Below are 110,602 nucleotides of genomic sequence, written 5' to 3' on the forward strand. Positions count from 1 at the left end.
ATCCTTCGCAACGCCGAGACCCATCGCCTGTGGTATGATTTCCGGTCTCAGGCGATGTTTGACCCCGCCTTCCGCGAGGTGGTGGCCGATATCGAGGATGCCGTGATTGAGGTGGTCTCGCGCCTGCTGGACCGGCTGGGACAGACCGGGGCCGATGTGATGCCGGCCTATTTCCTGCTGGACGGCGCGTTTCGCTATTACCTGCAGCGCCATCTGGCTGGCGACAGCACGGCCGCCGCAACCTTCGAGCAGGCCATCGCGGATGTGCTGGTCCGGCTGGCCCCGACCTTGCCCCGGCAAGGCGCCTGTTCCTTGCAGGCGTCCTGACCGGGCCGCCAGGGATCAGCGGGCTGCGGCGGAAGTCAGGCGTCGCGGCAGGATCAGCCCGCCGCCAGCGCTGCGGCGATCCGGTCGGCGAGGCGGCGGGCGACCTCGTCCTTGCCCATCATCGGCCAGCTTTCCGCCCCGGCATCAGAGATGATGGTGACGGCGTTGGAACTGCCCCCCATGATCCCGGTATCGGGCCGCACGTCATTGGCAACGATCCAGTCACACCCCTTGCGCAGCCGCTTGGCGGTGGCATGTTCGATGACCGTATCGGTCTCGGCCGCAAAGCCGACGACCAGACCTGGGCGCGCGCTGGCATGTTTCGAAACGGTGGCCAGAATGTCGGGGTTTTCCGCGAATTCCAGCGCCGGGGCACGGCCCGAGCCATCCTTTTTCATCTTGGACCCGGCGGCATTGGCCACGCGCCAGTCGGCGACGGCGGCCGCCATCACGGCCGCATCCACCGGCAGGGCGGCCTGCACGGCCTCCAGCATCTGGCGGGCGGTTTCCACCCGGACCACCTGAACGCCCTGCGGCGGCGGCACGCTGGCCGGGCCGGTCACGAACACCACCTGCGCCCCCAGATCGCGCAGCGCCGCCGCCAGCGCCGTGCCCTGCGCGCCCGAGGATCGGTTGGCAATATAGCGCACCGGATCAATCGGTTCGTGGGTCGGGCCCGAGGTCACCAGAATGCGCCGCCCGGCCAGCGGGCCATCCGCCAGTTCGGTTTCCATGGCGGCCAGAATATCGGCAGGCTCGACCATCCGCCCCGGCCCGAATTCGCCGCAGGCCATCGGCCCGGCAATCGGCCCGATCACCCGCACGCCATCGGCCAGCAGCGTGGCCAGGTTGCGCTGCGTTGCCGGATGTTCCCACATCCGCACGTTCATGGCGGGCGCGATCATCACCGGCTTGTCCGTCGCCATCAGCAGCGTCGAGGCCAGATCGTCAGCATGGCCCCCCGCCATCTTGGCCATCAGATCGGCGGTCGCCGGCACCACCACCACCAGATCGGCCGCGCGCGACAGCTGGATATGGCCCATCTCGGCCTCTTCGGTCAGGTCGAACAGATCGAGGTGCACCTTGTGCCCGGCCAGCGCCCCCACGGTCAGGGGCGTCACGAACTGCGCCCCCGCCCGCGTCAGCACCGGCACGACCGAGGCGCCCCGTTCCCTCAGCTTGCGGATCAGATCCACCGCCTTGAACGCGGCAATGCCGCCCCCGATGATCAGAAGGATGCGCTTGCCTGCGATCATGCCGCTCTCTCCCTGCCAGCCCGGCCCCTGCTTAGCACCCTTTCGCCTTTAACGGGAATGCCTGGCTGCACTGCAGCGCAAGAAACTCAGGGCAGCAACCGCTCGGCCGCCTGGGTCAGATCCATCTGGTGATCGAAATGGCCGGTGGACAGGAACTCCAGCACCTCAGCGATCACCAGCGGGGAATTCATCAGGAAGGTGTGCGTGACCGGCAGGACGATATGATCCGCCATCCCCGCCACTCGCGTGCTTTCGACCGAGACCTTGCCATCGTCCGGCCCGGTGATCATCGCCGAGGAAATCGGGTTCAACGAGCGATCCCCCGCAATCACCCCCAGCGGAAAATCGGCCGGCGGCAAGCCCTTGGGCACTGACCGGCCATCGGTCCCCAGTTCAAGCCCCGCAGGGCCATTGACCCATTCAAAGGCGCCAAGGCTGCCCAGCTTGTCGACCAGCTCTGACCCCTTGTTCGGCGGCGCCAGCATGACGACCCGGCCCAGATGCGCCAGCCGGTGATGCGCCAGCCAGTCGCGCACCAGAATGCCGCCCATGGAATGGGTGACGAAATGCACCGTCTGCTCTGGCCCGCATTCGGCGACGGCCGGGCCGACATGCGCCTCGGCCAGGGCATGCACGGTGCCTTCGGTCGAAGGATAGCCCTGATTGACCACGCGGTAGCCCTTGGAGTCCAGCGCGGCCTGCATGACCAGCAATGATGCCTCGGTCCGTGCAAGCCCATGCAGCAGCACCACGCAATCGGCACGGGCCGTCAAGGGGATCAGCGCAAGGACAAGGGGCAGGACCAGTTTCATGGCCCAAGGGTGGGGCGGCGCAAGGATGGCTGCAAGAGGGCGCTGGACTTTCCCAGGGGTTCGCGGGCAGAAATCCGCCATGAAACCCCGCTCGCCCCGCCTTGCCGCCCGCGCGCTGATCCTGCATGACAACCGGCTGCTGCTGGTCAACGCCTGGCCTGGCGGCATCTCCGATCTGTGGTGCGCACCTGGCGGCGGCGTCCATGCCGGCGCCTCGCTGCCCGACAACCTGCGGCGCGAGATCCACGAGGAATGCGGCTTCGACATCAGTGTCGGCCCGCCTTGCCTGGTGAACGAATTCCACGACCCGGACAGCGGCTTTCATCAAGTCGACATCTATTTCCGCTGCACGCCGGTTTCGGGGCTGATCCCGCCAGACTGGCGCGACCCCGAGGGCATCGTTACCGAACGCCGCTTCGTGACACGCGAGGAACTCGCAACGCTGCGACACAAACCGGACAGCCTTGGCCCCGTCGCCTGGGGCGAGGGGCTGTTCTACGATCCGCTGGAAGTGATCGTGCGCTGAGGAGTGAGCCCAGCTAACCAAAGGCCGCGCCGGATGGATACCGAAGGATTTGGGTATTTGCAGCAAGGTGAAAGGACAAGCGAGGTGAAAGGACAAGCGCGGCGCCCTGCTCATTCATCTGTCCGAAAAATATCCCCGCCGGAGGCTCCCGCAGGCACCACCAGCACAGCGCCGGACAAGCGCGCCGCCCAGGCCACATTCCGCGGCAGCGCCGCCGAGCGGGGGCTCGATGCCCCCCGAGGCGGCCCCTACAGCAGTTCCACCAGCACAACCCCGGCGCCAAGACCTGCAAGGGCCAGACCTGCCCCCAGAAGCACCCACCAGACCGGATGCGTGGCGCGGGCGGGCGGGCGGGCTGGGCCGGACTGGCGGATCAACGCAGCCTCGACCATGGCGGGCAGGCGGGGGCCAAAACGGGCGACAACCCGCGCCGCGCGGCCCAGATCGCGGGCCAGCGCCATCGGCCCGACATTGCGGGTGATATAGGCCTCGACCACCGGCCGCGCGACCTTCCAGATGTTGATATGGGGATCGAGCGTGCGCGCGACGCCTTCGACCACCACCATCGTGCGTTGCAGCAAGATCAGCTCGGTCCGCGTCTGCATTCCGAACCGCTCTGTCACCTCGAACAGATAGGCCAGGAGCCGCGCCATCGAAATGCCGGTCGCATCCATGCCAAAGATCGGCTCGCCCACCACCCGCAGCGCGCGGGCGAATTCGTCGATGTCGCGGTCTGCGGGCACATAGCCGGCCTCGAAATGCACCTCGGCCACGCGGCGGTAATCGCGGCGGATGAAGCCGATCAGGATCTCGGCATAGACCCGGCGGGTGTATTCATCCAGCCGCCCCATGATGCCGAAATCATAGAACACCAGATCGCCGCTTGCCGCGACCTTGAGGTTGCCCTGGTGCATGTCGGCATGAAAGAACCCGTCGCGCAGCGCATGGGACAGGAACAGCGCCAGCACCCGCGACCCCAGCGCTACCCGGTCATGCCCCGCCGCATCCAGCGCCGGCAGGTCGGCAAGGCCGATCCCCTCGGCCCAGTCCAGCGTCATCACCTGACGCCCGGACAGGGACCAGTTCGGGCGCGGCACGGTCATGCCCGCGTCATCCGCCGTGTTCGCGGCGAATTCGGCGGCCGAAGCCGCCTCGAGCCGCAGGTCCAGCTCGCCATCCACCACGCCTTCGAAATGCGCCACCACATCCGAGGGGCGCAAACGGCGCGAGAAGGGCACGATGGCCTCGATCAGCCAGGCCGCAAGGTGAAAGGCGTCGATATCCTTGCGGAACGCCCGCTCGATGCCGGGGCGCAGCACCTTGACGGCAACCTCCTGCCCTGTCGCCGCCAGCCGCGCGCGGTGGACCTGGGCGATCGAGGCGGCGGCAACGGGTTCCGAAAATTCGGAGAAGGTCACATCCACGTCGATTTCCAGCTCGTCCGCGACGATCCGCTTGGCCGTGGCGGTGGCAAAGGGCGGCAGGCGGTCTTGCAGCATGGTCAGCTGCTGGGCCAGCTCTGCCCCCACGATGTCGGGCCGGGTCGAGAGGATCTGGCCGAACTTGACATAGGCCGGACCCAGCGCGGTGATCGCGCGGGTGGCGGGCGGCAAGGTCGGATCGCCCCTGAGCCCCAGCCACTTGAACGGCCAGCCCATCACCCGCGCGGCAAAGCGCAGGCGGGGCGGTGCGTCCATGGCCTCGAGCACAACACCGATGGCGCCGGTGCGTTCCATGGTCGCCAGCGTGCGGATCAGCCGCCACAGGTTATGCGGGCCGCGCATCGGTTACAGCTTCCAGCCGGAATGCAGGGCGGCAATGCCCATGGTCAGGTTGCGGTATTTCACCTGACCAAAGTCAGCCGCGCGGATCATGCCGGCAAAGGTTTCCTGATCGGGGAACTGACGGATCGATTCCACCAGATACTGATAGCTGTCGCGATCGCCCGTCACCACCTGCCCCATCGTCGGGATGACATTGAAGGAATAGAGGTCATAGGCCTTTTGCATCAGATCGTTCGGGATCTGGCTGAATTCCAGCACCATGATCCGCCCGCCAGGCCGCAGGACGCGATAGGCCTCGCGCAGCGCCTCGTCGATGCGCACGACGTTCCGGATGCCGAAGCTGATCGTGTAGACGTCAAAGCTGTTGTCGGCAAAGGGCAGCGCCATCGCATCGCCCACCACCCAGTCCAGCCGATCTGCCATGGCGCCGGCCTCGGCGCGCTGGCGCCCCTCGACCAGCATGGATTCGGTCATGTCGCACACCACCGCCGACGATCCCGGCGCACGGCCAAGGAAGCGAAAGGCCACATCGCCCGTGCCGCCCGCCACATCCAGCAGGCGCTGGCCAGGGCGCGGGGCCAGCCAGTCCATCATCGCATCTTTCCAGATGCGATGGATGCCCATGCTCATCAGGTCGTTCATCACGTCGTATTTCGAGGCGACCGAGGTGAACACCCCATGCACCATGCCGGCCTTTTCCGATTCCGGCACGTCGCGAAACCCGAAATGCGTTGTCGCGTCCTTGTCGTCGGTCATGCCGCGCCCTCGCCCGAAAATTGCCACGAGGGGGATATAGCCGGGCAGGGTCGAAGGGGAAACCGGCAAATGGCCACAGGAACCGCCATGACATATGACGATCCGCTGATGATTGCCCTGCTGCTGCTTGGCGTTCCGGCGCTGCTGGTCAATCTGTCGGCCTGGCTGCTGGGCAGGTGGATCGCTCCGCCCTTGCAATGGCAGGGCCATGGACCGGCCACGCCTGCCGGGGCGCCGCCCGGGCACGGCACGGCCGAGACGCGACTGTCCGCATCGACTGGCTGGCGCGCGGTCGTGGCCGTGATGATTGCAGGCCTGGGGCTGGCACTGGTGCGGCTGAACGGTGGCGAGCTGCCATCCTGGCCGGCGCTGGCGGTTCTGGCGGTGCTGGGCTGGAATGCCCTTGCGCTCTGGCTGTGGCAGTTGCGGTTCGACTCGGTCGGTGTCTCGGTGCCGGTCCTGATCTTCTGGCGCCGCGCGCGGCTGTGGCGGCAGCTGGACAGCGTGGCCGACGACAACCCGCTGTTCGTGACGCTTCACTTTGCCGATGGCGCGGTGATGCGGGTGCCAAAGCATATTGCCGGCGGGGACAAGTTGCTGCACATGGCGGCCTACTGGATCACTCAGGATCAGGCACCCGCCCATGCCCGAATTGCCCGAGGTTGAAACCGTCCGCCGCGGCCTTGTGCCGCTGATGGAAGGGGCGACCATCGCCGCCGCCGACATCCGCCGCCCCGATCTGCGCTGGCCCTTGCCCGACCGCATGGCACAGCGGCTGACCGGCCAGCGGGTGGATGCGCTGCGGCGGCGGTCGAAATACATCCTGGCCGATCTGTCGGGGGGCGAGACGCTGCTGATCCATCTGGGCATGTCGGGGCGGATGCTGATCTCGCCGCCTGGCGAGGGCGCACAGGTGGTGGGTGAGTTCACCCATGACCACGGCGCCATCGGCAAGCATGACCATATCGTGCTGGACATGGACAATGGCGCGCGGATCACCTTCAACGATGCGCGCCGGTTCGGCATGATGGACCTGATGGACACCGCCCGCGCCGAGACCCATCCGCTGCTGGCAGGGCTGGGGCCCGAACCCTTTGGCAACGGCTTTTCGGAAAGCTGGCTGGCCAGCCGGCTGGCCGGGCGCAAGACCCCGATCAAGGCCGCGCTGCTGGATCAGTCCAATATTGCGGGCCTTGGCAATATCTATGTCTGCGAGGTGCTGTTTCGCGCCGGCATCCACCCGGCCACGCTGGCGCGCGATCTGACGCCGGCGCAGATCGCCCGGCTGGTCCCGCTGATCCGCGAGGTGCTGGCCGAGGCGATCGAGGCGGGCGGATCCTCCTTGCGCGATTACCGTCAGGCCGATGGCGAGCTGGGCTATTTCCAGCACGCCTTTCGGGTCTATGGCCGCGAGGGCGAAGCTTGCGTCACCCCCGGCTGCACCGGCACCATCGCGCGGCTTGTGCAATCGGGGCGATCGTCCTTCTTCTGCCCGCTGTGCCAGAGATGACTTGATCCCTGCCCCGGTCCTGATAGGACTCGGCCCAGAAAAACGACTGGGGAACAAGCCATGGCCTTTGAGACGATCATCGTCGAGATCGAGGACTACGTCGCCGTCGTGCGGCTGAACCGGCCCGAGGCGCTGAATGCGCTGAACGGCAAGTTGCTGGGCGAACTGGCCGAGGCGCTTGGGGCGCTGGACGCGAACGACAAGGTGCGCTGCATCGTCCTGACGGGATCGGAAAAGGCCTTTGCGGCTGGCGCCGACATCAAGGAGATGTCCGAGAAATCCTTTGTCGACATGTTCACGCAGGATTTCTTTACCCCGGAAACCGAAGCCCTGCTGCGCGTGCGCAAGCCCATCGTGGCCGCGGTCGCCGGCTATGCCCTGGGCGGCGGGTGCGAGCTGGCGATGATGTGCGATTTCATCATCTGCGCCGACAATGCCAAGTTCGGCCAGCCGGAAATCAACCTTGGGGTCGTGGCCGGGATCGGCGGCACCCAGCGTCTGACGCGCTTTGTCGGCAAGTCCAAGTCGATGGACATGCACCTGACCGGCCGCTTCATGGACGCGGCCGAGGCTGAACGCTCGGGCCTTGTCTCGCGCGTGGTGCCGCTCAAGGATCTGATGAAGGAAACCATGGCCGCCGCCCGCAAGATCGCGGAAAAATCGCAGATCGCGGTGATGGTGGTCAAGGAATCGGTCAACCGCAGCTATGAGACCACGCTGCGCGAAGGCATCCTGTTCGAGCGCCGCGTGTTCCATTCGCTGTTCGCCAGCGAGGATCAGAAGGAAGGCATGGCCGCCTTCATGGAAAAGCGCACCCCGCAGTTCCGCGACAAGTAATTCAAGGGGGGCGCCGCCGGCGCCCCTTTCCTTTGGTGCGGCGATGGTGTATGCGCCGCCCTTACATGCGCGTGGGCCCGCTTAGGCAAGAATCGATCCGGTCATCTGTGACCGGGTTTCGGGTCTTTTGCGCAACCGTAACGTAACAGACCTGAAAGATCGAAAGCCCATGGCCAATACGCCCCAGTCCGAAAAACGCGCCCGTCAGTCCGAAGCCCGCTATGCCGTGAACAAGGCACGCCGCTCGCGCATCCGCACCTACCTGCGCAAGGTGGAAGAAGCGATCGCCTCGGGCAATGCCGACGCGGCCAAGGCGGCTCTGCTGGCCGTGCAGCCGGAACTGGACCGTGGCGTCACCAAAGGCGTTCTGCACAAGAATACGGTCGCGCGCAAAATGTCGCGCCTGTCGGCCCGCGTGAAGGCCCTGGGCACCGCTTCGGCCTGAATTCTTCCGACATCTCAAGACGTTGTGACGGGCGCCCCATTCGGGCGCCCGTTCGTTTTTGTCACGCAACTGTGGCATCTGTGCAAAGGCTGCGGGATTCGGATCCGGCAATCCCCGAGTCAACAGCGAAGTTCGGTTGCGGCCGCCTTGCCGGGATTGCTAGCTTGGGCCTGCGATTCACATCGTCTCCTGGGGGGGGACATGACGATCGCAAGGGGCCTGCCGCGTTCTGCCAACCCTTTGCATTTGTTTTGAAATGCGCAATTCCTGCGCGCCGCGATTCGACTGCTCCCGCAGGCGTTTCGTGGCGTGCCAGTGTGTTGTCTGCATCTCGCGTCCTCCCCCAGAGCGAAACGTGACCGCCATTGGCAGGCATGGCCATCCCTTCCGGGGTGGCTGTGGCAATGACAACAACAATGTTCAGATCGGGACAGATGACGGAAGAAACTTGGGGGCAGGTGCGTGAAGAGCTTATCAAGCGGGTGGGCCGCAACAACTACCTGACCTGGATCGAGCCCCTGCGATTCGCCGACCTGTCTGACGGTGTGGCACGGTTTACCGTTCCGACCAGCTTTCATGGCGATTGGGTGGCGCGCAACTTTGGCGAACACATCCGGCGCGAGCTGATGAATTCCGGCGCCCCGGTGGCGCGCGTCGAATTCGCGGTCGCCCGTCAGGCCGCGCGCCCTGCCCCGGCGCCTGCGGCCCGCCCGGTGGCCGCCGCGCCCGCCGCCCAGCCCCAGCCCCGCCCGGCCGACGAGGCCGAACTGACCAGCGCCCCGCTGGATGCGCGCTTTACCTTTGACACGTTTGTGGTCGGCAAGCCGAACCAGCTGGCCCATGCTGCCGCACGCCGCGTGGCCGAGGGCGGGCCGGTCAGCTTCAACCCGCTGTTCCTCTATGGTGGCGTGGGGCTGGGCAAGACCCACCTGATGCACGCCATCGCCCACGAGATCACCGCCCGCAACCCGGACGCGCGCGTTCTGTATCTGTCGGCCGAGCAGTTCATGTACCGCTTTGTCCAGGCGCTGCGCGACAAGCAGATCATGTCCTTCAAGGAGCTGTTCCGTTCGGTTGACGTGCTGATGGTCGATGACGTGCAGTTCATCGCCGGCAAGGACAGCACGCAGGAAGAGTTCTTCCATACCTTCAACGCGCTGGTTGACCAGAACCGCCAGATCGTCATTTCCGCCGACCGCGCCCCGGGCGAGATCAAGGGCCTTGAAGAGCGAATCGCCAGCCGCCTGCAATGCGGCCTGATCGTCGATCTGCACCCGACCGACTATGAGCTGCGCCTTGGCATCTTGCAGCAGAAGGCGGATTTCTACCGCGGCCAGTATCCGGGCCTGAAGATTGCGCCGGGTGTCCTGGAGTTCCTGGCCCATCGCATCACCTCGAACGTGCGGGTGCTGGAAGGCGCGCTGACGCGGCTGTTCGCCTTTGCCTCGCTGGTCGGGCGGGAAATCACGCTGGATCTGGCGCAGGACTGCCTGGCCGACATCCTGCGCGCCTCGGACCGCAAGGTCACGATCGAGGAAATCCAGCGCAAGGTGGCGGAACATTACAACATTCGCCTGTCGGACATGATCGGACCGAAACGCCTGCGCGCCGTGGCCCGGCCGCGTCAGGTGGCGATGTATCTGTCCAAACAGCTGACCTCGCGCAGCCTGCCGGAAATCGGCCGCCGCTTTGGCGGGCGCGATCACACCACCATCATGCATGGCGTCAAGAAGATCGAAGAGCTGATGTCGACCGACAGCCACCTTGCCGACGATCTGCAGATGCTGCGCCGCCTGCTGGAAGGCTGAGGCGCCACGCTGCGGCGCAGAAATTCGCCGCAGCCTGCTTGCAGAAGGTGACATTCGCAGCGCCCCCGCCTATAACGCGCCCGAAATTGCAACCTTCGCGAAGGCGCTTCCATGACCACGCTCGTTTTCGGCCACAAATCCCCCGACACCGATTCCACCGGCTCGCCCATCATCTGGGCCTGGTACCTGTCCGAAGTGAAGGGCACCCCGGCGAAACCCGTGCTGCTGGGCGAGCCGAACACCGAAGCCGCCTTCGTGCTCAAGCACTGGGATCTGGCCAAGCCGGAAATCATTGCGGACGTGTCGGCCGAGGACAAGGTTGTCATCGTTGACACCAACAACCCGGCCGAGCTGCCCCCCTCGGTGAACGATGCCAAGATCGAAGGCATCATCGACCACCACATGCTGGTGGGCGGGTTGAAGACGAAAAACCCGATCGACATCACCATCCGCCCGCTGGCCTGCACCGCGACCATCATGCACGACCTGATGGGCGAGGCGCTGACCGCCGCGCCGCGCGGGATCAAGGGCGCGATGCTGTCGTGCATCCTGTCCGACACGCTGGAATTCCGCTCGCCCACCACCACCCCGCATGACCGTGCCGTGGCCGAGAAGCTGGCTGCCGATCTGGGCGTGAACCTGAACGAGCTGGCCACCGCGATGTTCGAGGCGAAGTCGGACGTGTCCGCGTTCTCGGACGCCGAGCTGCTGCGGATGGACAGCAAGGAATACAACGTCGCCGGCAAGGAACTGCGCGTGAGCGTGCTGGAAACCACCGCGCCCAAGGTCGTGCTGGACCGCAAGGACAGCCTGATGGCCAGCATGGTGGACGTGGCCAAGGAAGACGGCGCTGATCAGGTGCTGCTGTTCGTCGTCGACATCATCAAGGAAGAAGCGACGCTTCTGGTGCCGAACGATCTGGTCAAGCAACTGGCCGAAGCCAGCTTTGGCTGCACCGTGTCGGGCGATACGGTCGTGCTGCCGGGCATCATGAGCCGCAAGAAGCAGATCATTCCGGCGCTCAAGCTGTGATCGTGAAGGGGGGCTTTGCGCCCCCCATCCCCGCCGGCCAGGGCCGGCGGGAATTCCCCCCGCAGGATATTTGTATCAAGGCGAAGGGGATCAGCAGTTCGGAACGTTGACGGCCAGCCCGCCCAGTGACGTTTCCTTGTATTTCTCGTTCATGTCGCGGCCGGTCTGACGCATCGTCTCGATGCAGGCGTCAAGGCTGACCAGATGCTGGCCATCGCCCCGCAAGGCCAGAGAGGCGGCAGAGACCGCCTTGATCGCGCCAAGGCCGTTGCGTTCGATGCAGGGCACCTGGACCAGCCCCTTGACCGGGTCACAGGTCATGCCAAGGTGGTGTTCGAGGGCGATTTCGGCGGCGTTTTCCACCTGTGCCGGCGAGCCGCCCAAGACCGCGCAAAGCCCCGCCGCCGCCATGGCCGCCGCGCTGCCGACCTCGGCCTGACAGCCACATTCCGCCCCGCTGATCGAGGCATTGTGCTTGCACAGGCCCCCGATGGCGGCCGCCGTCAACAGGAACTCGCCCACGCGGTCCTGCGAGGCGCCGGGGACATGATCCAGCCAATAACGGATCACCGCAGGCACCACGCCCGAGGCACCATTGGTGGGCGCTGTCACCACCTGCCCGCCGGCCGCGTTTTCCTCGTTCACCGCCATGGCATAAAGGCTCATCCAGTCGTTGATGACATGCGGCGGGGCAAGGTTGCGGCCGCGTTCGGCCAGCAGCGCCTGATGGATGCCATGGGCGCGGCGGCGCACCTTCAGCCCGCCGGGCAGAATGCCCTCGGCCGCGATGCCGCGGTCGATGCAGGCGGCCATCACCTGCCAGAGCCGGGCAAGGCCTGCGTCAAGGTCTGCGGGCGGGCGGGTCGCGCATTCGTTGGCGCGCTTCATGGCGGCAATCGACAGGCCGGATTCGCGCGCCATCTGCAGCATCTGGGCTGCCGTCTCGAACGGATAGGGCACGCGGGCAGCGGGGCGGGCCTCGGCGCCTTGGGCGAGTTCGTCGGCTGTCAGGACAAAGCCGCCACCGACCGAGTAATAGGTTTCCTGAAAGATCACATCGCCCTGGGCGTCCGTGGCCCGCAGCACCATGCCATTGGCATGGCCCGGCAGCGGCGGGCCATAGTCAAAGATCAGATCGCGGGCCGGGTCGAAGGCCAGATCGCCCAGCCCCTCGGCCCGGATGCGGCGATGGGTGCGAATGTCGTCCAGCGCCGCTTCGGCGAGGGCATGGTCGTAGCTGTCGGGGGCGAACCCGGCAAGGCCAAGGATCGTCGCCCGGTCGGTCGCATGGCCGACGCCGGTAAAGGCCAGCGATCCGTGCAAGCTGGCGCGCAGGCCATGGGCATGGAACGGCAGGCCGCGCAGCCGGTCCAGAAAGCGCCGGCCCGCCACCATGGGGCCCATGGTATGCGAGGACGACGGCCCTATGCCGATCTTGAAGATCTCGAACACCGACAGGAACATGATGCCTCCTCGCACCGCGATGGCGCGAGTCTGCCTCAGCCGGTGGCCAAAGCCAATGGGCTGGCGGTGAAGTCGGCGCCCGTCACCTCGGCTTCGAAGAACGGCGCATAGGCGGGGGTGCCCCAGTGGTTGCCCATTTCGACATGCGTGGGGATGCGGAACCCGCCGAACCTGCCATGCGCAAGAACACGGCCGCCAAAGGGTTGCAGCTGCCAGCGTCTTTGCGGGTTCGCATCGGACCATCGCGGCGCGACAAGGGTTCGCGGGCTGCCATCTTCGGCCAGATCAAGGCGCATCGGGGCAACACCCGTCAGGGCGGGAAAGCCAACCTCGGTCTGTGCGCCGTCCAGATCGCGCCAGACCGCGCCCGCCTGCGGCAGCAGCGCCGCGGGGCACCAGACGGCCTCCATCAGGGCGCGGGTGGCGGCAGAGCGCAGATGATCGGGCGTGCCACCAGCGCGGGCAACCGGGACAAGCCCAAGGGCGCGAAAGCGGGTCCAGCTGCGCGCGGGCTGCCCGGGCAAGGCAAGCAGACCGTCGGACCCTGAAAAGGCGCCGATCCCCTGCCCGATATGCGCCTGCCACACCAGGCCATGCGGCGGCGCCAGAACCTGCCGGGCCCGCATCGGCAGACCCTTGCCGTTGAGCACAAAGCGGCCCCGCATCTGCAGGCACACCACCGGCGACAGCACCGTGCCCGGCGCGATCGCCCATGTCAGGTAGCGGCGGGCAAGCGGCGGCAGGCCGTCCAGCATGGCAGGATCGAAACGGGTGGGCGCCGGCCGGGCGGACAGCGCCGCCGAGGCCTGCCGATCATCGCGCAAATCGGCCTGGCGGCGCCAGACGCCTGCGGCGACAAGCCCCGCCAGTCCAGCGCCCAACGCGGTCAGCCAGCCCGGCATCTTCGCCCCCTTTGCCCAAGTCAGAGCGCCCTACCAGCGCCCCCCGAGGAAAGTCCCCAGCACTTCGTTGATGATCCGGTCGGCCAGATCGGGCTGACGGGCCCCAGGCTGCGGCTGGCCGGGCTGCGGCACACCGCCCGAGGATGCCTCGGACGAGGTGCCGGGCACCTGCGGGGGCAGGCGCGGTTCCGGCACCTTCTTCGGCAACGGACGTGAGGGCAGCCCTTCATGCACACGCACCATGACCTCTTTCCAGATCTCTGCTGGCAGACCACCGCCGGTGACGCCGGTCAGCGGGGTGTTGTCATCATAACCCATCCATACACCGGCCACATAGTCCGCGGTAAACCCCACGAACCAGGCATCCCGGGCCGCCTGAGTCGTGCCGGTCTTGCCAGCCGCCTCGCGGCCCGGCAGTCTTGCCCGTCCGCCGGTGCCGCTGTCTATGACCTGCATCATCATCCAGGTCAGATAGCGGGCGGCGTCTTCCTGGATCACCCGCTCTCCGATGCCGCCGGACTGGGTGATCAGCGGGGTCTTGTCGCCCTTCAGACGCAGCTCGATCAAGCCGTAGGGTTTGACCGACGAGCCGCCGTTCAGGATGCCGGCATAGGCGCCCGTCATTTCCACCAGCGTTGCCTCGGACACGCCAAGCGCCAGGGCCGGCCCCTGCGCAAGGTCGGAGACGATGCCGAACTGCTCGGCCACCTGGCGCACGGCATCGCGGCCCACCGCCTCGGAGATGCGCACGGCGGGGATGTTGCGCGATTCCTTCAGCGCCTCGGTCAGGGTCATCACGCCCTTGAAGTCGCGCGTGTAGTTTTGCGGCGTCCATGGGCCCGATCCAGGCACGCGAATGGTCAGCGGGCTGTCATCGACATAATCGGCCGGCGAATAGCCCATGTCCAAGGCCGCCGCATAGACAAACGGCTTGAACGCCGACCCCGTCTGCCGCCGCGCCATGGTGGCCCGGTTGAAGGATCCGGGCGCGCCGATCTTGCGCCCGCCCACCATGGCCCGCACCGCGCCATCGGCCGACATCACGACGACAGCGGCCTGCGCCTTGGACCCGGATTTGAGCTTGGTCTCGAAGACCGCATCCACGGCGCTTTCTGCGGCCTTTTGCAGGTGCTGGTCCAGCGTGGTGTGGATGGTCACATCCTCGGTCGTGTCGCGGGCCAGATAGCTGGGGGCGCTGTCCACCACCCAGTCGGCGAAATAGCCCCCCGCGCGCTGTTCGGCCTCGGGCGACAGGGTGGCAGGATGGCTGCGGGCATCGTCGGCCTCGGCCTTGGTCAGGTAGCCCTGATCCTGCATCAGCCCGATGATCACGCTGGCCCGGTCCTGCGCGCGCTTGAGGTTGTTGGTCGGCGCATAATACGACGGCGCCACCAGCAGACCTGCCAGCATCGCTGCCTCGGCCGGTTTGACCTGACGCGAGGATTTGCCGAAATAGCGCTGCGCCGCCGCCTCGAACCCGCGCGCCCCCGCGCCCAGATAGGCGCGGTTCAGGTAGATCGTCAGGATCTCGTCCTTGGAATATTTCCATTCCAGCGCAAAGGCATAGGGCACTTCCTTGAGCTTGCGCACCAGAGAGCCCTTGCGGCAGTCGGCCTCATACTCCGCCTCGGTCTTCCAGCGCTTGGGGTCATAGTCGACGCCAAGGCACAGCAGTTTCGCGACCTGCTGGGTGATGGTGGACCCGCCGTTGCCCTGAAAGGCCCCGCGGCCTTCGGACAGGTTGATGCGAATCGCGCTGGCAATGCCGCGGGGCGACACGCCGAAATGGCCAAAGAACCGCTTGTCCTCGGTTGCGACCACCGCATTGCGCAGATGTTTCGAGACATTGGTGGACGAAACCTGCCCGCCATAGGTTTCGCCCCGCCAGGCAAAGACATTGCCCTCGTGGTCCAGCAGCGTGACCGATCCGCGCTGGCGCCCGTCCAGCAATGCGGACAGCTCGGGCATCTGGGCATGAAAGAACCAGGTGGCAGCGAACAGGATCAGCGCGACAACCGCCGTCACCCGCCAGGCGACGCCCCAGACCATGCGCCAGATGAACCGCAAGATGCCGGAAAAGAACCCGACGATCCCGCCGCGCCGCGGCGGGCGGGGCGCCTTGCGCTTGGGCGCAGGCGCCTTGGCCGGCGTCTTGCCCGCCGGCGCCTTGCGCGCAGAACCCGTTCGACGCACCGCCACCATGGGTGGCTTGCCTGATCCCTTTGCCGTCATGCGTGCCTGTCCGCCCGTTGTCGGGCCCTTGCCTTGTTGGCGGCACAATAGCCCGGAACGGCCAGAGTGCGAAGGGGGAAGACCCGACGATTCGCGTCAGCATACCGCCCAAAACTTAATCAATGCCCGTCAATTGTGCAAAACTTGTGCATTTTGCGCTGTCTTGGGCCGGTTTCCGCCTGCGTCCAGCGTTGTGCTGCACCTGCACATTGGCGTGAGGTGGCGCCGTGGGCCCATCGCGGGCCGCCTGCCAAAGGAAGGGTGACGACGTGAAACTCATCATAGCAGCGATCAAGCCGTTCAAGCTCGAGGAGGTGCGCGAGGCGCTCACCGCCATCGGCGTGCGCGGCATGATGGTAACCGAGATCAAGGGCTTCGGCACGCAGTCGGGTCATACCGAAATCTATCGCGGCGCAGAATACGCAGTGAACTTCGTGCCCAAGGTCAAGCTGGAGCTGGTCGTCAGCGACACCATGGCGGATCAGGTCGTCGACACCATCCGCGCGACCGCCACCACCGGCAAGATCGGTGACGGAAAGATCTTCGTCCTCGACGTCGAGGGCGCGGTGCGCGTGCGCACCGGCGAGACCGACGACAACGCGCTCTGACCTGCGGCTTGTGAAGGGAAAGCAGAAGAAATGTTCAACCGTCTGAAGTTCGCTGGAGTCTCGGCCCTTGCGGTGTCGATGATTGCCGGCCTGCCCGCCTGGGCGCAGGAAGCCACCGCCCCGGCCGCGGTTCCGACCGATATGGTCTTCATCATGAACTCGCTGATCATGATCATCGGCGGGATCCTGGTATTCTGGATGGCCGCCGGTTTCGCCATGCTGGAAGCCGGCCTTGTCCGGTCCAAGAACGCCGCCATGCAGCTGATGAAGAACATCACCGTGTTCTCGGTCGCCTGCATCATGTATTACGTCCTCGGCTATTCGATCATGTATCCGGGCGACGGCTGGATGATCCAGGGCATCCTGGGCGCCATCGGCACCGCCCAGCTGGAAGCCGTGGGCGTCGAAGTCTCGGGCCTTGATGCCTATGACTATGCCTCGACCTCGTCGGACTTCTTCTTCCAGGTCATGTTCTGCGCCACCACTGCCTCGATCGTGTCGGGCGCGCTGGCCGAACGGATCAAGCTGATCCCCTTCCTGATCTTCACGCTGGTCCTGACCGCGCTGATCTACCCGATCCAGGCATCGTGGAAATGGGGCGGCGGCTTCCTGGACGAGATGGGCTTCCTCGACTTTGCCGGCTCGACCGTCGTGCACTCGGTCGGTGGCTGGGCCGCCCTGGTCGGCGCCATCATCCTTGGGCCGCGCATCGGCAAGTACAAGGACGGCAAGACCGTCGCCATGCCGGGCAACAACCTGGCGCTGGCCACGCTGGGCACCTTCATCCTGTGGATGGGCTGGTTCGGCTTCAACGGCGCCTCGCAGCTGGCCTTCTCGTCGGTCGGTGACGCCGCAGACGTGGGCCGCGTGATGGCCAACACCAACGCAGCCGCCGCTGGCGGTGCCGTGATCGCCCTGATCCTGACCATGGCGATGTACAAGAAGGCCGACCTGACCATGGTGCTGAACGGCGCTCTGGCCGGTCTGGTCGCCATCACCGCCGAGCCGCTGACCCCTGGCCTGGGCGCTGCGACCCTGATCGGTGCCGTTGGCGGCGTGATCGTGGTCTTCGCCGTGCCGTTCCTCGACAAGCTGAAGATCGACGATGTGGTCGGCGCCGTGCCGGTTCACCTGATGTCGGGCATCTGGGGCACCATCGCGGTGGTCTTCACCAACCCCGACGCCTCGCTGTGGGTGCAGCTGAAGTCGATCGTCATCGTGGGCGTGTTCACCGTGGTGGCCTCGCTGGTGGTGTGGTTCATCGTCAAGGCGATCTTCGGCCTGCGCGCTTCGGCCGAAGACGAGATGTTGGGCCTCGACAAGGCCGAGCTGGGCATGGAAGCCTATCCCGAGTTCGTCAAAGGCTGAACCTGGCCAACATTTGACACAAACGACCGAGCGCCCGGCCCGATGGCCGGGCGTTCCCTTTGGGGCGGCGTTTTTCCGCAACTGCATAATCGGAATCGCCTTTCCTGCTTGAAATCCACCCGCGGGCAAGGCTATGGCCACGCCAGGCGCCGAAAGCTGTCTGTCCGCATTGTTTTATGAAAGCCGAGATCCCATGGCCCTGTCCAATACCGCACCGATTCCCGAGCTGTATGTCTCTGCAGAATCTGCCCAGAAACTGAAATTCGAAGCTGGTAATCTTGTTTCCTGGGATCTGACCCCCCGTCAGATCTGCGACCTTGAACTGCTGATGAATGGCGGCTTCTACCCGCTCAAGGGCTTTCTGACCGAGGCCGATTATGACGGCGTCGTCGACAACATGCGCCTTGCAGATGGCGCGCTGTGGCCGATGCCGATCACGCTGGACGTCAGCGAGAAGTTCGCCGACGGGATCGAGCCGGGCACCGACATCGCGCTGCGCGATCAGGAAGGCGTGATCCTGGCGATCATGTCGGTCAGCGACAAATGGGTCCCGAACAAGGCCAAAGAGGCCGAGAAGGTCTTTGGTGCCGACGATCTGGCCCACCCGGCGGTGAACTACCTGCACAATGTCGCGGGCCCGGTCTATCTGGGTGGCCCGATCACCGGCATCCAGCAGCCGATGCACTATGACTTCAAGGCCCGCCGCGAGACCCCGAACGAGCTGCGCGCCTATTTCCGCAAGATGGGCTGGCGCAAGGTCGTCGCCTTCCAGACGCGCAACCCGCTGCACCGCGCGCACCAGGAACTGACCTTCCGCGCCGCCCGCGAGGCCGAGGCGAACCTGGTCATCCACCCGGTCGTGGGCATGACCAAGCCGGGCGACGTCGATCACTTCACCCGCGTGCGCTGCTACGAGGCGGTGCTGGACAAATACCCGCAATCGACGACCCACATGTCGCTGCTGAACCTGGCCATGCGCATGGCCGGCCCGCGCGAGGCCGTGTGGCACGGCCTGATCCGCCGCAACCACGGCATGACCCATTTCATCGTCGGCCGCGACCATGCCGGCCCCGGCAAGAACAGCCAGGGCAAGGATTTCTACGGCCCCTATGACGCGCAGGAACTCTTCAAGCAGCACGAAGAGGAAATCGGCGTGACCATGGTCGACTTCAAGCACATGGTCTATGTGCAGGAAAAGGCGCAGTACTACCCGGCGAACGAAGTGCCGGAAGGCTGCACCGTGCTGGACATCTCGGGCACCGAACTGCGCCGCCGTCTGCGCGAAGGGCTGGAGATCCCGGAATGGTTCTCGTTCCCCGAAGTGGTGGCCGAACTGCGCCGCACCTCGCCGCCGCGCGCCAAGCAGGGCTTTACCGTGTTCTTCACCGGCCTCTCGTGTTCGGGCAAGTCGACCATCGCCAACGCGCTGATGGTCAAGCTGATGGAGATGGGCGGCCGTCCGGTCACGCTGCTGGATGGTGACGTGGTGCGCAAGCATCTGTCGTCGGAACTCGGCTTCTCGAAAGAGCACCGCGACATCAACATCAAGCGCATCGGCTATGTCGCGTCCGAGATCACCAAGAACGGCGGCATTGCGATCTGTGCGCCGATCGCGCCCTACACCGCGACCCGCCGCGCCGTGCGCGAGATGATCGAGGCTTATGGCGCCTTCATCGAAGTCTATGTCGCGACCTCGGTCGAGGAATGCGAAAAGCGGGACCGCAAGGGCCTCTACAAGCTGGCCCGCGAAGGCAAGATCAAGGAATTCACCGGCATCTCGGACCCCTACGAAGCCCCCGAAAAGCCCGAACTCAAGCTGGATACCGAAGGTCTGGACGTCGATTACTGCGCCCAGCAGGTCATCCTGAAGCTGGAAGCGATGGGCCTGATCAAGGCCTGAGGCCTGTTCCATCGAACCAAAGGGGCGCCCCTTCGCGGGGGCGCCTTTTGCATTTCGGGGCCGGGCGCCATGAAAAAGGCCCGCCAATGGCGGGCCGTTCGGTATCGGATCGCGGGACCGCTAGTTTCCCAGCGCGTTCAGCGCCTGCTGCATCAACCCGTCCAGCGCCACACGCCCCTTGTCGATGGTCGCAACATAGGCGCGCAAGGCCGGCTCGGCCTGCGGAGCGGCCGCGATCAGGCGCGGCGCCTGCGCGTAAAGCAGCCAGGCCAGCACCGCCAGCAAGATCACCAGCCCAAAGCCCAGCCGGAACCCGCTGCGCCCGGCATCCGGCGCCGCCGTGATCACGCCCGCGCCGGCATTGCGGCCCGTAGCCCCGCTGGCATCCAGCGTCGAGTTGATCGCCTCGATGTCGGGCAACAGCTCGCGCCGCGCGCTGCGGGGCGGGGCGGGTGGCTCCGGGGCCTCGTCCTCGGGTTCGGGCTGCTCGTCGACCGGGGCCTGCGCCCGGGGCCGAATGCGCAGGCGCGGGGCGGCAGGCGCCTCGGGCAGGCCCAGCTCTGGCTGCATCTCCAGACTGCGGGCAGCGGCGCGCGCGGCTTCCTCGGACCGGGCGCGGGTCTCGCGCTCGGCCTCTTCGCGCAGCACGGCCAGCATGGATTCGTCCAGCGAGTGACGCCGCAGCACCTGCGGATCTTCAGGCTCGGGGGCGGGCGCCTCTTCGGGCTCGGCCTCGACCAGCTCCGCCTCGGTCATATCGGGGGACTGGAACCAGACATGGCCGCAGGCAGAACATTGCACATCCCGCCCTTCGGCAGGTATCAACGACGCGTCCACCTCGTATTGGGCGTCGCAGTTCGGGCAAATCAGTCGCATCGGCCATTATCCCCGCTCGTGCTGCCTGGCCCCCTTGGCAGCGCCCATTGTCGACGTTGTAGCAAGGGAACGCGGGTTCTTCCAGTATTCCCAACACCTTTGCACCAGTCATTGCAACGCTGTGCGCCTCGGGCCATTCTGCCACGGCCTGATTCGCAAAGGGACCAGCGTGATTTCGTTCGACAAGGTGGGCTACAGCTATGGCGGCGGCGAGTTGCTGTCGGACATTTCGCTGACGCTTGCGCCCGGATCGTTCCACTTTCTGACCGGGCCATCCGGTGCCGGAAAGACGACGTTCCTGAAACTGTGCTACGGGGAACTTCTGCCAACCTCGGGCCGTCTGACCCTGTTCGAGGGCGAGGCGCGCAGCCTGTCGCGCAACGATGTGGCCATGGTGCGCCGGCGCATCGGCGTCGTGCATCAGGACTGCCAGTTCCTTGACCACCTGCCGGTGGCCGCCAACATCGCCCTGCCGCTGACCGTGTCGGGCAAGGAACCCGATGTGGCGGACCTCGAGGATCTGATGACCTGGGTCGGTCTGCGCCCGCTGGCCGATGCGCTGCCCCCCTCGCTGTCCGGCGGGGAACGTCAACGCGCCGCCGTCGCCCGCGCCGTCATCATGTCGCCCGAGGTGATCCTGGCCGACGAGCCGACCGGGAACCTCGACTGGGAGATGTCCCAGCGCCTGCTGCGGCTGTTCGTCGAACTGAACCGGATGGGCAAGACCATCGTGATCGCCACCCATGACATGAACCTGATCCGCACCACCAAGGGGCAAGTCGCGGCCCGCGTGCTGCGCATCCAGAACCGGCGCGTCCAGCTGGCGGGGGCCGATCTGTGAAGCGGCTGCTGATCCTGACGGGCTTCGGGCCGGAAAGCGCGGCCTACCGGGTCGTTCCGCCCACGGGGCATACGGTCTGGCTGACCGGCTTTACGGCAGGGGCCATGACCTTTCTGGCGGTCTTTGCCCTGGCGCTGTCGCTGGCGGCGGGGCGGCTGGCCGACCGCTGGGCCGATGCGCTGACCAACACCGCGACCATCCGCATCTCGGCCCCGCCCGACCAGCTGGCGGCGCAGACCCGCGCGGTGCTGGATTTGCTGGGCACAACCCCCGGCATTCACGGCGCGCGCGCCCTGTCCGATGCCGAACAGCGCGCGCTGCTCGAGCCGTGGTTCGGCCCCGACTTGCCGGTCGACAGCCTGTCGCTGCCGCAGCTGGTCGAATTCACCGAGAACGATGGCGGATACGATGCCCAGGGCCTGCGCCTGCGGCTTCAGGCCGAGGCGCCGGGCGCCGTGCTGGACGATCACACCCGCTGGCGCCGCCCGCTGACGGTGGCGGCGGAACGGCTGCGGCTGCTGGGCTGGCTGTCGCTGGCGCTGATCGGCGGGGCGCTGGCCGCGATGATCACGCTGGCCGCCAATGCCTCGCTGGCCGCCAATGCCCAGGTGATCCGGGTGCTTCGGCTGGTCGGCGCGCAGGACGATTTCATCGCCGGGGCCTTCGTGCGCCGCTTTACCTTGCGGGCGGTGGCGGGGGCTGCGGTCGGCATGGTGCTGGGTGTTGCGGGAATCTTGCTGCTACCTTCGGCCGATGCGGCGGGCGGGTTCCTGACCGGGCTGGGCTTTCAGGGCTGGGGCTGGCTGGTGCCGCTGGTGCTGCCGGCGATCGCCGCGCTTGTCGCCTGGGCCGCCACCCGGACGGCCGCCTTTTCCAAACTGCGGGAGCTGACCTGATGGGCCCCTTGCGCCTTGCGCTGCAATATGTGCTGTCGCTGATCTTCATCGTGCAGATGTATCTGGCGATGGCGGTCATGGCGGTGATCTTCCTGCCATGGGCGCTGACCTCGCCCTCTGGGGCCTTTGCCGCCTGCCACAGCTATTGCGTCTGGGTCCGCTGGACGGCGCGCTGGCTGGTCGGGCTGAAGTCGGAAATCCGCGGCACCCCGCCCAGGGATGTCGTGCTGGTCGCCGCCAAGCATCAATCGTTCTTCGACATCCTGCTGATCTTCGGCGCCATGCCCCGCCCCCGCTTCATCATGAAGCGCGAGCTGATCTGGACCCCGATCCTTGGCCAGTATGCCCTGCGCCTTGGCTGCATCGCGGTCGATCGTGGCAAGCGCGGCGCGGCAATCAAGAAGATGATCGCCGCTGTGGCTTCGGGCAAGGACAAGGGCGGGCAGCTGGCGATCTACGCCCAGGGCACCCGCGTCGCACCGGGGGTCAAGGCGCCCTACAAGATCGGCATCGGCGCACTTTACAAGGAACTGGGCCAGGATTGCGTGCCGGTCGCCACGAATGTCGGGGTGTTCTGGCCCCGGCACGGCATCTTGCGCAAGCCGGGCGTGGCTGTTGTGGACTTTCTGCCCCGTATTCCCGCCGGCAAACCGCTGCCAGAGTTCATGAAGGAACTCGAGACCGCCGTGGAAACCCGCTCGGACGAATTGATGGCCGAGGCGGGGTTCAAGAGGCGCCGCTAGGGCCGGCCGGCATCCAGCCAACTGGTGCGCTTGGCCCCGGTTCTGGATGGGTATTTGAAAAAAGGCAAAGCCACAAACGCAGGGACGGACGGCACCGTTGCCTCGGCGCGCCACCGTCTGGCAGGCGCGTCTTCGCTCAGGCACCGCTGCTGCGTTTCGCCTTGATCCAAATATCCTCGGGGGTGAATTGGCGCGGAACGCGACAAGAGGGGGCAGAAGGCCCCCTTCCCCGGTCGATGCAGGAAAGCCGCAGGGTGGGGGCAGGCCTAAGCCCGTGCGCCCAGTTTGCCTTGCACAAAGGCCACGATATCGGCCGCCGGCCGCGCCCCGGCCAGCCGCGCCACCTCGCGCCCCTTGCTGTACAGAACCAGCGCGGGGATCCCCTGAATCCGTGTGCGCGAGGCAATGTCGGGATGGTCTTGCGTATTCAGCTTGGCCAGCCGCACCTGCGGTGCCAGCGTCCTGGCGGCCTTGGCGAATTCGGGCGCCATCATCCGGCAGGGCCCGCACCATGGCGCCCAGTAATCGACCAGGATCGGCAGATCGTCGCGCTTGGTCGCCTTGTCATGGGCGGCAGGGTCAAGTTCGGCAACCGTGCCGGGCACCAGCGGATCGCCGCAGCTGCCACAGCGCGGCGACTGGTCCAGACGATCAAGCGGAACACGATTGGCCTGACCGCAGGTCAGGCAGGTAATGCGGGCAGCATCCATGGCGATCCTCGTGGGACTGGCTGTTTCACGGTAGATGGGCAGGCATGACCACTTTCCAAGGGGAAGGCGGCTGCGACGATCTGCCCACTCTTGCGTCATCCGCACCCCTGAGGCTAGAGCGGCTGAGAAACCGGCCCCCAGGGCGCCCGGCGCCATTGCCCGGAACACGGTGGGACATGCCCCACCCCGGGACTGCAGGCGCCGGCCCCGAACCGCTCCCGGGCAGGAGGCCCCATGACACGCACGCGCGCCACGGCCATCGGATTTGTCGCCGTTCTGCTATGGTCCGTGCTGGCCCTGCTGACCGTGGCCACCGCGCCCGTGCCACCCTTCCTGCTGAACGCGCTGACCTTTGGCATCGGCGGGGCAGTGGGTGTGGTCTGGATCGCGGCCACCGGGGGGGCCGGGCGGCTCAAGGCGGTCTCGCCTGGCGTTCTGGCCTTTGGCATCGCCGGGCTGTTCGGCTATCACGCGCTTTACTTCAGCGCCTTGCGGCTGGCCCCCGCCGCCGAGGCCAGCCTGCTGGCCTATCTTTGGCCACTGTTCATCGTGCTGTTCTCGGGCCTGTTGCCGGGCGAGCATCTGCGGCGCGGCCATGTCATTGGCGCGCTGATCGCCTTTGCCGGGGCGGCGTTGATCGTCCTGTCGCGCGGGCGGGGCGAGATGGCGCCCGGCGCCGTAGCCGGGCTGGGGCTGGCCTTCCTTTGCGCGCTGACCTGGGCGGCCTATTCCGTCGGCTCGCGCCGCCTTGGCACCGCACCGACCGAGGCGGTCGCGCTGTTCTGCCTGGCCACGGCGCTGCTGTCGGTGCCGTTCCATCTGGCGCTGGAGGAAACGCTATGGCCGCAGGGCGCCGTCGGCTGGGCTGCCGTTGGCGCGCTGGGGCTGGGGCCGGTGGGGCTGGCGTTCTATGTCTGGGACATCGGGATGAAACGGGGCGACATCCAGTTGCTGGGCGTTGCCTCTTATGCCGCGCCGCTGCTGTCGACGCTGGCGCTGGTGATCGCTGGGGTTGCGGACCCGGCGCCTGCGTTGGCACTGGCCGCGGCGCTGATCGCCGGCGGCGCGCTGCTGGCGGCGCGGGCCGGTCAGGGATCGAACCGATAGCCGAAGCGGGCGATATCGGCGGCACACAACTGGCCGACCAGTGCCGCCGTCTCGTCATCATAATAGCCGCGCCAATCCTGCGCCCGGTCCGAGGCATTGGCCCGGGCCACGGGTGTCAGGCGAAAGCCCAGATGCGCCTCGAACGGGGCAAGGTCGCTGTCCAGATGCTCCAGCCGGGCGCACAGATCGCAACGTTCGGTGCCATCCGCCAGGCGCACCCATGCCGCACAGGACCAGCCCGCCATGGCCTGGCGCGTTGCACGGTCCAGCACAAAGGCGCGAAAATCGCTGCCCTTGGCCAGATGCACCGCCGGGTGATCGAACCGCTGGCCGCGCAGCCAGTGGTAATAGCTGACCATCCGGTCCCAGGGGTTGCGCACCAGCGTCAGAACGAACAGGCCCTGCGCCTCGTCCGGGCCCAGCACCCCGTCCAGATCGGCCAGGGTCGAATGCTTCCACAATCGCCCGCGCGGGGCCAGCCCGGCCAGCCGGCGCCGCCGTGCCCGCGCCTTGGGCGTGTCGCCGACGATCAGGTCATCCTTCATCGCCCGCGCCTCGAGCGCCAGCATAAGCGCGGTGCCCCCGGTCTTGGGCGCATGGACGAACAGATAGCGGCGCCCGCGCGACAGGATCATGCCGCCCTGCCCCGCCAGCCCATCGCTATGCCCGAGGCGATGATTATCACCATGCCCACGGCTGCCACCGGCCCGATGGTCTCGCCCCAGATCACCCAGGCCCACAGCGCCGAAAACGGCAGCACCACATATTCCAGCACCGAGACCCGGCTTGCCTCGGCCAGCTGATAGGCGCGCACCATCAGCCCGACCGCGACCAGCGAGCCAACCGCCTGCACGGCGGTCCAGAACAGCACCTCGGCCGAGGGAATGGCGGGGCCTCGGGTCAGGAAACCGGCGGCCCCCTGCGGCGCATCCGGGGCCAGCCACCACAGGCCGGCCAGCACGACCGCCGCCAGCACGCCCATCACCAGCATGTAGCTGACCACCAGCGTTGCCGCGCTTTCTCGCCCGCACCATTCGCGCGTCGCGATATTGGCCAGCGCATACAGCGCCCCGCCCGCCACCGGCACAAGCGAGGCCGGCCCCAGCGCCGCCGGATCGGGCGAGAGCACCATCACCACCCCGGCAAACCCGACCAGCGCCGCGACGATCCGCCAGGGCCCGATCCGGTGCCCATAGACCAGCCGCCCGATCAGCAGCACGAAGATCGGCGCGGTGAACAGCCCCGCCGCCGCCTGCGCCACCGACAGAAAGCCAAGGCTGCCGAAATAGATGAACAGCGCCACCGATTGCACCACCGCCCGCGCCAGCACCGCGCCCGGCGCCACGATCTTCAGCCGCGGCACAAAGGGCAGCGCCATGACCGCAGCGACAATCACCAGCACCATGCCCGAGCGCATTGCCTGAAACTGCCACAGCCCGGTGCCTTCGGCGATCACCCGGACATAATTGTCGATATAGCCGATCAGCGCCGCATAGATGACGATCGCCCCGGCGGCAGCCAGCGTGCGGTTGGAACGGTCGGCAGGGGTCATGTCAGCTCCGACGGGGACTTTCCCTTGCTGGCATATCCCGGCAATATGCCGCACCACAAGCACGCAACCGGGAGGCGCGGAATGGGTTGGCTGGCCGATGAATCGGGACTGGAGCGTAACAGGGCAAATCATGTGCCCCTGACCCCGCTATCCCATCTGGCCCGCGCCGCCGACATCTGGCCCAGCCACGAGGCGCTGGTCTATGGCACCATCCGGCGCAGCTATGCCGACTATCACGCCCGCGTCAGCCGGCTGGCCTCGGCCCTTGCCGCGCGCGGCGTGCGTCCGGGTGACGTGGTGGCCACGCTGATCCCCAACCTGCCCGCACAGGTCGAGGCCCATTTCGGCGTGCCCGCCTGCGGGGCGGTGCTGAACACGATCAACACCCGGCTCGATGTCGATACCGTCGCCTATATCTTCGATCATGGCGGGGCGCGGGTCGTTCTGGTCGACACCGCCTTCCTGCCGCTGGCCGAAGCTGCCTGCGCCGCGATGGAGGGAACGCCCCCCGAAATCATCGAGGTGGCCGATCCGCAGGCCGGCTTCCCCGCCACCGGACGGTTCCCGGAATACGAGGATCTGCTCGCCGCAGGCGATCCCGATTTCGCCTGGATCCTGCCGCAGGACGAATGGGAATCGCTGGCGCTGAACTATACCTCGGGCACGACGGGGCGGCCCAAGGGCGTGGTCTATCACCATCGCGGGGCCATGCTGTCGACCTATGGCCAGGTGGTCAGCTGGCGGATGCAACTGCACCCGCGCTATCTGACCATCGTGCCGCTGTTCCACTGCAACGGCTGGTGCCACGCCTGGATGATGCCGCTGCTGGCGGGCACGGTGATCTGCTGCCGCGACGTGACGGCCAAGGCGCTGTATTCCGCCTTTGCCGATGAAAAGGTCACGCATTTCGGCGGCGCGCCCATCGTGCTCAACACCATCATCCATGCCCGCGACGAGGACCGCAAACCCTTTGACCAGATCGTCGAGGTCTTCACCGCCGGCGCGCCCCCGCCTGCCGCGACGCTGGCCGCCATCGAGCCGCTGGGCTTTAACGTCACGCAGGTCTATGGCCTGACCGAAACCTATGGCCCCGATGTGGAATGCGTCTGGCAATCGGCCTTTCACGGGCTGCAAGGCGACGAACGCGCCGCCGTCAAGGCCCGCACCGGGGTCGCGATGCCCTTCATGGAACATGTCACCGTGCTGGGCGAAAACGACACTCCCGTCCCCCGCGACGGCACCAGCCTTGGCGAAATCGCGCATCGCGGCAATGGCGTGATGAAAGGCTATTACAAGAACCCCGAAGCGACGGCCGAGGCGTTCAAGGGCGGCTACTTCCGGTCAGGCGACATCGCCTTTCGCCACCCTGACGGCTACATCAAGATCGCCGACCGCGCCAAGGACATCATCATCTCGGGGGGCGAGAATGTCAGCTCGGTCGAGGTCGAAGGCGCCCTGATGCATCACCCCGCTGTCGCCCTGTGCGCCGTGGTCGCCAAGCCGGACGACAAATGGGGCGAGGTGCCCTGCGCCTTCGTCGAACTCAAAGAGGGCGCCAGCGCGACCGAGGCAGAGCTGATCGCCTTTGCCCGCACCCGCCTGGCCGGGTTCAAGACGCCAAAACAGGTGATCTTCTGCGACCTGCCGAAAACCTCGACCGGCAAGATCCAGAAGTTCGAACTGCGCAATCGCGTCAAGGCGCTGTAGCGCCGGGCAGAACGGCCCGGGCGCTGCGCCGATCGCCCGGCGCCCGGCCACATCGCGCCGCTTGTCGCAGGGGGCCACCAGCGTGCAGCCCCCCTGCCCCGCTCCTGCGGACACACCCCCGCGCGAGCCAAGCAATCAGGCCCTCGGGGCCCGCGCCCGATCCTCCTGCCCCCTGCCAAGACACATCTGCCTCGGCTTCATCTTTCCCCAAATACCCCGGGGTCCGGGGCAGCGCCCCGGCGGCCAGCCACACGGGCCAACACCAGCTCAGATCGCGCTGGAATGCCCAGCCTTGGACAGGTCATAGGCGTCGAACATCCGGGCAATGATGCGGGTCAGCGGCCGTCCCCGCTCGGGGATCGCCAGGCCGAAATCATCCAGTCGCACCATGTCGCCGAAATGGTCGGCAGCCGCACGGAACATCGCCTCCAGCGCCGCCTCGCTGATCGCGAAACGGTCCAGCAGCTCGGCCCGGCTGACGCGGAAATCGCACATCAGCGCCTCGATGATCCGGGCGCGCAGCAGATCTTCCCCCGCGAAGGTATGGCCCTTGCGGGTGGCGAACTGCCCGTCGCGGATCGACCTGGTGTAATCGCCGGTCGCCGGGGCGTTCTGCGCATAGCCTTGCGGAAAGCGCGAGATCGACGAGGCACCAAGCCCCACCAGGGCCTGCGCCTGATCGTCGGTATAGCCCTGAAAGTTGCGCCGCAGCGTGCCATTGGCCAGCGCACGCGCCAGCCCGTCATCGGGCCGGGCAAAATGGTCGATGCCGACCTCGACATAGCCGTCCCACAAGAACAGCTCGCGCGCGACCTCGAACAGCTTCAGCCGCTCTTGCGGGGTCGGCATGGCGTCCGACGGGATCATCTGCTGGCGCCGGCTCATCCATGGCACATGGGCATAGCCATAAAGCGCCACGCGGTCAGGCGACAGGCTTAGCAGTTTCTGCACCGAATCGGCGATCCGCTCGGGGTTTTGATGCGGCAGGCCGAACAGGATGTCGGCATTCAGGCTGTGCACCCCGCGGGCGCGAATCATGTCCACCGCAGCGCGGGTGATGTCATAGCTTTGCTCGCGCCCGATGGTCTGCTGGATCTCGGGGTCGAAATCCTGCACCCCGATCGAGGCCCGGTTCATCCCCGCCGCTGCCAGCGCATCCAGCCGCGTATCGTCAATCTCGTTCGGGTCGATCTCGACGGAAAACTCGCCGCCCTCGGCCATCGGCGTCACGGCAAAGACCGCCTCGGCCAATTCCGCGATCATGTCGGCATCCATCAGCGTGGGCGTGCCGCCCCCCCAATGCAGGCGCGACAGGCGCACCCCCGGGGCCAGATGGCGGGCGAACAGCGCCAGTTCCGCCTTGAGCGTCTCGACATAGGCGCGAACCGGGGCATCGCTGGTCGTGCCCTGGGTGCGGCAGGCGCAGAACCAGCACAACCTCCGGCAGAACGGCACATGCAGATAAAGCGAGATTTCCGAACCCGCCGGGATCTTTTCGATCCATTCGGCGAATTGCGCGGGGCCCGTCGTGGCATTGAAGTGCGGCGCCGTGGGATAACTGGTATACCGTGGCACCCGCGCGTCAAAAAGCCCGAGGCGCGTGAGTTGCGATTCCGTGTCCATTCGTGTAGCCTAATTGGCATGTTGGGCAGCGGCCTTGACCTAGATCAACAGCGATGGACGGTAGGGCCATGAAAGACACTCCCGGCACGTCTCACATATCTTGCGGTGATTGCCCGATCCGTCATCGCGCCGTTTGCGCCAGATGTGAAACCGACGAATTGGCGGCGCTGGAACGCATCAAGTATTATCGCAGCTATGAGGCTGGGCAGACGCTGATCTGGTCCGGCGACCGCATGGATTTCGTGGCATCCGTTGTCACCGGCATCGCCTCGCTGACCCAGACGCTGGAAGACGGGCGGCGCCAGATGGTCGGCCTGTTGCTGCCGTCGGATTTTGTCGGACGGCCAGGGCGGCCGAACGCCGCCTATGACGTGACGGCGACCACCGATCTGGTCATGTGCTGTTTCCGCAAGAAACCGTTCGAAGACCTGATGCTGCACACCCCGCACATTGCCCAGCGTCTGCTGGAAATGACCCTGGACGAGCTGGACGCCGCCCGCGAATGGATGCTGCTGCTGGGCCGCAAGACGGCGCGTGAAAAGATCGCAAGCCTGATGGCGATCATTGCCCGGCGCGATGCCAGCCTGCGCGCGAGGAACGCCCCCGGCCCGCTGACCTTCGATCTGCCGCTGACGCGCGAGGCGATGGCGGATTATCTGGGGCTGACGCTGGAAACGGTCAGCCGCCAGATCTCGGCCTTGCGCAAGGACGGGGTGATCGTGCTGGACGGCAAGCGCCATGTGATCGTGCCCGACATGTATCGCCTGCTGCAAGAGGCGGGCGATGACAGCGACGGCGGCATGATCGGGTAACGCCCCCGTCCGGCGCGGTGCGGGTTGGCGGTGTCGGACGGGGGGCCGTCTGCCCCCCGCCCCCCGAGGATACTTGCATCAAGGCGAAACGGGGCGCCGCGGGACGTCATGAGACGCCGGGGGCTGGAGCGCTGCAGGCGGGAATGGCGCGCGGCCGGAAATATCCCGTTCACAACCGCCGCGCCGTGTCGTAAGGCGGGAATATGCGGATACTCTTTCTTGGCGATGTGATGGGTCGCGCCGGTCGCGCGGCGGTGCAGGCACGGCTCAAGGGCCTGCGCGACGACTGGGCGCTGGATTTCGTGGTGGTCAATGGCGAAAACGCCTCGAGCGGGGCCGGCCTGACCGCCGCCCATGCCAAGGCGTTGCTGGAGGCGGGGGCCGATTGCCTGACGCTGGGCGATCATGCCTTCGATCAGAAGGACATGATGTCCTTCATCGAGCAAGAGCCCCGCATCATCCGACCGCTGAACTATGCCAAGCTGGCCCCCGGCAAGGGCGCGCGCCTGTTCACCGATGCGCGCGGGCGCAAGGTGCTGGTCACGCAGGTGCTGGGCCAGGTGTTCATGAAGCGGCCCTTTGACGACCCGTTTTCGGCCATCCAGCCGGTTTTGCAATCGCACCCGCTGGGCGGCATGGCGCAGGCGATCCTGGTTGACATGCACTGCGAGGCGACAAGCGAGAAGATGGCCATGGGCCATTGGTGCGACGGGCGGGCCAGCCTTGTGGTCGGCACTCATACCCATGTGCCGACCGCCGATACGATGATCCTGCCCGGCGGCACCGGCTATCAGACCGATGCGGGCATGTGCGGCGATTACAACTCGGTCATCGGGATGCAGAAGGAAGAGCCGATGCGCCGCTTCATCACCCAGATGCCGGGCGGCCGGTTCGAACCTGCGGGTGGCGAGGCCACATTGTCGGGCGTCTTTGTCGAAACCGATGACCGCACCGGCCGGGCCACGCGCATCCGCATGGTGCGCATCGGCGGCCGGCTGGAAGCTGCGGCCCCCTGACCGGCCCGCGCCGGGTTTGCCAAGGCGCTTGCACTGACCAAACGCCCCCTTGCAGGGCGGCTGACCGCCTGCGGCAGTCATGCCGCGATGCGGCGCTTGTTTTGCCCATAATCTCTGCTAGAAAGGTCGAGATTATTCCCCAAAGGCTACCATGTTTGGCATAGAATTCCCGCAGACAGTCCAGGGGCTCCTGGCCATCGGCATCGTGTTGACGATGCTGGTCATGTTCATCCGCGAAACCTATCCGGTCGAGGTTGTCGCCATCGGCGGCGCCGTGGCCATGCTGGTGCTGGGCATCCTGCCGCAGGCCGAGGGGCTGAAGGTCTTTGCCAACCAGGCGCCCTGGACCATCGCGGCGCTGTTCATCGTGGTGGGCGCGCTGGTACGGACCGGCGGGCTGGACTGGGTGTCGCGCCAGGCCTCGGCGCATGTCGAGCGGCGCCCGGTGCGCACCGTCGTGCTGCTGGCGCTGGTGGTTCTGGCGATGTCTGCCTTTGTCAACAATACGCCAGTCGTCGTCGTGATGATTCCGATCTTCATGCAGCTGGCGAAAAAGCTGTCGCTCTCGCCCTCCAAGGTGATGATCCCGCTCAGCTACCTGACCATCCTGGGCGGCACGGTCACGCTGCTGGGCACCTCGACCAACCTGCTGGTCGATGGTGTGGCGCGTCATGCGGGGCTGCCGGGCTTCAGCCTGTTCGAGATCACGCCGCTTGGCCTGATCGTCGCGGCCTGGGGGCTTGGCTACATCGCACTGTTCGCGCGCCGGCTGCTGCCCGACCGTGACAGCATGGCGGCGCTGCTGTCCGACAAGTCCAAGATGAAGTTCTTCACCGAAGTCGCCCTGCCCGAAGGGTCCACCCTGATCGGCAAGCGCCTGGACGAGGTGGACATCTTCAAGCGCGATACCGCGCGGGTGATCGACGTGCTGCGCGGCGATGCCTCGTTGCGGCGCGATCTGTCGGGCGTGGTGCTGGCCGAAGGCGACCGCGTGGTCCTGCGCACGCCAATGTCCGAGGTGCTGGGCCTGCAACAGAACAAGGACCTCAAGCTGGTCGACAAGCTGTCCTCGGTGCAGACCACCACGGTCGAGGTGCTGATCACCCCCGGCTGCCACATGATCGGGCGCTCGCTGGGGTCGCTGCGGTTGCGGCGGCGCTATGGCGTCTATCCGCTGGCCGTGCACCGGCGGAACCAGAACATCGGTCGCCAGATTGACGATCTGGTCGTGCAGGTGGGCGACACGCTGCTTCTGGAAGGCGCGCAGTCCGACATTCAGCGTCTGGCCGCCGAGATGAACATGGTCGATATCTCGCAGCCCTCGGAACGCGCCTATCGCCGTGGCCATGCGCCCATCGTGCTGGCGACGCTGGCGGCCATCGTGCTGCTGTCGGCCCTTGAGGTCGCGCCCATCATGGTGCTGTCGATCATCGGCGTGGCGGTGGTGCTGCTGACCCGCTGCATCGACGCGGACGAGGCCTTTGAATTCATCGAGGGGCGCCTGCTGGCGCTGATCTTCGGGATGCTGGCGGTTGGCGCGGGGCTGGAACAATCGGGCGCCGTGCGCATGATCGTCGAGGCGCTGGCCCCCTGGCTGGCCGACCTGCCGGCGCCCTTGCTGGTGCTGGCGGTCTATGTGCTGGCCTCGACCCTGACCGAGGTGGTGTCGAACAACGCCGTTGCGCTGATCGTGGCGCCCATCGCCATCGGCCTGTCGAAAACGCTGGGCATCGACCCGCGGCCCTTGCTGGTGACGGTGATGTTCGCCTCGTCCGCCGCCTTCTCGACGCCGATCGGCTATCAGACCAATACCTTGGTGTATGGCCCTGGCGGCTACAAGTTCACCGACTACCTGCGCATCGGCCTGCCGCTGAACATTTCGCTGGCTATTGTGGTATCTTTGACCGTCCCGCTGCTCTGGCCCTTCTAGGCCGGGGTTGCGGGCGACCTGCCCGCTGGATTATACGGACGCATTCACAGATCGTGCTTCCGGGGGAAGGTCATGGCAGGCCATTCGAAATGGGCGAACATCCAGCACCGCAAGGGCAAGCAGGATGCGATCCGCTCGAAAATGTTCTCGAAGCTGGCGAAGGAGATCACCGTCGCCGCCAAGATGGGCGATCCTGACCCCGACAAGAACCCGCGCCTGCGTCTGGCGGTCAAGGCGGCGAAGGCCGTCTCGATGCCCAAGGACGTGATCGACCGCGCGATCAAGAAATCGCAGATGGGCGATGCCTCGGATTATACCGAAATCCGGTATGAAGGGTATGGCGTGGGCGGCATTGCCGTGATCGTCGAGGCGATGACCGACAACCTGAACCGCACCGCCTCGAACGTGCGCAGCTATTTCACCAAATGCGGCGGCAACCTTGGCCAGACCGGCTCGGTGGCGCACAGCTTTGATCGGGTGGGGGAAATCACCTATCCGGCCTCGGTGGGCGATGCCGACACGGTGATGATGGCCGCGCTGGAAGCGGGCGCCGAGGATGTGGAGTCCGACGAGGATGGCCACTTCATCTATTGCCAGGTCGAGGATCTGTCGTCCGTCTCCGACGCGCTGGAAGCGGCGCTTGGCGAATCGACCGAATCCAAGCTGATCTGGCGTCCGCAAAGCCGCACCGAGGTGGATCTGGACACCGCGCAAAAGCTGATGCGCCTGGTCGAGATGCTGGAAGAGGATGACGACGTGCAGACCGTCACCCACAATTTCGACGTGCCCGAAGACGTCGCGGCTCAGCTCTGAGCCGCGATCATCATCGAACGGTTCAAGGGCGCCCCAGTGGCGCCCTTCTCGTTTGCCCCGATCCATGAAAAAGACCCGGCACCAAAGGTGCCGGGCCAGTCCGGGACGCTTGGGCGGGGCGGTTTATTCGCCGCCGCCAAGCCCGTGCACATAGACGGACACCGCGCGGATGTCGGCTTCCGACAGGCGGGTGTTCCAGTTCGGCATCACGCCGAACCGTGCGAACTTCACCGTATGGGTCAGCGAAGCCACGTCGCCGCCATAGAGCCAGATCGCATCGGTCAGGTTCGGCGCACCTTGCGCGCGGTCGCCCTTGCCATCGACGCCATGGCACGAGGTGCAGTTGTCGGCAAACAGCGTCGCACCAGCGGTCGCCGCAGCGGCATCGTGATCCTGGCCCGAGATCTGGCGGACGTATTGCACGACCTGACCGATTTCCTCGGCGGTGATCATCTCGCCGAATGCCGGCATCTGGCTATAGCGCGCCTCGTCATCGGTGGTGTTGCGGATGCCGTGGGTCACCGTGGTGTGGATCGCCTCGATATCGCCGCCCCACAGCCAGTCGTCGTCCAGAAGGTTCGGGTAGCCCAGCGATTGCACGCCGGCCGCGCCGGCGCCGTGGCACTGGGCGCACCAGGTCTTGAACACCGCCGCCCCGGCCTGGTTGGCAAATTGCACCAGTTCAGGGTTCGAGGTGATCTCGGTCAGCTCGGTTTCGACCAGCTTGGCGCGGATCGGGCCGTTCAGACCGGCAAAGCGATCAACCTCGGCGTTCAGCGCCTCGATCCGGTTATAGCCCAGCACGCCTTGTGTGGCACGGGTGATCATGGGCCAGGCCGGATAGGCGATGGAATAGACCAGCGCCCAGGCGATACAGGCGTAGAAGGTCCACAGCCACCAGCGCGGCATCGGGTTGTCGAATTCCTCGATCCCGTCCCAGCTGTGGCCGGTGGTTGGAACTTCCCCCGGTTTATGGTCAGTCTTCTTGGCGCTCATGTCCCTCACGCCTCCTTGTTTGCCGGGGCTCCGGCGCCTGCAGGCGCCGGGCGATCATCGTTGCGAAAGATCGAGTTGGCCGCCTCGCGGTGCACCTTGTTCGCGCCCGGACGGATGGCCCACACAAAGACCCCGATCAGGAACAGCACCATGAACAGCAGATGCCAGCTGTCCGCGAAGTTGCGCAGAAAGGCATAGGTTTCCGATCCCATGATACCCCCCTTAGCGCAGCGGGTCAGGCTGGAAGGTCGAGAAGTCGACCATCGTGCCCAGCACCTGGATATAGGCGATCAGCGCGTCGGCCTCGGTCACGCCCGGCTGGCCATCGAAGTTGCGCACGTTCACCTTGTCGCCATAGCGCGCGAACAGCCCTTCGGTATCGGCATCGGGGTCAGCCTGCGCGGCGAAGTCAGCCTGCGCTGCCTCGATCATCTCGCTGGTATAGGGCACGCCGAACACCGCATTCGTCTTCAGCGTATCCGCGATATGGGCGCCATCGATCGGCGTGCGGAACAGGAAGGCGTATTTCGGCATCACCGATTCCGGCACGACCGACTGCGGGTTGTGGAAGTGGTCGCGGTGCCATTCGTCGGAATAGCGGCCACCCACACGCGCCAGATCCGGGCCCGTGCGCTTGGACCCCCACTGGAACGGACGGTCATACATCGACTCGGCCGCCAGCGAGTAATGGCCATAGCGTTCGACCTCGTCCCGCATGGGGCGGATCATCTGGCTGTGGCACACATAGCAGCCTTCGCGGACATAGATGTCCTTGCCGGCCATTTCCAAGGGCGTGTAGGGGCGCACCCCTTCCACCTTCTCGATGGTGTTCTCGATGTAGAACAGCGGGACGATCTGGACCAGACCGCCGATGGTGACAACCAGGAAACTCAGCACCAGCAGAAGCGTGGCGTGCGTCTCGATGGCCTTGTGTTTGTCAAGGAAAGCCATTGCTCACACTCCGATCATTCTGCGGGGACGAAGTCGTTCGCGTTCACCGGCGATTTGGCCGGCTGGGCACGAACGGTCATCCAGAGGTTGTAGCACATGATGATGGCGCCGGTCAGGAACATCACGCCGCCCAGCATCCGCACGACATACATCGGGAACTTGGCGCTGACGGTGTCGGCAAACGCGTTCACGAGGAACCCGTTGGCATCGACTTCGCGCCACATCAGCCCTTCCATGATGCCCGTGACCCACATCGACGATGCGTAAAGCACGATCCCGATGGTGGCGAGCCAGAAGTGCCAGGACACCAGCGACAGCGAATACAGCCGCTCGCGGTTCCACAGCTTCGGCACCAGGAAGTAAAGCGCGCCGAAGGTGATCATGCCGTTCCAGCCAAGCGCGCCGGAATGGACGTGACCGATGGTCCAGTCGGTATAGTGCGACAGCGAGTTGACCGCCTTGATCGACATCATCGGGCCTTCAAAGGTCGACATGCCGTAAAAGCCCACCGCGATCACCATCATGCGGATCACCGGGTCGGTGCGCAGCTTGTCCCAGGCGCCCGACAGCGTCATCAGGCCATTGATCATGCCGCCCCAGCTGGGCATCCACAGCATGATCGAGAAGATCATCCCAAGGGTCGAGGCCCATTCCGGCAGCGCGGTATAGTGCAGATGGTGCGGACCGGCCCAGATATACAGGAAGATCAGCGCCCAGAAGTGGATGATCGACAGCTTGTAGCTGAAGACCGGACGTTCGGCCTGCTTGGGAATGAAGTAGTACATCATGCCCAGGAAGCCCGCGGTCAGGAAGAAGCCCACGGCGTTGTGGCCATACCACCACTGGATCATGGCGTCCTGCACACCGGCATAGGCCTGCACCGAGGCCGAGCCGAAGATCGACACCGGCAGCGCCGCGTTGTTCACGACGTGCAGCATGGCGATGGTGACGATGAACGACAGATAGAACCAGTTCGCAACGTAGATGTGCGGCTCCTTGCGCTTCCACAGCGTGCCAAGGAAGGCCAGCAGGAACGCCACCCAGACCACGGTGATCAGGATGTCGACGTGCCAGGGCATCTCGGCGTATTCCTTGCTCTGCGAGCCGCCAAAGACATAGCTGGTCGCCGCCAGGACGATGATCAGCTGCCAGCCCCAGAACACGAACCAGCCAAGCCCGCCACCCCACAGCCGCGCGGCCGTGGTGCGCTGGACGACGTAGAAGGCCGTCGCGATCAGCGCGTTGCCACCAAAGGCGAAGATCACCGCCGAGGTGTGCAGCGGCCGCAGGCGCCCGAAGTTCAGGTAGGGCTGCGCCCAGTCGAAGTTCAGCGACGGGAACGCAAGCTGCGCCGCCACCCAGACCCCGACCAGAAAGCCCACCACACCCCAGAACGCGGTCGCGATGACCCCGGCGCGCACCACGCCGTCAAAATATTCGTTCTGCGAAATGGCCGGCTTTGCCTCGCCGATGCCCCGCACGGTCCAGATGAACGTGGCGGCTGCAGCGAGCATTACGACCAGTGCGTTGACCAGATAGGCCTCGTCGCGCGCATAGTTGGCTGCGATCGCGGCAAGCACCGCGATCACGCCAAGCGCGACCAGTTTTATGTAATCCCACATGTTGCGTCCCTTCGTCTTGTCGTCCGGCACGAGTCGCGCCCTGCCGGATCTTATACGACATGTTCGGTCATGGCTGCGCTGCGGCGAATATGCCTTGATCCATGTCAATCTCGGCCGTCAGCTTCCGCCAGCTTGGTCCATCGCGCAACATGATGTTGATCCGTATCAAGGTTCAGGGTGGAAATGCGGCCTAGCCTGTGGCCACATGAACAGGACCAGGCGCCATGTGCGCCGCAATCAAGGAGGCACTCATGGCCTGCAAGACCTTGCTATCCGTAGTTACCGAACAGGGACCCGATGGTCCTGGACTGGCGGCGCTGGATACCGCCATTGCGCTTGCGCGCCGCGAGGACGCCCACCTGGACGTGCTGGTGCTGGGAATCGACCAGACCCAGTATGGCTATTTCAGCGCCGGCGCCGGCGTTGCCATGGTGCAAGAGACGCTGGCACAGGCCATGGCTGCCGCCGAAGAACTTGAGGCAAAGGTGCGCCAGCGCCTTGCCGCCGAGGAAATCCGCTGGGCCGTCGATCGCGCCGTTGCCCAGCTGGGCGGGGTGCCGCCGCTGGTCGCGCATCGTGCCCGGTTCAGCGATCTGGTGGTGCAAAGCCGTCCCTATGGCCCCGGCCGGTCGGCCACTGACGAGGCCGTCGTCGAGGCAGCGATGTTCGACGGGCAGGCCCCGGTTCTGGTGATGCCCGATGGCATGATCGACCCGCCGGCCTTTGACCGGGTGGTCATCGCCTGGAACCAGTCGCCCGAGGCGATGGCCGCGATCCGCCGAGCCTTGCCGCTGCTGCAACGTGCCTCGATGGTGGACATCACCATCATCGACCCGCCGGCCCATGGGCCGGAACGCTCGGACCCGGGCGGGATGCTCAGCCAGTGGCTCTCGCGCCATGAGGTGCGGGCCGAGGTTTCGGTTCTGGCACGCACGCTGCCGCGCGTGTCCGACGTGCTGGCCCGCCATATCCGCGACCGCGATGCCGATCTGCTGGTGATGGGCGCCTATGGCCATTCCCGCTTCCGCGAGGCGATCCTGGGTGGCGCTACGCGCGACATGCTGGAAAATACCGATATTCCGGTGCTGCTGGCCCGCTGATCGGTAAGATGAGACAACAGAAAAGCCCCGGCCGACTGGCCGGGGCTTTTGTCATTCCGGGCTGAACCCGGCGAAAAGGGGGCCGGGGTGACGCCCGCCCTACGGCTTGGGGTGATCGTCCCAGTCGCTGCGCAGGATGCGGCGGGCATCGCCCTCGGGGTCTTCGTACTGGCGGTTCTTCATCGTCCAGAAAAAGAACGCCAGCCCCAAGGCCCCCAGAAACAGCGAGACCGGAATCAGGATCGTCAGAACTTCCATCGGGTTACTTCAACCTCAGCGCATTCAGGGCCACGGTGATCGAGGACAGCGACATCGCCAGCGCGGCCCACAGGGGCGTGGCCAGCCCCACCAGCGCGATCGGCACCGCCACAAGGTTGTAGGCGGCGGAAATGCCGAAATTCTCGCGGATGCGCCGGGTCGACTGGCGGGCGATGCGCAGGGCATCGGCCACGGGCGCAATATCGCGGCCCAGCAGCACGATGTCCGATGCCACCCGCGCGGCATCCAGCGCCGAGGCCGGCGAGACCGAGGCATGGGCCGCCGCCAGCGCCGCCGTATCGTTCAGCCCGTCCCCCACCATCAGCACGCGGCGCCCCGCAGCCGTCAGGCGCGCGACCTCGGCCGCCTTGCCTTCGGGCAGCGCACCGGCGGTCCAGTCGGCAATCCCCAGCCGCGCCGCCAGATCGGCCACAGCCCCCGGCGCATCGCCCGAGATCAGCTTGACCGCAAGGCCCTGCGCCTTGACCGCGGCCACCACCTCGGCCGCGCCCGGTCGCAGCGCATCGGCAAAGGTGAAGGCGCGGGTGGTGCCATCGGCCATGCCCAGATAGGTGGCCGTCACCTCCAGCGGCGCGGCCCCCACCCATTCGGCGCGGCCCAGACGGACCCGGCGGCCATGCAACCGCCCTTCGACGCCATAGCCCGGCACCTCGGCCAGATCGGTCAGCGGGGCCGGAACCACCCCCGCCGCGCGGCAGGCCTGCGCCAGCGATTGCGCCAGCGGATGGCCCGAGGCCCCGGCCAGCGCCGCCGCCAGATCCAGCACCGCGCGGGGATGATCGCCCAGATTGGTCGGCTCGGGCGCGCCCATGGTCAGGGTGCCGGTCTTGTCGAACACGACCGTATCCACCTCGGCCAGCCGCTCCAGCGCCGACCCCGACTTGATCAGCAGCCCCTTGCGGAACAGCCGCCCCGAGGCCGCCGTCACCACCGCAGGCACCGCCAGCCCCAGCGCGCAGGGGCAGGTGATGATCAGCGTTGCCGCAGAAATGTTGATCGCATAGCGCACATCGCCGCCCGTCGCCCACATCCAGTAGCCAAAGGCGGAAAAGGACAGCAGATGCACCAGCGGCGAATAGGCCCGCGCCGCGCGGTCTGCGATGCTGGTATAACGGTTGCGCGCGCTTTCCGCGACCGCGACCAGTTCCGCCATGCGCGACAGCGAGCTGTCGCGCCCCGCCGCCGTCACCCGAACCACCAGGGGGCCGGTCAGGTTGACCTCGCCCGCGCTGACCACACGATCAGGGCCCGCGAACACCGGCAGCACCTCGCCCGTCAGCAAGGATCGGTCAAGTTCGGACGTGCCCTCAGTCACCACGCCATCGACAGGCACCCGCCCGCCCGGACGCACCAGCACCAGATCGCCGGGGCGCAGATCGGCGACCATCACGGTTTCCTCGGCCCCGTCCAGCAGACGGATGGCGCGCGGCACCTCCAGCGCGGCAAGTTCCTGCGCGGCCGATCGCGCCACCGCCCGCGTGCGGTGATCCAGATAGCGGCCGACCAGCAGGAAGAAGGTCAGCATCACAGCCGAATCGAAATAGGCGTGCCGCCCCGAATGCCAAGTCTCGTAGATCGAGATCCCCGATGCCAGCACCAGCGCCAGCGAGATCGGGAAATCCATGCCCAGCCGCCCGGCCTTGAGCCCGCGCCAGGCAGACTTGAAGAACGGCTGGCCCGCAAAGGCCACCGTGGGCAGCGCGATCATGCCCGAAATCCAGTGGAACAGATCGCGCGTCGCATCGGTTGCCCCCGACCAGACGGCGACCGACAGCAACATGATGTTCATCATGCTGAAACCGGCCACACCGATCCGCATCAGCAACTCGCGCCCCTGACGGTCGGTTTCGGTCACGGACAGAACGCCGGGGTCCAGCTCGTGCGCCTCATAGCCCAGGCGGTCCAGATGCGGGATCAGGCTGGCCGCCGTCACCTCGGGCTCTGCCTCGACCAGAACGCGGCGCAAAGTCAGGTTCACGCGGGCGGACCGGATGCCGGGCAACCGCTCCAGCCCCTGTTCCACCGTCGAGATGCAGGCCGCACAATGCGCGCCGGGGATGGACAGCATGAGCCGCGCCTCGCGCGGGGCGGCCATCTGGGCGATCCGCTCGGCCGAGGGCGCCGCAACGCAGGCCGGGCAGGCCGAGATCGACACATGGGTTTCAGGATCGGCCGCGACCGACATGGCCCTAGCCTTTCACATAAAGCTGACGTTGCTGGCGAAAGGTCGTGCCGTCCTTGGCCAGCGCCTCGATCCGCAGGATCCACTTGCCAGGCGCCAGATCGACCGGGGCGACAAAGGCCCCCGCCTCGCGCACAAAGACCGGCAGGCGGTCATCGCTGGCCTCGGTCGCGCGGCCGATCAGGACCTGAAGATCCTCGACATCGCCCGGCGCCCCGGTTTTCTCGTTGGTGATCTTCAGCACCAGCTGGCCATCGGCATAATCTTGCGCCACCTCCCAGCCCAGGGCCTGCTGCGCCTTGAGCTGGGCGTTGAAGTTCTGGCTGGCGTAATAGGTGTTCTGCGCCTCGACCCCCGGAAAGGTGCTGATCGCGGAATAGGCCATATAGAGGTTGACCGCGATGATGACGCTGAAGGCCGAAACCGTGCCGATCAGCACATGACGCCCGGTGATTTCGCGTGCCATGTCACTGCCCCTTCCCGTTGAACACCGTATGCGCGCTGACCCGGCTGGACGATCCTTCGGCCTGGAACCAGAAGGTGATGTCCGTCCGTGCCACGCTTGCCGCGGGCGAGCCCGGCGGCGCGACGATATAGACCCGCTGCTGCAGCGTCGCATCAGCCGCCACCGAGGCCGCGTTGTCCGTCTCGCCTTCAAGTTCTACCCGCAAACCGGGCGGGGCGTCGATGGAGAAGGCAAAGGTGCGTTCTTCATGGAACTTGTTGCGCAGGCGGATGTCATAGGTGTTGCGGATCGACCCGTCGGACAGGGTGACGAATGTCGGGTTGCGCACCGGGGTCAGGTTCACGTCAATATCCGAGCGCAGGAACAGCGCCACCACAAGCCCGATGCCGACAGCCGACCACAGGGTCGTATACATGATGGTGCGCGGGCGCAGGATGTGCTGCCACACCGGCTTGGGCGCCTTGCCCGACCGCTCGGCCGCCTCGTCCGTCAGGGCCATATAGTCGATCAGGCCGCGCGGCTTGCCGATCTTGTCCATCACGTCGTTGCAGGCATCGATGCACAGCCCGCAGGTGATGCAGGCCAGCTGCTGGCCGTTGCGGATGTCGATCCCCATGGGGCACACGTTCACGCAGGCCATGCAGTCGATGCAATCGCCCTGCGCAACCCCGGGCGCCTCGGCCCCCTTCTTCAGCTTGCCGCGGGGCTCGCCCCGCCAGCTGCGATAGCCGATGGTCAGGGTGTCTTCGTCCATCATTGCGGCCTGAATGCGCGGCCACGGGCAGGCATAGATGCAGATCTGCTCGCGCGCGAAGCCACCAAAGGTGAAGGTGGTCGCAGTCAGCACGGCGATGGTCAGATAGGCGATCGGATGGGCGTTGAAGGTGACCAGATCGTGCAGCAGCGTCGGCGCATCGGTGTAATAGAACACCCAGGCGCCGCCGGTCGCCACGGCGATCAGCAGCCATGCCACCCACTTGACCAGCCGCTTGCGGATCTTCTCGCCATCCCATTTCTGGCGGTGCAGGCGCAGCCGGGCGTTGCGATCGCCCTCGACCCAGCGCTCGACCAGGATGAACAGGTCGGTCCAGACCGTCTGCGGACAGGCATAGCCGCACCAGACCCGCCCGGCGGCCGAGGTGAACAGGAACAGCCCCAGCCCCGCCATGATCAGAAGGCCCGCGACGAAATAGAATTCGTGCGGCCAGATCTCGATCATGAAGAAAAAGAACCGCCGGTTCGCCAGGTCGATCAGCACCGCCTGATCGGGCATGTTCGGCCCGCGATCCCAGCGAATCCACGGCGTCAGGTAATAGATGCCAAGGGCAACCCCCATGATCCACCACTTGAGCGTGCGGAAGTTCCCCTTCACGCGGCGGGGAAACACGGGCTCGCGGGCGGCGTAAAGGCTGGCGGGCTGGTTAGAATCGGTGGACAAGGGAATGCTCCCGGAATTTTCTGGCTGATCTTCCTTCGCGCATGGGCGCGGCGTCCACATTGACTTGCATCAAAATCCCGCATGGGCGATGCAACTAAACGCCACACCAGGTGCACAAAGGGCCGAAATCCTGTGCGGATCCCGGCCCTTGGCTGATTTGTCGCACCGGCACCCCAGGAAACGCGCGAACAGGACGGGGCGCCGGTGCGGGGCCCCTTCTGGGGGCTTGATGTGGATTGTGACATCAACCCCGGCCAGGCGCCTTGACCTGCATCAAACCGCCCCGGCACCTGCTGCGACCGGCTGTCGCAGCCGCCAGGATCACCGGCGCAGATGCCGCTCCAGCCGCCGCAGGGCCAGCGACAGGGTGATCGTCAGGCCCAGATAGATCAGCGCGACCATGTTATAGGTCTCGAAATAGCGAAAGTTTCCAGCCGCCGCGACCTTGCCCAGCTGGGTCACATCGGTCACCCCCAGCACGGAAACCAGCGAGCTGTCCTTGACCATGGCGACGAAATCATTGCCCCAGGGCGGCAGGATGGTGCGAAACGCCTGTGGCAGGACAATCAGCCGGAACCGCTGTGCCCCGCTTAGCCCAAGGGCCTTGGCCGCCTCGATCTGGCCAGGGTCAACCGACTGGATCCCGGCGCGGAACACTTCGGCCAGAAAGCTGGCATAGGCCAGGATCAGCGCGATCACCGCCCGCCACAGCAGCGGCACGTCGCGGGTGCGCAGCTCGGGCAGGCCAAGGGCGTTCCACCCCTCGACCAACAGCGGCACGCCGACAAAGGCGACATACAGCAGCAAGACGATGATCGGGATGCCGCGCATCACCTCGATATAGAGGCGCACCGCCTGACGGATCAGCCAGTGCCGCGACAGGCTGCCCATGGCCAGCGCAAGCCCCAGCGCCGAGGCCCCCGCAAACGCCGTGACTGTCACCAGCAGCGTGATGCCGGCCCCCTTCCACAGGGTCGCAAGGATCTGGCTGTGAATGTCCGAGGCCAGCGCCAGACCCAGCGCCCAAAGCCCTGCCCCGGCCAGCACGACCAGCCATAGCGGGAAATCACCGTCGCGGCCGGGGGCGGGGGTCATGCGGCGGCGGTCCTCACTCGCCCATCTTGTAGTCGAGGAACCAGGTCTTGTTCAGCGCATCCAGCGTGCCATCGGCCTTCATCGCCGCGATGGCCGCGTTGATCGGCGCGACCAGATCCGATCCCTTGGGGAAGATGAAGCCGAAATCCTCGGCCCCCAGCGGCTGGCCCACGATCTTCAGCGCACCGTTCGAAGCGCCGACATAGCCCTGCGCCGCCGTCGAATCCGACAGCACCAGATCGACATCCCCTGCCCGCAGCGCGGCCAGCCCGGCGCCAAAGGTTTCGAACTTGATGATGCGGGAATTTTCCTCGTTGCCGTCTAGCACCTCGTAGACGCCCACATAGAACGGTGTGGTGCCCGGCTGCGCCGCCATCAGCAGCAGCGGATCGGCAGCGAAGCCGGCCGCATCGTCGAACCGCTGTTCATCCCCGCGCACGATCATCAGCATTTCCGACCGCAGATAGGGATCGGAAAAATCCACCTTGTCCTTGCGATCGTCGCGGATGGTGATGCCGGTCATGCCGATGTCATACTGGCCTTGCGACACCGCCGGGATCATCGCATCCCAGCTGGTGTTCTGATAGCTGACCCGCGCGTTCAGCCGTTTGGCGATTTCCGCCATCGCATCATATTCCCAGCCGACGGCCTTGCCCTGCTTGTCCAGGAATTGCAGCGGCGGATAGGCGTTTTCCGTCACCACGACAATCTCGCGCCCTTGCAGATCGGGAAGCGTCTGGGCCAGTGCCGCGCCGCCAAGCGCAGGCAAGGTCAGGGCAAGGGCAATCCCGGCAAGGGCGGTTCTACGCAGCATCGGCAATCTCCTGTCACAACTCGGGCGCAGTATGCCCGGCAAGCGCGGGATTTCCAGCCCTTTGCAAGCGGTTGTGAGATCAGCCCGGCGGATGCGCGCCGCAGACCGGGCAATCGGCGCGGCGATGCACGGCCATCACCCGGCTCTCGCCGTAAAGCCCGTCATGGATCATCAGCCGGCCGGCCAGCCCCTCGCCCGCGCCGGTGATCCACTTGACCGCCTCGAGCGCCATGATCGACCCGACGACGCCCGGCAGCGGCGCAACGACCCCCGCCTCGGCGCAGCTGGGGGCCAGACCGGGGGCAGGACGCACCGGAAAGACGCAGGCATAGCAGGGACCACCTGCCGCAGGATGGAACAGCGAGATCTGCCCTTCCCACTGCGCGATGGCGCCCGAGATCAGCGGCTTGCCAAGCTCGACGCAGACCCGGTTGACCAGATAGCGGGTGTCGAAATTGTCAGTCCCGTCCAGCACCAGATCGTAGTCGGCGATCAGCGCGCGGGCCGCGGCCTCGTCCAGGCGCCGTTCATAGGGGCGCAGCTCGACATGCGGGTTCAGGGCGCGCACGGCGATCTGGGCCGATCGCACCTTGGGCATCCCGATCCGGTCGTCCGCATGCAGGATCTGGCGTTGCAGGTTGCCGGTTTCCACGATGTCATCGTCGATCAGGCCAATGACCCCAACCCCCGAGGCCGCCAGATACAGCACCACCGGGCTGCCAAGCCCCCCGGCCCCCACCACCAGCACCCTGGCCTGTTTCAGCCGCACCTGCCCCGGCCCGCCCACCTCGCGCAGGACGATATGACGGGCATAGCGGGTGAGTTCGGTATCCGACAGCGGCCCCGCAGGTTCCGGCTTGGCGGCCGGTGCCGCACGGCTCCGCAACCAGCGCAGGGCCGCGCGATAGGCCAGCACCAGCGCCGCGACCCCGCCCAGCACCAGCCAAGGCTCGGCCCGACCGCCAGTGGCCACGCGCACCGCAGCCTCGGGCGGCAGCAAGATCTGCGCCAGAACCACGGCCAGCCACACCAGCCCCAGCGCGACCGCCCGGACCGGCCGGGGAATGCGCAGCGCCGCCCCGCCCAGCCAGATCACCGCTGCCAGCACCAGAACCGCCAGCATCTCAGGCCCCCGTGGACCCAAAGCCGCCCGCACCACGCGCGGTCTGTTCGCTGAACTCTGGCACCAGTTCGAACATCGGGCGGACAACCGGCACAAAGATCATCTGCGCGATCCGCTCGCCCGGCGCGATCAGCACAGGGTCGCTGCCGGGCGGGTTGCGGTTCCAGACGCTGATGAAGACCTGCCCCATATAATCCGGGTCGATCAGCCCGACCGAATTGCCCATCACCAGCCCGCGTTTGTGCCCGGCGCCGGAACGCGGCAGGATGAGCCCGGCAAAGCTCATGTCCCCGAACGACAGCGCGATCCCCGAGGGCACCAGCACCGCAGGCGCCTGCGGCGCGATCAGCGTCGGCCCATCGACACAGGCGAACAGATCGACCGCCGCCGCGCCTGCCGTCTGGTAGTCCGGCAAGCCCCAGTCCAGAACCCGCGGGTCGATGACCTTGATCTGCATGTGCGCTCCTGCCTGGCCTGCTGGCCCCAGCCTATAGCAACCGGGGCGCGGCGGAACCAGCGGTCTCAGGCGGTCACGAACATGCCGACCGGCGCATCGCGGCAGGTGGCATCCAGATCCGCCACCAGCGCCAGATCGACCAGCGCCCGCGGCAGGACATGGCGAAAGACATAGCGGCAGCTCACCCGTTTGGCCGCCAGGAACCCGCCCGCATCATCGCGCCCGCCGTCCAGCGCCGATTGCGCGGTCAGCGCCATGCGCAGCCACATCCAGGCGATCACCACGGTTCCAAAGGCGTCCAGAAACACCGTCGCGTTCGACAGCCGCAGTTCGGCATCATCCGAAGCCGCCAACGCGGCCACCGTGGCGCGCAGCTGTGCAACCGCACCGATCAGCGCCTCGGCCTCGGCGGAAAAGCTGGCGCGCGCGGCCCCCGCCGTCTGATCCATCATCGCGGTCAGCACAGCCAGCGCGGCCCCGCCATCGCCCAGGATCTTGCGCCCGACCAGATCCAGCCCCTGAATGGCAAAGGTGCCTTCGTGGATATGGTTCAGCCGGTTGTCCCGATACAGCCGCTCGACCGGATAGTCGCGCGTGTAGCCATAGCCGCCCAGAACCTGGATCGCCCATTTGTTCGCCTCGAGACAATGCTCGGATGGCCAGGACTTCACCACCGGGGTCAGCAGGCCCAGCAGGGACTGGGCCTGCGCGGCGGCGGCCGCGTCGGGGTTGTCATGCGTTTCATCGACCAGATGCGCCGCATAAAGACACAGCGCCTGCGCCCCTTCGACCGCTGCCTTTTGCGCCAGCAACATCCGCCGCACATCGGGGTGCTGGATGATCGGCACCGGCGGCGCGGCCGGATCGCCCCCCGCCAGCGGGCGGCCCTGCGTACGGTCCTGCGCATAGCCCGCCGAATAGAGATACCCCCCCAGCGCCTGCATGACCGAGGCATAGCCAACGCCGATCCGCGCCTCGTTCATCATGTGGAACATGTAGGACAGGCCGCGATGTTCCTCGCCGATCAGATAGCCGATGCTTTCGCCGGTCTCGCCAAAGTTCAGCAGGCAGTTGGTCGTCGCGCGCTGGCCCAGCTTGTGGTTCAGCCCGGCAAGGGCGATGTTGTTGAACTCGCCGGGGTTTCCGGTGTCATCCAGCCGGTATTTCGGCACCAGGAACAACGAGATCCCCCGCGTGCCCGCCCCGCCGCCCGGCGCCTTGGCCAGCACGAAATGGACGATGTTCCCGGCGATGTCATGCTCGCCGCCCGAGATCCACATCTTGCTGCCGCGCAGCGCATAGGTGCCGTCCCCGCGCGGTTCTGCCCGCGTGCGAATGTCGCCCAGGGACGAGCCTGCCTGAGGTTCCGACAGGCACATCGTGCCGAACCAGCGCCCTTCCAGCATGGGCGGCAGGAACCGCGCCTTCAGATCGTCAGATCCGAAAGCCGCCAGCATGTTCGCCGCCGCGATGGTCAGAAAGGCATAGTTGGCAACCCCGGTGTTGGCGCAGGTGAACATCCCGCTGGCCGCCATATGCACCACCCAGGGCGCCTGAAGCCCGCCAAGATCGGCGGCAAAGGGCAGGGCAAAGAACCCCGCCTCGGCCTGCGCACGCAGGGCTGTGCCAATCGCATCCGGCAGCACCACCTTGCCCGCCTCGAACCGCGGCTCTTGCGCGTCAGTTTCGGCGGCGCAGGCAAGGAACTGATCCTCGGCGATCTTCTGCGCGGTGTCCAGAATCTGGCCGACCGTCTGTCGGTCCCAGCCATCGAACCGGCCGGCGGCAAAGCTGCGATCAAGATCGAGCAGATCATAGAGCAGGAAATCAAGCTGGCGGCGGTCAACGATCAGGGACATCGCGGCGTCTCCTTGGGGCGACTATGGCCGCAGGCCTAACACGGCACCATCATTTGCACAACTGTACCGTTTTTGCGTGGCGCGCAGGAACTGCTCGCGCGCACCGGCCGTCTGCGACAGATCGGCCCCTGCCGTCATGGCGCGCACCAGCTTGCCCACGAACAGCGCCTGCACCCGCAAGGCATTGGCGGGGGGGGCGCCAACGCTGGACAGGGCCTGGCGCCAGGCCTTCTGCTGATCGTGCAAGGCCGCGCCGATGGCAGGGCGCAGGCTGCCTTGCACGGCCGCGCGGACCCAGACGGAATAGAAGGCCAGGTTCTCTTGCGGGTATTGCAGCGCCTCGCGGCCAAAGATGGCGCTGGTCAGGTCGGCCAGCTGCCCGGCATCCAGCCGCCCGCGTTCATAGGCGCGAAACCCGTCGCGGTAGCGGTCCTTGGCCCGGACGAACAGCGCGGTCTGCGCGGCCTCCAGCATCGCATCGACCGCCCCGAAGTAATAGCCCGGCGCGCTGCGCGACAGGCCCGCCCGCTCGGCCACGGCGCGATAGCTGACCGCCTGCGGCCCCTGATCGACCAGCACGCCGATGGCCGCCTCCAGCACATGGGCGCGCCCCGTGGCCCCTGCGGCATCATGCGACGCGACATTCCCGGGGTCTGCGGCAACAGCGGTCTGGCCAGCCAGCAAAGGGCCAATCTGATCGGCCCGCAAGCGGAACGGATGCAACAGGAACAGCAGCCCGACCGCCGTATCGACGGCGATCGTCACATCCGCCTCGTCGCTGCCATCACCGAGGGTTGCGGCAATGGTGCGCCAGTGCCCGTCGATGCCGTCGAACCAGCGCCGCGCCAATGCCCGGCCCTGGGCCGAGCGGCCGCCATGCAAGATCAGCTCGCACCATGCCAGCGAAAGATCGCGCTCGCGCACCAGCGCATTGCGGGTCACCAGCGCCACCACATCGTCCAGCCGGGCGATGCCCGGCGCCTGCCCGCCCTGGATGCGGGCACGCAGACGATCAAGCCCCGCCAGATAGCCAGCCAGCACCTGCCCGGAAACCTCGGCCAGCATCGCATCCTTGGTGTCGAAATGCCGTGTGGTCGCGGCAAGACTGACCCCCGCCGCCTGCGCAACCGCGCGGTGGGTGACGCCAGGCAGCCCGGCCTGACCGATCACGCGCACCAGACCCGCGATGATCTTCTGCCGTGTCTCGACCGCGCGCTTTTGCACCATGGCTCACCTGATCATTCGCGCCCCGGCGATCCGGGGCTGCATCATCTTGCCGTTTGTACCGAAATAATCACCAATGCGAAATGGCACGTCGCGACCTGTCGGACCCAAGGCTGCCCCAAGGGCCGCCATCACCGGCAAGTCTTTGCTTATGGGGCCGCGGTCTGCGGCTTTGCTGTCATACGCCCGTCATCTCGTGCATGATGCAAGGATGGACAGGGACCCCGCACCGCATGTCATTCAGCGAATCGACTCCGTGCAGCCCCTGGCGCGCTGGGGCGAGATCGGTGTGACCTTCACCAGCGGCACCAACCTGCAAGTGACCGTCACCTTCACACGCGATGCCGCCCAGACGCTGATGAACGGCCTTGCAAGGGCCCTGGCCCCGAAGGACTGACCTATCGGCTTGCGGGCTGAAACCCCGCCGCCTGCAGCCGCGCCGCAACCTCTGCCGATCCCAGCGCATCACGAAATGCCCCCAGCATCGCACTGGGCGCCCGCGCGGCATTCAGGGCAAAGTCGTAATGCTCCTCGGCCACCGGGATGAAGCCCAGCCCGTTGGCCGCCGCGACCGGGGCGATGGTCAGGCCCCAGTCGGCCCGGCCCTGCGCCACGGCGGCGGCCACCGCCGTGTGGGATCGTGGCTGGTTCCAGTAGCCCGCCGGACGCTGGCCGGCCAGAAGCTGGTCGATCAGGATGCGCGTGCCCGCCCCCTGATTGCGCCCGACCATCAGGCAATCCGGGTCCGCCAGCGCCGCCGCCAATGCGGCGGAACTGTCCTTGCCCTGAAACCGCGCGTCACCCGGGCGGTAGACAATGCCCTGCATCCGGCGCCATCCGGGCATCAGCATCTGGCCCTGGGTCAGGAACGGGGTGTTGAAACGGCCCGTTCCGGGATCCAGCAGGTGGATCGGGGCCAGATCGCATTCGCCCCGCGCCAGCGCCTGCAAGCCCCCCATGCTGCCCACGGCAATCGTGCGCACGGACAGCCCCTGCGCGACCAGGGCGCCCGTGACCAGATCCAGCCCCACGCAATGGCTGCCGATGATCACCAGATCGGGCACCCGCACCGCCGGGGTGAACAGATCGACGCCCACCCGCGCGCCCTGGGGCAGATGGTCCGCCAGCGCCTCGATGCGGACAAACCCGTCGGCCTGCGCAAAGGACGTCACCGCCCCCGATCCCTTGCCGGTCGGATAAGCGACAAGGCCATCGGGCCCCGCGACCAGCGAGACCATGGCAAATTCGGTGCGGCCAAGTTCCGAGGGCAGGCGCGCCGGCAGATCGGCCTCAACCCGGTGTTCGGCCCGCGCCGGCAGGCCCGCCATCCGGCGCAGCACCGGCGCCACGATGTCGTGAAAGGTGAACATCGCCGAGGTCGGGAACCCCGGCAGCACGACCACCGGCTTGCCCTCGCACACCGCAAGGCACAAGGGCTTGCCCGGTTTCAGCGCAACGCCATGCACCACGACCCCCGGCGCCCCCAGCCGGGCCAGGATACGATGCGTCAGATCGCCCGCGCCTTTCGACGTGCCGCCGGACAGGATCAGCATGTCGCAATCGGCCAGCGCGGCGCGCATCGCGGCCGCAAGCATGGGTTCGTCATCGGGCAAGGCGCCAAGGAACTGCCCCAGGCCGCCGTTTTCCTGAACCGCCGCGGCGATCATCGGGCCGTTGGTGTCGTGGATCTGGCCCGGCCCAAGCGGGCTGCCCGGCGCCACCAGCTCGTCCCCGGTGGACAGCACGGCAACGCGCGGCGGCCGGACCGCGGGCACCATGGCCAGACCGCAGGCCGCCAGCATCCCGATCTCGCGCGCGCCGATCACCGTGCCCTTGCGCAACAAGGTCTCGCCGCGCGCCATGTCGCTGCCGGCCCAGCCGATGAACTGCCCCGGCAGGGCGGCGCGGCGCACCTCGATGCGGTCCGGTCCCAGCGGGTCGGTATGTTCCACCATCACCACCGCATCGGCCCCGCGCGGGATGGGCCCGCCTGTTGCAATCAACGCGGCATGGCCGGGCAGCACCGGCAGCACCGGGCTGTGACCGCAGGCGATTTCCTCGCCCGTCAGGGTCAGCGTGACCGGGCTTGACGGCCCCGCCCCCGCAAGATCGGCCGAGCGCACGGCAAAGCCGTCTACCCCGGATCGGTCAAAGGGGGGCACGTCACCGGGGGCCAGAACATCGGCCGCCAGCACGGCGCCAAGCGCCCGGTCCAGCGCGCGCGGCTCTGCCACCAGCCGCACGGGGCCTAGCGCGGCATCGAACAGGCGAATGGCCTCTTCGCGCGAGACGACCCTGAGGAACTGGTCCTGACCGTTGGGCGATGTGGTCATAGCGGTCTTTCCATCAGCCAGCCGTCCAGCAGCGCCCCGACGGGCCATCCTTCGTTCAGGGGCGGGACCACGACCCAGCCATCCGCGCGGCGAACGTGGCCCGGCGTGATCTGCCCCACGGCCAGCGGCATCCAGCCATCGGCCTGCCGCTCCAGCAGAACAAGTTCGGCCTGCCCCACGATTGAGGCGATCTTGCGCAGCAGCGGCAGGCGCAGCGGCAGGGCGGGACTGGCCCCGGCCAGCCGCATCACCACGGGATGCAACAGCGCAAGCGCCGCGACCATCGCGGATTCGGGCGCCCCGGGCAAGGCGACAACCGGCACGCTATACAGCCAGCCAACCGCAACCGTCGGGGCCAGGGCCAGCGCAAGGCCATGCACCGCAAGCCGCCCGGCTTCGGCAATCGCGGCGGCCGTCTTGTCCTGCGCACCGCCCCCGGTGCCCCCGATGGTCACGACCAGATCGGCCCGCCCGCCGGTCATGGCCTGCGCAAGGGGCCGCCCATCGGCCGCAACCCTCTCGACCTGCGCGCCCCAGGTCTCCAGCCAGGCGCCGATCAGCCGCGAGGTCGGCCCGGGTGTGCCCGTATCGACCAGCCGGACACGGGGAATGCGGCAGGCGATCGCGGTCAGCCCCGCGGCCTCGGCCAGCAGCAGATCGGCCTGGCCGATGCGCTGCCCGCCCGGCACCACCGCATCGCCCGCGCCCAGCCAGTCACCGGGGCGCAAGGCTCCCTCGCCCGGCAGCGCCTCGGCCAGCGCAAGGCACATCGGCCCCTGCCGCTGGACCAGATCGGGGGCCAGCACGGCATCGGTGCCCGGCGGCAGCGGCTGACCCACCTCGACCCAGGGCGCAGGCGGGACCAGCGGCACCGGGGCCATGACCGACGCACCGATCAGGTCAGCCGATGCACAGGCCCAGCCATCCAGCCGCGCAACAGTCCCATCAGGCACCGCCTGCCCCGCCCGTTCGCCCCCGGCCGCAATCCGGCCCGGCGCCGCGGCCAGTGGCACGGCCTTAGGCGGGACAGCGACAAGCGGCTGCATCAGGGCGTGCAGCACCGTATCAAAGGGCGAAAGACGGGGCGGGGCGGTCATGGTGGCGCAGTCTCGCCGATCCGCCGACCGCCCGCAACCGGGGCGCTCATGCGTTATACCGCACCTCGCCCAGACGCGAGATGTCATAGCCGGTCAGGAACTGCGCCCGCCGGGCAAAGGCCTCGGTCCGGGCAAAGGCCAGCAGCTTTTGCACCGGCGGCTCGAAATAGTCGCGCCGCCGCATCACCAGATCGAAATCCTCGCCAGGCCACAGCGGCAGGAACCCCAGCGTGGCCGCGGCCAGACCAAGGCCGCAATCGGCCTCGCCCATCTCGATCATGCCGGCCAGATCGCCATGGCTTTCCGCAAACCGCGGGGCCAGCACCAGATCGGCCAGCGACAGCCCCTCGCGTGCAAGCAGCATGTCGAACAGGATTTGCGATCCCGCGCCTTCGCCGCGCACGGCCACCCGCAGGCCCCGATCGGCCACATCGCGCAGCCCCCGGATGTCCAGCGGATTGCCGCGCGCGACAAGCAGCCCCTGCACCCGCCGCGCCCAGTGGATCATCAGCATGTCGGGAAAGGGCAGCACCGCCCGCAGCGCGTCGATGTTGTAGCGGCCGGTGTCCGGCTCGATCAGATGGGTGCCCGCGATCATGGCCCGGCCCGCCGCCAGTTCCTCGAGCCCATGGCGCGAGCCGTTGGTCAGGATCGCAAGGCCCGACCCCGACTGGCGCAGCGCCCATTCCAGCAAGGGTTCGGACGATCCGGCGCAGATCATCGGGGGCGGTGCAAAGCGTGCGTCGGGCAATTCCGTCTGCCCTTCCAGCCATGCCTCGACCAGGCGGCGCGGGAACAGCAGCTTGCCGGATGCCTTGGTAAAGGGGATCTGCTGGCGCGAAACCATTTCGTAGATCGTGCGCTCGCGGATGCGCAGGTAGTCCGCGATTTCCGCCGTTGTCATCAGACCATGGGTGGAATTCGCCCCCGCCATGCAGCTGCCCCCGTTATCCTGCATTTTCTACATCACATGTAGCATAGCGCGAAAATTACATATTTGCCACCAGATCGAAAACTACTGCATAGACATATCAGGGGGTAGATTCCGCAAATGGCTGACAACCCGTTCCTGGCGGCCTTCGGGCTGATCGCTCAGGCCGATCCGGCCCTGATGCAGATCATCGGCCTGTCGCTGCGGGTCTCGCTCAGCGCGGTCGCCATTGCCTGCCTGATCGGCCTGCCGCTGGGCGCGGCGCTGGCACTGGTGCGGTTTCGCGGGCGGTCCGGGGTGATCGTCACCTTCAACGCGCTGATGGGCTTGCCCCCCGTGGTCGCGGGGCTGGTCATCTATCTGCTGCTGTCCCGCTCGGGGCCGCTGGGCAGTCTCAGCCTGCTGTTCACCCCTTGGGCGATGGTGCTGGCGCAGACCGTGCTGATCTTGCCGATCATCGTGTCGCTGACCCGCAGCATGGTCGAGGACCTGTGGGAAGAATACCGCGACCAGCTGCGATCCCTGGGCAGCACGCGGCTGCGGGCCGTGCCCACGCTGCTGTGGGACGGGCGGGTCAGCCTGCTGACGGGCGTTCTGGCCGGCTTTGGCCGCGCCAGCGCCGAGGTGGGGGCGGTGCTGATCGTCGGCGGGAACATCGCGGGCCACACACGCACCATGACCACCGCCATCACGCTGGAAACCAACCGGGGCAATCTGGGCCTTGCGGTGGCGCTGGGGCTGATCTTGCTGACCATCACCTTTTCGCTGAACGGCATGGCCTTTGCCGTGGCGCAATGGTCACGCAGGAGGGGCGGATGAAGGACATGGCCCGCACCTCGACCATCCTGCCGCTGCGGCTTGAGGGGGTCGGCTATAGCGCCGATGGAACGCCCCTGCTGTCGGGTGTGACCCTGACCGTGCCGGCCGGGCGGCGGCTGATCGTGCTTGGCCCGAATGGCGCAGGCAAAAGCCTGCTGTTGCGGCTGTGTCATGGGCTGCTGGATGCCAGCCGGGGCCGGGTGATCTGGGCCGATGGCAGCCCGCGCCCGGCCGCGCAGGCCATGGTGTTCCAGCGGCCCGTCATGCTGCGCCGGTCCGTGCGCGCAAACCTGGCCCATGCGCTGGCGCTGAACGGGGTTGCCCGGGCTGACCGGGCGGGCCGGATCGCGGCCGCACTGGACCGCTTTGGCCTGACCGATCTGGCCACGCGCGGTGCGCGCCTGTTGTCGGGGGGCGAACAACAGCGTCTGGCGCTGGCCCGCGCCTGGCTGACCGGGCCCGAGATCCTGTTTCTGGACGAGCCGACATCGGCGCTCGACCCCGGCGCGACGCGAACGATCGAGGAGATCATCCGCGGCTTCAGCGCCGAAGGCATGACCATCGTAATGACCACCCATGACCTGGGGCAGGCGCGACGGCTTGCCGAGGATGTCGCCTTCCTGAGCCGGGGGCGGCTTTTGGAACATGGCCCGGCTGCGGGCTTCTTTGCATCGCCTGCCACGACAGAGGCCCGCGCGTTTCTGTCTGGCGATCTTTTGTGGTGACTTCGTGGATCGGAAAGGGAACAGGACATGAAACTGATGCAACGACTGGCGGTCAGCGCCGCGCTGTGCCTTGGGGCACTGCCGGCCTGGGCCGAAACCTTCATCACCGTGGCCTCGACCACCTCGACCGAGAATTCGGGGCTGTTCGGGCACATCCTGCCGATCTTCAAGGACAAGACCGGGATCGAGGTGCGCGTGGTCGCCCAAGGGACCGGGCAGGCGCTGGAAACCGCCGCGCGCGGCGATGCGGATGTGGTCTTCGTCCATGCCAAGGCGCGCGAGGAAGCGTTCGTCAAGGATGGCTGGGGCGTGCAGCGGTTCGACGTGATGTATAACGATTTCGTGCTGGTCGGCCCCTCGGACGACCCTGCGGGCACCCGGGCCGCCCCCAGCGCCCCGGCAGCGTTCAAGGCGGTGGCGGACAAGGGCGCGGCCTTTGCCTCGCGCGGGGATGACAGCGGCACCCATGTGGCCGAGAAAAACCTGTGGAAGGCGGCGGGCGTCGATCCGGTCGGCCAGTCCTGGTATATGGAAACCGGCTCGGGCATGGGGGCCACGCTGAACACCGCCGCCCAGGTGCCGGCCTATGCGCTGACCGACCGGGGCACCTGGCTGTCGTTCCAGAACCGCGGCCCGCTGGAAATCACCTTTCAAGGCGACAAGGTGCTGTTCAACCAATATGGCGTGATCCTGGTGAACCCCGCCAAGCACCCGCATGTGAAGGTGGCCGAGGGTCAGGCCTTCATCGACTGGCTGATCTCGGACGAAGGTCAGGCGGCGATCAACGGCTACAAGGTGAACGGCGAGCAGCTGTTCTTCGGCAACGCCGCGAAATGACCGTGCGGGCGGACCCTGCAGGGTCCGCCTTGCCTTGGGCCGCAGGGCGCGGCATCAAGGGGCCATGAGCGACGACATTCCCCTGATCGACAGCAGCGGCCGGCTGTGCCCCCTGCCCGTGCTGCGCCTGCGCAAGGCGATGGCGGGGCTGGCCAAGGGCGCGCTGATCCGCACCCGCACCACCGACCCGCTGGCGCTGATCGACGTGCCGCATTTCTGCGCTGAAGCCGGGCACCGGATCGTCGATCAGACCAGCGAGGGTGCAGCGACGGTCTTTACCATCGAACACGGCTGATCGGCCCCCAGGACGGCGGCAACCCAGGCGCGCACCGCGCCGGTGTCGCAGGGCAGCTCCTTGGCCAGATCGCCGGCATAGTCGCGCCAGAACGGCAGTTGCTTGCGGTTCACCGGCACCAGCACCGGCACATCCAGCGCAAGCGCCTGTTCCAGCACCCCGCGCAGCCCGCCGCCTTCGGCCTCGGTCTTGCCAAAGCGGTTCAGCACCAGCAGATCGGGCGGATCGGCCAGATCGGCGGCCAGCCAGCCCGCAACCTCGGCCAGCGCGGCATTGTCCAGCCGGCACCCCTGCGAGCCGCTACCAAGGTTCTGGGTGATGCTGCGCCGGGCGCCGCCGTGAATGGCGGTCAGCACGATATCGGAACACTCGCAGCTGTCCTCGATGTCATAGCCCTGAAGCCAGCCCAGGATGCGCCGCCCGGCAAAGCCGTCCAGCGCCGTGCGGATGCACAGATCCACCGCCTCGCGCGGGTCAAAGACGACGGCGGCCAGCCGGGGGGCATCTGGGGTCATGGGAACCTCGTCACTGATGCGGGTCAAAGCCGGCTTCGGCAGCGCGCCGCACACGGCAATCTTCGCACAGGGTCAGCATGGCACGGCCAGCCTCGCCGCGCGAGCCGGAAAACATCCAGTGATCCGACAGCCGGGCGATCACCCGTTCGATCCCGGACCGGGTGCCAAAGCCCTTGCCGCATTCGGTGCAGCAAAACGGCTCTTCCTCGTGCAGGATCCGGCGCGGCTGGTCCCACATGGCGAAATCCAGCCGCGGGGTCAGGGTGATGGCCTGTTCCGGACAGGTCGCGGCGCAAATGCCGCATTGCAGGCAGGCGCTTTCGGTAAAGCGCAGCATCGGGGTTTCGGGGTTGTCGATCAGCGCATTGGCCGGGCAGGCTCCGGCGCAGGCCATGCACAGGGTGCAGGCGGCCGGATCGACCGTGACGGCGCCAAAGGGCGCGCCCTTGTCCAGCGCGATGGCCTGCTGCGGGGCAGGCGCCACGCGGTTCAGTTCGGTCAGCGCGGCGATCAGCAGGCCGCGCTTGTCCCCGGGCGGCAGGAACTGCGAGGCACGGCGCGGCGGCTGCGGCGCCCCCGCGCGCAGCGCCTGGACCAGATCGGTCGGATCATCGGTGGCGATCAGCCGCAGGGCGGTATCCGGCAGCCCCATCGGCGCGGTCAGCGCGCGCAGCAGGGCAAGCGTCCCGTCCAGCCCCGCAAGGTCATGTTTCGGCCGGGCCGAGACCAGCAGCGCCACATCCGCCCCCCAGGCCAGACAGGCCGACACAAGGTCGGGGCCGATCCGGGTGATCTCGTTCATCTCGAACGGCAGGACATGGGCGGGCAGCCCGCGCCCCAGCCGGGCCGACACCTCGATCAGCGGGGCGCCGTGGGCGAGATCGGCGAACAGGATCACCGGGCGCCACTGCCCCCCGGCCTGCGCATAGGCCTGCAGCATGGCGCGGCACTGGTCGGCCAAGGTGCCGACCGGCGGCACCTGATAGCTGATCGCCCCCGACGGGCAGGCCGCCGCACATTGCCCGCAGCCCGCGCAGATCATCGGGTCAACACTGACCGCATCGCCCCCCGGCGTGATCGCCCCGGTCGGGCACAGATCGACACAGGCGCGGCAGCCGCCGATCCGGTTGCGCGCATGGGCGCAGATGGTGGGGTCAAGGCTGACAAAGCGTTCCTTGTCAAAGGTGCCGACCAGATCGGCGGCCTTCAGCACCAGATCGGCCAACGCGCCGGGGCGGCGTGGATCGTCACGCAAGTAACCGGGCCGCAGCCCTTCGGGAAACAGGGGCGCGCCGCCGGCCAGGTCGATCACCAGATCGCATGTCGACACCGCGCCATCGCGGCCCGGCCCAAAGCCATAGCCCCCGCGCGGCGCCGGCGGGGCCAGCGCGTAGTCGTCGATCAGCAGCGTGAAATCGCCCAGCCAGCCCTGCGCCGTGCGCACCCGGCCTTGCGCCACGGGAAAGGCGTCGCCCCCGCGCGGCAGGGCCTGCGCGCCGGGCCGCAGCAGGACGGTCACATTTAGCCGCCCCTGCAAGGACCGGGCCAGTTCCAGCGCCTCGTCCCCGGCACCAAGGATCAGCGCGACGCCCTTGCTGTCATAGCTGACAGTGCCGACGGGCGGCGGTTCAATCGCGGCGCGGGCGTGCAGCGCGGCCAGCTTGGGGCCGGCAAGCGCCGCCTCGTCCGACCACAGGGCATGGGCATGGGCATCGACAAAGCCCGGCGACAGGTCGATTCCTACCTGAGCCAGCACGTCGCGAAAGAACGCCTCTTTCCGGCGGCAGCCGATCACCAGCGCGGCGCCGGTTTCGGCCACATCTTCCAGCGCAGCGGCCAGATGCTGCAAATCCGCGCCGCACAGTTCTGTCACCGGGCCGCCTTGCGGCGCAAGGCCCGCGCGCCCCATCGCTGCCAGATCCGGCGTGATCGTTTCAAGGCACGTGCAGGTCACGCAACAGACTGGGCGGGCCGACATCGCATCCTCCTTGGCTGGCACGGGTGGCGGGTTTGCAACTGCAAAATCCTGCGTTGTTTGCCATTCCATGCGCTGGCAGATTAGATGGGATGTATGTCATGCCAAGGGGGTTGTCACGCCCCGCACCCCAGGAAGCGCCCGTGCCCGACACCCAACCCGACCGCCGCCTGCTGCTGCCCCCGCCGTTCCAGGCCTTTGCCGCCGGCGCGGGCGACATTCTGGCGATGGCCGCCGACCGCGCCACCCAAGGCGCCGGAACCATCCTGTGGCGCGAGGCGGGCGGGGTTCTGGCCATCGCCCTGATCCTGGAACCTGGCCCCCCGCTGGCCACCACCCCCGCCGAGGCGGATCTGGGCTATCTGGCCGCGCTGGCCGCGCTGTGCGACACGCTGGCCCAGCATGGCCAGCCCGAGCGGCGGGTGGAGATCGGCTGGCCCGACCGGGTGCTGTATGATGGCGCGCTGTTGGCCGGCACCCGCTGGCAGACCGGCCCGGCCGGGCCGGATGGGCTGCCCGAATGGGCCGTCTTTGCCGCCGAGATCACCGCCAGCCGCGACGGGCTGGACCACCCTGGCCTTTTCCCGAACAGCACCTCGCTGGCCGAGGAAGAGTTCCCCGAAGCGCCGCCGATGATCGAAAGCCTTGCCGCCTGGCTCAAGCTGATCGTGGATCGCTGGTCGGTGCATGGCCCCGATGCCGTGCTGCGCCGCGTGCTGGACCGGGTGCCGCAGCCCGATGCCCTGGCCGGTGCGCGGATCGAGGGCGGGCGGCTGAAGCTGCCCCCGCTGGCGTCCGTTCTGGACGAGACGCGCTGGCGCGATCCGGAACGTGGGGGGCCGGCATGGTAGCCTTGCTGCGCACGATCCAGCTTGATCCATCGGATCGGCTGATGTTCGCACCTGCGGCGGCACCGGGGGAATGGGCCGTGCCGGGCGGCTTTCTGTTCCACGGCCGCCCCTTTGACAGCCTGACGCGCAAGGAACGGGTGGCCTTTCGCTCGGCCTTTCTGGGGATCGAAAGTTTCGGCTTTTCCACCCTTGCGACCGTCACCCCCGTGACAGCCGCCGAAATGGACACCGCGACCGATCAGCTGGCCGCCTCCTTTGTCGCCCGCCTTGGCGCGCCGGACATGCAGACCGCCCGCGCCGCCGCGCGGGACGAGATCGCCTTTGCCGCCGATCTGTGCAAGGGCCACGAGGCTGGCCGCCTGATCGCCCTGCACCGCGAGGAAGATGCCGAAGGGCGCATCACCGAACGCTTTCGCGCCCTGCGCCCGCGCGCGGGCAGCCAATGGGCTGCGCCATCGCTGGCAGGGCACGACCGCCCCTTCAACTTTGTCGAAACGGACGACGACGATTTCGACCTGTTCGGCACAGTCAGACGCGGAGACAGCGCATGAGGGAATTCTGGGTCGCCTCGGGCCACCATCTGACACGGCGCAGGGCCGATGGCTGGCTGGCCGTCACGCCCGAGCTGCTGACCGCATGGCTGGCGCGCCCGGAACTGGCCCCGCCAGAGGATGCCTGCGCCGGCGAACGCGCGCTGCATGCGCGGCTGCTGGCCGATCCCTTCGCGCCCGTCACCGCGGCGCAGATCGCCGCCATCGCAGACCCGGACGGGCGCGAGAACTGGGATCTGTTCCTGACCCTGCGCGATACGCTGGCGCGCGAAGGGTCGGTCGAAGGGGGATATGCCGCGCTGATCCGCCAGGGCATTCCGACCGCGCCGGTCCTGCTCGACCAGCTTGCGCAGCTGATCTTGCGCAATGCGCTGGACGGGGTGGACGACGTGCAGACCCTGCGTGCGGCGGAAAACCTGTTCCGCCCGCAGCATGGCTTTCTGCGCGACGGCAACCTGCATCTGGTCGATCTGGAACTGGCGCAGGACATCGAGACCCGCCAGCACCACAACCCGCTGGGCGCAATGTTCGATGGCGGGCTCGAGGCGCTGGACGTTCTGGGCGATCACAACGCCTGGACGTGGTGGAGCCGCTCTGACGCCCATACGATGGTGCAGAACTTCGGCGGCGATCCGGCCGCGCGGCTGGGCCTGGCCCGCGCGATCGAAGCCTTTGTGCGCCACCTGCACCGCATCGCGGTCACGGTCCAGCCGGTCAGCCGCGAGGATCACGCCGATCTGGGCTGGTTCGTCGGCCTGACGCGCGAGGGCACCGAGATCGGCAATGCGCTGTGGAACGGCAGGGCGCCGCAGGGGCGGCTGGTGGGCCTGTTCACGCTGGATTTTCCGCCCGGCGCGCCTGTCCTTTCCCATATGCGCGACAGGCCGACATGGCTTATGCTGGGCACCGGCGCCGATCTGACCTTGCGGATGAAGCCGCAGAACCTGATCGGCGGCCTGCCGCTAGGAGGCCCGACATGAGCCTTGCCCGAACGATCCCGCTGGCCGTTCTGGCCCGATCGTTTCCGCCGCCGACCCGCTGGGCGGGGCGGGTGCTGCATCCGTCCTCGCTGATGATGCCGCCGCCCCCGCTTGGGCCGCGCAGCCGCATGGCGACGACGCAGGACGGGGTGGAAACCTGGTTCATCGGGCCGGCCACGCTGGTCCTGCATCCGGGCGATGCGGCCAACATGCGCCAGAACCTGGCGATGGCGCCGCCGCGGATCTGGGTCTCGCTGGCGAATGCCGACGATCCGGCGCGTGTGGCGATCCACACCGTCACCGCCGATCCGTTCGAGGGCGAGGCCATGGCGACCGACCCCGATCTGACGGTTGCCGCCCTGCCGATGCCGCCCGATCTGCGCGAGCACATCGCCGCCTTTGCCGCGCTGTTCCCCGAAGAAGAGCGGTTTCGCAAGAAGCGCCGCTCCAGCATCGAGGCCGAGGATCCCGGCCTGATCGCGCCGCGCATCCTGCCCGGCGGCTATCGCCCTGGCGGCCGGCGCGGCGAGGGCCAGCCATGAGCGGCTTTGTCCGCCGCTGGTCGGATCGCAAGGCCGAGGCGCGCAAGCCAGCCGAGGCCGAACCGGCCGCCACCGACGAAGCCCCCGAATCCCCGGCGGCGCCCGACGAGGCCGAGATTGCCGCCCGCATCGCCGCCCTGCCTGCCCTCGATGACATTGGCGCCACCACCGATATCCGGCCATTCCTGCAGGACTTCGTTCCCGCAGCCCTGCGCAAGGCCGCGATGCGGCGGGCCTGGGCGGCGGACCCGCTCATTGCCTCGCATCTGGACGTGGCGCGCGATTACGCCTGGGATTTCAACACCGGGGCCGGGCCCGACGGGTTCTATGCGGCGCTTGGCAAGGATGCGGTCGAACGCGGCCTGGCTGCGCTTGATGGCCTGACCCGCCAGCCCGTGCAGGCCCCGACCCTGGCCGCCGCCGAAGACCCCGGCGCGCTGCCGCCCGCCGATCCCCCGGACGATGAAACGCATTCCAAGACCGAGGCCGTCGCCCCGCCACCCGACCACCCCCCGACCGTGGCCAGCCCGCTCTTGCTGCCCCGTCGACATGGCGGCGCGCTGCCCCGGTGACCGGCGCTGCAAATTGCTGCAAAGAATTGTCTTTTGTCCCGTTTCGGGTGTATCATGCTCAGGTTGCCCAGCCTTGGCGCCAGGAACGTTGAAACCGTGACCCCAGCTGAACACATGCCATCGGACGAGGTTGACCGGAACAGGGCCGAGAACTGGGATGTTCTTGCGCTGCTTCTGTCTGGCGCGCCTTCGGACCAGACGCTTGGGCTGCTGGCCGAGGTCGCGGGCGACGAGACGGCCCTGGGCCGGGCCTGGCGCGGGTTGGCACAGGCGGCGGGCGACACGGACGCCGCCAGCGCCGCGCGCGAATTCTTCGATCTGTTCATCGGCGTCGGGCGCGGAGAGCTGCTGCCCTATGCCTCGTTCTATATCACGGGCTTTCTGAACGAACGCCCGCTGGCCGAGCTGCGCGGCGATCTGGCCCGGCTGGGCATTGCCCGGCAGTCCGGCGACCATGACCCGGAGGACCGCATCGCGCTGCTGTGCGCGATCATGGCGGCCTATGCGCGGGGCGATCTTGGCCATGGGCCGGGGCCATCGCAGGGCGAATTCTTCGCCCGCCATCTGGCCCCATGGGCCGCAGCGTTCTTCGAGGATCTGGCCAATGCGCCAGCCGCGCGGTTCTACGCGGCCCTGGCCCGCGTGGGCCGTGAATTCATCGCCATCGAAACCCAGGGCTTTGCGCTTGCCGCGCAGGAACGCGCCATCGCATGACGGAGGAGACGCCATGACTGACCGCAACGACCGCGCGCTTGCGCAAGCCGCCGCCCCGCAGGGCCCGCGCATCGGCCGGCGCGGGTTCTTTGGTGCCTCGCTGGGACTGGCGGCAGCCGGGCTGGCCGGCGGGGCCGCGCTGCCGGTCTTGGCCAGCGAGACGGGCGATGAACGCACCAAGGCGCGCTATCAGCCCGACAGCGCGCATGTGAAGGAATACTACCACGTCAACCAGCTGGTCTGGCCCGAGGGGATGAAGTGACATGCTGACCAAACGCAAGGATTCCGCATCCCTTCAATCCGGCGGCGCGCTGGCGCAGGCCTTTGTCGGCATGGGGCAGCGCAAGCTGGACCGCCGGTCGTTCCTGCGCCGGTCGGGCGTCACAGTGGGCGGGCTGGCCGCGCTGTCCGCGCTGGCCCCGCGCATGTTCGCCCCGGCCGAAGCGGCAGCAGTGCATGACCATTCCAAACCCGCCGAGCGGCTCAAGAACATGTGCACGCATTGCTCGGTCGGCTGTTCGGTGATCGCCGAGGTGCAGAACGGCGTCTGGGTCGGGCAGGAACCTGCCTTTGAAAGCCCGATCAACCGCGGATCGCATTGCGCCAAGGGCGCCTCCTCGCGCGAGCTGGTGCATGGCGATCGCCGGCTGAAATACCCGATGAAGAAGGTCGGCGGCGACTGGGTCCGCATTTCGTGGGATCAGGCCATCGACGAGATCGGCGCCAAAATGCTGGAGATCCGCCAGAAATCCGGCGCGGATTCGGTCTATCTGCTGGGCTCGGCCAAGTTCACCAACGAGGCGGCCTATCTGTTCCGCAAGTTCGCCGCCTTCTGGGGCACCAACAATGTCGACCACCAGGCACGGATCTGCCATTCGACCACCGTTGCGGGCGTGGCCAACACCTGGGGCTATGGCGCCCAGACCAACAGCTACAACGACATCCGCAACGCCAAGACCGTGATCTTCATGGGCTCGAACGCGGCCGAGGCGCATCCGGTCGCCATGCAGCACATCCTGTCGGGCAAGGAAACCCAGCGCGCCAATGTCTTTGTGCTGGACCCGCGCTTCACCCGCACCGCCGCCCATGCGACCGAATACATCCGCATCCGCCCCGGCACCGACATTGCCGTGATCTGGGGCATCTTGTGGCATGTGTTCGAGAACGGCTGGGAAGACAAGGAGTATATCCGCAAGCGCGTCTATGGCTTTGACGAGGCGCGCAAGGAAATCTCGAAATGGACCCCCGCCGAGGTCGAGCGTGTGACCGGCATCAAGGGCGAGGTGCTGGAGCGCGTCGCCAGGACCTTTGCCCAGGAACGCCCCGCCACCTTCATCTGGTGCATGGGCGGCACGCAGCACACGGTGGGCACCGCCAACGTGCGCGCCTATTGCACGCTGCTGCTGGCGACCGGCAACGTCGGGTCCATGGGCACCGGGGCGAACATCTTCCGCGGCCATACCAACGTGCAGGGCGCGACGGACATGGGCCTCGATGTGGGCAACCTGCCCTGCTATTACGGTCTGGCCGCCGGCGCGTGGAAACACTGGTCCCGCGTCTGGGGCGTGCCCTATGACTATCTGGTCAGCCGGTTCGACGAAGTGCCGGAAAAGCAGGGCCGCCCTGCCCGCACGCGCGAGCAGAACATGAACGTCTCGGGCATCCCCTCGACCCGCTGGTTCGATGCGGCGCTGCTGCCGGCCGATGATGTGGACCAGGCCGACGGCATCAAGGCGATGGTCGTCTTCGGCCATGGTGCGAACACCATTCCCCGGATGAAATCCGCCCAGGAAGGGATGCACGCGCTGGATCTGCTGGTGGTGGCCGACCCGCACCCGACCAACTTCGCCTCGTTGCATTCGCGCGGCGACAACACCTATCTGCTGCCGATCTGCACCAACTTTGAAACCGCAGGGTCGCGCACCGCGTCCAACCGATCCGTGCAATGGGGCGAAAAGGTCGTCGATCCGATCTTTGAATCCGATACCGACTATGCGGTGATGTATCGGCTGGCTGAACGGCTTGGCTTTGCCCAGGAAATGTTCAAGCCCTACGAGATGGTGCAGGGCAAGTTTTCGGCTGAACCGACGGCAGAATCCATCCTGCGCGAGATCAACCGCGGCGGCTGGTCCACCGGCTATACCGGCCAGTCCCCGGAACGGCTCAAGGCGCATATGCGCAATCAGGACAAGTTCGACGTCATCACCCTGCGCGCCCCCAAGGACGACCCCGAGGTTGGCGGCGACTATTACGGCCTGCCCTGGCCGTGCTGGGGCACGCCCGAGATGAAGCATCCCGGCACCCATATCCTTTACAACCCCAACATTCCGGTAGCCGAAGGTGGCGGCGCCTTCCGCCCGCGCTTTGGGCTGGAACGCGAAGGGGTGTCCCTGCTGGCCGAGGACAGCTGGCCGGTGGGATCGGAAATTCAGGACGGCTATCCCGAATTCACCTATGCCGTGCTGCAAAAGCTGGGCTGGGACGCCGATCTGACGGCCGACGAGCTGGCGACCATCACCCGCATCGGTGGCGGCGATCCCGAGGCGATGGGCAAGGTGTCGTGGTCGATCGACCTGTCGGGCGGCATCCAGCGGGTGGCGATCAAGCACGGCTGCGTGCCCTTTGGCAACGGCAAGGCGCGGGTCGTCGCCTGGAACCTGCCTGACCCGGTGCCGGTCCACCGCGAGCCGATCTATACCCCGCGCCCCGATCTGGTCGCCGACTATCCCACGCGCGAAGACGGGCGCCAGATGCGGATGCCGAACATCGGCTTCACCATCCAGTCCAAGGCGGTGCAGGACAAGGTGTTCGAACGCTTCCCGATCGTGCTGACCTCGGGCCGACTGGTCGAATTCGAAGGGGGCGGCGAGGAAACCCGATCCAACCCGTGGCTGGCCGAATTGCAGCAGGACATGTTCTGCGAGATCAACCCCAAGGATGCAGCCGCCCGCGGCATCACCGATGGCGGCTGGGTCTGGGTCTATGGCACCGAGGGCAATTCCAAGGTGCGCGTCAAGGCGCTGGTCACCGAACGGGTGGCGCCGGGCGTGGCCTTCATGCCGTTCCACTTTGGCGGCTGGTTCATGGGCGAGGATCAGCGGGGCAACTATCCTGCCGGTGCCGACCCCATCGTGCTGGGCGAATCCGTCAACGCCGTGACCACCTATGGCTATGACCCGGTGACCGGGATGCACGAAGGCAAGGCCGTGCTTTGCCAGATCGAAGCCGCGTAAGGGAGGAACCACCGAAATGGCCCGCATGAAATTCCTCTGTGACGCGGATCGCTGCATCGAATGCAACGCCTGCGTCACGGCCTGCAAGAACGAACACGAGGTGCCATGGGGCATCAACCGGCGCCGTGTCGTGACCATCAACGATGGCCTGCCGGGCGAGCGGTCGGTGTCCATGGCCTGCATGCATTGCACCGATGCGCCCTGCGCGCAGGTCTGCCCGGTGAACTGCTTCTACACCACCAATGACGGGGTGGTCCTGCACAACAAGGACACCTGCATCGGCTGCGGCTATTGCTTCTACGCCTGTCCCTTTGGCGCGCCCCAGTATCCCAAGGTCTCCAACTTCGGATCGCGCGGCAAGATGGACAAATGCACCTATTGCTCGGGCGGCCCCGAAGAGGATCTGTCGGTCGAGGAATACGAGAAATACGGCGCGAACCGTCTGGCCGAAGGCAAGCTGCCGCTATGTGCCGAAATGTGCTCCACCAAATCGCTGCTGGCCGGTGACGGGGACATCATCGCCGAAATCTACCGCGAACGTGTCGTCACGCGCGGCTATGGCTCGGGCGCCTGGGGCTGGAAGACGGCCTACGGCGCAGCCATCGACGTATCGGCCTGAGGGGGGAACGGACCATGACCAGAACCACCACCCGGATCATCGCCGCGCTGGCCGCCATCGGCCTTGGCGCCGGACGGGCCGCCGCGCAATCGACCGAGGCGATCAACCCGACCGCCCGATCCGTCACCGAAGGTCAGTTGCTGGACGCGCTGAAATTCGGCGACACCATCCGCGGGCGCATCACCATTCCGAACCAGAGCGCCGCCGATCTGGAAAAGCCCACCAACAAGGTCTGGATGTGGCTGAACCTTGAGGTGATCGACTGGGTCATCATTGCCGCCGTGCTGGTGACCCTGGCCGTCGTCGTGATCTTCTATCTGCGCATCGGGCGGCTGGAGATCGACAAGGGCCGCTCGGGCCGCACCATCACCCGGTTCAACATCTTTGAACGGGTGATGCACTGGACCATGGCGTCCAGCTTTGTGGTGCTGGCGCTCAGCGGGCTGAATGTGGCCATCGGGCGCTATGTCGTGCAGCCCTGGCTGGGCGAGGCGGCCTTTGGCACCGCGACCCATTGGGGCAAGCTGGCGCACAACTATCTGGCATGGCCCTTCATGCTGTGCGTCGTACTGACCTTCCTGGTCTGGGTGCGCCACAACATGCCGTCGCGGCTGGACATTGCCTGGTTCAAGGCGGGCGGCGGGCTTTTGAAGAACGGCGCCCATCCGCCGGCAACGAAGTTCAACGCGGGGCAAAAGGTCGTGTTCTGGGCCGTCGTCCTTGGCGGCTCGGCGGTCGCGGTGACGGGTCTTGCGCTGATGTTCCCCTATCTGCTGGGCAGCCCGCTGCAATGGCAGGCCGCGCAGGTCGTGCATGCCCTGGCCGCCGCCGGGCTGATCGCCATGACCATCGGCCACATCTACATCGCCACTGCCGGGTCCGAAGGCGCGCTCGAGGCCATGACCACTGGCGAGGTGGATGTGAACTGGGCCGAGCAGCACCATTCGCTGTGGCTCAAGGAAGAAATGGCCAAGGGGACGACGCCCCGCACACCGCCAACGGGCGCGACCCCGGCGGAATAGGTCATGTCCACGACGGGCCATCCCTCGCAGACCGAAGGGCAGAGCGCAGAATTGCGCGCTGCCCTTTCGGGCATCGCGCTTCCGGGCGGCGATACGGGGCTTGGTGCGCGACTGGGCAACATCGTCTTTGACGGGGCGGGCAAGGTCAGTTTCTCGATCCGTGTCACGCCGGACGAGGCGGCCGCCTTTGAACCCGTCCGCGCCCAGGCGGAAACTGCGGCGCTGGCCCTGCCCGGCATCACCCGCGCGCTGGTCATGCTGACTGCCGAACGGGCCGAGCCGCCGCGCCTGACCGCCCCCGCCCCGCTGGCCGGGGTTGGCGCCGTCATTGCGGTCGCGTCGGGCAAGGGCGGGGTCGGGAAATCGACCACCACGGTCAGCCTGGCGCTTGCGCTGCGGCGGCTTGGGCTGACGGTGGGCATTCTGGATGCCGATGTCTATGGACCGTCTGTGCCGACCCTGCTGGGCCTGACCGGCAAGCCGCGCATGGCCGCCGACCGGCGCCGTCTGCTGCCGATGCAGGCCTGGGGGCTCAGCGCGCTGTCGGTTGGCAATCTGGTCGATCCCGATACCGCGATGATCTGGCGGGGGCCGATGATCACCTCGGCCATCGTTCAGCTGGTGACCGAGGTGGACTGGGGCCAACTGGATGTGCTGCTGGTGGACATGCCCCCCGGCACGGGCGATGCGCAGCTGGCGGTCGCGCAGAACAGCCCGCTCAAGGGGGCGGTCATCGTGTCCACCCCGCAGGACCTGGCGCTGATCGACGCAAGGCGCGGGATCGCGATGTTCCGCAAGCTGGATGTGCCGGTGCTGGGCGTGATCGAGAACATGTCGCAGTTCATCTGCCCCGATTGCGGCGGCCGGCACGAGGTGTTCGGCCATGGCGGCGCCAGGGCCGAGGCCGCGCGGATCGGCGTGCACTTTCTGGGGGCCGTGCCGCTGACGATGGACCTGCGCCGCTCGGCCGATCTGGGGCGCCCGCTGCTGGCCACCGACCCCGATGGCGCGGTGGGCATGGCCATGGCCGAAATCGCCGGGCGGCTGGCCCATGAAATGAAGGACCGGGCCTTGCTGACCGGCACGGCCACGTCAAGGGGAGTATTCCGATGAAATCCGTGCTTCTGGGCTGCCTGGTGGCCGTGGTGCTGGCCATAGCCGCGCAAATGGTTCTGGATCGGGAACAGATCGACGCTCAGACGATCTATGCGACCGGCGGTGTGCGCCTGACCGCTGCGGGGGATTAAGGCGTCACAGCCCGAAGCCGGACCACGGGATATAGCGCACCGGATCGCCGGGGCGGATGTCGGCAAATCCGTCCGGCAGTTCGACCAGACCATCCGCCCAGGACAGGCCAGAGACGCGGCCCGACCCTTCGGACGAAAACACCTCGGCCCGGCCATCGGGTGCAAGGCGCGCGCGCAGGTATTCCCGCCGCCCGGCCTGTTTGACCCGCGCGAACCCCGCCGGCACGTCGAACCCGACCGGCGCGCGCCAGCCGGCGCCAGCCCGCTGGAACAGCGCGGGCACCGCAAAGACCAGCGTGCAGACCATCGCCGCCACCGGATTGCCCGGCAGACCGAACACCGGCACCCGCTGCCCGCCCGGCCCGCGCCAATGCGCCAGCGCCAGCGGGCGGCCTGGCTTGACCGCGATGCGCCAGTCCTGCAACTCGGCCTCGGCCCGCAGCAGGGCCGAGACATGATCCTCGTCGCCCTGCGAGGCCCCGCCCGAGGTCAGCACCGCATCCACGCGGCCGATTGCCCCGTCCAGCGCCGCGCGCAGATCATCCGGCCGGTCGCGGCAGATGCCCAGATCGACCGGGATGAACCCCAGCCGCGCCAGCGCCGCCAGCAGCATCGGCCGGTTCGCATCGGGGATCGCGCCGGCCGGCAGCTCGGGCGTGTCATGCCCGACCAGTTCCTCGCCGGTCGACAGAACGCCGACCCGCAACCGGGGCCGCACACGCAAGGACGCGATCCCCAGCGCGGCGGCAAGCCCGATCTCTTGCGCGCGCAGCACCGTCCCGGCCCGCAGTGCGACCGTGCCCGCCGCCATATCCTCGCCTGCGGCACGGGTATTTGCCCCGCGCCTGGCCGGCGCACGGGCGATGGTCAGGCGCTCGCCCTCAAGGCGGGCATGTTCTTGCAAGGCCACCGTATCCACCCCCGGCGGCAAGATCGCCCCCGTCAGGATGCGCAGCGCCTGACCGGGCGGCAGAACGCCGGGCCATGGCTGACCTGCCGCCGCGCGGCCCATGGCAAGCGGCACCGGACCGGCCGCGAAATCGACCGTGCCGAACGCATAGCCATAGCCATCGACCGCCGAATTCGGCCGCGGCGGATGGCTGAGCCGGGCCAGCGCATCCTCGGCCAGCACATGGCCCGCGGCCTGCCACAGCGGCAGATCCAGCGCCCCCTCGATGGGCTGGATACCCGCCCGCAGCCGATCAAGCACCTGATCGACCGGCGTCCAGTCCACCCCCGGCGGCATCGACGAGGCACGGCGCCGCACCTTGTCCAGCCCGGTTTCGCGCAAGATGAAATCGGCCATCGCGGGAATGTCGTCGGGGGCAAAGACCGGCAGCCCCGTCCCCCCATCGCCCTGATCCGAGGCGAGCGCCCGGATCGCCGGAAACTCGGGCGCCAGCGGGGCGGTTCCGGTCGCCTGCCGCCAGACCTCGATCATCGGATGACCGGCCTGCTTGAACCCCTCGACCAGCACCAGATCGACACGTTCCAGCCGGGTCAGCAGCTGGTCCAGTTCCGGCTCGGGCGCCCCGCGCAGCTCGCGCATCAGCGCCCAGCGGCGGGGCGAGGCCAGCAGCACCTGCTGCGCCCCGGCCTCGCGGTGGCGGTGGCTGTCGCGGCCGGGCTGGTCGATGTCGGTGTCGTGATGGGCATGCTTGACGGTGGAAACCGTATGACCCCGCGCGGTCAGTTCCTCGATCAGGCGCACGACAAGCGTGGTCTTGCCCGAGTTCTTGCGCCCGGTGATCCCGAAAACCCTCATCGCCCGTTCCCGCCTAGCCCGCCGTCATGCCTTGCCATATCCGCCGCGCCAGTTCCAGATCGGCCGGGGTATTGACGTTGAAGAACGGATCATGCGGGTCCGTGGCAAATTCCGCCAGCGCATAGCCATGCCGGTCGGCCCAGACGACCACTTTGGACACCCCGTCCTGCAACGCCGCCCGCAGATCGTCGCGCAGCGCCACGGGCCACAGGCCAAAGGTCGGCTGGCGGATCAGCCGCCCCTCTTCGCGCGTTGCGCACAGCGCGATGGGCTTGCCCTTGGCGCTGGCCGCCAGCCGCGCGCCCAGATCGTGCGGCACAAAGGGCGTGTCGGCCGCAGCCGTCAGCACATGGCTGAACCCGGCCGCCGCCGCATGATCCATCCCGGCCAGGACCCCGGCCAGCGGCCCCGGATGCCCGGCGATACTGTCGGCAACCACCGGCAGACCCAGGTCTGCAAACCGCCCCGGATCGCCATTCGCATTCAGCACCACGGCGCCGCATTGCGGGGTCAGGCGGCGGATCACCTCGGCGATCAGGCTCTGGCCGCCCAGATCCAGCCGCCCCTTGTCGCCCCCGCCCATGCGCCGGGCCTGCCCGCCCGCAAGGATGGTGCCCAGAACCCGCTCAGTCATCCGATGCCCCCTTGCGGGCCGATCGGCGATCTTCGGCGGCAACGCTGGCAAGGTCGGCATCGCGGATCAGCCGCTCCTCGCCCGACAGGCAGACGAAGCGCTGCCCGCGCAGCCGGCCGATCAGCACCATGCCCAGCTGGCGCGCAATCTCGACCCCCCAGGCGGTGAAGCCCGAGCGCGAGACCAGCGCCGGGATCCCCATATGGGCGCATTTGATCACCATCTCCGAGGTCAGCCGCCCGGTGGTATAGAGGATCTTGTCATCACCCCCGACGCCTTCGCTGAACATCCAGCCGGCAATCTTGTCCACCGCATTGTGGCGCCCGACATCTTCCATATAGACCAGCGGGCGGCTCTGCCGGCACAGCACCGTGCCATGGATCGCCCCCGCGCCCAGATAGAGGCTGGGGGTCGTGTTGATCACCCGCGACAGATCGTAAAGCCACGAGCTGCGCAGTTCGGCCGCAGGCAGGCGCAGCCCTTCCAGCCCCTCCATCATGTCGCCAAAGACCGTGCCCACCGCGCAGCCCGATGTGCGGGTCTTGCGCGCCAGCTTGGCCTCGAAATCGGTTTCGCGGTCGGTCCTGACCACCACGGCCTCGGCGTAATCGTCGTAGTCGACGGCCGTGACCGCGGTGCCATCGGGCAACATGCCCTGATTGCGCAGGAAACCCAGGGCCAGGTATTCGGGGTAATCCCCGATGGTCATGGCCGTGACGATCTCTCGTGAATTGAGCCAGATCGACAGGGGGCGTTCGACCACCACATCCAGCGCGACCTCGGCCCCGGTGTGATCGTGGCCGATCACCTTGCGCGTAAGCCGGTCATCATCAGGGCTTGGGGCAATCACATAGCCCGGCTGGTCTGAAACTGGCATCCGCCTCTCCTTGCCACAAGGCCCTGTCGCGCGGCGTCACCCTAACACAGCCGCAGACACCAGTTCCATGGCGCTGCGCCCCTTGCATCCTGGCCCGAAAACATCGCCAGCCGCCACCGTCGCGCCCCTTGACAATCGCGCATCCATGGTTCAGAACCCGCGCGACTGGGGCAGTAGCTCAGTTGGGAGAGCGCGTCGTTCGCAATGACGAGGTCAGGGGTTCGATCCCCCTCTGCTCCACCAGTCACTTTCCGCAATACGTTGAAAACGCTGGCGAAATTCGAGCCGCGATTTTCTGCGCCCCACGTTTTGCCCCACGCCGCGCGCTAGATGCCCTGCAACTTCACGATACCGTGCGAGACTTCGCCCCCGGTCGGAAAGTCACCGGCCAGCCGCTCGCGCCCGCCAGATCGGCCAGCCACAGGGCATCGGCAGTAGCGACACCCCCGCCCGAGCGGCAAGGTGCGGCAAGGCATGGTGACAGTCGCCATACCTTCGCGCCAGCGCCGGGCTGGTCGGGCAAGGTCTAACGCTGGTCGTGGCACCTTCGCGGCCCCGGTCCCCGTTGCGATTCCCGCGATTCCTGCGATTTGTGCGCCTTGCGACACCCGCGACATTGCGACACTGGGCGCCGCCCCCTGCTACACCCGCGACATTGCGACACGGCGCGCGGTAATGACAAAGGCCCCGCGCTGGGCAGGGCCTTGATGCCGTGAAGATGGAAGGCAGTCAGTCGGACCAGTTCACCCCATCCAGTTCTGTCAGCGCCTCGGCCAGAAGGTGCGCGGCGTGTTCCAGGTCGGCCCGGCCCAGCGCCCACGCCCCGAACATCCGGTCAGGATCCAGACTGGTTTCCGCTGCAAGGATGCGTTGCTGGACTGTGTGCAGGGCAATCCGCACGTTTTCCGCAGGCGATGCAGCGCGGGGGCGGGGCGGCGCATGTAGGGCGGTCATGCTGCGCCCTCTTTCGTCTCTGCATCATCCCAGGGCAGTTCTTCCAGCACCCCGAACAGTTCGGCCAGCAGCTTGCAGGCGGTCACAAGCCCATCAGTGGGCAGGTAGTCCAGCCCGAACACGGCAGCGCCCCGCGCCGTGCTGTCCTGCGCCAGAACATGCGCCTGCACGATGCTGGCGGCGGCCATGACGTTGTGCCACGGGGTTTCAAGCCGGGTCATGCTTCGCCCCCATTGACCATGGCGGCGCGGGCATCGTCCAGAAGGTCACGGGCGGCGGCTAGGGCGTGTTGCGCCATACCGGCGCCCCGGACAATCGCGGAACCCGTGGTGCGGTCGGATCGGGCAATCCCTTCACCAGCCATGAACAGCAGTTCCAGCATGTCCTGCACCTTGGCCAGTTCGTCTATGGCGTCCAGAACGCCATCCAGCGCGGCAAACCTCGCATTGCAAGCCGGGGGCAGCGCCTTGCGGGCGGCCTCGGCCTTCGCGGCATTGTGGCAGGCCATGACAAGGCCCTTGTCGTCTGCCAGCCAAAGCCAATCCAGGCTAAGGCCCTCGGCCTCGGCATAGGCCAGCAGGGCATCGGAAAAGGTCGCCTCGGCCCCTTCGCCGTCAAGGATGCGCTCGGGCGGCGTGGTGCCGGTCCATTCCGCGAAACGGGCGAGGCGCTCGGCAGCGGCGGCTTTCATCGTCGCGGATCGGTCAAAGGGAAAGGCGTTCACGGGTCAGGCTCCTTGCTGAGAAAAGTTGAGGTTGTCAGGCAGCGGCGGCGTAGGTCACGCGGCGCAGATCGGCGCGCATGGCATCCAGCGCGGCCCAGTCGCGGGGTTCCAGCCGGTCCTTGCATTCCAGCAGGAAGATGGCTTCGCGGATCCGATCGGCAGCAGATTTGGGCTTGGCGGCCTTGGCCATCGCTTCGGCCTGCGCCCGCGCCTTCGCCTCGGCCCAGACGCGGCGAAGCTGGCCCGCGAAGTTCTGGGCATAGGTGCGGCCCTTCATCATCGGATGGCCGGTCAGGCCACGGGCGGCGACGTGGGCGGCTTTCATAATCGCGGCGCGGTCATAGGTCATGGCGGTTGCCCCATCAGTTTTGATAGGTTATCTATAACAACCAATAGACGGCATATCAATATGCCTTCTATCTAAACTGATAGATTTTCCATAGGTGGACAGTGAACGGCGAACAGATTCGGGCGGCACGCGCCCTTCTCGGCTGGACAGCGGCAGACTTGGCGAAGGCATCGGGGGTCAGCTACCCGACCATCCAGCGGATGGATGCCGCGAAGGGGCAAGTTTCCGGCAGGCACGACACAGTGGAAGCCATCCGCCGCGCCCTCGAAGCCCAGGGCGTGCAGTTCCTCGAAGGCGGTCAGGTCGCCGCAGGGCCGGGCGTGGCGCTGGGGGCGAAGGAATGAGATGGGTTCTGGTCTTAACCTTGGCCTTTGCCGCTGGGCCAGCGCGGTCTGACGGGGCCGGGTCATTCACGCTCTACAGAAACAGCGTGCTAGATGCTGGCGCGCGGATCCATGTTGCTAGCTTCGATACGGCGCATGGGTCGGGCTACAACCGCGAAAACTGCAATCTGGTTGCCAGCTTGATGCAAGCACAGGAGGGGGTCAAAGCCCGGTTCTGGTGCGAAGCTGGCGCGTTCCGAGAGTAATCAGCGCGCCCCGCCACCTAAGGGTAATCTTAGGGTTCGGCCCTATCACCCCATGACGCGTGCGAGGCGATGCGATGTCAAGTTTTGTGAGGTTGTCCCTGCTCTGCCCGCCAGCGTTCCCAGCGGCGGCGCTGGGCCTCGCGGATGCGTTCGCGGCCCTCGGGGGTCTTGGCCCCGGTAGACAGCCCTCCGTGAAACTTGCAGCGCCGCTTGCCCGGTTCGGACTTGCACCGGCAGGGCGTGCCCTTCCGGGTCTTGGCGCCGCAAGGCACCCGGCGGCGGGCGCGGGCGGCCTCTAGCCTCGCCCGCCGCCGGGCCACCATTGCCAAGAATGCGGCTTCCTCGGCGTCCAGCTTGGCTCGCATCCTATCACCCCTCCCCTTCGCGCGCGTATTGGCCAACCAAAGCCGCTCGGCCCCTCTTACCCCATGCCGCGCCTGCGCGCCCGTGAATGCGAAAACCTGTGTTAGCGCACATCGCGCATGAACCCCGCCGGTCCGGGCCTTGAAGGCTCCAGACTTTCGCCCACCCCCTCCCTGTCCTTGCGCCGGGCACGGGCGGCCCGCTTGCGGCACCCTGTGGAACAGAACACCGCATCGGCGCGGCGCCAGATCGGCACCGGGTCGCCGCAGCCGGGGCAGGTCCAGCCGCCCCTTTGCAGGTTCATCAGCACGGCACGGGCGCGGGCCAGCCGATGGCTCCGGTTGCCTTGGGCAAAGAAGCCGTCAGACGGCCAGACATGCGCCATGACAATCGGGCGCCCGTCCGGGGTTTCGTCATAGTGCAGGCCGTCCGGGTCAGGTCCGGGCATATGATTTCCTCTTGATAAATCCGGGGCCACAGGCGGGCCAGGGTGTTGACGGGGCGGGGGTGCCGGTAACTGACTGGTCCCGGTCATGCGCGCCCCCGTGGCCGCCCCATCGGAAAGCCGGGCGTGGCGCAAAGCCCGGCCAGCCGTGATAGCGCCAGTTCCCGCGCGGCCTCATGGGCGGCGGCCCGGTCAGGCCCGGCGGCGGATTGCAGGGCGTAGGATGCGCGCATATCTGGATCCAGCCCCACGGCAAGCCAGGTCACGCCACCGGACAGGCAGGCGCGCTTGTGGGCGGGGAAGCCCATGGCCTCAGCTTCGGACAGCGGCACGGCCACCGGCTTTCCCTCGAAGCGCAACAGCAGAGTGAATGCACGGGTCAGGGCCTCGATAGCCCGGCCATCGGTCACGCGCACCATGGCGCCGCCTTGATAGTCATAGACGCTGCTTGCAAGGATGGCAGCCGTCGCCTTGGCATTGGCCTTTGCGGCCCGGCGCAGGGCGCGGTTCATGCCGCACCCCCGGCGTGGCAATGCGGGAAGGTTCCAGCCGCCACCCATGCCCGGCAGATGCCGCAGAACAGTCGCCCATCCGGCCCGTGCCGTTCCCAAGCCGACAGGCGGCGCCATGCGTCCAAGGGCACAACCTTGCCCGTCCAGGTCATGGGCCTGCCGGTCACGCTGCACAGGGCGCGTGGGGTATCGTCTGCGATGCCAAGGGAAGCGGCACCGTCCAGCCGTGAAGGCGCGGGCGCGCGGGGCTGGGGCGGGAACGGCAACACCTCGGCAGGCGGCGGGGTTTCAGCAGGCTGCGCCGCTACACCCGCTACACTTGCTACATTTGCCCGATTTGTAGCGGGCGTAGCGACTGTAGCAGGGGGAAGTTCGCAGTTGAGGATTTCCGCAAGAGCCGCATCAAGGTCAAATTTCATGGCCCACCCTCACGATGCGATAGGCTTCCCGGCGGGCCGCCCCTCGAACAACTGTGCCGTCTGGCAGCGCGACCAGATGCCCAGCCTTGACCAGCAGGCCCAGCGGCCCGGACAGTGCCTTTCGTTCCCGCAGGGCGTTCGGGCCAAGCTGCACAATCTCGCGCGGCGTCACCTCGCCATGCGGCCAGCTTTCCACCAGCCATTGCCGCAGCCGCTCGGCCTTTGCGGTTTCTTCGGACACCGCCCCAGCTTCGGCCAGGCGCCGCGCCTCTTTCAGATAGAAGCTGGCAAGCGCGATACCCTGCCGCATGGCCTCGGGGCTGACCTCGGGCGCGTCCAGATCGGCCCACAGGGTCAACACGCCAGCGATGCGGGCGGCCTGTTCCGCGCTCTTGCTGGCATAGGCCCGAACGTGTTCCATGGCTTCGCCAGGCGCCTGCGCCGCCTCTATGGCTGCATAGAATTGCCACAGCAGTTCCTTGGCCCCTTGCGACAGCGGCAGGCGTTCCGGGGCCAGTTCCTGCGCCGTGTCGCCGGTCGGCATCGGGGTTTCCAGAATGGCAGTCAGGCGGGCCGTGAAGGCAGAAAGCGCCATATCGCTGGCCGGATCATGCCCGCGCCGCAGCCGGGTGCCGATGAGGCTGGGCGGTTCGGTAATCAGGAAGCGGGCAAGGAAGCCTTGGCCCGATGCCTGCGGATCGGCCAGCAACGGGCGGGCGGCAATGGGCTGGGCCATAAGGTGCATGGCCAGCCTGCGGCCCGGATAATCGCTGGCCCCGTCACCAGAGCGGATCCGGTTCACCGTGTCGCCGTTCCACAGCTGCGACAGGCCGGCGATGGTTTTCAGGCGGTTGTCGGAGTTCATGGCATGGCCCCCGATGAAGCCGCCGGCTTCGTCCGAGAACAGCCCCAGCGACGGGCGCCCGATCTGGTAGAGCTTCAACAGCCCCTCGAAGGTCGGTTCCTGCGCTGTCACACTGGGATAGAGCGGCGGGCGGGGTTCCGGGCCAAGGCCGCGCAAGTCAGCCTCGGCCCCGGCGGCCTTGGCCTTGTCGGCGCTGGCGGCCTCGGCCATCAGCCGCTTGCGCTTGCCGGTCCAGATTTCGCGGGCAACCTCATGTTCCGCGATGGCGTCCCGATAGTCGGCGCCCCTTGCCTTCTCATGGTCCCGAACGCCGCGCATCAAGAGCCGGTCGCAGGATGATTTCCGCTCGCCGCTTTCCGCGATGGTCAGGCAGAACAGGGAACATGGCGCATCGCCGCCCAGTGTCTCGACATTGGCGAAGCCCTGCACCGCCAGCGATGCCACGGCCAGCGCGGATTGCGCAGCCAGGGCGACGGGCGCCTGCGTCACATCCTGCGCGGCCTCCACCGCCGCGCGCAGCGGACCCAGCGCATCGACAGGGTAAGGCGCCCCCGGCGGGATTTCCCGCAAGAGCGGCTGCGGCCCCTCGGCCTTGTAGTCGTGAACGGTCGCGGCGTAGGCGGGGTTGATATTGGCGGGCGCGCTCATGGCGTGGCCCCTTTCATGGATTGCAGAACGTCGTTCCAGTCTCGCCCCTCTGGGGCGGGGAACATCGTGACAGCCCAGCCCAGCGCGGCGGCGCGCTCGGCCAGCTTGTGCCCGGCGGCGTGGCCGGGGGCGTCACCATCGGTTGCGATAATCAGCGTGCCGGGGGCAGCGGGCAGGCGCAGGCCGGTCAGGCCAGAGGTGGACAGAGCGGCCCACACGGCCACAGAGCCGATCAGCGGGCCGCACAGCAAGCTAAGGGCGGTCTCTATGCCCTCGGCCACCGCAAGGGCGTCCTGCCCGCCAGCAAGCCGCACAGCGCCGCCAGCGCAGGCGCCCAGCATTGCCTTGGCCGGTTCCACCTCGGCCTTGCCGCTGCCATCGCCGCGCAGCCAGGTGCGATGCACGGCCAGCCGCTCGCCCCCGTCTATCCGCGCCACCATCGCAGGCAGGCGCCGGGCGGTCGGCCCGTGCCAGCAGTCGGGGTGAAAGCGCAGGGTGTCCGGCAAGGCGCAGGTGATGGCGCGGCGGCGCAGATAGGTTTCCGCGATGGTGCCACCGATCGGTTGCGCCTCGGCCCAGATGGTGCGGGCCTGCGCTTCCCGCTTGTCGGCTTCGCGGCGCTGGGCGGCCTCATGGCGGGCCAGTTCCGCCGGATCGGTCTGCGGCACCGTGCCCCGGCCCTCGATGATGCCAAGGCCGCGCAGGGCGTCCAGCACCGCCGCGAAGGTGCAGCCGGTCTTGCAATGGGCCAACAGCCGCCCGCCAGGTCCATCGGACAGAGACAGGCTGGGGTTGCGGTCGCCATGGGCGGGGCAGCGGGCCAGCCCATAGCGGCCATGCCAGCGGCCTTGCAGGGCTGCCGTGATGCGCTGGGCTTCGGTCACGATGCGGCCCCCCAGATCAGGACGGCCAGCGCATGGGCCTGCGCCTCTGACAGCCCGTGCAGGCGGCGCAGGTAGAGCATTTGCAGGCGGGTCATTGCAGCACCGCCTTGCGCGCCTTGCCTAGCGCCGCCAACACCTCGCCCAGCAGGTCCAGCCGGAAGGCCAGCCCTTGCTTGCCAGGGCGATATTCGCCGTCCGTGTCCAGATACCAGACACGGGCGTTGACGATTTCTACCCCCTTGTAGGTCTCAACCGTGAAGCGGATTTCCTCGCGGCTGTTCTTGCGGATCGTGCCCAGGTCCATCATTGCGCACCGCCTTCCGACATGTGCCGGGCGCTTCGCGGAAAGCGCAGCCGCGAACGGTCGCAGCCGGGTTCCAGCTTGTATTGGGCGTGGTTTTCCGGCCCGGCATAGGCGGTCTGGATCGGCCAGCCGTAGCGGCGTTTCAGGCGCCAGACGATGGCGGCGAGCCTCCAGCCCTGCGCTTCGCTGATTTCGTCGCCGTGCCCGATGGTGCGGCCCGACAGCAGCGCGCGGCAGGCCCATTCAACCTGCGTGGCGCTGGAATAGAATCCGTGATGTGCCATTGCTTTGCCTCGGCATTGCGCCGGGCAGCGGGTCTAGGCTATCTTCGCCCTTGCGATGTGAGCCTGCGACAGCCTTTAGCCCCGCCGTGCCCCGGCGGGGTTTCTCTTAGGCAACAGCCGAGGTGCGGGTTTTCACCCACTCGGCAATCACATCGGATTTCCAGCCAACGGCGCGTTCGCCCAGCTTCACGGAAGGCGGGAACGTGCCCGCCTTGATGCCATTGTAGATGCTGGCCTTTGACAGCCCGGTAGCCTGCATGACGGCAGGCAGACGCATGATGAACGACAAGGCAGAAGCCCCCTCATGTCCCCTATGCGGACCTAGCAAGCGCCCACAAGCCACTTGCTAAATTCGCAAACGATGCGTAGGGGTGGGGCAGAACATTGGGTTCAATCTTGTTCTACCCGGCCTCCGTCTTTGGCTTTAACTTGGCGGTTGAGCCTTAGACGGGGGTCGCCGTTTTCCCTACATTTGCCTCGAACGGCCCGAGACGCTACAACGCCTAGTTCAGTCTTGGGCTTCTCGCAATCGTAATAGTCAGGACGCGAGGCTGAACCCCGCTTTCGTTGCGCCCAAGGCACGAGGCAACTTTGCCCTTTGAGCCAAAAGACTTAGCGGATTGACAGCCCAAACCCATGTGATTGCTCTGTGTCTGGCGATTTAGCGGATTTATCCCCACACCTATCACCGCATTGGATATTCCTTGCCGGTCAGATGCACGGTCGCTTGCGCAGATATAGACTTGCCCACCCCTGCACAAACTGAGAACACCACGCCTCACGCGTTCCCCGCCGGAAAACGAATCACCTTCCCCGCTTCCTCGGCCAGATAGGCGGCCCAGCGGTCCATCAGGTCGCGGCGCTTCTCGAACATGTCAGACCGGGCGTAAGCCTGTGACACGCTGTTGCCGACGTTGTGGGCAAGTGCAGCCTCGGCCACCTCATGGGCAGTCGTGGTGCGCTCTTGCGCCCAGGTGCGAAACGATGTGCGGAAGCCGTGAACATCCACCGGGAAGCCGAGTTCCTTCACCAGCTTTGAAAGGGTCATGTCGGACAGCGGGCGGCCCGGCTTCTGACCGGGAAATATCAGCGGCGATGGCTCGGCCTGCGTAGCAGGTGTAGCGGGTGTAGCAGGTCGCAGGGCCTCGGCTTCGCGCAGGATTTCCAATGCGCGGGGCGACAGCGGCACCCGATGCGCGCGCTTCATCTTCATTCGCTCGGCTGGGATTTCCCAGACCTTCGCAGCCATGTCGATTTCCGACCAGCGGGCCTCGCGCACCTCGATAGACCGAACGGCGGTCAGCACCAGAAATTCAAGGGCCTGTTTCGTGGACGGCCCGGCGCCAGAAGCCCCCAGGGCATCAAGGAAGCCCGACACCTTGTCATAGGGCAGCGCCACCCGATGGGCCTTGACCTTTGGCACCTTGGGCAAGGCCCCGTCCAGATTGTCGGCCGGGTTATCCTGACGCCAGCCCTGCGCAATGGCCCACTTCATCACCGTTCCGATGCGCTGCCGAACCCGCTTGGCAGTCTCGGGGATCTTGGTCCAGATCGGGGTAAGCACGGCCAGAACATCCGCCGTTGTCACGTCCTGCACCTTCATTTTGCCCAGCTTTGGGAAGGCGTAGGCTTCCAGCGAAGCAATGAAGTCTTTCCCGTGCTTGGCATTGCGCCATGTCGGCAGGTGGATTTCGTGAACCTTGCGGGCGGCTTCCTCGAATGTCACGGCGGCTTGTGCCTCACGCTTGGCGCGCAGCGGATCGCCCCCCGTCCGGGCTTCCTTGAAGTTCCGGGCCGCCAGTTCCCGCGCCTCGGCCAGCGACACGGCGGCCAACGGTCCTAGCCCAAGGTCAACACGCTTGCCGCGAATGGTGATGCGCTGGATCCACCGCTTGGACCCGCTGGGCGAAACCACAAGATGCAATCCCATCGCGTCACCATAGCGGCCCGGTTCCGTCACCGTCCGAACGAACGCCGCAGATAGCCCTTTGCCGGTCTTGCTGCCCATCGCCTCGCCCCACACTAAGACCCACATGAATTGTGGGACTACATGAAACGCCATTAGACGTTGCGGGACGTGGTGCGCAAGTCTTTCCTTTGTTTTCAAGGCGCCTCTGCGCCTCCTGATACTACGACAAACCTAAGCATGGTGGACCTCTGCTCCACCAGTCAATCCCCCGACACGTTGAAAAATCGCGCATTTCGGCAGATCGCTGGCCCCCGTTTCGTGCGGCCGAACGTCCGCGTTGATGCGAGGTGCCGAGTCGGTCGCTGTCAGGCCGTCTTGGGCGCCGTGATCAGCCCATAGGCTTGCGGCTCGCGGTGCTGCGCGAAGTCGAAGATGTTGCGGCGGATCTCCTGGCAGCGGTCCAGATCGACCGTTGCGGTGATCACCTCGTCCCCGACTGTCGCCGCGCGGGCGATGATCTCGCCGGTGGGGGCAACGATCAGGCTGCCACCGATCAGATCGCAGCCTTCCTCGTGCCCGGCCTTGGCAGCCGCCAGCGCCCACAGGCCGTTCTGATAGCAGCCGGCCTGCAAAGACAGCTCGTTGTGGAAATATTGCAGGTGGTCATGTTCGGGCGCGGGCGGGTAGTGCAGCGGCGTGTTGTAGCCAAGCGCCACCAGTTCCGCCCCCTGAAGCCCCAGCATCCGCCAGGTTTCGGGCCAGCGGCGATCGTTGCAGATGCACATGCCCAGCTTGCCATCCAGCGCGTCGCACACCGGAAAGCCCAGATCGCCGGTTTCGAAATAGCGCTTTTCAAGGTGCTGGAAGGGGCGCCAGTCCTCGACCTCGCGGTGGCCGGGCAGGTGGATCTTGCGGTATTTGCCGACGATCCGCCCGGCCTCGACCAGGATTGCGGTGTTGAAATGCCGTCCCTCGGGCGTCAGTTCGGCATAGCCAAGATGAAAGGCCACCCCCAGATCGCGCGACAGATCGAACAGCGGCTGCACCTCGGGGTTCGGCATGGCGGTTTCGAACCAGGCGTCCAGTTCGGCCCCCTCCAGAGGCCAGCGCGGAAAGAAGCTGGTCAGCGCCAGTTCGGGAAACACCACCAGCCGCGCACCACGATCCGCCGCCTCGCGCAGCAGATCCATCATCCGGGCAACGGCCGTGGATCGCGGCTCGGTGCGGGCAATGGGGCCAAGCTGGGCGACGGCGGCGACGAATTTGCGGCTCATGGGGGCTCCGGCGGTCAGGAATCAAGGATGCGGCGATAAAGGGCGGGGTCAGTATCGCCCTCGGTCGAAAAGACCAGAACGCGCGACGCGGGACCAAGACCAAGCGCGCCTCGCATCGCACCATCGGCCGACAGGCACGCCACCAGCCCCGCCACGGCGGATTCGCCCGCGACCACCGCAGGATCGCCGCCCGCAGACCGCGCCAGAAGGCGCATCGCCCCGGGGATGGCCTCATCGGGCACGGTGACCACCCAGTCGCCATGATCGCGCAAGATCTCCCAGGCCAGCAGCGAAACCTCGCCGCAGGCAAGGCCGGCCTGCATGGTCTCGACCTCGCCCTTGGCAGGGGTGGGCGCACCGGCGGCATAGCTCTCGGCCCAGCAGGCGGCGCCGACAGGATCGGCCAGCACGATCACCGGACGCGCCGCGCCCCAGCGCCGCTTCGCCAGCGCCGCGACCGCCGCCGCCATGCCGCCCACCCCGGTTTGCAGGAAGATATGCGTAGGGGGCTGCGGCAGGGATTCAAACGCCTCAGTGGCCATGATCTCGTAGCCCTGCATCACATGGCGTGGCACGTCGGTATAGCCGCCCCACGAGGTATCCGACACCACATGCCAGCCTTCGGCCTGCGCGGTTTCGGCGGCGATGCGCACGCTGTCGTCATAGGTGCCGGGGGTGCGGCGCACCTCGGCGCCAAAGGCCGCGATGGCGTCGGCCCGGCCCTGCGAGACGGTCTGATGGATGAAGATCACCGCGCGGCAGCCAAACCGCTGCGCGCCCCAGGCGACGGATCGGCCATGGTTGCCATCGGTCGCGCAGGTGACTGTTTCGGCCCGGACCAGATCGGGGACGGCGCCGGTGGCCACCTCTTCGGCGCTGATATGGCGCCCTGCGCGGGCCGAGGCCGCCCGCGCCAGCACCTGCGCCACCGCATAGGCCCCGCCAAGCGCCTTGAAGCTGCCAATGCCGAACCGCCCGCCTTCGTCCTTGAGGTGCAGCGCGGCGATCCCGGCGCGGGCCGCCAGCCCCGGCAGCGCCACCAGCGGCGTCGGGGCATAGCCTTGCCACGATCCGATGACGCGCCGCGCCTCGGCCAGTGCCTCATCCGACAGGATCGCATCCTGCGCCGCGGTCCACGGCTTGTCCGCGCTGGCCAGAGAATTGCGGATCAGCCCTGGCTGTGCCTGCGGTTCCAAGATCATGTCAGCCCCTTTTGTCCGGTTGCGGGCGGATCATGCGGTGGCAGCTTCCAGCACACAAGCCACCCGGCGGCCGGGGCCGGACTGCACCACCGGGGGCAAGGCCGCGTGGCAGGCCGGGCGCACCTGGGGGCAGCGCGGCGCAAAGGGGCAGGCCGAAGGCGGCTGTTCCAGCGTCGGCGGGGCACCGGGAATGGCATCCAGCCGCGTGCCCTTGACCGCGCCATGCAGGTTCGCGGCCAACAGCCCCCGCGTATAGGGATGGCGGGGGTTCTTCATGATCTCGGCAATCGTGCCGGTTTCCACGATGGTGCCGGCATACATCACCGCCACCCGATCGGCGATTTCCACCGCAACGCCGATGTCATGGGTGACAAAGATCACCGACATGCCCATTTCCTTCTGCAAGGCGCGCAGCAGCAGCAGCACCTGCATCTGAACCGTGGCGTCCAGCGCCGTCGTCGGTTCATCCGCCAGCAGAAGGCGCGGGTTGCACGACAGCGCCAGCGCGATCATCGCACGCTGGCGCATCCCGCCCGACATCTCGTGCGGATAGTTCTTCAGCCGACGTTCCGGCGACGGGATGCGCACCTTGCGCAGCATCTCCAGCGCGCGATCCATCGCCACCTCGCGCGGGACGCCTTGGTGGCGCATCACCGTTTCGGCAATCTGCGCGCCCACGGAATAGACCGGATCCAGCGCCAGCGCCGGATCCTGAAAGATCATCGACACGTCGCGCCCGCGAAAATCGCTCAGCGCCCGGCCCTTCAGCGCCAGAACATCGGTGCCGTCAAACCGGATCTGCCCGCCGATCGTGGTGCGCCGGGGTGGCAGCAATTGCAGGATGGATTTCAGCGTAACGCTTTTGCCCGAGCCGCTTTCGCCCAGCAGCGCCAGCACCTCGCCCTTTTCGACACTCAGGCTGACCCCGTTCACCGCATGAACCGTGCGCGCCCCGCCAAAGCGGACGGTCAGGTTGTTGATCTCGACCAGCGCGCTCATGCGGCAGCCTTTCCATGGCCAGAGGTGGCATCGTGCATGTGGCAGGCCACCTGATGCCCCTCGCCCAGGGTGACGACCTGCGGCTTGCGCGCCGCGCAGACCTCTTCGGCAAAGGGGCAGCGGGTGTGGAACCGGCAGCCCGACGGCGGGTCGATGGGATTGGGCGGATCGCCTGCCAGGGGCGGAACCTCGGTCCGGGCATCGGGATCCATCGAGGGCATGGCCGAGAACAGCGCCGCGGTATAGGGATGCGCCTGCCGCTCATACAGCGCTTCGGCGGAGCCGATCTCGACCACCTCGCCCAGATACATCACCATCAGCCGGTCCGAGATATACCGCACGACGTTCAGATCGTGGCTGATGAACATGTAGGTCAGGTCGAAATCGCGGCGCAGATCGGCCAACAGGTTCAGCACCTGCGCCTCGACCGACTTGTCCAGCGCCGAAACCGCCTCGTCCAGGATCACCAGCCGGGGCCGCATGGCCAAGGCCCGGCCGATGTTCACCCGCTGGCGCTGGCCGCCTGACAGCTCGTGCGGATAGCGGCCGGCAAAGCGGGCCGGATCCAGCCCGATCCGGTCCAGCAGATCGCGGGCGATGCGCCGCGCCTCGGCGGGATCGACACCGTTGACCTTGGGGCCGAAGGCGATGGATTCCTCGATCGTCAGCCGGGGATTGAGTGAGGCAAAGCTGTCCTGAAACACCATCTGCACGCCGCGCCGCAATTCACGCAGCGACAGGTCGGCGCCAAGCTCTTGCCCGTCATAGATGATCTTGCCGCCGGTCGCCTCGATCAGGCCGATCATCAGCCGCGCCGTGGTGGACTTGCCGCAACCGGATTCCCCGACGACCCCCAGCGTCTCGCCCTTGGCGATGGTAAAGCTGACGCCATCCACGGCGCGCACCACCTTTTTCGGCCCGAAGGCCCCGGCGCGCACCGGAAAGTGGCAGGTCAGGTCACTGGCGATGACAAGCGGCTGGGCCGGGCCGCCCTTGTCGGGCAGGCCAAGGTCATTGGCGGACATTCATCGCGCTCCTCAATCCGTCGCTCATCAGGTTCAGGCACAGCGAGGTGATGAAGATCATCACCCCCGGCAGTGCCGCGACCCAGGGGTTCACATAGATCGCCGTGCGCAGCGTGTTCAGCATCAGGCCCCATTCCGGCTCGGGCGGCTTGACGCCAAGGCCCAGGAACGACAGCCCCGCCGCGATGATCATGCACACCGAGGTCAGCGAGGTCGCATAGACAAAGATCGGCCCCATCACATTGCCCAGCACATGCACCCGCACGATGGTGAAATCCCCCGCCCCGCTGGCCCGCGCCGCATCGACATAATCCAGCTTGCGCACCGAGGCGGTGACGCTTTCCGCCACCCGGGTGATCGGCGGGATGAACACGATGGTCAGCGAGACCAGCGAATTGACGATCCCCGCCCCCAGCGCGCCGGAAATGGCGATGGCCAGCAGCACCGAGGGAAAGGCAAAGAACACATCGACCGTGCGCATGATGATCGTGTTGACCCAGCCGCCGACATAGCCCGCGATCAGCCCCAGCGTGGTGCCGATGGCAAAGGCGGCAACGACCGGCGTGATGCCCAGAAACAGCGTCAGCCGCCCGCCATGGATCAGCCGGGCCAGCATGTCGCGGCCCAGCTCGTCGGTGCCGAACGGATGGCCGGCGGTGCCGATGGGTTTCAGCCGGCGGATCATCGAGCCCTGATAGGGATCGGCCATTCCCAGCCACGGGGCAAAGATGGCCGCCAGGATCAGCGCGGCCAGAATTGCGCCGCAGACCAGCGTGACCGGATCGCGGCGCACCCGGCGCCAGACCCCGGCCCAGTAGCCTTGCGATTGCGCCGCGATCCGCAGGACGGGTTCGGTGGTGGCATCGGTCATGCGCGCGAAATCCTCGGGTCGATGACGGATTGCAGCAGATCGACGATCAGGTTCAGTGCGACAAAGAACATCGCCAGCACCAGGATCGTGCCCTGCAGCATCGGCAGATCGCGTTGCAAGATCGCGACCGACAGCAGATAGCCCGATCCGGGCCAGTTGAAGACCGTCTCGATCAGGATCGACCCGCCCAGCAGATAGCCCAGCTGCAGCCCGATCACCGAGAGCGCGGTGGGCGCGGCATTGCGGGCCACATGGCGCAGGATGCCCGCGCGCGTCATGCCCTTGGCCTCCAGCGCCTGCACGAAATCTTGATCTAGGATGTCGGCCACCAGGGCCCGCGTCGTGCGCATCACGATGCCCATGGGCACCACCGCCAGCGTCACGGCCGGCAAGATCAGATGGCGCACATGCGCCCAGTCCCAGGACCAGTCGCCCGACCCGCCAGGCCCGGCCCCCATGGATGGCAGCCAGCCAAGGCTGACGGAAAACACGATCACCAGCACCATGCCCAGCCAGTAGTTCGGGGTAGACACCCCGCCGATGGCCAGCGCCGTGATGGCGCGATCCCAGGCGGTGTTGTTCAGATAGCCCGCCATGAAGCCCAGAAGCAGCCCCAGCGGAAAGCCGATCACGCTGGCCGCCGCTGCCAGCAGCAGCGTATTGGCCACGGCGCGCGCCACCTCGGCCCCGACGGGGCGGCCGGTGGCGATGGACTTGCCCAGATCCCCCTGGACCGCATTGCCCAGCCAGATGCCGAACTGCACCGGCAGCGGCTTGTCAAAGCCGTAGACGGCGCGCATCTCGGCTTCCTGCTCGGCAGTGGCGTCGATGGGCATCACGGCGACCAGCGGATCGCCCGGCGCGATATGCACCAGCAGGAAGCAGATCAGGCTGACCCCGATGGCAACGGGAACGGCATAGATCAGGCGGCGAAGAAGATATCCAAGCATGTCAATGCGAAGGCGGGGGCCCCGGGGGGCCCCCTGCCCCCTTACTCCATCGTGATGGTGCCGAAGTTCTGATACCAGTTCTGCGCCTGGACAAAGCCCTTGACCTTGGGGCTCAGCGCGCGCGGTGCCACGTCATGCGTGACCATCAGGAACAGCGCATCGTTCACGAACTTCTCATGCGTCTTTTGCAGCACCTTGGTCTGTTCGACCGGATCAAAGGTGGTGCGGATCGCCTTGAAATTCTCCTCCATCTCGGGATCGCAATAATGGCCCCAGTTGGTGCCGTTCGGCGCGATCAGATCACAGCTCAGGTGCCGGATCAGCCCGGTAAAGGGATCCTGGATGAAGTAGGTGAAGTTGATCGAATGCGCGCCCTGGCTCGACTCGGATGCTGCGCCGGCCCGCCAGATGTTGATCATGGTGTTCCATTCCACCACGACGAATTCAACGTCGATCCAGGCCTCGGCAAGGCTTTGCTGGACGAACTCGTTCATCGGCAGCGGCAGCATCTGGCCCGACCCCGACGGCGAGATCAGCGCCTTGACCGCAAGCCGCTTGTCGGGGCCGTATCCGGCCTCGGTCATCAGGGCCTTGGCGGCATCAAGGTCGTATTTCACCTTGAACGTCGGATTTCCGAACCAGGCCGAACCCGGCGGCAGGAAGCCTTCGGCCGGAACCATCAGCCCGCCCAGCAGGGTCTTCATGCCTTCGCGGTCGATGGCCAGGTTTGCCGCCTTGCGCACGCGGATGTCATTCCAGGGCGAGCCTTCCAGACGCGACAGGTGCCAGGTCCAGTTGTGCGGCAAGGTGTTCGAGACGATCTTGAACCCGTTGCCTTCCAGCGCGGGGATCACGTCGGGCGCGGGGGCCTCGATCCAGTCGACCTGCCCCGACATCAGCGCGGCCGAACGGGCGTTGGGTTCGGGCAGCGGGATCAGCACCAGCTTGTCCAGCTTGGGCACGCGGGTCGGGTCCCAATAGCCGGCAAAGGGGGTCAGCTCCGCCCGCTCGCGCGGCACGAAGCTTTGCATGATCCACGGGCCGGTGCCCGAGGGCGCCTGTGCGACGGCATCCCAGCTTTTTCCCTTGGCTTCCCAGTTGGCAGGCGAGGACATCAGGATCCAGGCCAGCTGATAGGGCAGCGTGGCGTCGGGCGTCTTGGTGACGATTTCCAGCGTGTATTTGTCGACCACGCGATAGCTGGCAACGGCCGGGATCCGCGACTTGCCCTGTGCGGCCTGGCGCGGATCGTATTGTTCGGACTTGTCGTTCAACAGCTTGTCAAAGTTCCACACCGCGGCGGCTGCGTCGAACTCGGACCCGTCGTGGAACTTGGCGCCCTGACGAAGCTTGAAGGTCCAGGTCAGCTGGTCGGCGCCCACGCCCCATTCCGTCGCAAGGCCGGGGATCAGCCCCGACGGCTTGTCGGCCGAGGTCAGATCCCAGTTGATCAGCGCGTCATAGACCGTATAGCCCATGAAGCGCATCCCCTCGCCGCCCTGATCGGTCTGGCCGGTGGTCAGCGGAATGTCCGATGCGGTCATGCCCACGCGCAAGGTGCCCTGTGCCAGCGCCGGCGCGGCGGCAAGTGCGGCCGTGATGGCCAGCCCCCGTGCGCCCCAGATCAGTCGTTCGAATTTCATTGCGGATTGCCCCCTGTCCTGTTCCGTGTCTTGCAGGTGCCGCCTTTGGGTCTGCGGCTTTCGTGCAGGAACAAGAAAACACCGGCGCAGGCGGCCTCGGGCGGAAATCATGCCGCAGCGCAACATTATTGTTTGCAATCGCAGAAAACGCCCAATCTGCGTTCGGATCTGCGGTTTTTGGCGGTTTATTGGGCACCGCCCGTCGCGAATGACAGGGCCCCGGCTGTCGGTGAGCGGCGTTCTTGACGGCTTGGCCCTGACGCGGTTTCCCGAACCTGGCGCGCTCTGCGTCCGACCCTGTCACCTTGCTGCGCTGCGGCGCCCATTCACCGAGGCTTGATGAAACCCGTCCTGCTGATGAACCCCAACAGCAACGCGCAGACGACCAGGGTGATGTGCGCCATTGCGGCCACCGCGCTGCCGATCCCCCCCGATGGATGGACGGCCCCGTCCGGCCCGCCGCTGATCTCGACCCCCGAGGATCTGGCCCGCGCCGCCCTGCTGGTCGCGGCGGAAACGCCGTGGCCGGACCTTGGCGCCGTCATCGTGTCGGCCTTTGGCGATCCAGGGGCCGACGGGTTGCAGGCGCGGCTGCCTTGCCCGGTGGTCGGCATCGGCGCGGCCAGCGCGCGGGCGGCATCTGCCGCTGGTGCGGCCTTTGCGGTGGCGACCACGACCCCGGCACTGGCCCCGCTGATCGACAGCCTGATGCGCGCCAAGGGGTCTGCCGGGCACTACCTGGGCTGTTTCCTGGCACAGGGCGATCCGCTGGCGTTGATGCAAGATCCCGAGGCACTGGACAGCGCCTTGCTGGACACGATACGCCGCGCAGCAGCTGCCGGGGCGGCGCATGTCATCATCGGCGGCGGCCCCTTGGGCGCTGCGGCCGAGCGTTTGCGCCCCCGCGCGCCGGTGCGCCTGTTCAACCCGATCCTTTGCGCCGCGCAGGAAGTCGCGGCCCATCTTCAGGAGACGCCATGACCGACCCCCAGACCCTTGCCGCCGCGCTGATCGAGGCGCACAGGACCGGCACCCGCGTTGAAGCCCCGGTCCTGCCGCTGTCGCGGGACCAGGCGCTTTCGGTGCAAGCCGCCGTCATGGCCGCGCTTGGGCCGGTCGCGGGCTTCAAGGTCGCGCGGGTCGCGGGGGGCGCACCGATCCTGGCCCCGATCCCGGCATGTCATCGCATCAACGATGGCGGCACACGCACGGTGCGCGACCGGGTCGGGGTCGAGCTGGAGGTCGGGTTCGAGCTGATCGCCCCCTTGCCGGCTGGCGATCTGCCGACCGATCTTGCGGCCTTTTTCCGGCCCTGCGTGGTGCTGGAACTGGTCGACACACGGCTGTCCGGTCCTGCTGCGGACGATCCGGCGATGAAGCTGGCCGATCTTCAGGTCAACGCCGGTCTGGTGGTGGGCGGGGGTCTGTCCGATTGGGACGGGTCGGACTTTGGCACCGTGACCGGCGCGTTGCGGGTCGGGGATCAGGTGGTGCTGGATGGCCCGGCAACGGTGCCCGGCGGCTCGGCGCTGGCCAATCTGGCCTTGCTGGTGGCCAATGTCGGGGACCATTGCGGCGGCCTGCAGCCCGGTCAGGTGGTGATCACCGGATCGCTGTGCGGCCTGCCCTGGTTCGGGCCGGGCCATGCCGTCGCGGGCCAGATCGCAGGGCTTGGCCAGGTCGCCCTTACGCTGGCCTGAGCGCAAGATCCGGCCAGCGAAACCTTGGGGCAAGCGGCGCCAGCATGTCCATCAGCGCGGTTTCCGACCCCATGGGGCCGACAATCTGCATGCCCACCGGCAGGCCTGCCGAACGCTGCGCCGGAAAGGCCAGCGCAGGCAGGCCCGCCGCATTCACCCAGCCGGTATAGACCGCATGCCCTCGTGGTCCGACCGGCTGGCCGTCGATCACGGCCGGGTGGCTTTCATCGGCTGGCCAGGGATGCGCGGCCGAACAGGGCATCAGGACCGCATCATGGCCCCAAAGCCCCCGCGCCTCCTCGCGCAAGCGAAACACCGCATCGAGGACCGCATGGAAGGCCGGGGCGGCCACAGCTGCACCGCGCGCTGCCATGTCCCGATACTTCGGGGCCGCGGCCTCTGCGAGTTCGGGATCGGCGGCGAAACAGGCGGCCAGCCCGACTTCGGCAATGGTGCGCCAGCCGGCATTCAGCGGCGCCATTTCCAGCGGCAGCGGACCAACGGTCACGTCATGCCCGGCGCGCCGCAGCGCCTCGACCGTTTCGGCAAAGGCCGTGCGGATGTCCGGATCGCACGGGGCATCGGCCAGCGCGGCAACCGCCAGAATGCGCGCGGGCCGCGCCATCACAGGGCGGTCAGGCTGGCCGGTCAGCACGCTGTGCAGAAGGCGGATGTCGCGCAAGGACCGGGCGACGGGGCCGGCGACCTCGAAATCCAGCAGCACCTGCGGCAGGCCACCCCCGCGCGCCACCGTGCCGATCCCCGGCTTCAGACCATAAAGCCCGCAATAGCCCGCAGGCCGCCGGATCGAGCCGCCACCATCGGTTGCCAGCCCCGCAAAAGCCATGCCCGAGGCCACGGCCGCCACGACGCCGCCCGACGACCCGCCCGGCGTAAGGCGCGGATCGAACGGATTGCGCGTTGTGCCAAAGGTCAAGTTGGCGGTGAACCCCTCGACCGCGAATTCCGGCGTATTGCCCTTGCCGACCACCAGCGCCCCTGCAGCCCGCAGCATGGCGACGGGGCGCTCGTCCTGCGCAGCCATGCGGCGGGCCAGCGCGGCATTGCCCCAGGCGGCGGGCAGACCGGCGCTGACCAGATTGTCCTTTACGATCAGCGGCACACCATCCAGCGGCCCGCAAGGCGCCCCGGCCTGCCAGCGGCGCGTGGCCGCCTGCGCCTCGGCCAACAGCGTATCGGACAGCGCCGAAACGGCATTGAGGACAGGATCAAGCGCCGCGATCTGCGCAAGGGTCGCCTCGGCCAGCGCAAGGGGGGTCGTCTGCCCGCTGGCAAAGGCTGCGACCAGCTCGCAGGCGTCATCCTGTGCGATCATCCGCGATCCCGGTCATCGGTCTGCAAGGGTGGTCCGCAGGACAGCACGCCCACCGACCGGGCACAAGCCGACGCGGGCGGGCGCCCCGCGATCCGGCGCCGCGCTGGTCAGGAATGCGGCAAGGCTGCGCCATCAGCCCACCGGCGCAGCAGACTTGTCCCGGCGTGGCGACACAGGCCCCCAAGGCCGGACCAAGCCTTGACGCTGCGATCACATCGTCTACCCTTGGCGCAATCTTGCGCAAAGGAGCCCGCATGACCCAGCGACTGCATCTCGTGTTCGGGGGCGAGCTGGTAAACCCCGGCAGCACCGAGTTCCGCAATGTCGACGATATCCACATCGTCGGCATGTTCCCCGACTATGCCAGCGCCTTCAAGGCCTGGAAGGCCGAGGCGCAGCGGACCGTCGACAATGCCCACATGCGGTATTTCATCGCCCACCTGCACCGGCTGCACGACGAGGCGCAGCCGACCGGCGCCACCTCGGAACTTGGCGGCTGATCGGGCAGGACGGGTCCGGTGTTGCCTCTTGGACTGCGGCTGTTCCGTGCGCTGCATCGTGACGCGGAAGACCCGGGGCAACCCGACTGGCCCGCCCGGCCGGCGGGGCGGGTGGCCTGGTTGCACGCGCCTGCACCGCAGGCAGCGCGCGGGCTGGGGCCTCTGGCCTGCGGGCTGACCGAACGCGGGCTGGTGGACGCTGTCGTCGTCACCTGTCCCGGTCTGGGCGACTGCCCCGGCGGCCACACCATCGCGCCGCCGCCTGACCGGGCTGCTGCGGTCGCGGCCTTTTTCGATCACTGGCGCCCCGATCTGGGGATCTGGGCCGATGGCGTCCTGCGCCCCGTCCTGCTGCACATGGCGGCCGAGCGCGGCGTGCCGATGCTGCTGGTGGATGGCCGGGCCCCCGATTTGCCCGGCCCGCGCTGGTGCCACCGGCTGATGCCCGGCATCATGCGCCCCTTCCGCCAGGTTCTGGTGCAAGATCCGGTGGCGCAGCGCCTGTTCCATCGCGCCGGGGCGCCGTCGGGCATCATCCAGGTGACAGGGCCGCTGGAAGTGCCCTCGCGCATCCAGCCGGTGAACGAGCCCGAACGCGCCGCCCTTGCGCGCACGCTGGGCACCCGGCCGGTCTGGCTGGCTGTCGGCGTGCCCGAGGCCGAGGATGACACGATCGCCGCCGCGCATCTGTCGGCCCTGCGCAGCGCCCATCGGCTGCTTCTGGTGCTGGTGCCCGACAGCCCCGCGCGCGCCGATGCGCTGGCCGAACGGCTGAACGGGGAATTCGGGCTGGAATGCGCCCGCCGCTCGCTGGACGAGGAACCGGGCGAAGAGACACAGGTCTACCTGGCGGATACCGAGGGCGAGATGGGCCTGTGGTATCGCCTGGCCCCCATGACATGGTGCGGCGGCACCCTGTCCGGCCCCGGCCCCTTGCGTCACCCGTTCGAGGCTGCGGCCATGGGATCGGCCATCATCCACGGCCCGGAAACCGGCACCGAGACCGAGAATTTCGCCCGCCTGCGCCGCGCGGGCGGCAGCCGTCTGGTGCGGGTTCCCGCCGATCTGGGCGAGGCGGTGGGCGATCTGCTGGCGGCCGACCGCTGCGCGCGTCTTGCGCAGGCGGCCTGGGGCGTTGCCTCGGCGGGGGCGGATGCGACGAACCTTGCGCTTGACCTTGCGGCCGATCTGCTCAGGGCGCCCAAGGCATGAGCCACGCCCCCGCCTTCTGGTTCAACCCGCCGGACCGGCCCGGATGGCAGGCCCGGTTGCTGGCGCCGCTGGGGGTGATCTATGCGGCGGCCACGGCGCGGCGGCTGGCGCGGGGCGGGCCCGGGTATCGGGCAAAGGTGCCGGTGATCTGCATTGGCAACCTCAATGCCGGGGGCACCGGCAAGACGCCAACCGCGATTCTGCTGGCCGAACGGCTGGCGGCGCGGGGGCTGAAGGTGGCGGTGGTCAGCCGGGGCCATGGCGGGCGCCTGGCAGGGCCGCTGCGGGTGGACCCGAACGCCCATACGGCGGCGGATGTCGGGGACGAGCCGCTGTTGCTGGCCGCCTTTGCCCGCGCCTATATCGCCCGCGACCGTGCGGCAGGCGTGCAGCTGGCCGAGGCCGAGGGCGCGCAGGTCGTGCTGCTGGACGACGGGTTCCAGAACCCGTCGGTGGCCAAGGATCTGTCCATCGTCGTCGTCGATGCGGCGCGCGGCTTTGGCAACGGGCGCTGCCTGCCGGCCGGTCCGCTGCGCGAGCCGGTGGCGGCCGGGCTGGCCCGCGCCGATCTGCTGCTGACCATTGGGGAACCGGCGGCGCAGGATCGGTTCACCGCGCTATGGGGGGCGTCCCTGGGGCCTGTGCCGCGCCAGCGCGCGGTGCTGCGCCCGCTTCGGATGGGCATGGGCTGGCAGGGCGAGCGGGTGCTGGCCTTTGCCGGGATCGGCCACCCGGAAAAGTTCTTTGCCACCCTTGCCACTGAGGGGGCCGATCTGGTCGGCACCGTGGCGCTGGGGGATCATCAGCCCTTTGCCCCCGCCCTGCTGACCCGGCTGGAGGGCGAGGCAAAGCTGAAAGGCGCGCAGCTGGTGACGACCGAAAAGGATGCCGTCCGCCTGCCCGCCGCCTTTCGCCGCAAGGTGCTGACCTTGCCGGTGCGGCTGGTGCCCGACGCCGGCCCCGCCCCGCTGGATGCGGCGCTGGACCGGCTGCTGGCGTGATCACTCGCCCAGGTCCTCGGGCAGGATCAGGTTCAGCGTGATGGCGATGGCCGCCGCCGGAAGCAGGCCCGAGGTCAGCAGGATCTGCGCCGTCTGCCCCACATGCTGCAGCGCCGAAGGTTCCAGCTGAAGCCCAAGGCCGACCGACAGGGCCGTGGCAAAGATCACCATGTTGCGCCGGTTCCAGCGCACCTCGGACAGCATGTTGACGCCCGCCGCGCAGACCATGCCGAACATCACGATCACCCCGCCGCCCAGCACGTTGATCGGCACGGTGTTGATCGCGGCGCCGATCTTGGGGATCAGGCCGCAGACGATCAGGAACAGCGCACCCACGGTGACGACGTGGCGGCTCATGACCCCGGTCATGGCGATCAGGCCGACATTCTGGCTGAACGAGGTGTTCGGCAACCCGCCAAAGATGCCCGCAACGGCCGTGCCCGCGCCGTCGGCAAAGGTCGCGCCCGAGATTTCCTTGTCCGTCGCCTCGCGCCCGGCGCCGCCCTTGGTGATGCCCGACACATCGCCCACCGTCTCGATGGCCGAGATCACCGCCATGAAGCACATGCCCAGAACGATGGCCAGATTGAACTCGAACCCCCATTTGAAGGGCATGGGAACCGAGAACCAGCCCGCCCGGTCAATGGCGGTAAAGCTGACCTGCCCCATGGCCAGCGCAACCAGATAGCCGGCCACGATGCCGATCAGCACGGCCGCCACGGCCAGAAAGCCGCGGGCAAAGAACTTGACCAGCAAGGTGACGATCACAACGACCAGCGCGGGGGTCCACATGGCAAGGCTGCCGAATTCCGGTTTGCCCATGCGCGGGGCGCCCCCGGCGGCATACTGGATGCCCACCTTGACCAGCGCGAGCCCGATCATCAGCACGATCAGCCCGGTGACCAGCGGTGGCAGCGCATGGCGCATGCGGCCGATCACGAAGCCAAGGCAGAAGTGGAACATCCCGCCGATGACGATGCCGGTCATCAGCCCCGCAAGCCCGGCCGCGCCAAGCCCCGCAACCGCCGGGATCATGATCGGCACAAAGGCGAACGAGGTGCCCTGGACGATCGGCAGCCGCGCCCCGACCGGGCCAAAGCCGATCGACTGGAACAGCGTGGCGATGCCGGCGAACAGCATGGACATCTGGATCATGTAGGTCATGTCGGGAAAGCCCAGCGCCCCCTGATCCGATCCAAAGCCGATCCCGGCCGCGCCGCAGACGATGATCGCTGGCGTGACATTCGAGACGAACATCGCCAGCACATGCTGGATGCCCAGCGGCACCGCCCGCGCAAGTGGCGGCATGAAGTCGGGATCGCGCAATTGTGCAGCGGTCCCAAGGCTTGTATCGGCCATAGGATGGGTTCCTTCCCTGTGGGGGATTGTTTTTGGCCGTCACCGCAGGCCCCCGGTCCCGCGGCCCGGTTGGACCCTACAGGGGGCCAGGACCGTCCACGGCTGGGCGTAGCGGTATTCGTCGATGTTGGGTGTCGGGCCGATCCGGTCGACCACGGCAAACAGGCCGGGTGCGTGGAGCGGGGTCAGCACCCCGTGCCATGTGCCGCGATGCAGGTTGATGCCCTGCCCCGGCGCGGTCAGAAAGGCGCGCGGGGTGGCCTGCGGACCATCGGCCACGATCACCAGGAACGGATGCTGGGTCATCGGCAGAAAGGCCTGGCTGCCATCGGGGTGACGCTCGATCAGATCGAAGCTGTAGGGCAGCGCACGCGGGCGGGCCTGAAAGATCGAGAGGCCGGCGCGGCCATCTAGGCCGAAGTCCAGCCGCGCGCGATCATGGTGGCGCTGGCACCAGCCATCATTGATGAGGCGGAAATCGCCGGTGGCATCGAGCACGTCGCCATAGGGCGCGAAGGCGTCAGAGGTCAGGGGGGCTGCGGTGATCTGGCGCGTCATGGTCTGATGATCCGCTTGTGGCGGGCGCCGGGGGTTTCACACCCCCGGACCCCCGTGGGGTATTTGGAAAAAGGCAAAGTGGGGCCGCGTGGGGCAGGCAGGTCGGCCCCGCGCGGATGGAGCGTAGAGAAAACCGGGCCGCGCCAAAGGGGCGGGCCGCCAGATCATCGCGGCGGACCGAAGGCGCCTGGGCCGCGCAGTTTCGCGTGGCGGTTCACGTCCTTGTAGAGCAGGTAGCGGAACGGGCCCGGACCGGCGGCATAGCAGGCCTGTGGGCAATAGGCGCGCAGCCACATGAAATCGCCGGCCTCGACCTCGATCCAGTCCTGGTTGAGCTTGTAGACCGCCTTGCCCTCGAGGACATAAAGCCCGTGTTCCATGACATGGGTTTCCTCGAAGGGGATGACCCCGCCTGGCCGGAAGGTGACGATGTTCACATGGGCGTCGTGGCGCAGATCCTCGGGTTCGACAAAACGCGTGGTGCCCCAGCGCTCGCCGGTATCGGGCATCCAGCGCACCGGGGTATCGCGGTCAGAGGTCACGAAAGCCTCGGGCGCGGGGACGCCGGGGGCGGGTTCGTAGAGTTTGCGCAGCCAGTGGAAGCGGGTGGGCTGGTGGCCTTCGGCCAGCAAGGTCCAGGTGGCACCGGCAGGGATATAGGCGTAGGAGCCGGTTTCCACCTCGTAGCCTTGGCCGTCGATGGTCAGGGTGGCAAGGCCGCTGGTGAAGAACAGCCAGTGTTCGGCGCCGGCCTCGGCATCGGGGGCATCGGATCCGCCGCCGGGGGCAAGTTCCATCACATATTGGCTGAAGGTTTCGGCAAAGCCGGACATAGGCCGCGCGATCAGCCACAGGCGGGTGGCGCGCCAGCCGGGCAGGTAGCTGGTGACGATGTCGGAAAAGCAGCCGCGCGGGATGAAGGCATAGGCATTGGTGAAGACCGCGCGCTGGGTCATCAGGGCGGTCTGGGGCGGCAAGCCGCCGGGGGGGGTGTAATAGCCGGTCATTTCAGCATGTCCTGAAGCCGCAGTTCGGCAATGCGTTCCACCTGGGCGCAGGCGGTGGCGAATTCGGTGTCGGTATCGTTGGCGATCCGGGTGTGGAAGGCCGCGAGGATCGAGGCCTTGGAATGGTCGCGCACGGCGATGATGAAGGGAAAGCCGTGTTTCGCCACATAATCGGTGTTCAGCTGCTGAAAGCTGGCGCGTTCGGCATCGGTCAGGGCATCCAGCCCGGCGCTGGCCTGTTCCTGGGTCGATTCTGCGGTCAGGCGGCGGGCCTGCGCCAGTTTGCCGGCCAGATCGGGGTGGGCACGCAGCACGCCCAGCCGCTCGGCCGCGCTGGCCGAGCGGAACATGCGGCACAGCGCGTTGTGAACGCCGGTCGCGCTGTCATGGGCGGGGCCCAGTTCCAGGTTCCAGGCGCGGTCGGCGATCCAGAGGGAATGTTCGAACACGCCGCCAAAGCGTTCGACAAAGCGGTCGCGGGTCATCTGGCTGGGGCGTTCGCGCCGCTGATGGGGGTGGAGGGCAGCCCAATGGGCCGCGATGTCGCTGCGGGTGGCGAACCAGGCGCCGCCCTTGGCCGCGACGTGATCGAGAAAGCGGATCAGCCCCGCGATCTTGCCGGGGCGCCCGATCAGCCGGCAATGCAGACCGATCGAGAACATCCGCCCGCCTTCGGCATACAGCGTATCAAAGCTGTCGATCAGGTATTGGCCGAAATCCTGCCCCGTCACCCAGCCGGGCGCGGTGGCAAAGCGCATGTCGTTTGCCTCGAGCGTATAGGGCAGGATCAGCTGGTCGCGGTCCCCGAATTCGGCCCAATAGGGCAGATCGTCATCATAAGTGTCGGAGATCCACGGCAGGCCCAGTTCCGCCGTCAGCCGCACCGTGTTGACCGAGCAGCGGCCGGTATACCAGCCGGTGGGCGCGGTGCCGACCACTTCGGTATGCAGGCGCACGGCCTCGGCGATCTGGCGGCGTTCCTCATCCTCGGGCATGTCGCGGTGATCGACCCATTTCAGGCCGTGGCTGGCAATGTCCCAGCCGGCGGATTTCATCGCGGCGACCTGTTCGGGGGCACGGGCCAGCGCGGTGGCGACGCCATAGATGGTGACAGGCAGGCCGCGCTGGGTGAACAGCCGGTGCAGGCGCCAGAAGCCGGCGCGGGCGCCGTAATCGTAGATCGATTCCATGTTCCAGTGCCGCATCCCCGGCCAGGGGGCCGCGCCGGCGATGTCGGACAGGAACCCTTCGGAGGCCGCATCGCCATGGAGGATCGAATTCTCGCCGCCCTCTTCGTAGTTCAGCACCAGGCTGATCGCGACGCGGGCGCCGCCGGGCCAGTTCGCTTGCGGGGGCGTGGCCCCATGGCCGGTGAAATCGCGCGGATAGCGGTGCATGGCAGTCTCCGGATCTGGATGGTTCAGGGATAGCGCAGGAATGCGGGGGCGGCTTTCAAAAACTTCCGATAGCTGTTTTCGCGGGATCGCGCGGTAGTATCGCGCGCAGCCTTGCGGCAATGTGGCGAAAAAGCAGGAGGATGCCGGATGGCCGGATGGCTGACCACCCATGTTCTGGATACTGCACGGGGCTGTCCGGCCGAAGGGCTGGCGATTGCGCTCTATCGGATCCATGCGGATCAGCGAGAGCTGCTGGCCGAGATGCGGACCAATGCCGACGGGCGCACCGATGCGCATATCCTGCCGGCCGAGCGGTTCCAGACCGGCACCTATGAGCTGGTGTTCCATGCTGGCGACTACCTGCGCGCCAGCGGTCAGGCGGGGGCCGAGCCGCTGTTTCTGGATCAGGTGCCGATCCGGTTCGGGATGAGCGATCCGATGGCGCATTATCATGTGCCGCTGTTGCTGTCGCCCTATGGGTATTCGACGTATCGCGGGTCGTAAAAGGGGGGCGGGGGCCAGCCCCCGTCCGGCCCGGGGGCCGGACTCCCCCGGGATATTTGAAGGACAGATGAAAGGCTGGGGTTGCAGTTTTGCGGGCCTTGGCCAAGGTTGATGCCGACAGGCAGGGAGGCACGCATGACCGTCACGATCCGACCTTTGGACCAGAAGGACGAGGCCCAGTGGCGGCAGCTGTGGACCGGATACCTTGAGTTCTATCAGTCCACGGTGCCCGAGGAGGTCTATACGGCCACCTTTGCCCGGCTGATCGACCCGGCGCATGCCGAGCGCGGCGCCTTTGTCGCCGAACAGGATGGCGCGTTGATCGGGCTGGTGCATTACATCTATCATGCGCACAACTGGCGGCTTGAGGATGTGTGCTACCTGCAGGATCTGTATGTCGATCCTGCGGTGCGCGGCACCGGGGCGGGGCGCAAACTGATCGAGGCGGTCTATGCCGAGGCGGACCGCCATGGCACCCCTTCGGTCTACTGGATGACGCAAGAGTTCAACACCACGGCGCGGCAGCTGTATGACCGGATCGCGAAGCTGACGCCGTTCATCAAGTATCAGCGCTAAGATCGCGCGCGGCCGTTTCGCGCAAGGCGCGGATAAAGACCTCGGCCGCCGGGGTCAGGCGGCCATTGGCCCGGGTGGATATGCCGACCGGGCGGCGGGTTTGCGACAGATCGACCGGCAGGATGGTGAAGGCGCCGGTCCGCGCCTCGATCCGGGCCAGTTCCAGCGGCCAGACCGTCAGGTAATCGGTGCGCAAGAGGATCTCGCGATTGGCCAGCACGGACATGGATTCCACATCCCCCTGGGGCGCGCGCAGGCCAGCGGCGCGGAACGCCTCGTCCACCTGGCGGCGCAAGGTGGTTTCGGGGCGCGGCAGGATCCAGCGCTGGCCCGCCATGTCCCCCAGCGTCAGGCTGGCGCGCCCGCCCAGCGGATGGCCGGCGCGAGCCACGACCGCGGCGTGATCGTCGAGCAGTTCCTCTTGCTCGATCCCGTCGCGTTCGCGAAACACCGGCAGGCGGCCGACCACAAGGTCGATGGTGCCGTTGCGCAGCTGGGGCATCAGCGTGTCGTTCGTGCCTTCGACGATGCGCACGATCAGGTTGGGCCGCGCCGCCTTGACCCGCGCGATGGCCCGCGGCAACAGCAGGGCCGAGGCCGCCAGCAGCGTGCCGACCACCACCGTGCCGCTGGAGCCGTCGCGCAGATCGGCCAGTTCCTGTTCGGCGTGGCGGATCTGGGCCAGGATCACCTGGGCATGGGCGATCAGCGCCTCGCCCATGGCGGTGGGCAGAACGCCGCGATTGGTGCGATCGAACAGCGGGGCGCCGATGGTTGCCTCGGCCTCTTGCAGGGCCTTGGTGACGGCGGATTGCGTCATGTTCATCGCCTGGGCGGCGCGGACCAGATTGCCCTCGCGCGCGATGACGACGATCAGGCGCAGGTTGCGCAGGGTCATGCGCGATTCCAGCAGGCTCATGCAGCACCAGATATTCCGGATGGGAATATCAGACTAACTGCAATTCACTTGATTGGAAATCCCCGCCCGCGCATCTTGCCCGCGACAGGTGGCCCCGGCCACGCACGAACGCGCAGGTGATCCATGAGCTATCCCGACCTTCAGCTGTATATCGGCGGCAAGTGGCGCAAGACGGCCGAAACCATTCCAGTGCTGAACCCGGCCGATGAATCGGTGCTGGGGGCGCTGCCGGTGGCAAGCCAGGCCGATCTGGACGATGCGCTGGAGGCGGCGGACAAGGGCTTTCGCATCTGGTCGCGGATGGCGCCGCGGGTGCGGGGCGACATCATCCTGAAAGCCTGCGCCATCATGCGCGAGCGGATCGACGAGATTGCCCGTGCCATCACGCTGGAACATGGCAAGCCGTTCCAGCAGGCGCGGCTGGAGGTGATCCGGGGCTGCGAATTCTTTGAATGGGATGCGGCCGAGGGCCAGCGCCTTTATGGCCGGGTCGTGCCGTCCGAGGCGGGCATCCGCTATATCGTGCTGCGCCAGCCGGTCGGCACCGTGGCGGCCTTCAGCCCCTGGAACTTCCCGATGAGCCAGCCGGCGCGCAAGATCGCGGGGGCCCTGGCCTCGGGCTGTTCGATCATCCTCAAGGCGGCCGAGGAAACCCCGGCAGGCGCGCTGCATATTGCGCGGGCGTTTCACGATGCGGGCCTGCCGGCCGGGGTGTTCAACCTGGTCTTCGGCCGCCCGGCCGAGATTTCGGGCTATCTGATTCCCAAGGATCAGGTCCGCCTGGTGGCCTTTACCGGCTCGACCGCCGTGGGCCGGCACCTGACGGAAATGGCGGCCAGCGCCATGACCCCAGTGCTGATGGAACTGGGCGGCCATGCCCCCGTCATTGTCTGTGACGATGCGGACGAGGTGGTCGCGGGCAAGCTGTCGGCGGAACGCAAATATCGCAATGCCGGGCAGGTCTGCACCTCGCCCACGCGGTTCTTTGTGCATGAATCGAAAGTGCGGGCCTATACTGATGCCTTCGTCGCCCGGGCAAAGGCCACCGTCACCGGCGACGGGTTCGACCCTGCCACCGAAATGGGCCCGGTTGCCAATGATCGCCGCCTGATCGCGCTGCAAACGCTGGTGGACGATGCGGTGGCCAAGGGGGCAAAGCTGCTGGCGGGCGGCCACCGGATCGGCAACCGGGGCTATTTCTGGGCGCCCACCGTGCTGGCCGACGTGCCCTATGATGCCCGCGTGATGCAGGAAGAACCCTTTGGCCCGCTGGCCGTCATCAACCCGATCAAGGATCTGGACGAAGGCATCCTGCGCGCCAATGACCTGCCCTTTGGTCTGGCGGGCTATGCCTTTACCCACAGCGCCGCCAACGTCGACAAGCTGATCGACGGGATGGAGGTCGGCAACCTGTCGATCAACACGCTCGAGGCATCCGTCGCCGAAGTGCCGTTCGGCGGCGTGAAATATTCCGGCTACGGCCGCGAGGGCGGGGCCGAGGGCCTCGACCATTACACGATCATCAAGAACGTCTCGCACAAGATGACGTTCTGAGGGGGAGCGACATGAAATACACCCGCAAGGATGCCAAGGCCCATGCCTTTGCCAACATGAAAGGCATCTGGGCCGCTGCGCTGATGCCGTTCAAGGACGACCTGTCGATCGACGAAGACGGGTTCCGCGCCAACATGGACCACTGGATCGAAGATCTGGGGATCGACGGCTTCTTCATCGCCGGCAAACAGGGCGAGTTCTTTTCCATGTCGGTGGACGAACGCAAGCGCTGCTTTGACCTTGCGGTCGAGGCGGCGGGCGGGCGGGCGCAGACCATCATGTCCTGTTCGGATCAGAACATGGATGTGGTGATTGATCTTGCCAAGCACGCTCAGGCCAGCGGTGCCGATTACATCGTCGTCCACGCCCCCGTGCTGCATTTCTTCAAGCAGCAGGACGAAACGCTGATCCGCTATTACGAAACCATCGCGTCAGCGGTGGATATCGGCATCGCCCTTTGGTCGCACCCCGACAGCGGCTATCTGATGTCGCCCCAGCTGTGCAACCGGCTGGCCGATATCGAAACGGTCGTCGCGATCAAGTATTCGGTCGAGCGTGAGATGTACAAGGACCTGACGCGGCTTGCCTCGGACCGCATCCTTGTCTCGACCGCCTCGGAAGAGGAATGGCTGGACAACATCCTGGAGCTGAACTGGCAGCTCTATCTGTGCTCCTCGCCGCCCTATCTGATCCAGACGGCGGCCGACAAGCGGATGCGCCAGTACACGGACCTGGCCTTTGCCGGCAAGGCCGACGAGGCGCGGCGCATCCGCGACAGCCTCGATCCGGTGCGCCATGCGCTGAAATCCACCCGCCCGGCCGAAAAGCCGCACAGCCACCAGAAATACTGGCAGACCCTGCTGGGCCAGACCGGCGGCCGCGTGCGCCCGCCCTGCCTTGAACTGACCGAAGAAGAACGCGCAGCGACCCGCAAGGCGTTTGACGCCTGCGGCCTGAAACTTGCATGATCCGATAAAGACAGGGAGACCCCAATGGCACGCCTGCAAGCCTTCAACTTCCAGAAGTGGATCGACGAACACAAGCATCTGCTCAAGCCCCCGGTGGGCAACCAGATGGTGTTCAAGGATGCCGACCTGATGGTCACCGTGGTCGGCGGCCCGAACCAGCGCACCGATTACCATGACGACCCGGTGGAAGAATTCTTCTACCAGCTCAAGGGCGACATGCTGCTGAAACTGCACGATACCTCGTCGGGCGAATTCTATGACGTCCCGATCCGCGAGGGCGATGTGTTCCTGCTGCCCGCCCATATCCGCCATTCGCCCCAGCGCCCGCAGGAAGGATCCATCGGGCTGGTGATCGAACCCGCGCGTCCCGAAGGCGCGCTGGATGCGGTGGAATGGTATTGCTTCGAATGCAGCGCGCGCGTGCACCGGGCCGAGGTCGATCTGGAATCGATCGTCGATGACCTGCCGCCGATCTACAAGGCGTTCTATGCTGACGAACAGGCCCGCACCTGCCCGAACTGCGGCACGATCCATCCGGGCAAGGAACCGCCGGCCGGTTGGGTCAAGCTGTAGCGAATCCGCTTGCTGCGGCGCACCGCTTGGTGCAGCCTTCCTATATTGGCCGGATTTTCGAAAATCGGGCCAGCCACCAAGGCATCAGGTGTTTCAGAATTGAAATACTTTCCGCCCTGCGGCATGATTGCCGTCAATCACCAGCACCGCAAAGGTGCGCCCACAGGGAGACGACCATGAAGAAACTGCTGACCGCAGCCAGCTTCCTTGCGCTGACCGCGCTGCCCGGCTGGGCCGATCCGGTCAAGATCGGCATGATCACCACGTTGTCCGGCCCCGCCGGCTATATCGGCGAGCAAATCCGCGATGGCTTCCAGCTGGCGATGGACCGCGAAGGCGGCAAGCTGGGCGGCAAGGATATCGAGCTGGTGGTCGAGGACGATGCGCTGAACCCCGGCAACGGGCGCCAGATCGCCGAGAAATTCGTCAATGACATGGACATCAAGCTGCTGACCGGGATCGTCTTCTCGAACGTCGCCGGCGCGGTGGTGCCCGATGTCGTCGATAACGGCGCCTTCTACCTGTCGCCGAACGCCGCGCCCTCGGGCCTGGCCGGCAAGGGCTGCAACGAGAACTATTTCACCATCGCCTGGCAGAACGACTCGCTGCACCAGGCGACCGGCGCCGCCGCCAAGGCGCTTGGCTATAAAAAGGCCGTCGCGCTGGCCCCGAACTATCAGGCCGGCAAGGACGCCATCGCCGGCTTCAAGCGCATGTTCGAGGGCGAGGTCGAAGAGATCTACACCCAGCTTGACCAGACCGACTTTGCCTCGGAAATGGCCCGTATCCGCGCGGCGAACCCGGAAGTCGTGTTCCAGTTCCACCCGGGCGGCATCGGCATCGCCTTCCTGAAACAGTATCAGCAGGCCGGCCTTCTGGGCGCGATCCCGATGGTGCTGTCGGAACCCTCGATCGACGGCGTGATCCTGAACGCGGTGGGCGATGCGGCGATCGGGCTGAAAGGCACCTCGCACTGGGCGCCTGACTTCGACAACGAAGCCTCGAAGGAATTCGTGGCCGCCTGGAAAGGCAAGTTCGGCGACCGCCCGCTGACCTATTACGCGCAGCAGTCCTATGACACCGGCCTTCTGATCGCCTCGGCCCTGGCCAAGGCCAATCCCGAAGATGCCGACGCCTTCCGCACCGCCCTGCGCGCGGCCGATTTCAAATCGACCCGCGGCAACTTCTCCTTTGGCCCCAACCAGCACCCGGTGCAGGACTGGTACGCGGTCGAGGTGGTCAAGGGCGCCGATGGCAAGCCGACGACCGTCAGCAAGGAAAAGATCATCGAGAACTACGGCGACATCTACGCCGCAGACTGCAAGATGTGATCGGATCGCCGGGGGGCGGCGCGTGGCCGCCCCTTTCGGCGCCTGACCTTTCGCCTTGATACAAATATCCCCGCCGGAGGCATCCGCACCATCCGTGCGCGCCTTCGCCCTGATCTCTTGCGCGGCGGCGACATGATCCTCATCCTGGAACAACTCCTCAACGGGCTTCAGTACGGCGTCATGCTGTTCCTGATGGCCGCCGGCCTGACGCTGATCTTCGGCATCATGGGCGTCATCAACCTGGCCCATGGCTCGCTGTTCATGGTCGGCGCCTATGCGGGCACACTGGCCGCAGCCGAAACCGGCAGCTTCTGGCTGGGCATTCCCGTGGCCCTGATCACCGCCGCCGTGGTCGGCTTTGCCATCGAGGCGCTGGTGATCCGCCGGCTCTATGCGCGCGATCACCTGGATCAGGTGCTGGCCACCTTTGCGCTGATCTTGCTGTTCAACCAGGCGATCACCTGGGGGATCGGGCGCCAGCCGGTGTTCATCGCCATTCCCGAAACGCTTTCGGCCCCGGTCGAGCTGTTGCCGGGCCTGTTCTACCCGCCCTATCGGCTGGTGATCATCGCGGCCGGGCTGCTGGTGGCCTATGGCCTTTATCTGCTGATCAACCGCACCCGCATCGGGATGCTGGTGCGCGCCGGCGCCACCAACCGCGACATGGTGCGCGCGCTGGGGGTGGATATCCGGCTGCTGTACACCATCGTCTTTGGCCTTGGCGCGCTGCTGGCGGGCTTTGCCGGCTACATGTCGGGCCCGATCAGCGCCGTTCAGGTGGGCATGGGCGAGCAGATCCTGCTGGCCACCTTTGTCGTGGTCGTCGTCGGCGGGGTTGGCTCGATCAAGGGCGCCTTTGTCGCGGGCATCCTGCTGGGCGTGGTCGATACCATGCTGCGCGCATTCCTGCCCGGTATCTTGCGCGGCATGATGCCGGCCGATCAGGCCGATGCGCTGGGGATCGGCATCGCGTCCATGGGCATTTATCTTCTGATGGCGCTGGTGCTGCTTGTGCGGCCCAAGGGCCTGTTCGCGGCCGGAGGCTGACATGAGCACACAGTCGCAGGAATTCAAATCGCTCGGCCTGAAGGTTGCCGTCGCGCTGGCCATCGTGGTGCTGCTGGCGGTGCCCTTCATCACCGACATCGTCGGCGGCAATTCGGCGCTGTCGCTGATCACCCGCATCCTGATCTATTCCATCGCCGCGGCCAGCCTGAACTTTGTGCTGGGCTATGGTGGCATGATCAGCCTGGGCCATGCGGCCTTCTTCGGGATCGGCGGCTATGTCGTCGGGCTGCTGTTCGTCCATTACACTGACGAAACGCCGCTGATGGGAGTGATCCCCGGCACCAACCAGCTGCTGATCACCATTCCGGCGGCCATCGCGGTTTCGGGCCTGCTGGCACTGATCATCGGCGCGCTGTCGCTGCGCACCGGCGGGGTGCAGTTCATCATGATCACCCTGGCCTTTGCGCAGATGATCTTTTTCTTCTTCGTCTCGCTCAAGGCCTATGGCGGCGAGGACGGGATCATCGTGCGGCGCACCAATGAATTCCTTGGCCTGAACATGCGCGACCGGCTGACGCTGTATTACGTCATCCTCGGGTTCTGGGCAGTGTTCATGCTGGCGCTGTGGCGGCTGATCCGGTCGTCCTTTGGCACCGTGCTGCGCGGGATGAAGCAGAACGAGCGCCGCATGGCCGCGCTTGGCTTTGCGCCCTATCGCTACAAGCTGTATGCCTTTGTGCTGTCGGGCATGGGCTGCGGGCTGGCGGGGGCCTTGATGGCCAACTTCCTGCGCTTTGCCAGCCCCGACATGCTGCACTGGACCAAATCGGCCGCGCTGATGACCATGGTCATCCTGGGCGGGGTGGGGTCGTTCTTTGGCCCGCTCTTGGGCACCGCCGCCTATCTGGTGCTGGAAACCGAGCTGGCCGCGCTGACCGAATACTGGCAGTTCTGGCTGGGGCTGATCCTGATGGCCGTGGTGCTGGGCACCCGGGGCGGGCTGAATGCGCTGATCGCGCGCGGTGTGGCATTGATCTTTCGGGGGCGGGCATGAGTGCGGTTCTGGAGGTCAAGGGTCTGGTCAAGCGCTTTGGCGGGCTGACGGCGACCGATCATGTCACGCTCGAGGTGCGGCCGGGCGAGGTGCATGCCCTGATCGGGCCAAACGGGGCGGGCAAATCCACGCTGATCAACCAGCTGTGCGGCGAGCTGGTGCCGGATGAGGGCGCGGTCTTCCTGGGCGGCACCGAGGTGACCGGCATGGATGTGCCCGCCCGCGTGGCGCTGGGGCTAGGACGGACGTTCCAGATCACCAACCTGCTCAATGACATGACGGTGCGCGAGAATATCGCCATGGCCGTGCAGGCGCGCGAGGGGCACAATTTCCGCATCTGGGACGCGGTGGCACGCCGCCGCTCGCTGTGGTCCGAGGCTGATGGTCTGCTGGCCGGCACGCCCTTGCAGAACCGGGCGCATATTCCGGTGGCCGGCCTGTCGCATGGCGAAAAGAAGCAGCTGGAACTGCTGGTCGCGCTGGCCCGCAAGCCGCGCATCCTCTTGCTGGATGAACCGATGGCCGGCCTTGGCCATGCCGAAAGCCAGGAGATGGTGGACCGCCTGCGCGAGGTGGCGCAGACCATGCCGATGCTGCTGGTGGAACACGACATGGACGCGGTCTTTGCCCTGGCGACCCGCATTTCGGTGCTGGTCTATGGCCGGATCATCGCCACCGGCACGGTGGACGAGATCCGCGCCAACCCCGAAGTGCGCGAGGCCTATCTGGGCGCGGAGGACGAGCTGTGCTGAACGTATCGGGACTTTCCGCCGCCTATGGCGCCAGCCAGGTGCTGTTCGATGTCTCGCTGGAGATCCGCGAGGGCGAGGTGGTGACCCTGCTGGGCCGCAATGGCATGGGCAAGACGACAACGGTGCGGTCCATCATGGGGCTGGTCGCGCCGAAATCGGGCGGCGTGCAGTTCGAGGGGCAGTCCGTCGCCGGCCTGTCGCCCGAGAAGATCGCCCGCATGGGCGCGGGGCTGGTGCCCGAGGGACGGCAGATTTTCTCGACCCTGACGGTGCGGGAAAATCTGGTCGCCACCGCCTCGAACCGGCTGAAACGGGCCGAGCCCTGGACCTTGGAGAAGGTGTATGACTTGTTCCCGCGCCTGGGCGAGCGGGCCGGGCAGCTGGCGGGCACCCTGTCGGGGGGCGAGCAGCAGATGCTGGCCGTGGGCCGCGCGCTGATGACCAACCCGCGCCTGCTGATCCTGGACGAGGCAACCGAGGGGCTGGCCCCGGTGATCCGCACCGAGATCTGGCATGTGATCGAAAAGCTGAAGTCGCAAGGCCAGTCGATCCTGCTGATCGACAAGAACCTTGGGGTGCTCAAGCGTCTGGCTGACCGGCATTACATCATTGAAAAGGGCCGGACGGTCTGGTCCGGCTCGGGCGCCGATCTGGACCGCGATGCGGCGACCGTGCAGGGCTATGTCGGGCTGTAGCCCCGGCTGAACCGGCGGACCGGGGGCCAGCCCCCGGACCCCCGGGGTATTTTGGAAAAGGCAAAGATGCAGGAGGCGCGCATGGGACGCTTGCGGCTGGTGCTGGTGGGCTGGGGCGCGATTTCGCAGCGGGTGGCGGGGTTGTTGCCGGATGGGGTGGTGCTGGCCGGGGTGGGCTTGCGGCCCGGTTCGGTGGCGGACTTGCCAGCGGGCGTTGCGCGGCTGGACGGGCCAGAGGGGCTGGCGGCCCTGGCGCCCGATCTGGTGATCGAGGCAGCTGGGCGGGCGGCGGTTGCGCCCTGGGGGCTGGCGGCGCTGGCGGCGGGGGCGGATTTCGCGCCGGCCTCGACCAGTGCGCTGACCGATGCGGCACTGCTGGACCGGCTGGTCGGGGCGGCGCGGCAGGCGGGTCGGCAGCTGGTCATCCCGCCGGGTGCGCTTGGGGGGATCGA

The 110,602-nt window shown here is 67.0% G+C and carries 115 protein-coding genes and 1 tRNA gene (2 of these 116 cut by a window edge); 56 read left to right on the plus strand and 60 right to left on the minus strand.

Annotation, left to right across the window (positions count from 1 at the left end; all coding sequences use genetic code 11):
- Positions 1 to 327, plus strand: the final stretch of a protein-coding gene (locus tag G481_RS22935; RefSeq protein WP_051294324.1) for a TetR/AcrR family transcriptional regulator. The gene continues 330 nt to the left of window position 1, outside the view; the window shows 327 of its 657 coding nt (coding positions 331–657); its start codon lies beyond the left edge, outside the window; the stop codon is at positions 325 to 327.
- Between the two features lie 53 nt (positions 328 to 380).
- On the opposite strand, the gene coaBC is transcribed toward G481_RS22935, so the two are convergent.
- Together coaBC and G481_RS0105540 are read right to left on the minus strand one after the other, a co-directional pair.
- On the minus strand, positions 381 to 1,583 hold the full coding sequence (gene coaBC / locus G481_RS0105535; RefSeq protein WP_028029137.1) for a bifunctional phosphopantothenoylcysteine decarboxylase/phosphopantothenate--cysteine ligase CoaBC: 1,203 nt from the start codon (positions 1,581 to 1,583) through the stop codon (positions 381 to 383).
- A gap of 86 nt (positions 1,584 to 1,669) precedes the next feature.
- Positions 1,670 to 2,395, minus strand: coding sequence for a lipase family protein (locus G481_RS0105540; protein WP_028029138.1), 726 nt, complete (start codon positions 2,393 to 2,395; stop codon positions 1,670 to 1,672).
- A gap of 79 nt (positions 2,396 to 2,474) precedes the next feature.
- Between G481_RS0105540 and G481_RS0105545 the strand changes: the two genes are divergently transcribed.
- Entirely contained in the window at positions 2,475 to 2,921 is a 447-nt protein-coding gene (locus G481_RS0105545; RefSeq protein ID WP_028029139.1) for an NUDIX domain-containing protein, read from the plus strand.
- A gap of 248 nt (positions 2,922 to 3,169) precedes the next feature.
- On the opposite strand, the gene ubiB is transcribed toward G481_RS0105545, so the two are convergent.
- Together ubiB and ubiE are read right to left on the minus strand one after the other, a co-directional pair.
- Entirely contained in the window at positions 3,170 to 4,705 is a 1,536-nt protein-coding gene (gene ubiB / locus G481_RS0105550; RefSeq protein WP_028029140.1) for a 2-polyprenylphenol 6-hydroxylase, read from the minus strand.
- A gap of 3 nt (positions 4,706 to 4,708) precedes the next feature.
- Positions 4,709 to 5,461: a bifunctional demethylmenaquinone methyltransferase/2-methoxy-6-polyprenyl-1,4-benzoquinol methylase UbiE gene (ubiE, locus tag G481_RS0105555; protein WP_028029141.1), complete on the minus strand. Its 753-nt coding sequence runs from the start codon at positions 5,459 to 5,461 to the stop codon at positions 4,709 to 4,711.
- A gap of 87 nt (positions 5,462 to 5,548) precedes the next feature.
- Between ubiE and G481_RS0105560 the strand changes: the two genes are divergently transcribed.
- The 6 genes from G481_RS0105560 (at position 5,549) to G481_RS0105585 (ending at position 11,093) form a co-directional block, all read left to right on the plus strand.
- Positions 5,549 to 6,127: a hypothetical protein gene (locus G481_RS0105560; protein ID WP_028029142.1), complete on the plus strand. Its 579-nt coding sequence runs from the start codon at positions 5,549 to 5,551 to the stop codon at positions 6,125 to 6,127.
- Positions 6,105 to 6,971 carry a bifunctional DNA-formamidopyrimidine glycosylase/DNA-(apurinic or apyrimidinic site) lyase gene (gene mutM / locus G481_RS0105565; RefSeq protein ID WP_028029143.1) on the plus strand — a complete coding sequence of 289 codons (867 nt, stop codon included), beginning with the start codon at positions 6,105 to 6,107 and terminating at the stop codon, positions 6,969 to 6,971. Before G481_RS0105560 ends, mutM begins: the two co-directional genes overlap by 23 nt.
- Before the next feature lie 60 nt (positions 6,972 to 7,031).
- Entirely contained in the window at positions 7,032 to 7,808 is a 777-nt protein-coding gene (locus G481_RS0105570) for an enoyl-CoA hydratase (RefSeq protein WP_028029144.1), read from the plus strand.
- A 169-nt stretch (positions 7,809 to 7,977) separates the two neighbouring features.
- Positions 7,978 to 8,253 (plus strand): 30S ribosomal protein S20, encoded by a 276-nt coding sequence (gene rpsT / locus G481_RS0105575; RefSeq protein WP_028029145.1) that lies wholly within the window; start codon positions 7,978 to 7,980, stop codon positions 8,251 to 8,253.
- A gap of 434 nt (positions 8,254 to 8,687) precedes the next feature.
- On the plus strand, positions 8,688 to 10,061 hold the full coding sequence (gene dnaA / locus G481_RS0105580; protein WP_028029146.1) for a chromosomal replication initiator protein DnaA: 1,374 nt from the start codon (positions 8,688 to 8,690) through the stop codon (positions 10,059 to 10,061).
- A 111-nt stretch (positions 10,062 to 10,172) separates the two neighbouring features.
- A complete protein-coding gene (locus G481_RS0105585) occupies positions 10,173 to 11,093 on the plus strand; it encodes a manganese-dependent inorganic pyrophosphatase (RefSeq protein WP_028029147.1) in 921 nt (306 codons plus the stop codon).
- Positions 11,094 to 11,183: 90 nt separating this feature from the next.
- On the opposite strand, the gene G481_RS0105590 is transcribed toward G481_RS0105585, so the two are convergent.
- Genes G481_RS0105590 through G481_RS22940 form a run of 3 tightly spaced genes read right to left on the minus strand, consistent with a single transcriptional unit; the run spans position 11,184 to position 15,691 of the window.
- Entirely contained in the window at positions 11,184 to 12,557 is a 1,374-nt protein-coding gene (locus tag G481_RS0105590; protein WP_028029148.1) for an L-serine ammonia-lyase, read from the minus strand.
- Positions 12,558 to 12,592: 35 nt separating this feature from the next.
- Entirely contained in the window at positions 12,593 to 13,459 is an 867-nt protein-coding gene (locus G481_RS0105595) for a DUF6544 family protein (RefSeq protein ID WP_028029149.1), read from the minus strand.
- Positions 13,460 to 13,489: 30 nt separating this feature from the next.
- Positions 13,490 to 15,691: a transglycosylase domain-containing protein gene (locus G481_RS22940; protein WP_035025237.1), complete on the minus strand. Its 2,202-nt coding sequence runs from the start codon at positions 15,689 to 15,691 to the stop codon at positions 13,490 to 13,492.
- Between the two features lie 269 nt (positions 15,692 to 15,960).
- Here G481_RS22940 and G481_RS0105605 point away from each other — a divergent pair, with 269 nt between their 5' ends.
- The 3 genes from G481_RS0105605 to G481_RS0105615 all read left to right on the plus strand — a co-directional run bounded on the left by G481_RS0105605 (position 15,961) and on the right by G481_RS0105615 (position 19,567).
- Entirely contained in the window at positions 15,961 to 16,299 is a 339-nt protein-coding gene (locus G481_RS0105605) for a P-II family nitrogen regulator (protein WP_028029150.1), read from the plus strand.
- 78 nt (positions 16,300 to 16,377) lie between these two features.
- Positions 16,378 to 17,667, plus strand: coding sequence for an ammonium transporter (amt, locus tag G481_RS0105610; protein WP_051294345.1), 1,290 nt, complete (start codon positions 16,378 to 16,380; stop codon positions 17,665 to 17,667).
- A gap of 193 nt (positions 17,668 to 17,860) precedes the next feature.
- The gene (locus G481_RS0105615) at positions 17,861 to 19,567 is read left to right on the plus strand and encodes a bifunctional sulfate adenylyltransferase/adenylylsulfate kinase (RefSeq protein WP_028029152.1); all 1,707 of its coding nucleotides are present in this window, start codon (positions 17,861 to 17,863) and stop codon (positions 19,565 to 19,567) included.
- A 120-nt stretch (positions 19,568 to 19,687) separates the two neighbouring features.
- Here the strand turns inward: G481_RS0105615 and G481_RS0105620 are convergent, their stop codons facing one another.
- Positions 19,688 to 20,443 carry a zinc-ribbon domain-containing protein gene (locus G481_RS0105620; RefSeq protein ID WP_028029153.1) on the minus strand — a complete coding sequence of 252 codons (756 nt, stop codon included), beginning with the start codon at positions 20,441 to 20,443 and terminating at the stop codon, positions 19,688 to 19,690.
- Between the two features lie 169 nt (positions 20,444 to 20,612).
- Between G481_RS0105620 and G481_RS0105625 the strand changes: the two genes are divergently transcribed.
- From G481_RS0105625 to G481_RS0105635, 3 genes are read left to right on the plus strand one after another with little or no spacing between them, the layout of a single operon-like run.
- Positions 20,613 to 21,284, plus strand: coding sequence for a cell division ATP-binding protein FtsE (locus tag G481_RS0105625; RefSeq protein ID WP_028029154.1), 672 nt, complete (start codon positions 20,613 to 20,615; stop codon positions 21,282 to 21,284).
- Complete coding sequence (locus G481_RS0105630; RefSeq protein WP_035025240.1) at positions 21,281 to 22,180, plus strand: cell division protein FtsX; 900 nt, start codon at positions 21,281 to 21,283, stop codon at positions 22,178 to 22,180. The genes G481_RS0105625 and G481_RS0105630 overlap by 4 nt, the downstream gene beginning before the upstream one ends.
- A complete protein-coding gene (locus tag G481_RS0105635) occupies positions 22,180 to 22,923 on the plus strand; it encodes a lysophospholipid acyltransferase family protein (protein WP_035025242.1) in 744 nt (247 codons plus the stop codon). Before G481_RS0105630 ends, G481_RS0105635 begins: the two co-directional genes overlap by 1 nt.
- Positions 22,924 to 23,189: 266 nt before the next feature.
- Here G481_RS0105635 and trxA read toward each other — a convergent pair whose 3' ends face one another.
- Complete coding sequence (gene trxA / locus G481_RS0105640) at positions 23,190 to 23,633, minus strand: thioredoxin (RefSeq protein WP_028029157.1); 444 nt, start codon at positions 23,631 to 23,633, stop codon at positions 23,190 to 23,192.
- Positions 23,634 to 23,867: 234 nt separating this feature from the next.
- On the opposite strand from trxA, the gene yddG reads away from it, so the two are divergent.
- Positions 23,868 to 24,740, plus strand: a complete 873-nt coding sequence (gene yddG / locus G481_RS0105645; RefSeq protein ID WP_028029158.1) for an aromatic amino acid exporter YddG — start codon at positions 23,868 to 23,870, stop codon at positions 24,738 to 24,740.
- Here the strand turns inward: yddG and G481_RS0105650 are convergent.
- Entirely contained in the window at positions 24,722 to 25,375 is a 654-nt protein-coding gene (locus tag G481_RS0105650) for a sulfotransferase family 2 domain-containing protein (protein WP_028029159.1), read from the minus strand. The genes yddG and G481_RS0105650 overlap by 19 nt on opposite strands.
- The gene (locus tag G481_RS0105655) at positions 25,372 to 26,292 is read right to left on the minus strand and encodes a DMT family transporter (RefSeq protein WP_028029160.1); all 921 of its coding nucleotides are present in this window, start codon (positions 26,290 to 26,292) and stop codon (positions 25,372 to 25,374) included. The genes G481_RS0105650 and G481_RS0105655 overlap by 4 nt, the downstream gene beginning before the upstream one ends.
- Before the next feature lie 81 nt (positions 26,293 to 26,373).
- Here G481_RS0105655 and G481_RS0105660 point away from each other — a divergent pair, with 81 nt between their 5' ends.
- On the plus strand, positions 26,374 to 27,999 hold the full coding sequence (locus tag G481_RS0105660; protein WP_028029161.1) for an AMP-binding protein: 1,626 nt from the start codon (positions 26,374 to 26,376) through the stop codon (positions 27,997 to 27,999).
- A 267-nt stretch (positions 28,000 to 28,266) separates the two neighbouring features.
- On the opposite strand, the gene hemN is transcribed toward G481_RS0105660, so the two are convergent.
- Positions 28,267 to 29,622 (minus strand): oxygen-independent coproporphyrinogen III oxidase, encoded by a 1,356-nt coding sequence (gene hemN, locus G481_RS0105665; RefSeq protein WP_028029162.1) that lies wholly within the window; start codon positions 29,620 to 29,622, stop codon positions 28,267 to 28,269.
- A gap of 68 nt (positions 29,623 to 29,690) precedes the next feature.
- On the opposite strand from hemN, the gene fnrL reads away from it, so the two are divergent.
- From fnrL to G481_RS0105685, 4 genes are all read left to right on the plus strand, one after another.
- The gene (gene fnrL / locus G481_RS0105670; RefSeq protein ID WP_028029163.1) at positions 29,691 to 30,434 is read left to right on the plus strand and encodes a transcriptional regulator FnrL; all 744 of its coding nucleotides are present in this window, start codon (positions 29,691 to 29,693) and stop codon (positions 30,432 to 30,434) included.
- Positions 30,435 to 30,637: 203 nt separating this feature from the next.
- Complete coding sequence (locus tag G481_RS0105675) at positions 30,638 to 31,450, plus strand: TIGR00282 family metallophosphoesterase (RefSeq protein WP_028029164.1); 813 nt, start codon at positions 30,638 to 30,640, stop codon at positions 31,448 to 31,450.
- Between the two features lie 151 nt (positions 31,451 to 31,601).
- On the plus strand, positions 31,602 to 33,380 hold the full coding sequence (locus tag G481_RS0105680; protein WP_028029165.1) for an SLC13 family permease: 1,779 nt from the start codon (positions 31,602 to 31,604) through the stop codon (positions 33,378 to 33,380).
- 72 nt (positions 33,381 to 33,452) lie between these two features.
- Entirely contained in the window at positions 33,453 to 34,193 is a 741-nt protein-coding gene (locus G481_RS0105685; RefSeq protein WP_028029166.1) for a YebC/PmpR family DNA-binding transcriptional regulator, read from the plus strand.
- A gap of 123 nt (positions 34,194 to 34,316) precedes the next feature.
- On the opposite strand, the gene ccoP is transcribed toward G481_RS0105685, so the two are convergent.
- The 4 genes from ccoP to ccoN are packed head-to-tail and all read right to left on the minus strand — an operon-like array spanning position 34,317 to position 37,762.
- A complete protein-coding gene (ccoP, locus tag G481_RS0105690) occupies positions 34,317 to 35,189 on the minus strand; it encodes a cytochrome-c oxidase, cbb3-type subunit III (RefSeq protein ID WP_028029167.1) in 873 nt (290 codons plus the stop codon).
- A gap of 5 nt (positions 35,190 to 35,194) precedes the next feature.
- Positions 35,195 to 35,401: a cbb3-type cytochrome c oxidase subunit 3 gene (locus G481_RS0105695; protein ID WP_028029168.1), complete on the minus strand. Its 207-nt coding sequence runs from the start codon at positions 35,399 to 35,401 to the stop codon at positions 35,195 to 35,197.
- Positions 35,402 to 35,411: 10 nt separating this feature from the next.
- Positions 35,412 to 36,140 carry a cytochrome-c oxidase, cbb3-type subunit II gene (gene ccoO, locus G481_RS0105700; RefSeq protein WP_028029169.1) on the minus strand — a complete coding sequence of 243 codons (729 nt, stop codon included), beginning with the start codon at positions 36,138 to 36,140 and terminating at the stop codon, positions 35,412 to 35,414.
- 14 nt (positions 36,141 to 36,154) lie between these two features.
- The gene (gene ccoN / locus G481_RS0105705) at positions 36,155 to 37,762 is read right to left on the minus strand and encodes a cytochrome-c oxidase, cbb3-type subunit I (protein ID WP_028029170.1); all 1,608 of its coding nucleotides are present in this window, start codon (positions 37,760 to 37,762) and stop codon (positions 36,155 to 36,157) included.
- A 251-nt stretch (positions 37,763 to 38,013) separates the two neighbouring features.
- Here ccoN and G481_RS0105710 point away from each other — a divergent pair, with 251 nt between their 5' ends.
- Complete coding sequence (locus tag G481_RS0105710) at positions 38,014 to 38,862, plus strand: universal stress protein (protein WP_028029171.1); 849 nt, start codon at positions 38,014 to 38,016, stop codon at positions 38,860 to 38,862.
- A gap of 99 nt (positions 38,863 to 38,961) precedes the next feature.
- Here the strand turns inward: G481_RS0105710 and ccoS are convergent, their stop codons facing one another.
- From ccoS to G481_RS25000, 10 genes are all read right to left on the minus strand, one after another.
- Positions 38,962 to 39,120 carry a cbb3-type cytochrome oxidase assembly protein CcoS gene (ccoS, locus tag G481_RS0105715; protein WP_028029172.1) on the minus strand — a complete coding sequence of 53 codons (159 nt, stop codon included), beginning with the start codon at positions 39,118 to 39,120 and terminating at the stop codon, positions 38,962 to 38,964.
- A gap of 4 nt (positions 39,121 to 39,124) precedes the next feature.
- A complete protein-coding gene (locus tag G481_RS0105720) occupies positions 39,125 to 41,326 on the minus strand; it encodes a heavy metal translocating P-type ATPase (protein WP_028029173.1) in 2,202 nt (733 codons plus the stop codon).
- Between the two features lie 4 nt (positions 41,327 to 41,330).
- On the minus strand, positions 41,331 to 41,789 hold the full coding sequence (locus tag G481_RS0105725) for a FixH family protein (RefSeq protein WP_028029174.1): 459 nt from the start codon (positions 41,787 to 41,789) through the stop codon (positions 41,331 to 41,333).
- Position 41,790: 1 nt separating this feature from the next.
- Complete coding sequence (gene ccoG / locus G481_RS0105730; protein WP_028029175.1) at positions 41,791 to 43,227, minus strand: cytochrome c oxidase accessory protein CcoG; 1,437 nt, start codon at positions 43,225 to 43,227, stop codon at positions 41,791 to 41,793.
- Between the two features lie 321 nt (positions 43,228 to 43,548).
- The gene (locus G481_RS0105735; RefSeq protein WP_028029176.1) at positions 43,549 to 44,322 is read right to left on the minus strand and encodes an amino acid ABC transporter permease; all 774 of its coding nucleotides are present in this window, start codon (positions 44,320 to 44,322) and stop codon (positions 43,549 to 43,551) included.
- 13 nt (positions 44,323 to 44,335) lie between these two features.
- Entirely contained in the window at positions 44,336 to 45,136 is an 801-nt protein-coding gene (locus tag G481_RS0105740) for a transporter substrate-binding domain-containing protein (protein ID WP_028029177.1), read from the minus strand.
- Positions 45,137 to 45,215: 79 nt separating this feature from the next.
- Positions 45,216 to 46,259 (minus strand): HesA/MoeB/ThiF family protein, encoded by a 1,044-nt coding sequence (locus G481_RS0105745; RefSeq protein WP_028029178.1) that lies wholly within the window; start codon positions 46,257 to 46,259, stop codon positions 45,216 to 45,218.
- 1 nt (position 46,260) lies between these two features.
- Positions 46,261 to 46,716, minus strand: a complete 456-nt coding sequence (gene dut, locus G481_RS0105750; RefSeq protein WP_035025246.1) for a dUTP diphosphatase — start codon at positions 46,714 to 46,716, stop codon at positions 46,261 to 46,263.
- A 65-nt stretch (positions 46,717 to 46,781) separates the two neighbouring features.
- Positions 46,782 to 48,575, minus strand: coding sequence for an acyl-CoA dehydrogenase family protein (locus tag G481_RS0105755; protein WP_028029180.1), 1,794 nt, complete (start codon positions 48,573 to 48,575; stop codon positions 46,782 to 46,784).
- Between the two features lie 21 nt (positions 48,576 to 48,596).
- The gene (locus tag G481_RS25000) at positions 48,597 to 49,802 is read right to left on the minus strand and encodes a TetR/AcrR family transcriptional regulator (RefSeq protein WP_051294325.1); all 1,206 of its coding nucleotides are present in this window, start codon (positions 49,800 to 49,802) and stop codon (positions 48,597 to 48,599) included.
- 208 nt (positions 49,803 to 50,010) lie between these two features.
- Between G481_RS25000 and G481_RS0105765 the strand changes: the two genes are divergently transcribed.
- Complete coding sequence (locus G481_RS0105765; protein ID WP_028029181.1) at positions 50,011 to 50,196, plus strand: hypothetical protein; 186 nt, start codon at positions 50,011 to 50,013, stop codon at positions 50,194 to 50,196.
- A 1-nt stretch (position 50,197) separates the two neighbouring features.
- Here G481_RS0105765 and G481_RS0105770 read toward each other — a convergent pair whose 3' ends face one another.
- Genes G481_RS0105770 through G481_RS0105780 form a run of 3 tightly spaced genes read right to left on the minus strand, consistent with a single transcriptional unit; the run spans position 50,198 to position 54,163 of the window.
- The gene (locus tag G481_RS0105770; RefSeq protein WP_028029182.1) at positions 50,198 to 52,132 is read right to left on the minus strand and encodes a molybdopterin biosynthesis protein; all 1,935 of its coding nucleotides are present in this window, start codon (positions 52,130 to 52,132) and stop codon (positions 50,198 to 50,200) included.
- Positions 52,129 to 53,229, minus strand: a complete 1,101-nt coding sequence (locus G481_RS0105775) for a molybdopterin-binding protein (protein ID WP_028029183.1) — start codon at positions 53,227 to 53,229, stop codon at positions 52,129 to 52,131. Before G481_RS0105775 ends, G481_RS0105770 begins: the two co-directional genes overlap by 4 nt.
- A gap of 46 nt (positions 53,230 to 53,275) precedes the next feature.
- The gene (locus G481_RS0105780; protein ID WP_028029184.1) at positions 53,276 to 54,163 is read right to left on the minus strand and encodes a helix-turn-helix transcriptional regulator; all 888 of its coding nucleotides are present in this window, start codon (positions 54,161 to 54,163) and stop codon (positions 53,276 to 53,278) included.
- Between the two features lie 117 nt (positions 54,164 to 54,280).
- On the opposite strand from G481_RS0105780, the gene G481_RS0105785 reads away from it, so the two are divergent.
- From G481_RS0105785 to G481_RS0105800, 4 genes are all read left to right on the plus strand, one after another.
- Positions 54,281 to 54,979 carry an ABC transporter permease gene (locus G481_RS0105785; RefSeq protein WP_028029185.1) on the plus strand — a complete coding sequence of 233 codons (699 nt, stop codon included), beginning with the start codon at positions 54,281 to 54,283 and terminating at the stop codon, positions 54,977 to 54,979.
- Positions 54,976 to 55,704: an ATP-binding cassette domain-containing protein gene (locus tag G481_RS0105790; RefSeq protein WP_245594929.1), complete on the plus strand. Its 729-nt coding sequence runs from the start codon at positions 54,976 to 54,978 to the stop codon at positions 55,702 to 55,704. The genes G481_RS0105785 and G481_RS0105790 overlap by 4 nt, the downstream gene beginning before the upstream one ends.
- 27 nt (positions 55,705 to 55,731) lie before the next feature.
- Entirely contained in the window at positions 55,732 to 56,541 is an 810-nt protein-coding gene (locus G481_RS0105795; RefSeq protein ID WP_028029187.1) for an ABC transporter substrate-binding protein, read from the plus strand.
- 64 nt (positions 56,542 to 56,605) lie between these two features.
- A complete protein-coding gene (locus G481_RS0105800) occupies positions 56,606 to 56,836 on the plus strand; it encodes a sulfurtransferase TusA family protein (RefSeq protein ID WP_028029188.1) in 231 nt (76 codons plus the stop codon).
- Here G481_RS0105800 and G481_RS22950 read toward each other — a convergent pair.
- Together G481_RS22950 and G481_RS22955 are read right to left on the minus strand one after the other, a co-directional pair.
- Positions 56,788 to 57,351 carry a DUF2478 domain-containing protein gene (locus tag G481_RS22950; RefSeq protein ID WP_154664531.1) on the minus strand — a complete coding sequence of 188 codons (564 nt, stop codon included), beginning with the start codon at positions 57,349 to 57,351 and terminating at the stop codon, positions 56,788 to 56,790. The two genes, G481_RS0105800 and G481_RS22950, sit on opposite strands and share 49 nt — an antisense overlap.
- A gap of 10 nt (positions 57,352 to 57,361) precedes the next feature.
- Positions 57,362 to 59,329 carry a 4Fe-4S binding protein gene (locus tag G481_RS22955; RefSeq protein WP_084450666.1) on the minus strand — a complete coding sequence of 656 codons (1,968 nt, stop codon included), beginning with the start codon at positions 59,327 to 59,329 and terminating at the stop codon, positions 57,362 to 57,364.
- Positions 59,330 to 59,469: 140 nt separating this feature from the next.
- Here G481_RS22955 and G481_RS25005 point away from each other — a divergent pair, with 140 nt between their 5' ends.
- The 12 genes from G481_RS25005 (at position 59,470) to G481_RS26340 (ending at position 69,657) form a co-directional block, all read left to right on the plus strand.
- Positions 59,470 to 60,177 carry a biotin/lipoate--protein ligase family protein gene (locus G481_RS25005; protein WP_051294327.1) on the plus strand — a complete coding sequence of 236 codons (708 nt, stop codon included), beginning with the start codon at positions 59,470 to 59,472 and terminating at the stop codon, positions 60,175 to 60,177.
- On the plus strand, positions 60,171 to 60,728 hold the full coding sequence (locus tag G481_RS0105820; protein ID WP_028029189.1) for a DUF6505 family protein: 558 nt from the start codon (positions 60,171 to 60,173) through the stop codon (positions 60,726 to 60,728). Before G481_RS25005 ends, G481_RS0105820 begins: the two co-directional genes overlap by 7 nt.
- A complete protein-coding gene (locus tag G481_RS0105825; protein ID WP_028029190.1) occupies positions 60,725 to 61,708 on the plus strand; it encodes a DUF6352 family protein in 984 nt (327 codons plus the stop codon). Before G481_RS0105820 ends, G481_RS0105825 begins: the two co-directional genes overlap by 4 nt.
- Positions 61,705 to 62,250 carry a DUF3305 domain-containing protein gene (locus G481_RS0105830; RefSeq protein WP_028029191.1) on the plus strand — a complete coding sequence of 182 codons (546 nt, stop codon included), beginning with the start codon at positions 61,705 to 61,707 and terminating at the stop codon, positions 62,248 to 62,250. The genes G481_RS0105825 and G481_RS0105830 overlap by 4 nt, the downstream gene beginning before the upstream one ends.
- Entirely contained in the window at positions 62,247 to 62,822 is a 576-nt protein-coding gene (locus tag G481_RS25010) for a DUF3306 domain-containing protein (RefSeq protein ID WP_051294328.1), read from the plus strand. The genes G481_RS0105830 and G481_RS25010 overlap by 4 nt, the downstream gene beginning before the upstream one ends.
- Positions 62,823 to 62,918: 96 nt before the next feature.
- Positions 62,919 to 63,536: a TorD/DmsD family molecular chaperone gene (locus G481_RS0105840; protein WP_245594930.1), complete on the plus strand. Its 618-nt coding sequence runs from the start codon at positions 62,919 to 62,921 to the stop codon at positions 63,534 to 63,536.
- A gap of 13 nt (positions 63,537 to 63,549) precedes the next feature.
- Positions 63,550 to 63,798, plus strand: coding sequence for a hypothetical protein (locus tag G481_RS22970; RefSeq protein ID WP_028029193.1), 249 nt, complete (start codon positions 63,550 to 63,552; stop codon positions 63,796 to 63,798).
- Between the two features lies 1 nt (position 63,799).
- On the plus strand, positions 63,800 to 66,769 hold the full coding sequence (locus tag G481_RS0105850) for a formate dehydrogenase subunit alpha (RefSeq protein WP_028029194.1): 2,970 nt from the start codon (positions 63,800 to 63,802) through the stop codon (positions 66,767 to 66,769).
- A 16-nt stretch (positions 66,770 to 66,785) separates the two neighbouring features.
- Positions 66,786 to 67,388, plus strand: coding sequence for a formate dehydrogenase FDH3 subunit beta (fdh3B, locus tag G481_RS0105855; protein WP_028029195.1), 603 nt, complete (start codon positions 66,786 to 66,788; stop codon positions 67,386 to 67,388).
- A 14-nt stretch (positions 67,389 to 67,402) separates the two neighbouring features.
- Positions 67,403 to 68,410, plus strand: a complete 1,008-nt coding sequence (locus G481_RS22975) for a formate dehydrogenase subunit gamma (protein ID WP_035025251.1) — start codon at positions 67,403 to 67,405, stop codon at positions 68,408 to 68,410.
- A 3-nt stretch (positions 68,411 to 68,413) separates the two neighbouring features.
- Positions 68,414 to 69,523 carry an Mrp/NBP35 family ATP-binding protein gene (locus G481_RS22980; RefSeq protein ID WP_084450671.1) on the plus strand — a complete coding sequence of 370 codons (1,110 nt, stop codon included), beginning with the start codon at positions 68,414 to 68,416 and terminating at the stop codon, positions 69,521 to 69,523.
- Positions 69,520 to 69,657, plus strand: a complete 138-nt coding sequence (locus G481_RS26340) for a hypothetical protein (protein WP_169728711.1) — start codon at positions 69,520 to 69,522, stop codon at positions 69,655 to 69,657. Before G481_RS22980 ends, G481_RS26340 begins: the two co-directional genes overlap by 4 nt.
- Positions 69,658 to 69,661: 4 nt before the next feature.
- On the opposite strand, the gene mobB is transcribed toward G481_RS26340, so the two are convergent.
- The 3 genes from mobB to G481_RS0105885 are packed head-to-tail and all read right to left on the minus strand — an operon-like array spanning position 69,662 to position 72,933.
- A complete protein-coding gene (gene mobB / locus G481_RS22985) occupies positions 69,662 to 71,422 on the minus strand; it encodes a molybdopterin-guanine dinucleotide biosynthesis protein B (RefSeq protein ID WP_028029196.1) in 1,761 nt (586 codons plus the stop codon).
- Between the two features lie 13 nt (positions 71,423 to 71,435).
- Complete coding sequence (mobA, locus tag G481_RS0105880; protein ID WP_028029197.1) at positions 71,436 to 72,056, minus strand: molybdenum cofactor guanylyltransferase MobA; 621 nt, start codon at positions 72,054 to 72,056, stop codon at positions 71,436 to 71,438.
- Positions 72,049 to 72,933, minus strand: a complete 885-nt coding sequence (locus tag G481_RS0105885; RefSeq protein WP_028029198.1) for a formate dehydrogenase accessory sulfurtransferase FdhD — start codon at positions 72,931 to 72,933, stop codon at positions 72,049 to 72,051. The genes mobA and G481_RS0105885 overlap by 8 nt, the downstream gene beginning before the upstream one ends.
- A 167-nt stretch (positions 72,934 to 73,100) precedes the next feature.
- On the opposite strand from G481_RS0105885, the gene G481_RS0105890 reads away from it, so the two are divergent.
- Positions 73,101 to 73,176 (plus strand) — tRNA-Ala (locus G481_RS0105890).
- Between the two features lie 486 nt (positions 73,177 to 73,662).
- Here G481_RS0105890 and G481_RS0105895 read toward each other — a convergent pair.
- From G481_RS0105895 to G481_RS0105910, 4 genes are read right to left on the minus strand one after another with little or no spacing between them, the layout of a single operon-like run.
- On the minus strand, positions 73,663 to 73,887 hold the full coding sequence (locus G481_RS0105895) for a hypothetical protein (RefSeq protein WP_028029199.1): 225 nt from the start codon (positions 73,885 to 73,887) through the stop codon (positions 73,663 to 73,665).
- The gene (locus G481_RS0105900) at positions 73,884 to 74,108 is read right to left on the minus strand and encodes a hypothetical protein (RefSeq protein WP_028029200.1); all 225 of its coding nucleotides are present in this window, start codon (positions 74,106 to 74,108) and stop codon (positions 73,884 to 73,886) included. The genes G481_RS0105895 and G481_RS0105900 overlap by 4 nt, the downstream gene beginning before the upstream one ends.
- Positions 74,105 to 74,611 (minus strand): hypothetical protein, encoded by a 507-nt coding sequence (locus tag G481_RS0105905; protein WP_028029201.1) that lies wholly within the window; start codon positions 74,609 to 74,611, stop codon positions 74,105 to 74,107. The genes G481_RS0105900 and G481_RS0105905 overlap by 4 nt, the downstream gene beginning before the upstream one ends.
- Before the next feature lie 34 nt (positions 74,612 to 74,645).
- Positions 74,646 to 74,960, minus strand: coding sequence for a hypothetical protein (locus G481_RS0105910; protein ID WP_028029202.1), 315 nt, complete (start codon positions 74,958 to 74,960; stop codon positions 74,646 to 74,648).
- A 101-nt stretch (positions 74,961 to 75,061) separates the two neighbouring features.
- On the opposite strand from G481_RS0105910, the gene G481_RS0105915 reads away from it, so the two are divergent.
- Entirely contained in the window at positions 75,062 to 75,304 is a 243-nt protein-coding gene (locus G481_RS0105915) for a helix-turn-helix domain-containing protein (protein ID WP_035025253.1), read from the plus strand.
- A 322-nt stretch (positions 75,305 to 75,626) separates the two neighbouring features.
- Here G481_RS0105915 and G481_RS26855 read toward each other — a convergent pair whose 3' ends face one another.
- The 16 genes from G481_RS26855 to G481_RS0105995 form a co-directional block, all read right to left on the minus strand.
- Positions 75,627 to 75,914, minus strand: a complete 288-nt coding sequence (locus G481_RS26855) for an HGGxSTG domain-containing protein (RefSeq protein ID WP_342666561.1) — start codon at positions 75,912 to 75,914, stop codon at positions 75,627 to 75,629.
- A 101-nt stretch (positions 75,915 to 76,015) separates the two neighbouring features.
- Positions 76,016 to 76,360, minus strand: a complete 345-nt coding sequence (locus G481_RS0105920) for a hypothetical protein (protein ID WP_028029204.1) — start codon at positions 76,358 to 76,360, stop codon at positions 76,016 to 76,018.
- Between the two features lie 83 nt (positions 76,361 to 76,443).
- A complete protein-coding gene (locus G481_RS0105925; protein WP_028029205.1) occupies positions 76,444 to 76,869 on the minus strand; it encodes a hypothetical protein in 426 nt (141 codons plus the stop codon).
- Positions 76,870 to 77,277: 408 nt separating this feature from the next.
- On the minus strand, positions 77,278 to 78,801 hold the full coding sequence (locus tag G481_RS22990) for a YfjI family protein (protein WP_051294330.1): 1,524 nt from the start codon (positions 78,799 to 78,801) through the stop codon (positions 77,278 to 77,280).
- Entirely contained in the window at positions 78,798 to 79,685 is an 888-nt protein-coding gene (locus tag G481_RS0105935) for a DUF7146 domain-containing protein (RefSeq protein WP_028029206.1), read from the minus strand. Before G481_RS0105935 ends, G481_RS22990 begins: the two co-directional genes overlap by 4 nt.
- A gap of 91 nt (positions 79,686 to 79,776) precedes the next feature.
- Positions 79,777 to 79,992: a transcriptional coactivator p15/PC4 family protein gene (locus G481_RS0105945; RefSeq protein WP_051294331.1), complete on the minus strand. Its 216-nt coding sequence runs from the start codon at positions 79,990 to 79,992 to the stop codon at positions 79,777 to 79,779.
- The gene (locus G481_RS0105950; protein ID WP_028029208.1) at positions 79,989 to 80,273 is read right to left on the minus strand and encodes a hypothetical protein; all 285 of its coding nucleotides are present in this window, start codon (positions 80,271 to 80,273) and stop codon (positions 79,989 to 79,991) included. The genes G481_RS0105945 and G481_RS0105950 overlap by 4 nt, the downstream gene beginning before the upstream one ends.
- Positions 80,274 to 80,379: 106 nt before the next feature.
- Positions 80,380 to 80,562, minus strand: coding sequence for a helix-turn-helix transcriptional regulator (locus tag G481_RS0105955; RefSeq protein ID WP_028029209.1), 183 nt, complete (start codon positions 80,560 to 80,562; stop codon positions 80,380 to 80,382).
- Between the two features lie 489 nt (positions 80,563 to 81,051).
- Positions 81,052 to 82,335 (minus strand): tyrosine-type recombinase/integrase, encoded by a 1,284-nt coding sequence (locus G481_RS0105960; protein ID WP_425402452.1) that lies wholly within the window; start codon positions 82,333 to 82,335, stop codon positions 81,052 to 81,054.
- A 212-nt stretch (positions 82,336 to 82,547) separates the two neighbouring features.
- Complete coding sequence (locus tag G481_RS0105965) at positions 82,548 to 83,456, minus strand: N-carbamoyl-D-amino-acid hydrolase (RefSeq protein ID WP_028029211.1); 909 nt, start codon at positions 83,454 to 83,456, stop codon at positions 82,548 to 82,550.
- Between the two features lie 14 nt (positions 83,457 to 83,470).
- Positions 83,471 to 84,658 (minus strand): diaminopropionate ammonia-lyase, encoded by a 1,188-nt coding sequence (locus G481_RS0105970; RefSeq protein WP_028029212.1) that lies wholly within the window; start codon positions 84,656 to 84,658, stop codon positions 83,471 to 83,473.
- Positions 84,659 to 84,688: 30 nt separating this feature from the next.
- Positions 84,689 to 85,657, minus strand: a complete 969-nt coding sequence (locus G481_RS0105975) for an ABC transporter ATP-binding protein (RefSeq protein ID WP_028029213.1) — start codon at positions 85,655 to 85,657, stop codon at positions 84,689 to 84,691.
- Positions 85,654 to 86,682, minus strand: coding sequence for an ABC transporter ATP-binding protein (locus G481_RS0105980; protein WP_028029214.1), 1,029 nt, complete (start codon positions 86,680 to 86,682; stop codon positions 85,654 to 85,656). Before G481_RS0105980 ends, G481_RS0105975 begins: the two co-directional genes overlap by 4 nt.
- Positions 86,669 to 87,553, minus strand: a complete 885-nt coding sequence (locus G481_RS0105985; protein ID WP_028029215.1) for an ABC transporter permease — start codon at positions 87,551 to 87,553, stop codon at positions 86,669 to 86,671. Before G481_RS0105985 ends, G481_RS0105980 begins: the two co-directional genes overlap by 14 nt.
- Positions 87,550 to 88,503 (minus strand): ABC transporter permease, encoded by a 954-nt coding sequence (locus G481_RS0105990; protein WP_028029216.1) that lies wholly within the window; start codon positions 88,501 to 88,503, stop codon positions 87,550 to 87,552. The genes G481_RS0105985 and G481_RS0105990 overlap by 4 nt, the downstream gene beginning before the upstream one ends.
- Positions 88,504 to 88,544: 41 nt before the next feature.
- Positions 88,545 to 90,146, minus strand: coding sequence for an ABC transporter substrate-binding protein (locus G481_RS0105995; protein ID WP_035025257.1), 1,602 nt, complete (start codon positions 90,144 to 90,146; stop codon positions 88,545 to 88,547).
- Between the two features lie 339 nt (positions 90,147 to 90,485).
- On the opposite strand from G481_RS0105995, the gene G481_RS0106000 reads away from it, so the two are divergent.
- Positions 90,486 to 91,127 carry an aspartate/glutamate racemase family protein gene (locus G481_RS0106000; RefSeq protein ID WP_028029218.1) on the plus strand — a complete coding sequence of 214 codons (642 nt, stop codon included), beginning with the start codon at positions 90,486 to 90,488 and terminating at the stop codon, positions 91,125 to 91,127.
- Complete coding sequence (locus tag G481_RS0106005; RefSeq protein ID WP_028029219.1) at positions 91,124 to 91,846, plus strand: hydratase; 723 nt, start codon at positions 91,124 to 91,126, stop codon at positions 91,844 to 91,846. The genes G481_RS0106000 and G481_RS0106005 overlap by 4 nt, the downstream gene beginning before the upstream one ends.
- Here the strand turns inward: G481_RS0106005 and G481_RS0106010 are convergent.
- Entirely contained in the window at positions 91,833 to 93,182 is a 1,350-nt protein-coding gene (locus G481_RS0106010; protein ID WP_028029220.1) for an amidase, read from the minus strand. The genes G481_RS0106005 and G481_RS0106010 overlap by 14 nt on opposite strands.
- Positions 93,183 to 93,436: 254 nt before the next feature.
- Between G481_RS0106010 and G481_RS0106015 the strand changes: the two genes are divergently transcribed.
- The 3 genes from G481_RS0106015 to lpxK are packed head-to-tail and all read left to right on the plus strand — an operon-like array spanning position 93,437 to position 95,895.
- A complete protein-coding gene (locus G481_RS0106015) occupies positions 93,437 to 93,682 on the plus strand; it encodes a DUF4170 domain-containing protein (RefSeq protein ID WP_028029221.1) in 246 nt (81 codons plus the stop codon).
- 18 nt (positions 93,683 to 93,700) lie between these two features.
- Complete coding sequence (locus tag G481_RS0106020) at positions 93,701 to 94,894, plus strand: 3-deoxy-D-manno-octulosonic acid transferase (protein WP_028029222.1); 1,194 nt, start codon at positions 93,701 to 93,703, stop codon at positions 94,892 to 94,894.
- Positions 94,891 to 95,895 (plus strand): tetraacyldisaccharide 4'-kinase, encoded by a 1,005-nt coding sequence (lpxK, locus tag G481_RS0106025; protein WP_028029223.1) that lies wholly within the window; start codon positions 94,891 to 94,893, stop codon positions 95,893 to 95,895. Before G481_RS0106020 ends, lpxK begins: the two co-directional genes overlap by 4 nt.
- Here the strand turns inward: lpxK and G481_RS0106030 are convergent, their stop codons facing one another.
- The 4 genes from G481_RS0106030 to puuE all read right to left on the minus strand — a co-directional run bounded on the left by G481_RS0106030 (position 95,896) and on the right by puuE (position 100,216).
- Positions 95,896 to 97,254, minus strand: a complete 1,359-nt coding sequence (locus G481_RS0106030) for a uracil-xanthine permease family protein (protein ID WP_028029224.1) — start codon at positions 97,252 to 97,254, stop codon at positions 95,896 to 95,898.
- Positions 97,255 to 97,293: 39 nt separating this feature from the next.
- Positions 97,294 to 97,812, minus strand: a complete 519-nt coding sequence (locus tag G481_RS22995; protein ID WP_051294332.1) for an ureidoglycolate lyase — start codon at positions 97,810 to 97,812, stop codon at positions 97,294 to 97,296.
- Positions 97,813 to 97,976: 164 nt separating this feature from the next.
- Positions 97,977 to 98,819, minus strand: a complete 843-nt coding sequence (locus G481_RS0106040; RefSeq protein WP_028029225.1) for a bifunctional allantoicase/(S)-ureidoglycine aminohydrolase — start codon at positions 98,817 to 98,819, stop codon at positions 97,977 to 97,979.
- Positions 98,816 to 100,216: an allantoinase PuuE gene (puuE, locus tag G481_RS0106045; protein ID WP_028029226.1), complete on the minus strand. Its 1,401-nt coding sequence runs from the start codon at positions 100,214 to 100,216 to the stop codon at positions 98,816 to 98,818. Before puuE ends, G481_RS0106040 begins: the two co-directional genes overlap by 4 nt.
- A 147-nt stretch (positions 100,217 to 100,363) precedes the next feature.
- Here puuE and uraH point away from each other — a divergent pair, with 147 nt between their 5' ends.
- Complete coding sequence (uraH, locus tag G481_RS0106050) at positions 100,364 to 100,720, plus strand: hydroxyisourate hydrolase (RefSeq protein ID WP_028029227.1); 357 nt, start codon at positions 100,364 to 100,366, stop codon at positions 100,718 to 100,720.
- Between the two features lie 135 nt (positions 100,721 to 100,855).
- Entirely contained in the window at positions 100,856 to 101,296 is a 441-nt protein-coding gene (locus G481_RS0106055) for a GNAT family N-acetyltransferase (protein WP_028029228.1), read from the plus strand.
- Here G481_RS0106055 and G481_RS0106060 read toward each other — a convergent pair.
- A complete protein-coding gene (locus G481_RS0106060; RefSeq protein WP_028029229.1) occupies positions 101,280 to 102,215 on the minus strand; it encodes a LysR family transcriptional regulator in 936 nt (311 codons plus the stop codon). The genes G481_RS0106055 and G481_RS0106060 overlap by 17 nt on opposite strands.
- Before the next feature lie 123 nt (positions 102,216 to 102,338).
- On the opposite strand from G481_RS0106060, the gene G481_RS0106065 reads away from it, so the two are divergent.
- The 9 genes from G481_RS0106065 to G481_RS0106105 form a co-directional block, all read left to right on the plus strand.
- Complete coding sequence (locus tag G481_RS0106065) at positions 102,339 to 103,769, plus strand: NAD-dependent succinate-semialdehyde dehydrogenase (RefSeq protein WP_028029230.1); 1,431 nt, start codon at positions 102,339 to 102,341, stop codon at positions 103,767 to 103,769.
- An 11-nt stretch (positions 103,770 to 103,780) separates the two neighbouring features.
- Entirely contained in the window at positions 103,781 to 104,737 is a 957-nt protein-coding gene (locus tag G481_RS0106070; protein WP_028029231.1) for a dihydrodipicolinate synthase family protein, read from the plus strand.
- 24 nt (positions 104,738 to 104,761) lie between these two features.
- Complete coding sequence (locus G481_RS0106075; RefSeq protein ID WP_028029232.1) at positions 104,762 to 105,310, plus strand: 3-hydroxyanthranilate 3,4-dioxygenase; 549 nt, start codon at positions 104,762 to 104,764, stop codon at positions 105,308 to 105,310.
- 176 nt (positions 105,311 to 105,486) lie between these two features.
- Complete coding sequence (locus G481_RS0106080) at positions 105,487 to 106,641, plus strand: ABC transporter substrate-binding protein (protein ID WP_028029233.1); 1,155 nt, start codon at positions 105,487 to 105,489, stop codon at positions 106,639 to 106,641.
- A gap of 132 nt (positions 106,642 to 106,773) precedes the next feature.
- Positions 106,774 to 107,688, plus strand: coding sequence for a branched-chain amino acid ABC transporter permease (locus tag G481_RS0106085; protein ID WP_028029234.1), 915 nt, complete (start codon positions 106,774 to 106,776; stop codon positions 107,686 to 107,688).
- A 1-nt stretch (position 107,689) separates the two neighbouring features.
- Complete coding sequence (locus tag G481_RS0106090; RefSeq protein ID WP_051294333.1) at positions 107,690 to 108,703, plus strand: branched-chain amino acid ABC transporter permease; 1,014 nt, start codon at positions 107,690 to 107,692, stop codon at positions 108,701 to 108,703.
- On the plus strand, positions 108,700 to 109,455 hold the full coding sequence (locus G481_RS0106095) for an ABC transporter ATP-binding protein (protein WP_028029236.1): 756 nt from the start codon (positions 108,700 to 108,702) through the stop codon (positions 109,453 to 109,455). Before G481_RS0106090 ends, G481_RS0106095 begins: the two co-directional genes overlap by 4 nt.
- A complete protein-coding gene (locus G481_RS0106100) occupies positions 109,449 to 110,150 on the plus strand; it encodes an ABC transporter ATP-binding protein (RefSeq protein ID WP_028029237.1) in 702 nt (233 codons plus the stop codon). The genes G481_RS0106095 and G481_RS0106100 overlap by 7 nt, the downstream gene beginning before the upstream one ends.
- An 81-nt stretch (positions 110,151 to 110,231) precedes the next feature.
- Positions 110,232 to 110,602, plus strand: partial view of an aspartate dehydrogenase gene (locus G481_RS0106105; protein WP_028029238.1) — the start only. It continues 418 nt past the right edge of the window; only the first 371 of its 789 coding nucleotides appear in the window; it begins with the start codon at positions 110,232 to 110,234; the stop codon falls past the right edge of the window.

The sequence above is a fragment of the Gemmobacter nectariphilus DSM 15620 genome (assembly GCF_000429765.1).
Classification (GTDB): domain Bacteria; phylum Pseudomonadota; class Alphaproteobacteria; order Rhodobacterales; family Rhodobacteraceae; genus Wagnerdoeblera; species Wagnerdoeblera nectariphila.

Coding starts and splice junctions, on each gene's coding strand:
- G481_RS0105595 (WP_028029149.1), bottom strand. CDS start 13,459: ATGCCGGGCTGGCTGACCGCGTTGGGCGCTGGACTGGCGGGGCTTGTC.
- G481_RS0105770 (WP_028029182.1), bottom strand. CDS start 52,132: ATGACCACATCGCCCAACGGTCAGGACCAGTTCCTCAGGGTCGTCTCG.
- G481_RS22975 (WP_035025251.1), top strand. CDS start 67,403: ATGACCAGAACCACCACCCGGATCATCGCCGCGCTGGCCGCCATCGGC.
- amt (WP_051294345.1), top strand. CDS start 16,378: ATGATTGCCGGCCTGCCCGCCTGGGCGCAGGAAGCCACCGCCCCGGCC.
- G481_RS22955 (WP_084450666.1), bottom strand. CDS start 59,329: ATGTCGGCCCGCCCAGTCTGTTGCGTGACCTGCACGTGCCTTGAAACG.
- G481_RS0106090 (WP_051294333.1), top strand. CDS start 107,690: ATGAGCACACAGTCGCAGGAATTCAAATCGCTCGGCCTGAAGGTTGCC.
- G481_RS0105545 (WP_028029139.1), top strand. CDS start 2,475: ATGAAACCCCGCTCGCCCCGCCTTGCCGCCCGCGCGCTGATCCTGCAT.
- G481_RS0105650 (WP_028029159.1), bottom strand. CDS start 25,375: ATGATCCTGTCGCGCGGGCGCCGCTATCTGTTCGTCCATGCGCCCAAG.
- coaBC (WP_028029137.1), bottom strand. CDS start 1,583: ATGATCGCAGGCAAGCGCATCCTTCTGATCATCGGGGGCGGCATTGCC.
- G481_RS0105950 (WP_028029208.1), bottom strand. CDS start 80,273: ATGGCACATCACGGATTCTATTCCAGCGCCACGCAGGTTGAATGGGCC.
- G481_RS0105850 (WP_028029194.1), top strand. CDS start 63,800: ATGCTGACCAAACGCAAGGATTCCGCATCCCTTCAATCCGGCGGCGCG.
- G481_RS0106075 (WP_028029232.1), top strand. CDS start 104,762: ATGGCACGCCTGCAAGCCTTCAACTTCCAGAAGTGGATCGACGAACAC.
- G481_RS0105735 (WP_028029176.1), bottom strand. CDS start 44,322: ATGACCCCCGCCCCCGGCCGCGACGGTGATTTCCCGCTATGGCTGGTC.
- G481_RS0105800 (WP_028029188.1), top strand. CDS start 56,606: ATGAGCGACGACATTCCCCTGATCGACAGCAGCGGCCGGCTGTGCCCC.
- G481_RS22980 (WP_084450671.1), top strand. CDS start 68,414: ATGTCCACGACGGGCCATCCCTCGCAGACCGAAGGGCAGAGCGCAGAA.
- G481_RS25000 (WP_051294325.1), bottom strand. CDS start 49,802: ATGGTGCAAAAGCGCGCGGTCGAGACACGGCAGAAGATCATCGCGGGT.
- G481_RS22950 (WP_154664531.1), bottom strand. CDS start 57,351: ATGACCCCAGATGCCCCCCGGCTGGCCGCCGTCGTCTTTGACCCGCGC.
- G481_RS0105720 (WP_028029173.1), bottom strand. CDS start 41,326: ATGTCGGTCGCGGCCGATCCTGAAACCCATGTGTCGATCTCGGCCTGC.
- G481_RS0105925 (WP_028029205.1), bottom strand. CDS start 76,869: ATGAACCGCGCCCTGCGCCGGGCCGCAAAGGCCAATGCCAAGGCGACG.
- G481_RS0105985 (WP_028029215.1), bottom strand. CDS start 87,553: ATGACCGATGCCACCACCGAACCCGTCCTGCGGATCGCGGCGCAATCG.
- mutM (WP_028029143.1), top strand. CDS start 6,105: ATGCCCGAATTGCCCGAGGTTGAAACCGTCCGCCGCGGCCTTGTGCCG.
- G481_RS22995 (WP_051294332.1), bottom strand. CDS start 97,812: ATGACGCGCCAGATCACCGCAGCCCCCCTGACCTCTGACGCCTTCGCG.
- G481_RS0106055 (WP_028029228.1), top strand. CDS start 100,856: ATGACCGTCACGATCCGACCTTTGGACCAGAAGGACGAGGCCCAGTGG.
- G481_RS0105695 (WP_028029168.1), bottom strand. CDS start 35,401: ATGGGATCGGAAACCTATGCCTTTCTGCGCAACTTCGCGGACAGCTGG.
- fnrL (WP_028029163.1), top strand. CDS start 29,691: ATGAAAGACACTCCCGGCACGTCTCACATATCTTGCGGTGATTGCCCG.
- G481_RS0105970 (WP_028029212.1), bottom strand. CDS start 84,658: ATGATCTTGGAACCGCAGGCACAGCCAGGGCTGATCCGCAATTCTCTG.
- G481_RS0105790 (WP_245594929.1), top strand. CDS start 54,976: ATGAAGGACATGGCCCGCACCTCGACCATCCTGCCGCTGCGGCTTGAG.
- dut (WP_035025246.1), bottom strand. CDS start 46,716: ATGCAGATCAAGGTCATCGACCCGCGGGTTCTGGACTGGGGCTTGCCG.
- G481_RS0106080 (WP_028029233.1), top strand. CDS start 105,487: ATGAAGAAACTGCTGACCGCAGCCAGCTTCCTTGCGCTGACCGCGCTG.
- ccoO (WP_028029169.1), bottom strand. CDS start 36,140: ATGGCTTTCCTTGACAAACACAAGGCCATCGAGACGCACGCCACGCTT.
- G481_RS0105635 (WP_035025242.1), top strand. CDS start 22,180: ATGGGCCCCTTGCGCCTTGCGCTGCAATATGTGCTGTCGCTGATCTTC.
- G481_RS0105765 (WP_028029181.1), top strand. CDS start 50,011: ATGGACAGGGACCCCGCACCGCATGTCATTCAGCGAATCGACTCCGTG.
- G481_RS0105830 (WP_028029191.1), top strand. CDS start 61,705: ATGAGCCTTGCCCGAACGATCCCGCTGGCCGTTCTGGCCCGATCGTTT.
- G481_RS0105785 (WP_028029185.1), top strand. CDS start 54,281: ATGGCTGACAACCCGTTCCTGGCGGCCTTCGGGCTGATCGCTCAGGCC.
- G481_RS0105675 (WP_028029164.1), top strand. CDS start 30,638: ATGCGGATACTCTTTCTTGGCGATGTGATGGGTCGCGCCGGTCGCGCG.
- lpxK (WP_028029223.1), top strand. CDS start 94,891: ATGAGCCACGCCCCCGCCTTCTGGTTCAACCCGCCGGACCGGCCCGGA.
- G481_RS0105910 (WP_028029202.1), bottom strand. CDS start 74,960: ATGACCTATGACCGCGCCGCGATTATGAAAGCCGCCCACGTCGCCGCC.
- G481_RS0105980 (WP_028029214.1), bottom strand. CDS start 86,682: ATGTCCGCCAATGACCTTGGCCTGCCCGACAAGGGCGGCCCGGCCCAG.
- G481_RS0106060 (WP_028029229.1), bottom strand. CDS start 102,215: ATGAGCCTGCTGGAATCGCGCATGACCCTGCGCAACCTGCGCCTGATC.
- G481_RS0105820 (WP_028029189.1), top strand. CDS start 60,171: ATGGTAGCCTTGCTGCGCACGATCCAGCTTGATCCATCGGATCGGCTG.
- G481_RS0105965 (WP_028029211.1), bottom strand. CDS start 83,456: ATGAGCCGCAAATTCGTCGCCGCCGTCGCCCAGCTTGGCCCCATTGCC.
- ccoS (WP_028029172.1), bottom strand. CDS start 39,120: ATGGAAGTTCTGACGATCCTGATTCCGGTCTCGCTGTTTCTGGGGGCC.
- G481_RS0105620 (WP_028029153.1), bottom strand. CDS start 20,443: ATGCGACTGATTTGCCCGAACTGCGACGCCCAATACGAGGTGGACGCG.
- G481_RS0105615 (WP_028029152.1), top strand. CDS start 17,861: ATGGCCCTGTCCAATACCGCACCGATTCCCGAGCTGTATGTCTCTGCA.
- G481_RS0106040 (WP_028029225.1), bottom strand. CDS start 98,819: ATGACCGGCTATTACACCCCCCCCGGCGGCTTGCCGCCCCAGACCGCC.
- G481_RS0105540 (WP_028029138.1), bottom strand. CDS start 2,395: ATGAAACTGGTCCTGCCCCTTGTCCTTGCGCTGATCCCCTTGACGGCC.
- G481_RS0105900 (WP_028029200.1), bottom strand. CDS start 74,108: ATGACCCGGCTTGAAACCCCGTGGCACAACGTCATGGCCGCCGCCAGC.
- mobB (WP_028029196.1), bottom strand. CDS start 71,422: ATGAGGGTTTTCGGGATCACCGGGCGCAAGAACTCGGGCAAGACCACG.
- G481_RS0105745 (WP_028029178.1), bottom strand. CDS start 46,259: ATGCTGGCGGTTCTGGTGCTGGCAGCGGTGATCTGGCTGGGCGGGGCG.
- ubiE (WP_028029141.1), bottom strand. CDS start 5,461: ATGACCGACGACAAGGACGCGACAACGCATTTCGGGTTTCGCGACGTG.
- hemN (WP_028029162.1), bottom strand. CDS start 29,622: ATGGACACGGAATCGCAACTCACGCGCCTCGGGCTTTTTGACGCGCGG.
- G481_RS0105975 (WP_028029213.1), bottom strand. CDS start 85,657: ATGAGCGCGCTGGTCGAGATCAACAACCTGACCGTCCGCTTTGGCGGG.
- G481_RS26340 (WP_169728711.1), top strand. CDS start 69,520: ATGAAATCCGTGCTTCTGGGCTGCCTGGTGGCCGTGGTGCTGGCCATA.
- G481_RS0106000 (WP_028029218.1), top strand. CDS start 90,486: ATGAAACCCGTCCTGCTGATGAACCCCAACAGCAACGCGCAGACGACC.
- G481_RS22940 (WP_035025237.1), bottom strand. CDS start 15,691: ATGACGGCAAAGGGATCAGGCAAGCCACCCATGGTGGCGGTGCGTCGA.
- G481_RS0105795 (WP_028029187.1), top strand. CDS start 55,732: ATGAAACTGATGCAACGACTGGCGGTCAGCGCCGCGCTGTGCCTTGGG.
- G481_RS26855 (WP_342666561.1), bottom strand. CDS start 75,914: ATGCGAGCCAAGCTGGACGCCGAGGAAGCCGCATTCTTGGCAATGGTG.
- G481_RS0106085 (WP_028029234.1), top strand. CDS start 106,774: ATGATCCTCATCCTGGAACAACTCCTCAACGGGCTTCAGTACGGCGTC.
- G481_RS0106065 (WP_028029230.1), top strand. CDS start 102,339: ATGAGCTATCCCGACCTTCAGCTGTATATCGGCGGCAAGTGGCGCAAG.
- G481_RS0105990 (WP_028029216.1), bottom strand. CDS start 88,503: ATGCTTGGATATCTTCTTCGCCGCCTGATCTATGCCGTTCCCGTTGCC.
- G481_RS0105570 (WP_028029144.1), top strand. CDS start 7,032: ATGGCCTTTGAGACGATCATCGTCGAGATCGAGGACTACGTCGCCGTC.
- trxA (WP_028029157.1), bottom strand. CDS start 23,633: ATGGATGCTGCCCGCATTACCTGCCTGACCTGCGGTCAGGCCAATCGT.
- G481_RS0105775 (WP_028029183.1), bottom strand. CDS start 53,229: ATGACCGCCCCGCCCCGTCTTTCGCCCTTTGATACGGTGCTGCACGCC.
- ubiB (WP_028029140.1), bottom strand. CDS start 4,705: ATGCGCGGCCCGCATAACCTGTGGCGGCTGATCCGCACGCTGGCGACC.
- ccoN (WP_028029170.1), bottom strand. CDS start 37,762: ATGTGGGATTACATAAAACTGGTCGCGCTTGGCGTGATCGCGGTGCTT.
- mobA (WP_028029197.1), bottom strand. CDS start 72,056: ATGACTGAGCGGGTTCTGGGCACCATCCTTGCGGGCGGGCAGGCCCGG.
- G481_RS0106015 (WP_028029221.1), top strand. CDS start 93,437: ATGACCCAGCGACTGCATCTCGTGTTCGGGGGCGAGCTGGTAAACCCC.
- G481_RS0105945 (WP_051294331.1), bottom strand. CDS start 79,992: ATGATGGACCTGGGCACGATCCGCAAGAACAGCCGCGAGGAAATCCGC.
- G481_RS0105725 (WP_028029174.1), bottom strand. CDS start 41,789: ATGGCACGCGAAATCACCGGGCGTCATGTGCTGATCGGCACGGTTTCG.
- G481_RS0106010 (WP_028029220.1), bottom strand. CDS start 93,182: ATGATCGCACAGGATGACGCCTGCGAGCTGGTCGCAGCCTTTGCCAGC.
- dnaA (WP_028029146.1), top strand. CDS start 8,688: ATGACGGAAGAAACTTGGGGGCAGGTGCGTGAAGAGCTTATCAAGCGG.
- G481_RS22990 (WP_051294330.1), bottom strand. CDS start 78,801: ATGAGCGCGCCCGCCAATATCAACCCCGCCTACGCCGCGACCGTTCAC.
- G481_RS0105780 (WP_028029184.1), bottom strand. CDS start 54,163: ATGGCGGGGGCGAATTCCACCCATGGTCTGATGACAACGGCGGAAATC.
- G481_RS0105660 (WP_028029161.1), top strand. CDS start 26,374: ATGGGTTGGCTGGCCGATGAATCGGGACTGGAGCGTAACAGGGCAAAT.
- yddG (WP_028029158.1), top strand. CDS start 23,868: ATGACACGCACGCGCGCCACGGCCATCGGATTTGTCGCCGTTCTGCTA.
- G481_RS0105655 (WP_028029160.1), bottom strand. CDS start 26,292: ATGACCCCTGCCGACCGTTCCAACCGCACGCTGGCTGCCGCCGGGGCG.
- G481_RS0105920 (WP_028029204.1), bottom strand. CDS start 76,360: ATGCCCGGACCTGACCCGGACGGCCTGCACTATGACGAAACCCCGGAC.
- G481_RS0105740 (WP_028029177.1), bottom strand. CDS start 45,136: ATGCTGCGTAGAACCGCCCTTGCCGGGATTGCCCTTGCCCTGACCTTG.
- G481_RS0105825 (WP_028029190.1), top strand. CDS start 60,725: ATGAGGGAATTCTGGGTCGCCTCGGGCCACCATCTGACACGGCGCAGG.
- G481_RS0105755 (WP_028029180.1), bottom strand. CDS start 48,575: ATGTCCCTGATCGTTGACCGCCGCCAGCTTGATTTCCTGCTCTATGAT.
- G481_RS22970 (WP_028029193.1), top strand. CDS start 63,550: ATGACTGACCGCAACGACCGCGCGCTTGCGCAAGCCGCCGCCCCGCAG.
- G481_RS0105590 (WP_028029148.1), bottom strand. CDS start 12,557: ATGTTCCTGTCGGTGTTCGAGATCTTCAAGATCGGCATAGGGCCGTCG.
- G481_RS0106095 (WP_028029236.1), top strand. CDS start 108,700: ATGAGTGCGGTTCTGGAGGTCAAGGGTCTGGTCAAGCGCTTTGGCGGG.
- G481_RS0105685 (WP_028029166.1), top strand. CDS start 33,453: ATGGCAGGCCATTCGAAATGGGCGAACATCCAGCACCGCAAGGGCAAG.
- G481_RS0105885 (WP_028029198.1), bottom strand. CDS start 72,933: ATGCCAGTTTCAGACCAGCCGGGCTATGTGATTGCCCCAAGCCCTGAT.
- G481_RS0106070 (WP_028029231.1), top strand. CDS start 103,781: ATGAAATACACCCGCAAGGATGCCAAGGCCCATGCCTTTGCCAACATG.
- ccoP (WP_028029167.1), bottom strand. CDS start 35,189: ATGAGCGCCAAGAAGACTGACCATAAACCGGGGGAAGTTCCAACCACC.
- rpsT (WP_028029145.1), top strand. CDS start 7,978: ATGGCCAATACGCCCCAGTCCGAAAAACGCGCCCGTCAGTCCGAAGCC.
- uraH (WP_028029227.1), top strand. CDS start 100,364: ATGGCCGGATGGCTGACCACCCATGTTCTGGATACTGCACGGGGCTGT.
- G481_RS0105585 (WP_028029147.1), top strand. CDS start 10,173: ATGACCACGCTCGTTTTCGGCCACAAATCCCCCGACACCGATTCCACC.
- G481_RS0105960 (WP_425402452.1), bottom strand. CDS start 82,335: ATGGCGTTTCATGTAGTCCCACAATTCATGTGGGTCTTAGTGTGGGGC.
- G481_RS25010 (WP_051294328.1), top strand. CDS start 62,247: ATGAGCGGCTTTGTCCGCCGCTGGTCGGATCGCAAGGCCGAGGCGCGC.
- G481_RS0105680 (WP_028029165.1), top strand. CDS start 31,602: ATGTTTGGCATAGAATTCCCGCAGACAGTCCAGGGGCTCCTGGCCATC.
- G481_RS0105560 (WP_028029142.1), top strand. CDS start 5,549: ATGACATATGACGATCCGCTGATGATTGCCCTGCTGCTGCTTGGCGTT.
- G481_RS0105995 (WP_035025257.1), bottom strand. CDS start 90,146: ATGAAATTCGAACGACTGATCTGGGGCGCACGGGGGCTGGCCATCACG.
- fdh3B (WP_028029195.1), top strand. CDS start 66,786: ATGGCCCGCATGAAATTCCTCTGTGACGCGGATCGCTGCATCGAATGC.
- G481_RS0105710 (WP_028029171.1), top strand. CDS start 38,014: ATGGCCTGCAAGACCTTGCTATCCGTAGTTACCGAACAGGGACCCGAT.
- G481_RS0106005 (WP_028029219.1), top strand. CDS start 91,124: ATGACCGACCCCCAGACCCTTGCCGCCGCGCTGATCGAGGCGCACAGG.
- G481_RS0106030 (WP_028029224.1), bottom strand. CDS start 97,254: ATGGCCGATACAAGCCTTGGGACCGCTGCACAATTGCGCGATCCCGAC.
- G481_RS0105895 (WP_028029199.1), bottom strand. CDS start 73,887: ATGACCGCCCTACATGCGCCGCCCCGCCCCCGCGCTGCATCGCCTGCG.
- puuE (WP_028029226.1), bottom strand. CDS start 100,216: ATGCACCGCTATCCGCGCGATTTCACCGGCCATGGGGCCACGCCCCCG.